The following is a 115,343-nucleotide window of genomic DNA, read 5'->3' on the forward strand; positions in this document are numbered from 1 at the left end:
AACACCGAGTAGGAGAAGAGGCACAAGGGCGCGAATACATCAAAGGGCCGAGGTAGCTCCTCATTATGAGCCCGCATATAAGTACGCAGTCTGACAAAATTAACGAAGGGTATTGTGCAATAGGAGGAGTCCATATAAGGTGCTTTAGTGCCGAATAGAATCAAACATAATCCATGTAAACCTTTTCAAATTTCTTATCTTCAGACGCGCGAAACAAGTTTCACGCCTACGAATGAAAAAATAAGGCGCTAGGTTCTGGGTTCTAGGACGTGATGTAAAATCGCTGGCTTTTAGTCGTTAGAGGTCAGATATTAGATGTCAGTCGATCAGTGGGGGTGATTAGGTCGTGTGCTTTTCTCAGCATTTGAACTGCACATTTTTAGGGTAGGTTGGGTCGAGCGGAGCGATACCCAACATAATCCATGTAAACCTTTTTATTTTAAAAGATAAACCAATCAATCAAACGCGATGTAAAATCGCTGCTACAGACTCGTATCTCGCACCTCGCACCTCGTACCTCGCACCTCGTATCTCGTACCTCGTATCTCGTATCTCGTACCTCGTATCTCGTACCTCGTACCTCGCACCTCGTATCTCGCACCTCGCAACTTTACTCTTTCCCTTTGAAACTCGCTAACTTATGGTTTCCCACTTCACACATTGGTCTTTCAGACATTATCAACCATACTTGAATAATATGATCTGTAAGTATTTAAACTAAGGTGGCTTAATGGGGTTAAAAGCGCTGTTTTTACTTGTTGTTGCTGTATTGAGTAATTCGGCTTTTAGCTGCGATAAAACCCTAAAAGTGGGGATTAGTCAGCAGTGGGCACCTTACGCTTTTAAGCAAAATGGCAAGCTCACCGGCATTGATATTGATGTGGTTAATTTAGTGCTAAAAGAGGCAGGATTTTGCGCTAAATACGTTGTTATGCCTTCATCTAAACGGGGCTTTGCAGAGCTTAAGCACGGTAAAGTTGATTTACTACCCGCGGCAAGCTATAGCACAGAACGTGACTCTTTTAGTTTCTTTTCCAAGCCTTACCGTAATGAAGTGATGCGCTTGTTTTGGTACCCGCATGGCCGGTTAGAATCTCTTGATTTACAAGGGCTGCTCGAACATCAGCAAGTTATTTTAACTAACAGTGGTAGTTACTTTGGCCCTGACTTCACTCATTTGAAAGAAGACGCAAAATATAAAGAACAACTCGTTACTGTGTCATCTTTGCGTCAGCGTCTCGCTATGCTAGTTGCTAGGCGGGTCGATTTTTTTGTTGATGATGAACTAGCTGGTTTATATTTAATTCAAAAAAATAATCAGCAGGGTATCGAGCTGCATCCGTATATTGTCAATAATGACAGCGTTTATTTTATGCTGAGCGAAACAACCCTTTTAGCAGAAGACAGAGCGGCTATTAACTCAGCAATTTTAAACAACCAGCAAGCGATAACGGAGATCATCGCTCGCTATGTTAAGCACTAAACTATCCCAAACACTAAATTATCCTAAACGAGTCACCCGCAGTTTAATCCGTCCCGCATTCGCCCCATAAAAGCGGTTTAGGTCGTTAGCAAAAGGGCAAAACTCGCCTGATTTAGCAATACGAATATCGGCACCTTCAGCAATTTCAAACAAATGATCGTCGTTGTTATCAATAGCGCCAATCAACGCAAACCATTGTGCGTGGGGTAAACGTCTAAACGGTTCAAGCACGGCCATCGGGATTTCTTTCACCCCTAGTTGAATATTGTCTCGGTGCCAGCCCGCAGGGCCGCAACTAATGCCGTCGTCATACCAAGTTTGCTCTGGATAAGGCGTAAATCGGTAAGTACCACCTTGCTCTAACATTAAGCCTGTGTGGTTGTATTTTTCAGCGCCATAAACAAACACATCTTTACTTTCGTCTATGCTCAGCACCGTCATATTTTGTTTATCAAGCGCAATATGCGGGCTTAAACCCTTAAAGCTTAAGCGAGTTTCGTCATTATAAAGTACTTCGTAGTGAAGGCTCTTTAAGGATTCAGGGCGATAGCTAGTTAAACGATTGATACGCTCTGCAACCGTGTAATGAATAGTAGGTGGGTGTTCGCTTTGTTCGTTATCAACCAATACACAGCATTCGCGATCTACCAGTTTAAACAAAGGGTTAAACCAAAAATAGTTTTGCTGATGGCTTAGTGCCAATGGATCTGGTGTAACGGTGACATCATCTTGAGCAATGAGATTACGATGCTCTTCTGGGAGCAAGGTGTTGTAATTGATATCCGCACTGGTAAGTAAGTTTAATGCAACGGTTTGTTCAATCAGCCACTCAATCGCATAGCGCAGGCAAATGTCGGCTAAACCATCACGATAATAGCCACCACCCACATCTGAATGAGCGCCCGCAAACCAGATCTCTTGTACATGCGGTGCACTATTAATAAGTGTGGGTTCAAATGCACGGCGCTTTTCGTCAAGTGCTACGCAATGAAGGGCTGCTTTTATATTGCTCGCTAGTGTGTAGTTTTCAAAAATAACGTGCTCAGCACCGCGGGTTGCTTTTGTTACTTTTGAAAAACCAATAGATGCAACGGTATCAAATACACATAAGTAAACATCATCACTAATAAGTGGCTCTAAACATTTGGCAAAGCGCCTAGCAAGAGCTGCACCTCGGCTAAAACCAGTTAGTAGTATTTTATCACCCACTGTGTAGTAGCTTTTAAAGTCGCTCATAGCACGGTTTAAAATGCTAGCTACATCATCACCTCTTGGTGCAAGGGCTTGATTGAATAAACGTCGAAAGCGGCTACCTTGGGTGCCTATACCCTGATAATAAAAGCTAAGTTGGGTTGGAAATGGTGTTTCGGGTTCGCTATTGAGTGCGCCACCAAAAAGTAAATGAAGTTTAAGAATATTAGAAATACTGGCGTCTTCTTTGAAGTGTGCAGCGCTGAATTGTTCAGCATCACGAGGCTCGCTGCCTGTGCCATCAAAGTTGAAAATCAGCGTTTTAGCGGTCATAGCGTCATTCCTTTAGTGGTTTGTATAAACATACTCCCACTTTATGAAAATTAGAAGACAAATATGCGGCACTTTAATGAAAAATGGGCTTTGATTTTCAAAGCCCATTTATTTGCTCTCAATAAAATTAGCCGACCCTGGCTACGGTATGCTTTTGTAAAATTTCTAACAAAATCTCGTAGTCTTTTTCGATTTCGAGTAGCTTAAGTTGAATATCTTTTAGCGTATTGCCCTTACTTGCGGCCAGCACCTCCAGCTCAGTAAAGTGCTGGTGCAATTTGGCTGCACCAACATCGCCACAGGTCCCTTTTAGGGCATGGCTGGTGGTTGCAATCCCATGGTAATCTTTGTCTTTGATTGCTTGTGTTAGTAGCGCTATTTTTTTATGTGAGCTTTCTAAAAACATCTTACTCACTTTGTTTAATAGCACCTCGTTATTCATCAAACGACCGAGGGCTGCTTCGCGATTCCAATGCTGTTTTTCTTCATCGATTAATTCTTCTTGCAGTATAGCGGGCGACTGATTTACCTCAGGCACAGCAATCGTTTTTGGCGCTGTATGATGTTTAGGGTACGTTGATGCAACCCATTTTGCTGTGGTGGTGATGAGCTTATCGGCACTGATTGGTTTTGTGATGTAATCGCTCATACCTGCATTTAAGCACTTTTTACGCTCACCGAGCATGGCATTGGCTGTCATGGCAATAATAGGAATGTCGCTATGGTACTCTCCACCAGCCCCTTTGCGTATTTGTGCCGCAGCATCATAGCCATTTAGTACAGGCATTTGGCAGTCCATTAACACGCAGTTAAATGGGTCGTCTTCAGGTGCACTGGCCAATATTTCAATGGCTTGCTGACCATTCGACGCCATTTCAAAGCGCAGTGCCAAGCTCATTAATGTGCCTTTGGCAACTGCAGCATTTATATCGTTATCATCAACGATCAGGATTTTTGCTCCAGCAATATCAACATCTATGTGAATTTGCGTATCAGTCTCGCGACGAAGTGGTGTTGTGTCTTGAGCAGGCTGCTCTTTTATGAGTCGTTCATCAGCTAGTTTAAGTAAAAACTCAGAGATAAGCACAGGTTTAGATAAGCGCATAAAGGTGCAGAATTTAGCTTGCGGTGGTGGTTCGGTTGGGTTTATAAGCACCACTAATTTAAAGGGCAGGCTATAGTCATAGGTATTTTCACTAAAGCTATCAAGTTTTGCGAGTAACGGATTGCCAGGCTCTAAAATTAGCGTATCAAAGGGCATGTTATCGCTTACCTCAAAGCTTTCTAGGTCAACATTCGTGAGCTGTCCACCGCAATGAGAGATTAGTTTTGTTAGGCTTCTTTCAAGCTCAGGTTGTTTGACCGACACAGCAAAAACGCTGTCTTTTAAGCGGCTGCTTGGTTGGCGTTCTTCTACATTTTGGCTGTCTAACTGAATGGTAAATGTGAAAGCACTCCCTTTCCCCTCGGTTGATTCAAAGGATATGTGTCCATTGAGTAAACTAGCTAGTTGCTTACATATCGATAAACCAAGCCCTGTGCCCCCATATTGTGCGGCCACACTGTTATCGGCTTGGGTAAAAGCACTAAACAATTTATTTTGATTTTCAGGCGCAATACCAATGCCAGTATCTTGAATTGTGCAGCATAGCTCAACGTTATCATCGCTAAGTCGTTTGCTTGTGGCGGTAAATTTTATAAAGCCTGTTTTAGTAAATTTGATCGCGTTATTTATTAAATTGGTAAGCACTTGTGAGTAGCGATGAGGGTCAGTAACAATCGAGCTGTACTCAACATCGGCAATATCTAAAATAAATTCAAGGTTTTTCTCTTGTGCTTTAACAGCCATGCTGCCACTTAAGCTTTCAAAAAAATTAATAGGGTTAAACGCTTTTTTGTCCAAGTCGAGTTTGCCAGCCTCAATTTTTGATAAATCAAGAATGTCGTTAATAAGCACATTTAAGCTATTAACGCTTACCTCGGTCATTTCTAAATAATGTTGCTGTTGGTTACTTAATGACTCTCGTTTAATTAAATTAAGTGTGCCGATAATGCCGTTTAAGGGAGTACGCATTTCATGGCTGATATTGGATATAAAAGCGCTTTTAACTTGGCTGGCTTTTTCGAGCTGGGCAGTTCTTTGTGCGACTTTAATTTCGAGTTCGTTATTTATTTGCTTAATTTTGTCGCTCGCTTGCTTTTCAACGGTAGTGTCGCGAATGAGGATGGCTGAGCCGTTGTGTTGATGATGTTCATCAAAAATAGCTGAAAAAGCGAGTGCTAAATGAGTTGTTTGTTGATTGGATTGCTGGTAGTCGACTTCAATTTCATGTTGCTTTCGTTGGCTTTTAACCTCGTTACATACCTCTTTAATATTAATATTTGGAAATAGATTCAGTTTGTTTATATCAGCGCCTAGAACTTGTTCCCGTTGAAACCCAAACAGTTCAGTGGCCGCTTTATTCCAACTAGACACAAGACCAATATCACTGACCGCAATAATGGCATCTTTTGAGCCGCTAATAATGGCTGAAGATACTGCTCTTGCCTCGGCAAGCTCACGATTACGCTTTAAATTCCGATGTAAAAATCCAAGCACAAACACTAAAAAAGCAGAAACACCCAGCAAAAAAACATAGGTGCTGATCCTCTGTTCGCGCTCCATCACATTAATTTCAGAGTGAGGAAGCATAATGTGGGCATCTATAAACCCGGTTTCTAAATCCCCAGTAAGAGGTATGCGTTTACTTAACGCTTCGTATTGTTGTTCACCAGCAAAGTTAGAGCTAATGCTGAGTATATTTTCTAGATAGGCGGGTTCAGATTTATACACTGAGTCCCAACGTTTGTTTGGCGCTAAGTCGCGACTAAAGCGTAAGTCTTCATTTGGGTGAACTAAAAAGTAGCCTTCGCTGTCTGTTAGGATCAATGAGTTTGGTGCTTGTACCATCGCATTAAGAGATGCAAATAGGTGAGAGGTGTTAATGTTTGCAATAATCAGCCCATAGCGCTGCATATTTTCATCAAAAATGGGTAAGGCTATTCGCAGCATAGGCTTATATGGATAATCGAGCTTTCCATATTCCCGGTTAAGTGTTATTGCTGATAAATACATATCACCCTGTGGTAATTGCGAACTCTGTTGGTAGTAATCACGGCCACTTTTATCCTGTAACTGATTATCGGATTTTACAACTATGCCACCGGCAGCTCTGTCTACCCTGATAAGTTCTTGTCCTGCTTGTTGTGTACTGATGATACGTAATTGCTCGAATTCAGAATTTGATTGTAAAAATGCAACGAATATCGTTTCTAAACGTTTTTTCCATTGCTCTGAGGTAGTGTTATCAAGAGGGTCGTTACCACCATTTGCTGCAGCTCTGGCAAGTCCTGCTATAGGTGGAGTGGAATATAAAAACTGTAAATCGTTTTTATATTTATTTATTTTTTCATGGACTTGCACATCTACGGTAGCGCTTGATTCTCTCAGTCGTTCAGCAACACTGTTATTAATATTTTTATGAAGTTGTAGTTCGAAAAAGAAGATTGCTGAGCACATAATTGCGGCTATAAAAGCAATCGCTAATGGTATTAAAAAGCGTCCTTCAGATGTTGTCGTTTTTTTCTGGTGTAATACTTCGTAATCCATGGCTCAGCCCTCCATACCGCAAACGTGAGTCGGTAGTAAGGTTTGATTTAGCTTAAAAGCTAAAACTGGGTTCAGCAAGTATGCAAACACAGCGGTTTCTCCCTTGATGCTTGGCTTGATAGAGCGCTTTGTCGGCACTGCGAATTAGTTCGTCAGTGTCGATGGCTTCATGCCCAGAAAATGTTGCGCTACCAATACTAATAGAGAGGACTCCAGAGGTTGCATGTGGGTGTTCAATATTTAGTTCACGAATGTTTGCCAATAGCTTATGGGCAATAAATTGTGCCCCTTGAATATCGGTGTCTGGCAATACACATAAAAATTCTTCACCGCCATAGCGGATAGTGGTATCAGTTGGGCGGTTAACACTTTTTTTGATTTCATCAGCAACGCGTTTTAGGCATTCGTCACCTTGTTGATGGCCAAGAGAGTCGTTGTACTGTTTAAAGTAATCAATATCGAGCATTAATACCGAAAGGGCTTTATCGTTTCTGATGGCTAAACGAATGTTTTGATCAAGGGTGTTTTGTAAAAATCGTCGGTTGTTTAAACCAGTGAGGCTGTCGTGTTCACAAAGGTTTTTGAGCAAATCAGCTTGTTTTTTTAAGGTCAAATGCGCTTTTACGCGATTAAGTAATGTGACGCCATAAACCGGTTTTGATACAAAATCGACGGCGCCTGCTTGCCAGCAGCGATTTTGGTCATCTTGATCCATAATAGCGGTAATAAATATCACCGGAATATCTTTGTATTGGGAGTGTTTTTTTAATTGCTTGCAAACATCTAGGCCGCTCATAGTACCAAGCATCACATCAAGCAATATTAAATCTGGCTTAACGGTTTCGCACAGGTGCAGCACGTTTTCACCGCAATCTGTAGTGTGAGTTTTATAGTAGGGCGAGAGCAAACTTTCTATTACGGTTGTATTAATTGGTTCATCATCAACAATCAAAATAACAGAATTATTAAGCTTTAAATCTGTGCGACTAGCTACCGGTTGCAAACTATTCCCTCCACGCGATAAATAAATCATAGACCGGATTTTGGGATTTTCTACAACTTAAGAATTAAAAAATTATTTTTTATGTTGGCGCGTCTGCTGAGATAGGACTAGAGTTTTTTTAAGTACTATTTACAGAGGCGATGGATATGCTTTTTTCTCATCATGAAAATTCACACAATAAAGTGCTTGTAGTGGATGATGAGCCGACTAGTTTGATGATTATGGCCGAGTCGCTTAGCGACCTTGGTGAGATTGTTTGTTGCGATAATGGCACTCAAGCAATTGAGAAAGCAGTTTTCTTTCAGCCAGATGTGATTTTGCTCGACATTGAAATGCCTGGCATGAATGGCTTTGAGGTGTGTAAAAAACTTAAAAACAACCCTAAAACCGCGCAAAGTCATGTGATTTTCGTTACCTCTCATAATGAGCAAATTTTTGAATATCAAAGTTTTGCAAGTGGCGGAATAGATCTTATTCATAAACCCGTTGATTTGAACATTTGTCGCCTGAGAGTACAAAACCAGTTAAAGCTTAAACACCAAGAGGCGCAAATACTGGCTGCAAAAAATGATATTTCGACACTCGTTGCGCAAGTACCTGTGTATATATCTTACTGGTCAAATACCGAGGAAAACCTCTTTAGTAATGATGAAACCAGCCATTGGTTTTCAAAAAGCAGCGAGCAAATGTTAGGTTGTTTCGCTAAAGATGTATTACCAGATGAATTGTATGAAGCTTTTCATCGCTGCTTAACAAATGGCATAGAGCAAGAAGTTTTAAATATTCAGTTGCCCAGCCCTCGCAATAAGATTGAATATGTTAGAGCGCAAATAAATTTAAGAATAAAAGAGCGAGAAGTTGTAGGTGTTATTCTTACTCTTTCGGATATCACCTCAATTACCCATACAAAAAAACTGCTATCGAATGAGTCTGAACGTTTACGGGTTATGCTTAATTCTATTGGTGATGCCGTAATAGCCACGGACAACAACGCAATTATTAACTTTATGAACCCCATTGCTGAGCGATTAACAGGTTGGCACGTTGAAGAGGCTAAAGGGCGCCATATTGAAGAGGTAATGAAGCTCGTTGATGCAACATCTAACAAAACACTCGTCAATCCTATATCTGTTGCTTTAAAAGAGCAGCGTATAGTTGCTATGGCGTTAAATAGTCAATTAATCGGGCTTGATGGGCGAGTATATAGGGTGGAAGATTCAGCTGCGCCAATACGAGATATTGAAGGTAATATCATTGGCGGTATTATCGTGTTTCATGATGTCAGTGAATCAATCGCGATGGCAGTGAAAATGAGCCATTTAGCAAATCATGATTTACTAACAGACTTGCCTAATCGGGTGTTATTGCATGATAGGGTCACTCATGCCTGTAAAGTTGCTACGAGTATGAAAAAGAAAGTGGCTCTAATGCTGATTGATATCGATCACTTTAAGTACTTAAATGATACCCTAGGTCATCATCAAGGCGATTTAATTATTAAGCATGTGGCTAAGCGCCTTGAGTCTCTCATCGATTTGAATACCACGTTAGCCCGAATTGGCGGTGATGAATTTGTGATTTTATTACCTGACGTGCAGAGTACTTCTGTGGTCGATGCCATTGCCAGCGATATTATTAATACTATGAATGAGCCGTTTCGTATTGATAGCCAAGAGTATATATTATCGGTCAGTGTGGGGGTGAGTGTTAACCCTGCGGACTCTACTCAAGCAGAAGAGATGATGACTCATGCCGATGCAGCCATGTACCGTGCGAAAGAGCAGGGGCGTAACCGTTTTTGCTATTACTCCGATGACTTAGAGTATCAATTTAAGCAGCGTCAAAGCGTTGAAAAGCTCTTAAGACATGCTATTGAGCAAGATAAGATTGAGGTGTTTTATCAGCCGAAACTAGCGCTTTTGACAGAAAAAATTATTGGTGTCGAAGCCTTAGTTCGGCTTCGAGATAACGATAATAAGCTTATTTCACCACTGGATTTTATACCCCTTGCAGAAGAAACAGGTCTTATTCATGCTTTGGGCCAGTCAGTGCTTAAGCAAAGCTGTAAAGCGGCTAAAGAGTGGGCCGATAAAGGGCATAACATAAAGGTTGCCGTGAACATTGCAGCAAAACAATTTACCGATGGTAATTTTTGTAATCTCGTTGCTGATACCATTGAACAAGCGGGGCTTGCCAGCGAACTGTTAGAGCTTGAAGTAACCGAAAGCGCGTTGATGCATGATTTTGAAGAAATAAAAATGATGCTTAATAAGCTCTCTGACTTAGGGTTAGCCATTGCCATTGATGACTTTGGTACGGGCTATTCAAGTTTGTCTTATTTAAAACTCTTTCCCGTGGATGTACTCAAAATAGATCAATCTTTTGTGAGAGATATGCTCACCGATACACAAAGTATGGACATTGTCAGAACCATCACTAGCTTAGCGCATACCTTGAATTTGCAAATTGTGGCTGAAGGTATTGAAGAAAAGCAACACTTAAATAGTTTAATCGATTTAGGCTGCGAGCTTGGGCAAGGGTACTATTTTCATAAGCCCATGCCCAAAGAAGAGTTTGATAAGCTGTTAGGTTAAGCCATGGTGTGGCTGTATAGGATGCCACAGCCGATAAAGATAAGTGCAACACCACCGATTGCTTCGGCCTTTTTGCCAACCCAGCCACTCATTACGTTACCAAGTAGTGCGCCGATGGTAACCATAATTGTGGTTGCTAGGCCTATCATGGCGGCTGCTAAGTAAATGTTCACTTTCATGAAAGCAAGGCTAATACCTACTGTCATGGCATCGATACTAGTGCCAACAGCGGTTAGTAATGTGGCAATGAAAGAGCGTTTGGTATTCGGGGCAAGTTCTTCTTCATCGTCGTCATCTTCTTTACGACTCTCAAGCAACATATGAACACCTAAACCCACTAACAACACAAAGGCAATCCAGTGATCAAAGGCTTCAACGTAATCTGCACCGGCACTGCCAATTAGCCAGCCAACAATCGGTGCGATAGCTTCGATACAGCCAAACAATAAACCAAGCTTGATTGCACTCAGAACACGAGGATTTTTAAGTGTACTGCCTTTGGTGATTGAAGCTGCAAAAGCATCAGTCGACATAGCAAGCGATAAAACGCTTAGAGTAATAATATTCAATTTTTGCGCCCCACAAAAAGTGGGCATTATACGCGGCTGAGCCGTAAACAGGTAGGTTAATTTACGGCTCAAATAGGTAAGGAGCTTAATAAGCGCTGTACTGATAGTTATTCATTACAGTGCCATCTTTGGGTGCAAGTTTTGGCTCAAGTTTAATAAGCTCTTCATAAACATCAGGGACAAAAACTTTTAGACGCTCAGCACGGCGAAAGTGGTTAGGCTCATATTGCTCAACAAGTTTTAATGCGCTTGGCATATAGTCTGCGAGGGTTTGTGTGTTATAGCTTTGCTCCAGTGCTTGGTCGAGAATATCAAGCCCAGGTTTAGAAAAATCATGCGTAACTGCAAGGCTCATTAAAAACTTAACTGCTGCATTTGAATGCATGCTTGCATAAAAATACATATCGTTGTTTTGCATGTCTTTTAATGAAAAATCAAAGCCACTATCGGCTAATGTTTGCCATTGTGCTAATGGTAACTTAGTAAATACAAAAAGATTTTCAGGTGCAGTTGGAGCGACCCTGTTTTGCCAAATAGACGTCAATTGTTGAGCGTTTTCTATTGTTGCTGCAAGCAACATATTTGTCTGGTGGGTACTGAGTTTTGCTGTTTGGGTAATCGTTGCAACAGTACTAAAGTCTTTTTCGACAATTGCTTCTTTAAAGGCTTGATACTGCGTTGAGGTTTGATATTTATACTCATTTGAATGCAAGAATTGCCAATTATGAACTTGTACAGGGTCGATTTCTTGAAGCGTATTGGGAGTTAGTAAGCCTTGTTGCGCTTCGAGCGTTTCTAATTCTTCGAGTGCTTGAGAGCGTGTTTTTATCGCTTCTAGTGAATTGATCCGCTGATCTATCGTTTCACACTCAGGAGTTATTTTTTTGGCTTGCTGTTTTTGTCTCTCATAGGCACTGAGTGCTTTTGATATTGCAGAGTTATCTTTTTCTTTACGTTTAAATGCTTGGTTATTTGGGATTAGCTTTAAATCTTTGAACTGAGAAAAAGCATCATTAGCAACTTGGTCGCCAACAAATAAAAGGCTACTCGGTAAAAATGAAGATTTAAGCATCAGTAGCCTATCGTTCGGTGTGTCGCGCACAAGCTCGCCGTGAGCTCGATAACCTTTATTTTTTAGATAACTTAGTGTTTCTAAGTGTTTGCTCTCTAGTGGCTGTACTTCGCTATTTGAGCTGCCCTTTAGGTTTACAATGGCTATATCCATCGCTGTAAATACATTTGGCTGATTAGTGGGCTCAATACCTCGTTCACTTAACAACTTTAAAATTGGTACGTTAAATTCACTCACAGCCACATCAGCAAGGTTTAAATACAGTTGTTCATCCATAAAGTCATCACTCATTGCTGTAGGCGAGCCGCCTAGCTGTGCTGTTTGAGAGATCAGTGCTGTTAAATAATCATTAGGTAAGTTGCTTTTTAAAGCCACAGCGATATCGTTAACAGTAAACTCTTTGCTGGATATTGCGTTTTCAAACTCAGTCAAACTAAGCGCATGAGCATTAGCAAGAAACAAAATAGATGGTGAAATGAGCCGTGATGGACCGATTTTAAATGGTGTTTTTAAATAGGTATTAAAATCATCGTTGTTATCTAATAGTTTGTACAATGCTGTTTTGTTTACTTGCTCAGGTAATGGAACATTAAACATCATTGAACCTGTATTTTGACTAAGGGGTCCATTAACTGCCGTTAGTTGGTTGATTGTATCAGCATCAAAATAATCAATGACCTCAAGTCCTTGCCAGCTTTTTAGTATGTTAACAGATGAGGCATATTGAAATTGCTGTTCTGCATTCTCTTTGATTGCGTTAATGACTAAGGTATTAAATGAACGGTAAGATATTTTCACAAGCTCTGAATAACTTAAAATATCTTCAAGAGAGTCACCGTCTTTTAATGCTTGTTTAATCGCTGCCTCTATTTGACTGTGATCAGCTGCAGCTTGAGTGGCTTTTAAACTTTGTTGCTTACACTGGTGTTTGGCTAGCTTGAGCTTAGCCAGCTCTGATGCTTTGCTATTTGGCAGGCTTAATGGTTCAAATAAACTCGTAGCGTTATTTTGTTCAGCGACAGTAGCAGAAGATGTCGAGACTTTGTTGCTTATCGCTTCGATGGGAGTGGGTTTATCTAATATCAGGTAAGTCCCACAGGCACAAAGCCCTGCAAAAACGGTTAGTGAAATACCTTTTTTCATATTCAATCCATGGATTTATTTTGCCTGAAGTGTATGGCTTTATATTTTGATGTCAATGACTTGGGGACGAAGTGCACAAATAGCCGACAAACAACTAATTTGCCGGCTTTATGCTGTAGCTTAATGCAGTTTCATTTTTGGCCTAACAACGCGTAGTACTTTTTCGCTGATCCACAGTGCAAAGGTTTTTGCACTGCCATGGATGGCACGTTGATGCATACGATAGAGCGAAATATACATAAATCGCGCTATTTTACCCTCTATAAAAAAGCTATTACTGGTTAGGTTGCCCATTAAACTGCCTACTGTGCTGTAGCGTGACAAGTTAACTAAAGAGCCATGATCACTGTAGGTAAAGGCACTCAGAGGCTGGTTTTTGAGTGTGGCTATTAGGTTTTTTTCAACACATTGCGCCATTTGATGAGCCGATTGCGCTCTGGGTGGCACTTGCGTGCCATCTTCTTGAGTAAATGCACAGCAATCACCAATCACAAAAATATCGTCGTTAACGCTACTTTGCAGATATTGGTTCACCTTAATTTGGTTATTGCGGGTAAGTTCAAAGATACCAATGTCTTTAATGAAATCAGGTGCTTTTACACCCGCAGCCCAAACCATAATATCGGCTTTGATATGTTCATCGTTTTTGGTGATAAAGCTGTTTTCTGTGGCCTCTTTTACCTGCGTGCCTTCGCGCACCGTTACCCCTAATTTAACCAGTTCACGCTTAGCTGAGTTTGCAATACGCTCGGGTAAAGCGGGTAAAATTCGCGGCCCCGCTTCAATTAAATCAATGTGTAAGCGTTTTGCAGTCATTTTATTCAGGCCATACATTTTTAGCATGTCTGACACATGATAAAGCTCTGCCGACAGCTCAACCCCGGTTGCACCACCACCCACTATGGCAATGGTTAAGGAGTGCTGTGGGTCGTCATCTTGATGTAAACGGGTGAAGTTATCGAGTAGGGCATGCTGAAAGCGTTCAGCTTGTTGGTTTGAATCAAGGTAGAAACAATGCTTGTTAACGCCTGGGGTATTAAAGTCGTTACTGACACTGCCTATAGCAAGTACTAGGTAGTCATAACTCACTTGGCGCTCAGGTAAAATACGGTGGCCGAGCTCGTCTTTTAACTCGCTTAAAGTAATGGTTTTGTTGGTTTGATCTAAGTGGCAAAAGCTGCCGAGTTGAAAATTATAATGATGTTTTGCTGCATGAGCTGAGTATACAACGCCGTCTAAATCGGCATCAATCGACCCCGTCGCTACTTCATGAAGTAACGGCTTCCAAATATGGCTGCGGTTTTTATCGATTAAAAGTATCTCTGCTTGGCGTTTTTTCCCGAGTTTGTGTCCTAATTGTGTTGCTAGTTCTAAGCCACCAGCGCCACCACCGATTATCACGATTTTAGGAGGTTGGTTAATCATTACGTTGCCCTCAAAAGTATAATACCTAAACACTCTTGCGAAAAAGCGCTTAGGTATTGTAAGTCCATCCATCAATACCCCATGGCAACGTGCTCATTGTGCGCCTTTTTGATGATTTTGTCAGTACCTGTTAATAACAATATAGTGCGCTTAGTTATATCAATGGCCTTGGGAGATTGAGTTAAACAGGTTAACATGGCTAATTCGCAGTAAGAGACCTATCATTACCTGAAAAGGGAAATGACAGTGAGGGATCAGGATGACTACACCACTACACACTTCGTTGAATCAATACTTTGGCTTTAATGAGTTTCGCCAAGGTCAGCAACAAACCATTGAGCAGTTATTAAATCAGCAATCGTCGTTGGCAATTTTTCCAACTGGCTCGGGTAAATCTTTGTGCTATCAATTAACTGCAATGCACCTACCTAATTTGACCTTAGTAGTTTCGCCATTATTGGCACTGATGAAAGATCAAATCAGCTTTTTAAATAGCAAAGGTATTTACGCGGCAAGCCTTGATTCAAGCCAAACTAGTGAGCAAAGTCATACGGTAATGAGTAATGTGCGAGCAGGAAAGGTGAAAATTTTAATGGTCTCAGTTGAGCGTTTTAAGAATGAGCGCTTTCGTGAATTTATTAAACAAGTGCCTATTTCGATGCTGGTGGTTGATGAAGCGCACTGTATATCTGAATGGGGTCACAACTTTAGGCCTGATTATTTAAAACTGCCGCGCTATCGAGAAGAGCTTAATATTCCACTGGTATTGCTACTTACCGCCACCGCCACTAAAAAAGTGAAGCGTGATATGTGTGAGCGTTTTGCTATTGCCCCAGAATGTGTGGTGCAAACTGGCTTTTACCGAAGCAACCTCGACTTATCAGTGCTCAGTGTTGCAAGCCAAGAAAAACCTCAGCAATTAGCCAGTATTATAGCCAGCCAACAAGGTGCTGGGATTGTTTATGTCACCTTACAACATACCGCTGAGCAAGTAGCAGAAGGCTTGGCAAGAGCGGGCTTTAATGCGGTGGCTTATCATGCAGGCCTTGAGGATGATAAACGCTGGCAAATCCAAGATGATTTTATGGCGGGTAAAATCAATATCGTTGTGGCAACCATTGCTTTTGGAATGGGCGTTGATAAGTCTGATATTCGCTTTGTGATCCACTATGATTTGCCAAAATCGATTGAAAACTATAGCCAAGAGATTGGCCGTGCAGGGCGAGATGGTGCGCCGTCAAACTGTTTTACCCTAGCAAACCTTGATGGCTTAAATACCGTTGAGAACTTCGTTTATGCCGACACTCCCGAGCAAAGTGGGATTGACTATGTCATTAATAACATTCGCAACGAACAAACGAACAACCAGTGGGAAATGCAAGAGTACAGCTTATCGAGCGAAAGTAATATTCGTGCTTTAGCGTTAAAAACCTTACTAGTACAGTTAGAGATGCAAGGGGCTATTACGCCTTTATATGCCTATTACGCCGATTTTAAATATAAGTTTTTAACGGAGCAAAACGAGCTACTTAGCCAGTTTGATGCTGACCGACAAGCGTTTTTACAACAGGTATTCAAACACACTGAGTTTAAGAAAATTTGGGGCACACTTAATTTTGATGCGTTAACCCGTGCCACTCAAGTTGATAGAAAGCGCGTGGTTGCAGCGCTCGATTATTTGGCCGAAAAAGGTCATATTGCCCTTGAAACTAAACGTATTACGCAAGTGTATGAGGTGAATAACTCGGTAATAAGCCACGCAGATTTAGCACTGCAACTTCACCAATACTTTATCGAAAAAGAGCAGGCCGAAATTAAACGTATTGCCACTTTAGTACGCTTTTTTGAGCTAGATAACTGCTTAAGTTATAACTTAGCCCGCTATTTTGATGATCAGAATGCACCCCAGCAATGTGGCCATTGTTCAGTATGTAGGGGCCAGCAGGTAAAACTTAGTTATTCATTAGTGCATCAAATGCCTGAGCAAAATGTGATTGCCAGCAAAATTGCTGAGCTTAAACAGCACTTAGCCGCTAAAGGGATTAGTGATGTGAGCATCGATACACAGTGCCGGTTTTTAGCGGGCATGAGCGTGCCTTTATTTACCCGCAACAAAGTCAGGCAGCTTTCAGGTTTTGGCCTTTGTGAACAGCAGCGCTACAGTGATATTAATGCCTTGCTCCAGCAGTTGTAGCAGGGCTTTAGGTGTACAGTTTTAACACTGAAAAGAGTCAACACTGTACACTTAGCCAATTTGAATACTGGTAGTAGGGTAGGTCAAAGGTTGGCTGTGCTGGCGAGCAAAACAATAAGCAAACGTTAATGGCCCAACCCGACCTATCAACATCAATAGTATGATAATGAGCTGACTAGGCGCACTTAAATCCCCAGTTATACCCCGTGAAAGGCCCACTGTACTCAGTGCCGAAATTGCCTCAAAGGTGATATCAAGTAACGACCCTTGTTCAAGCTTGGTGATGATCATAATGCTGGTAAAAGCGATAAATAAGTACAGTATCATGACGCTTAATGCTTTTATCACTAACTTGTCGCTCAGCTGACGGTTAAACACGGTGACCGTGGTTTGCTGTTTTAAATAGCTGCGCATCGCTAAAATTAGGATCACAAAGGTGCCTAGTTTTATGCCGCTCGCCGTACTGACTGAACCACCGCCAATCACCATCAGCAGCATAGTCAAAAGCGTTGAATCTTGACTCAAACCATCAATCGGTAGGGTATTAAACCCTGCGGTACGAGGTGTCACCGCTTGAAACCAAGCCGTTAATATTTGCTCAGACGTTGATAGCGGCGCTAATGTCGCCGGATTGGCGTGTTCAAAGAAAAAAATCAATATAAATGCGATGCAGTTGAGCACAAAGGTGGCAATCAACACCAAGCGGGTATTGGTTGATAGTAACGACCAGCGCTTTTGTTTGTAGATATCAATCAGTACAGTAAACCCTAAGCCGCCGATGATAAACAAAGCGGTGATTATCACGTTTACGGTTATATCGCCTTTGAATGCCGATAAGCTATCGCCGCTTAACGCAAAGCCCGCATTATTGAACGCCGAAATCGTATAAAACAGACTGTGATAGGCGCTTTTTAGTGCGCCATATTCATCAAACCAACTAATAAAGAGTAAGCAAAATGCCACCGACTCAATCACTAATGAATACACTAAAACATACTTAGCAACCTTGATCACCGAGGTTAAATCGTTAGTGTCGAAAGCGCGACTGGCTAGTAAGCGTTGCTGTAAGCCTAGAGTTTTTCCTAAACTTAATATTGAAATCACCGCCACGGTCATAAAGCCAATACCACCTATTTGAATCAGCAGCATTACTACGCTTTGACCAAATACAGTCAGATCAGTACCAGTGTCGATGACCACCAGCCCTGTTACTGTAACCGCAGAGGTTGCCGTAAATAATGCATCGAGCCAGCTGATCGGTTGGGTGCTTGCCATTGGCAACATGAGTAAGCCCGTGCCGAGCATAATTAACACAATAAAGCCGATAGTGAGCACTAAAGGTGGGTTTACTTTTTGCCGCTTACGACACTTTACACCGCTAAATTGTTTAGGGTAAACATTGGCTTGCCAGTTAATCATAATGCACGAAACCGTTTTGCTAATTTAGTTAAGTAGGTTTTAGAGCCCAGTAACACCAGACTATCTCCGTGGCGCAGTTCGGTGTCGTTAGTCAGCTCTGTATTGAAATAATCATCACGTCGTAGTGTGAGCGGTTTAATATCGCTATTACGCTCTTTGAGTAGCCAGCCAATTTTGCGACCTGAAAGTTGCAGATCAATGCCTAGTTCAACAATAAACGTGGATTGGTTAAGCGGGAAATATTGATTAACCATTGGGTAGTTAAGCGCTTGTGCAACCCTCACGCCCATTTCTTCTTCAGGGTGAATGATGCGGTCAACGCCGAGTTTACTTAGTATCTGATGATGGCTTTTGGTACAGGCTTTTACCCAAATTTGCTTTACGCCTAAGTTTTTTAAATGCAATACACATAAAATACTGGCTTCAATATTCTCGCCAATGGCCACCAATACGGCTTGGCAACTGGGTAAATCGAGCCGTGCTAATTGTGTTTCATCACTGGCATCAACCACCACGGTAAAACTGAGTTGGTCGGCATAGTGATTAACGGTGCTTTCGCTAATATCGGCGGCACACACTGTATGACCTTGTTTTGAAAGTTCTAAACAGGCGGTTACGCCAAAACGTCCTAATCCGATTACTGCAAACTGAGCCATTGTCTTTCTCGCTATTGTGGGTACGCGCTAAATGCTAATAGCAAAAAAACAGAAGTCTTTAGAGAGGTTGAAAGCTTTATAAAGATTTTATGCTGAGATAAAAAAACTTTATAAAAACTTTATAGTGACAAAACTGAAAACCCTTTAATCTAATAGGGACAAACAATAAGTGAAAAGATGATGCAGTCAGTATTCAAAATACAGTATTTAAAAGCCGCATTTTTAAGTGTGTTGATGCCACTTGTGGTGGTGCTCGCGATATTTCCGTTTCGAGAACTGTTTACAACCACCGATATTGTTATGTTACAGCTGCTGTGGGTGACCTGGGTTGCGGTGCGCAGTAATCGTCGTGTTGCTGCGCTTACCACCTTAGTAAGTGTCGCCTGCACGGACTGGTTTTATGTGGTGCCTTACTTTACTTTTCACATCGAAAATATTGAATATGTGGTCACCTTTTTGGTGATGTTGATTGTAGGTTTAGTGATAAGCCACCTAGCTGGGGAGCTCAATACCAAGGTTCGCGATGTGCAAGCCCATGCAAGTAATAGTCGCTTATTGTATGAATTAGCTAAAAAGCTTAATGATCTCGATAGCCTTGAGGAACAAAAGCAGCTGTTTTTAACAACCATGGCCGCACATTTAAAGGTTGCATGTGATTGGCAGTTAACAGCGTCTAAGCAGTTTATTTATTTAAATGAACAACAAGCGGAATTTGGTGGTATTGCGTTTGCCAAAGCGCTCAATGCAGAGCAACAGGCTTTGGCGAATACAGCGTGCTCTTTACTGTATCAGGTTCAAGAAAAAACTTTACTACGCGAGCAATCAGCGGCGATAAAAGTACAGGCGGAGCTAGAGAGGTCAAAAAACACCTTATTGCGCAGTTTATCCCATGACTTACGTACGCCATTAGCGACCATTATGGGCGCATCAAGCATGTTGGCTGATGATGATATTCAACTAAGCAATGAGGTTATCAAAGAGCAAGCTGCTAACATTTATGAGCAAAGTAAAATACTTAACCAGCACTTTGATAAAGTCATGGAGCTCAGTAAAGTGAATAAGTTAGCTGAGAATATTAAATGGCAAAAACTGCCCATTTTGACCTTAATTAGCGAAGCTAAATCACGCCGTCAGCAACAACTACAAAACTTTAAACTGCATATCGAAGCTCAGCAACAAAGCATCTGTTTTGGCGATGAAACCTTACTTGAAATTGCCTTTGCCAATATGCTCGAAAACGCAGCTCGTTACGGAGATGGTTCGGCGAACATGCAATTTATTGAAACACAAGACGAATACCAAATTGTGTTAACTAACCCTTTTGCTAATAAGCACGAGACGAGTCAAGATGAAGGCGTTGGCTTAGGGAGTGTTATTTGCGATGTGGTTGCTAAATGTCATCAGGGGCGCTTTGAATTAACCCTCAATGAGCAGACAAAGCAGGCAACAGCTAAATTAATTTGGAGTAACAGCCGTGTCTAATATTTTGGTTTTAGAGGACTCACCGCCTCTGCAAAGTTTTTTAAAAACACTGCTCAAAGCAAGTAACCATGAAGTCAGTGTGTGCGCGAAAGGGCTTGATGCGTTTGCACTTTTAAGCCAGCAGCAGTTTGATTTAGTGCTGCTTGATTTAGGTTTGCTCGATATGGATGGGCAAGATTGGCTGGTGGAGTTTAGGCAGTGGAGCCTGCTCCCTGTTTTGGTACTTTCTGCACGCGACGGCGAAACAGAAAAAGTTACCGCCCTTGATAACGGCGCTAACGATTATCTGACCAAACCATTCAGCGCAAACGAATTACTAGCACGTATTCGGGTGCTACTGCGTATGCAAACAACACCAAGCCTGACCCTGCAATGTGGCGATATTCACATCGACCCACATAAACATGTGGTGCGTAAAGGTGCTGAAGAAGTCAAACTAACTAAAAAAGAGTACGCTATTTTGCTGTTGTTATTTCAGCAAAAAGACAAGGTATTAACGCATAACGCTATTTTATCTGAGGTGTGGGGAGAGCAGTATATTAATCGCCCTGAATACGTGCGTGTACATATTGGTCAGTTAAGACAAAAGCTTGAGCAAAATGCGGCAAGCCCTAAACATATCTTAACTGAGCCCGCTGTGGGTTATCGATTAGTTGATTAAGCCATCTCTTTCTAGCGCTTTAGGTTGAGTTTGTAACTTACCTTAGGTACTGTTTTAGGAAATAAAATAATAAAGCGGAAGTCTTTTCATTGGCTATGCATCAAAATACCGAGCAGGGCATTAATTCACTGTCGAATACACAGCTTGAAGACGTGATTGCAGAAATCGAGCAGGCCATTGAGTGGCACCAGTCATGGTATAGAAATTTATTAAGGTGCTTAATTGCAGACATACCTGCAGATGAACAAGACTTAGCAGATAATGCTCATAACCTTTGTCGTTTTGGGCAATGGTTTAATAAGCTACCCGAACAGACCATAAGTCTTCACCCTTACTTTTCTGAAATCGCTTGTGCGCATCAAAAGATGCATCAAGGTGCCAAAGTACTGTTATCGTTAAAAGAATCTAAGTCTGTTATTCCGGCTAATTTATTGGACCAGTTTCATGCCGATTTAGATAGCTTGCATGAATTATTTGAAACCCTTATCGATGAATTCTCTGAATTGCTGCACACAAGAGACCCTTTGACTGGGGCATCGAACCGAACAAACTTAGTTGAAAACCTACAAAAAGAGCATGAGCTTTGCAAACGTAAATCGCTGAGCTGCGCACTGATAATGATCGACCTTGATCACTTTAAGCAAGTGAACGATGAGTTTGGCCATGCTGCGGGCGATAAGGTGTTAATCGCACTTGTTAAATGCATTAAATCTCACTTAAGGAAGTACGACCAATTGTATCGCTATGGCGGTGAAGAGTTTTTAGTCTGCTTACCGCAAACAGAGCTAGAAGGTGCCAAATCACTTTCTGAGCGATTAAGAGCAGGCGTTGAAGCTTTAAAAATTGAAATTGGCAAAGGTAAACACATTAATGTTACAGGCTCATTTGGTGTTTCGTTAATAAATGCCGATGACGATATCGAAGCAGCAATCGAAAGGGCCGACCAAGCCATGTATCAAGCTAAAAAGTCAGGCCGCAATCGAGTGTGTGCGGCTTAAATGGTAGCTGCGCTGACTTATTTGATAATATTGGTGAAGTAAAAGTATGGCTGTAGTCCACCTTCAACGCTTTGCGACAAACAAAGGTACAGGAAGTACCTTTGTTTATTGAGTTAACCGTATTTTGCTTCTAGCTCATTGGCTGTGTGATAACTTTCGTGAGTTTTCAGTTGCTCTAAATAACGTTTAATTTCAGGGAAATGTGCTAGCAGGCCTGCCTCATCAGCTTTCTCTACAACAAAAGACATCATAAAATCAGCGCCGGTCAAAGTTTCATCCACTAAGTACTGCTTACCTTTTAATTGCTGATTAACATAACTCAGTATCTTGCCAATTTCATGATCAGCATAATCACCAATAAAGTTGGTTTTACAGCCATCTTTTGTAATAAATAATTTTAATAAAAAAGGGACCATTGCTGAGCTTTCGGCAAAATGAAGCCATTGCTGATAATCAACATAGTTGTCGTTTTGCAGGCTTGGCATAAACTTGCCTTTACCGTACTTACTAATTAAGTAGTCGGTAATTGCGCCAGATTCTGTAATTACTTTACCGTTATCTTCAATAACGGGCGATTTACCCAGCGGATGAATTTGTTTTAGTTCATCAGGTGCTAAGAAGGTTTCTTTATTGCGTTGATAAGCAACAATGTCGTAATCGACACCAAGCTCTTCCAGTAACCAAATAATACGTTTAGAGCGTGATTTATTTAAATGGTGTAATTTAATCATTCGTTATCCTTAAAAATGGCGTAGCCAAGCTGACTACGCCTTGAAATTTAAATTGGCTGCTGAACTTGCACGACAGTTTTACCGAAGTTCTCACCATTTAACATCGCATTAAAGGCGTTCAGCGTATTTTCGAAATTAGCTTCAAGATGCTCTTTATATTTGATTTTTCCTTCGCTTAACCATGTTTGCATGTCTTTTGCGAATTCCTCATAACGATGGGCGTAGTCATCAAAAATAATAAACCCTTGTACTTTAATGCGTTTCTTTAAAATGTGACTCATAAGCATAGATAAGCGATCTGGACCTGGCGGCAGCTCGGTAGCGTTGTACTGTGATACTAAACCACATAACGGAATACGTGCTTTTGTATTCAACAGGGGTAACACAGCATCAAATACATGGCCACCGACATTTTCGTAATAAACATCAATACCATTATTACACGCTGCGCTTAACTGCTCTGCAAAATCATTTTCTTTGTGATCAATACAGGCATCGAAGCCTAGGTTTTCAACGGCATGTTGACATTTTTCTTTACCGCCAGCTACGCCAACGACCTTACAGCCTTTTAATTTAGCTATTTGCCCTACAGTTGCACCGACAGGCCCTGTAGCTGCAGCAACCACGACTGTTTCGCCCGGCTTTGGCTCACCAATATCTAAAAGCCCCATGTAGGCGGTAAAACCAGGCATACCCATAATTCCAAGTGCATACGAAGGATTTTCAGGGTTTTTCCCCAGTTTCATTAAGCCTTCAGTGTCGCTTATTGCGTATTCTTGCCAGCCTGTGTATGCCAACACCCATTCACCTTCTTGGTAGTCAGGGTGGTTTGATTGCTCAACTTGGCATACGGTTGCGCCTACCATCACATCACCAATCTTTACAGGATCAGCGTATGATTCAGCATCACTCATTCGTCCTCGCATGTAGGGATCAAGTGATAGATAAATGGTCCTGAGTAATACCTCGCCATCTTTTGGCGCTGATACTGAGTTAGTTTTTAAAACAACATTTTTATCATTCGCTACGCCTTTTGGACGTGTCTCAAGAATATATTGACGATTTTGAATATCAGACATACTAGGCTCCTTTTGCCAGCAGTAAATTAAGATACGCCTTTAACGTTTTGCGGGCATAACATTAAAAATCAACACTAAAATTGTAATTGCTGAGTAACACGCTCATTATAGGGTTACTCACGGTTTTGCACTGGTTATAGGAACGGTGTATGCTGTTTTTAGGCTGAGTTAATTGAAAAGGATTGATATGAAGCGCATTTTACTATTATGTGCAGCGGTTTTTGCAACCTCTGGTCAAGCCAATACCGATGTACTATCAGTGGATCCGGTCATGCTCTCTGGCAGTGCTTTTTCATTTGAGAATGATGCCAAGCGTTACCCTAAGCAAAGCCAATTTAGCATTGTCCATAGTGTATTAATGAGCAGTGAAAGTGGTCGCCGTTTAGCGGTTGTGACGATTGAAAATAAAGCATCGGGGTCGCGAATTCTTCAGGCTGACCATATTATGGCGCTGTTTGCCGATGGGCGTCGTGTTCATCCTCAGAGCTTTGACGAAGGTATTAAGTTAGATGATGGCGAAAAGCGTTCTTTGACATTATCTTTTGGTGAAAACGAATACCCAATTTTAGCGGTATACACGAGTTTAGATGAGTAAAAGGAAGACCTATGAAACTACTTAAGCCACTGGCAATTACATTACTTTTAAACTCACCGTTAACCTTTGCAGTTGATAGCCAAGACTTTGTTAAAGATAACGTTTTTACGCAAGGCGTTGAAGGGCCAACCATGTATAACGGTGCCTTGTACGCGGTGAACTATGCCCAGCAAGGAACCATTGGCCGCGTTGATAACATGGGCAAAACATCGTTATTTGTAAGGCTACCAAATGACAGCGTTGGTAATGGCTTACAGTTTGACTCACAAGGCAATTTGTTTATTGCTGATTATGTTAACCACAATATTTTAAAAGTACCTGCTGGCAGCAATAAAGCAGAAGTGTTCGCCCATAATAGTAAAATGAATCAACCCAATGACATTGCTATCACCAAAAGCGGGGCGCTGTTTGCAAGTGACCCTAACTGGGCGAACGAAACGGGCCAGCTGTGGCGTATTAATGCAGATGGCAGCACTCATTTACTCGAAAAAAACATGGGTACCACCAATGGGGTAGCGGTTAATCACGACAACACGAAGCTTTATGTGAACGAGAGTGTGCAGCGAGTTGTTTGGCAATATGACTTAGATGAGAACTTAAACATTAGTAACAAAAAAGCTTTGATTAAGTTTGCTGATCATGGCTTAGATGGCATGCGCGTTAATAATCAAGGGCACGTCTTTATTACTCGTTACGGCGAAGGGAAAGTGCTTGAAGTCTCGCCAAACGGCAAACTCTTAAATAGCTATCAATTAAAAGGCCAGCATCCGACGAATTTGGCTTTCAATGAGACGCAAAACAAAGTGTATGTCACCATGCAAAAGCGCGGTGCAATAGAAGTGATTGAGCTTTAGCCTTGTTTTGCTCGTGCAATCGCGGCGGTGATTGCCGCTTTTGCTTGCGGACTATTTTGCCAACAACTTGAATGCAGCATCGTCGCGACTCGCTCAGCAATTGTGTTGGCATCAAACCCGGCTAACTCCTCAAACGATTCAATACCGATTTCTTCAAACCGTTTTATCACCGTTGGCCCAACACCTTTGAGTGCTAAAAGCGCGTTGCGCTCTTGCTCGTTAAATGGCATTTGTTCGTTCCTTGTTCATTGCGTTTATAAAATGATGAGGGTCATCTAGTCCCAGGAAAACAGTGTTGATATCACCCATAGGTTCAATGAGCTTAATTTTAATATTCGGGTAGCCAGAATAGTTGTAACGTTTGATTGAACGAGCGCGTGCAATAAAGTCGGTATTTAAATCAATGGATTTGATATTTTCTAAAGCAATATTGTAAGCAGGATAGAGCCCACAGCGAATAATGAGTTGTGATTTACTAATAGAAACAGGACGCTTTGCAACTGCTCGGTATTCTGCAATGAAGAATAAAAGACTAAATATAGTTAAACCAGTGATTATGTTTGCTGCTGTTGATGACCACACAAAGTGTATGAAGAAGTGCATCATGGGCAGTTCTAATAAGATAATAAAAATAAAGCCAAGTAAGTTAGCTTGTGCGCCGTCTTTATTATGATAACTAAAATGTTGTTCACCAGTGAAATAACTAGGTTTAATGTGTTTAGCGTAAAATAAGAAAGCCCACATCCGTGTTTCGAAACATAAAAAGTTTGCAATAGCACTTTGTTTGAAAAGCTTTTTAATTGGCCTTTCTATAGCTGTGTCTGGGTCGGTCTGCTGGCTTAAAGCGGATTTTATTGCCAGGTACACAGTAATAAGAGCGCTTAGCTCTAAAATTACAATCAAAGCTAAAATCCCGTAACGACCTTGCTCTAAGAAATGCATTAAAAACTTGTTTTGTTCGGGAACAATGTAACTCCCCACTAAAATAGCTAGTGAGCACAACATCAAGGCTTTTAAAGCTGCTTCTTTCTTATTTTTAATTAATATTAAGCAAAGTACAGGTAATACTATCAGTGCATCAAGCAGGTATAACCATTCAAAGTTTGCTTTACCAAAGTCATTTAACGGGTGGCTACCTTGGTAATACATACCCCAAAAAAGACTAATACTAATTAGGAAAATAAATGGGATTTTTGACTTTATTGATTTGAGCATTACATCTTCCTTGCTGCTTTTTGTTGCTCATATCATAACCAACAATCTAAACACTGTCCCTTTTTTATTGTTGATATAATTACAGCCTGTTTAAAATAAAAAAGCGCACCGGGCAGGGTGCGCTTGAGGGGATCAATCCTGTGTAGCTAAAACAGTAGGATTAATTAGAAGCTTGGGGCATATCTCAGTGAAACACCGACTGAGCGGCCAATCACACTATAATCACTCACGGTGTTAAAGTGGTTTGCGCCTACTTCAGGTGTTGGTGGTTCACGGTCTAATAAGTTATCGACACCAAAGTTAACAGCAAGTTCCTCATTAACTTGCCATGCCGCGGCAAAATCTAAGTAATTTTGTGCTGAAATTGTTTCTGAACGGTCAACAGCATACTCTACTTCACCGATTCTGCGCCAGCCAAGTTGGAAGTTCATGTTATCTAACTGCCAATCAATACTAGCGCGGTGTTTGTAATCAGCCTGCAAGATACTCGCAAAGTCGCCCGAGCAGGCGCTGCCGTACGTTCCTTTACAGTCAATTTCAGCCACCGTACTGTTGTTTTGGCGCGTTTGCTTAGTAACAAAGTTACCTTGGTACGAGAATCTAAAACGACCACCCATTTGCTCAGGTGCATCAATCACATAATTTGCTGCAACGTCGATACCTTCTTGCTCAATTGCGGCTAAGTTAAAGTCATTGACGATAGCTGTGCTAATAAAACCAGTGTTTGGATCGCGAAGTACCGCACCACACAATGGGTTGTTTGGATTCGGGTCATCAACATAACAGCTTTGTAGCGCAGCACCTGGCTGAATTTGGCTTACCGCATCTGTTACACGAATACTGTAGTAATCGAGTGATAAATCAAAGCCTTCTAAATAGCCAGGTGTATAAACAATGCCTAATGTATCAGATTCAGCTTGTTCAGGTTTAATATTCGGGTTACCACCGTAGGTGTACTCTGCCGTGCTTGAATCAAACTCGGTGCCAACAGGCGGCGCACCAAACGCAGCACATTGAGTCGCATCACCGGTGCCCAGTAAACATGGATCGCCGTTATAACGCCCTGCTAGTCGTGGTACAAACTGATCGCTGTTTTGGTCAAATAACGATAACGATAGCGCTGTGATTGGGCTGGCAAACTCACCTAAGTTAGGTGCTCTAAACGCCGTTAAGCGGTTGGCGCGAATACGAATGTCGCTGTTTATTGCCCAGTTGATACCAAGTTTGTAAGTGTCTTCTGCTTCGGTATTTGAGTAATCAGAAATACGGTAGGCACCTTCAAAGCTAAGCTCTTCAGCAAAAGGTTTATCAACTAAGATAGGCACTAAAATTTCAGCGTAGAATTCTTCAGAGCTAAAGCTTGCATCCATATCAAATGCGCTGATAGACGCAAAGCTGGTACCGTTTCTAAATGCATCACCTGGGGTTTGTTTACCGGTTTCTTTACGGTATTCATAACCAATTGCAAAATCGATAGCGCCGGCTGGTAATTCAAATAAGAATCCAGAGTCACCTGACAGTGTTGCTGAGATCACACTTTGTGTACGGTCGCGAGTGGTATATAGCAATGGGTCGCTAAAGTCGCTGAAATCATGGTTTGGATCAAAAATATCCACTGAATTTGCAAGGGCAGCAAAGCGACTATTACCGCTGTTATCATTACGGTATGCGTTGTTGTATATGGTGGCTACTTCATCAGTTTTGCCATACTGGCCATATACGTCATAACGTAAGTAGTCAGTTAAATCACCTTTTAAACCCAATTGAAATTGCATTGAATCACGCACCGCTTCGGTGTGTTGCACGGCTAAACCTAGGTTACGTTCAACATTAACAAGGGCATTGCCTTCGCTATCAAACGTGAGTTGGTCGCGTAGTTCATCTGGAATATACGCGTTGTCTTGCGTGAGGGTCACTTGCTCGTTTACAAAAATCGGTGTTTGACCACTGGCACCCGCACCATTTACGGTCACTTTAGAATACATTGCGCGGCCATAGGCAATGGCACTGTCGCTTACATCAACGTCAAATAATAAGCCCGCAGAAAAACGGTCCATCGGTTGAGTTAAATAACGGTCAGCTGTGAAATCAGTTGTTTGACGATCACTTGTTACAGCTCCTGAGTCAGCAATACCAATGCTATTGCCAGATGCAACGTCAGTATAATAACCACCGCTGTTGATCATTGCCGTTGAGTTTTCAAGCGCATAGTCACGCTCGCCGGCTAATAACTCTTTTCGCTCTGTATAACCAATATAGCCTGTTACATGGCCGCGACCATCGGCGATGTCACCGCCAAAAATAGCCTCAAAGTTAAGCTTTTCGTTACCGCCATCGGCACTTTCGTAACTGGTTGAGAACTCAGCGCCAGTAAAATCATCGTCTAAAACAAAGTTTACAACGCCGGCTACGGCATCTGCGCCGTAAACCGCTGCTGCACCACCAGTTAATACATCAACGCGTTTAATTAACCCGGCTGGAATGGTGTTCACGTCAACCGAGTTACGAAAACTAAATGGTACTGCGCGAGTACCGTCAATAAGTACTAATGTACGGTTTTGGCCAAGGCCGCGTAAATCTATGGTTGATGAGCCAAATGAGTCACCGACTGTGGCACCGGTGCTGTTTGCACCCGCCGCAGCTTGTGGCAGTTTTGCTGTAATATCTTCAACGTTCACTGCACGGTCTAGGTGAATTTGTGCTTCATCAACGCTCACCACTGGGCTACTTGAAACCAGCTCGGTACGTTGAATACGTGAACCCGTTACGGTGATCACTTCAGGTTTTTTTACTTCAGTAGTTTCTTCTGCGTGGGCATAACTAATTACTGAACTTACAGCGAGAGCTAAAGGTGATAGCAGCAATAGCGAGCGATGCCCTGTTGATGTATTTGCTTTCATGATGATTCCCTTGCGTTTTATCATTTAAATCAACGCAGGTTGGTGAGTGACCTAGACCATTTAGTTAATTTAATGAGTCATACTTTTTGTTATGATGCTTGTGTGTTCTCCTTTTGGGGAGCTCACCGGTACAGTTTTAAAGCAATTTAAAAGTCTTTGCAATAATTATTCTTTAAATCTATTATTTTAAAATATAAACTATTCCAACTCATCAACCCGCTTATTTACATCTAATAAGCTGATTTTAAGTGATTTATTTATGCATCAACATATTGAAAAACTGTATTTAAGCGCAAAAAAAGAAAGAAAATTAATAATTGGTCTAATGAGTGGTACCTCGTTAGATGGCCTTGATATCGCGCTATGCGAAGTATCAGGGCAGGGCATGAACACTCATGTAGAAGTATTAAAGTTTACGACGGTCGACTACGACGATGATTATAAAACGCGTGTAAAGCGAGTGTTCGCCAAACGCGAATGTGATCTTGAAGAAGTCACTTTACTCAACCCTTGGATTGGCCAATTACATGGTGAAATGGTTGCCAAAACGTTAGCCAGCTGGGGAGTAGCAAAAGAACTTGTTGATGTGATTGCCAGCCACGGACAAACTATTTATCACTGCCCTAAAAACCAACACAAGCGTGCAGAATATGGCAATGCAACACTACAAATTGGTGACAGCGATCATTTAGCGGTGACTGCAGGTATTACGACCATAGCTGATTTTAGACAAAAGCACATTGCTGCGGGTGGCGAAGGCGCACCGCTTGCGGTATATGGTGACTACTTGTATTTCACAAGTACCAGCGAAAACCGTATTTTGCTAAATATGGGCGGTATTGCAAACTTAACCTACTTACCTAAATCTGCAGATGCACGAGCGGTTTTTAGCTCTGATATAGGCCCTGGCAATACCATTATGGATGCCTATGTGCAGCGTTATTTTGCACCACTTCATTATGATAAAGATGCCGCTATTGCAGCAAAAGGCACGGTAAGTGAAGATTTACTCGCAGCGCTGTGTGATGATGCGTTTTTTGCTTTAGGGTTTCCAAAAACAACCGGGCCTGAAGTGTTTAATCTAGAGTATTTATTTGCAGCACAAGCACGCTCGAATACGCAGAGTTTATCGCACTTTGATGTGATGGCAACTTTAGTGCAGTTTTCAGGGGTAATGATTGCTAAAGCAATTAACCAATGCAGCGAAGGCTTGACCGATGTGGCTGTTTACGCCAGTGGTGGTGGAGTTCATAACCCATTATTAATGGACATTATTTTGGCTAATTGCCCAGAACTTTCTGTTATAAAAAACACCGATTCGTTGGGGATAAACCCAGATGCAAAAGAAGCCGTGTTATTTGCAATTTTAGCGAACGAATGTTTGTCGGGCGGGCAACAATGCTTTGGTAATACCGAGCAAGGGATCCCCGATATTACCATGGGTAAAATTAGCTTTGCTGACTAGGCCCTAGAAAAAGGCTAAAAAGCTTGCGCCAATATTACTGATGTAATGGCGTAAGCCATGGTTTTTAGCTTGCTCAGAAGTTAATAGCTCTGGTGATGTGCTCGCTGCAATGCTGACATCAAATTGGGCGCTGTCTTTAAGTGTTGCATGCATGCCGTGTAGCATTAATTGCAATACAAATTCACCACTGTGAGTAACATCCTCTAACGTAAGCATAATAACGTGCTGATCTAGATCGTGTTGCGTTAAAGTATGCGCAGTAAAGTACGCAGACTCACGTGCATCAGGGCGCGTTGCACTGATAGAGATCACATCACCTTCATGGGCATCATCTGGCAGCACACAACAAAATACAACACGCTTTTGCTCATTAGCCGCAAAATGCAATTGTTCATATTCCATAGTATGCGCAAGCGCAGCACATAAAGGGTCTTCACTAGATGGGAGTGCAAACGAAAGTTGCACCAAGGCACTGTCCATTACTTCTTCATTACGTTAGGTGATTAAATTAGCGTCAATTATTGATCAGTTAGATGACAGAATTATGACTATTGTCATATTGCGGATTATTTATTTCAGAAACAGAGAAAAGTTGAATGTTTCATTCGTTTGGTCGGATATTAGTCTCAATATATTTGATAATGAAATTGCGTTTATTAGTCGTTATTGCGAAAAGAGGCTCTTTCAAAAGCATGTAATTATCGACCATTTAGGCTTTATAAGCCTGATAAATCGCTTTCATCAGGCTATAACTCGTGATTAGCAAATATGGTATTCGCCTTGCGGTTTGTTACTAAATATAAAGGCTTGTAACTCAGATTTAAGTACTTCGACGATGTCGTTTGTAAATGGCGTTCTGATTTCACCAGAGTCTAAATACCTAAGTAAATCAGTTTCATGCTTGAGCGCTGACTGAATAGAGTAGTTAATTGGGTAAGTAACTTTAAATTGTTTGCGTGATATCACGTTGTCGTGGTTTTCAATCTCAACATAAAAAGTTAATTGCTCGTCTTCTTCGTAAATGTCGCTACAGGTGCCTTGCTCACGAATACAATCTAAAACAATATTTCTGATGAAAATATCAAATTCGTTCATATTAATCCCTCAATTTTTGCCCATCCATTGGGTACAACTGAAATCTAGCAAAAAATAATTAATCTAGCCAACTCAATTTTGCAGCTTTTGGATTAACTCTTTCTGAATGGGTTGATTTAAAAGCATTAGAGGGACGTAGGAGTTAGTTAATAGTGAATAGTCGTTAGAGGATAGGATGCGCGAAACAAGTTTCACGCCTACGTTGTAGCAGCGGCTTTATGCCGCGTCATTGATAAATATTACGAGAAACGAGAAACGAGAAGCGAGATACGAGAGGCGAGATACGAGAGGCGAGATACGAGAGGCGAGATACGAGAGGCGAGATACGAGAGGCGAGAAGCGAGAAACGAGAGGCGAGAAACGAGAAACGAAATACGAGAAACGAAATACGAGAAACGAAATACGAGATACGAAATACGAGATACGAAATACGAAATACGAGATACGAAATACGAGATACGAAATACGAGATACGAGATACGAGAGGCGAGATAAAACGCGATGTAAAATGGCTGCTACACAATCAGGTCGATTTCCAAATTTAAAAACTGACGGGCTGAAGCCCGACCTACAAGGTCAGGTCGTCATTTATGGCGACTAGGGGTGAGGTAGAAGCGCACCTCGCACCTTTCCCCTAAAAAATAGCTAACTTACTCTCGTAAAAATAAAACCATAAACGCGATGTAAAATGGCTGCTACACAATCAGGTCCATACCAAATATAAAATCTGACGGACTAAAGCCTGACCTACAAGGTCGTCATTTATGGCGACTAGGGGGGAGGTAGACGCGCACCGACCTTCGCATCTCGATCCTCGTAACTTTCCCCTAGTTACTCGCTAACTACTCCTAGAGCCTAGAGCCTAAATCCTAGTGCCTAAATCCTAGAGCCCAAATCCTAGCCCCTAGCCCCTAAAACCTCCCCCCTCACAATCTCTGCGCCTTTACTTAGCGCACTGAGCTTGGCGCTTGCTATGTTGCGAGGGAGGGGAGCCATACCGCAGTTTGTGCATGGGTAAAGCTTGTCGGCATCAACATATTTCAGGGCTTCTCGTAATGTCTGTGCTACCTCATCAGGGGTTTCGATTTCATTGCTCGCTACATCAATGGCACCAACCATCACTTTTTTGCCGCGTATGAGTGCTAATAGCTCAATGGGCACGCGAGAGTTGTGGCACTCAAGTGAAATAATATCGATATTCGACTTTTGAAGTTTCGGGAATACTTCTTCGTATTGACGCCATTCATTGCCCAGTGTTTGTTTCCAATCAGTGTTGGCTTTAATGCCATAGCCGTAGCAAATGTGCACGGCGGTTTCGCACTTTAAGCCTTCGATTGCTCTTTCTAGGCACTTTATGCCCCAGTCATTAACATCATCGAAGAACACATTAAACGCGGGCTCATCAAATTGAATAATATCAACACCCGCAGCTTCGAGCTCTTTCGCTTCTTGATTGAGGATTTTGGCAAATTCCCACGCCAGTTGTTCACGGCTTTGATAGTGGGCGTCATACAAGGTATCGATCATGGTCATTGGCCCTGGCAATGCCCATTTTATAGGTTGCTTGGTCTGCGAACGTAAAAATTTGGCGTCTTCAACAAACACTGGTTTGCTGCGTGATACTGGGCCGATTACACTTGGTACACTGGCTTCGTAGCGATTGCGAATGGTCACTGTTTTACGGTTTTCAAAATCAACGCCATTTAAGTGTTCGATAAAGGTCGTTACAAAGTGTTGGCGAGTTTGCTCGCCGTCGCTCACGATATCAACGCCAGCTTGTTGTTGCTCTTGTAAGGCAACACGTAACGCGTCTTGTTTGCCGTCGATAAGCTCTGCGCCTTGCAATTTCCAAGGCGACCATAAGGTTTCAGGCTCAGCAAGCCAAGCAGGTTTTGGTAAGCTGCCAGCTGTCGATGTTGGTAATAACTTTTTCATTTTTACTCTCTTTAAATCGCGTAGTTAGCAGACCATTTCTCAAGCATTGATTGATAAGGCTTAATAAAGTGCTGCTCTGTAAATTTACCTTGTGCAATCGCAAGTTGGCTGCGCTCTTCACGGTCGTAGACAATCTGCGTGATCGAGTGATCGGCGTTTCTTAAATTTGGTTGATAGCAACTACCCGCCACGGCATTGGCATTATAAATTTCTGGACGATAGATTTTCTGGAATGTTTCCATGGTGCTAATCGTGCTGATCAACTCTAAGTTGGTGTAATCGTTCAGCAGGTCACCAAAGAAATAAAACGCCAGCGGAGCGACTGTGTTTGGTGGCATAAAATAGCGCACCTGCAAGCCCATTTTTTTAAAGTATTGCTCGGTTAATGATGACTCATTTGGTAGGTACTCTGCACCTAAAATTGGGTGTTGGTTTTCTGTACGATGGTACGTTTTGTTATCAGACACGCTTAAACAAATAACCGGTGGTTTTTTAAAGTGCTGTTTGTAAGTCTCTGAGTCAATAAAGTATTTAAAGAGTTTACCGTGTAAGTCACCAAAGTTTTCGGGAATGCTAAATTCGTTTTTCGCTTTGTTATGATCAAGCAGCAGTACGCTAAAATCATAATCGCGCACGTAAGATGAAAAGTTATTACCAACAATACCTTCGATACGTTCATTAGTTTGGTGATCAATGATATTAGTTTTTAGTACTTCAATTGACGGGAATGCCTCTGTGCTTTGTGCAATTTCTAAATCAACAGAGATGATCTCAAGTTCTACAGAGTAGCGGTCACCTTGCGGGTTATCCCAGTTTGCTAGCGCATTAAAGCGGCTATCAATCATTTTTAATGCATTACGCAAATTCTGCTGGCGACTTTCACCGCGAGCTAGGTTTGCAAAGTTTGTGGTAAGTCGTGTGCTATTTGACGGATGATAATTTTCATCGAGGCAAATACTTTTAATTGTAAATCTGAAATCGTTGTTCATGGCAATGTATCCAAAAGTCCTGAGATAAATGATTGCTGCTCACCTTCCTTAAATCGCTAGGTCATTAACCTTAGGTTGCTCTGCAGCGCTAATAAATTTATACGTTCTTACTATCATGAAGAAAAACGTTTTTATTTCAGGTAAAACATGAGGCAGATTCATGAATATTTGCTGTTTTAATAAAACATTTAGTAAGGGATAGTGAAAAAATGCTCTAACGTCACTATGGACGTCTGGATTTCTAAATTGGTTTGTTAGAGTTGCATTAATTTCATATAAAACGTGAGTAATATTCAATACTTAACAGGACTTTTGAGAGCAACCCCGTACTTTATTGTTGTTATACTCGTCTCCCTAAACCAACAACACAGACAAATACAATGAATGAATTAATCGTGCTTATTATTGCTTGCGCCATACTTGGTAGCGGAGTGGGCTTTTTAGCTGGGCTATTAGGAATTGGTGGAGGCCTAGTCATTGTGCCTATTTTAAGCATGATCTTGCTGCATTTTCAGGTGTTACCTGCTGAGCAAGTTGTGCTGGTGGCGATTGCTACATCGCTTGCCTCAATTCTATTTACATCTACGTCATCAGCTATCGCTCACCATAAAAATGGTAATGTGCCTTGGCAATTGGCTCCGTGGGTAATGACTGGGGTTGCACTAGGTGCACTTATCAGTGGTTTTTTGGCTTCGCTATTACCGGCAAATGTGGTGCGAATAGTGTTTGCTGTGAGTGTAGTGCTTATTGCATTAAAAATGATTTTCAGCAGTAAAAACGACAGCCAAACATCACGCTCGCTACCTAATAAAGGCCTTTTGACACTATATACAAGCATCACTGGGGGGCTCTCTGCCATGATAGGCATTGGCGGTGGTGCGGTACTTGTGCCGTTACTGACGTTTTTCTCGGTTGATATGAAAAAAGCTATTGGCTGTGCCTCGGCCTGCGGTATTGTCATTGCGCTATTTGGCTCAGTGGGTTACATCAGTTCGGGCAGTCAGTACCTTACATTAAAAGAGGGCTTTGCCGGTTTTGTTTATTTACCAGCCTTGTTTGGTATTGTTTGTACTTCGTGGTTTACCGCACCATTAGGTGCAAAAGCAACGCATCATTTACCTGTGTCTACCATCAAGAAAGTCTTTGCAGGGCTTTTGGTAATTATGGCTGTGAATATGCTTATAAAGTAGTGTTAACTATTAAATCTACTTTGCGATTTATTTAAAGTTAGCAGTGCTTTTTAAACCAACACTCAAAAAACTCTATAAACGCTTTCACTTGCCGAGGTTGGAATTGCCTGCTTGGATATATCACCTGTAGGCCGACATTTTTTTTATCGCTGTGGCTAAAGCCTCGAACATACTCATCTAGTATCAATATAAGGTCGCCTGTTTTGAGGTCATTTTTGATATCAATGTATGATTTTAAGGCTATGCCATGGCCTTGATTTGCCCAGCGTCTGATCACCTCACCGTCTGAGCATGAAAGGTGGGGAGCGACTTTGATAGACAAGTGCGTGTTATCTATCTCAAAATGCCAGTCATTTAGTGGTTGCCCGAGTCGCTCAAGTACAAGGCAACGATGATTTTTTAAATCTTCGGGATGCCTTGGCAAGCCAAACGATTCTATATAGCTTGGTGAGGCGCATAAAACACGGCGGTTATTACATAGCGGGCGGCTAATTAAGTTACTATCAGGCAAATTGCCGAATCTAAATGCCAGATCAATCCCCTCCTCAACAATATTGGTAACCCCATCTGTCAGTACTAAGTGCGGTTTAACATCTGGGTGGCTATTGATGAATTCTGCTAATGCGGGTGCAACAAACTGGCGACCAAAGTCAGATGTTGCAGAGAGTTTCAGCTGGCCTCTTAGGCTTTGTTGCGACTCTTGAAGTATGTTTTCTGTGTTTTCGACTTCTGCTAATACTCTTAAACAGCCACTATAAAAACGTTCACCTGCATCTGTTAAGGCAATACTGCGCGTATTACGCGTTAACAATCGCGTATCGTAATTTTGCTCAATTTTATTAATTCGTGCTGTCATGCTTGCAGGCGAAAGCCCCAATTTTCTTCCCGCAGCGGCTAAACCTCCCGCTTTTACAACGTGAACAAAAAGTGCCATATCATCAATTTTTGACATTATTCTTCAGTTTTAATGAATACTTATTTAACTCTAAGGCTAATTATCAATTTAGTCAAAATAGTTAAACTCATTTCATCACTTGAAGGAGATAGAAATGCAGCTTAATCATGCTCTGTTATTAGCAACGAATATCCAGCACATGGCTCAGTTTTTAGAGTCGTCGTTAGGCCTTAAAAAGGGGCCAAGGCCAGCATTTGGTTTTGATGGTGTTTGGTTATATGACGACTTGGATACACCATGCATTCATATAGCAGCTAAGTTTGGCATAAATGAATCGCAATCTGATTACTTAACCCAAGCTTCGGTATCAACAGAAGCAGTTGGCTTATCAACGGTTGACCACCTTGCTTTCTTTGCAACTGATTATCAAGAAGTTAAAGCACGGCTAGAAGCAACTTCAATACCATTCGTTGAGCGGGAAGTGCCGGCAGCGAATGAGCATCAAGTGTTTATTCAAGGGCCTGATGGCTTAAAAATAGAAATTTTATTTACACGCAGCGAGCTTATTTAAAAGGTACACACATGAAAAATAGAGTATTTAATACAGACCAAATTGGTCATCATAAAACCGCAAATAAAATAGTGATGGCTCCAATGACCCGTTCACGTACGGCTCAACCAGGCGATATTCCGACAAGTCTAATGGCAGAATATTATGCGCAAAGAGCCAGTGCAGGTTTTATAGTATCAGAGGCGACGCAAATTTCTGCACAAGGAAAGGGCTACTCATTTACCCCCGGGATTTATACTGAAGAGCAAATCAATGGATGGCGCAAAGTAACGCAGGCTGTTCATCAGCAAAATGGACTCATTTTTTCTCAGTTATGGCATGTTGGCAGAATGTCGCATAGTGTCTTTCATCCAGACGGCTTGCCAGTTGCGCCAAGTGCTATTGCTCCAAATGCGCAAGTGTGGGTGGTTGATGAAAATGGCGAAGGCCAAATGCTTGATTGTCCTACACCACGTGAATTATCGACCAATGAAATTAAGGGCATTGTTGAAGACTATAAACAAGCTGCTTTAAATGCGATTGCAGCAGGGTTTGATGGCGTTGAGGTACATGCAGGCAATGGCTATTTAATTGATCAATTTCTAAGGCAAACATCAAACAAACGTACCGATGAATACGGCGGTAATATTGAAAATAGAGCAAAGTTCGCGCTGCAAATCATTACCGCAATTAGCCAAGCTATCGGCCCAGAAAAAACGGCTATTCGATTAGCTCCTTTTATTACACAAAGAGGCATGGATGATCCGCAAGCAATCGATGCCATTTTATATCTAGCTAAAAAGTTTGATGAACTTGGCATTGCTTATGTGCATTTAGCGGAAGCTGATTGGGATGATGCTCCCCTCGTAACAGATGAGTTTAGAGTTAAATTACGTGAAAGCTTTGGTGGCAAAATAGTGGTTGCAGGAAATTACACATTAGCAAAGGCCGATAAACTAATTGGTGAAGGCTTAGTTGACTATGTTGCATTTGGCAGAAAGTTTATTGCAAACCCTGATTTACCTTATCGTTTAGAGCACAATTTACCTTTGAATGAAATATCAGATCCTACTACTTTATTTGGTGGTGATGAGCGAGGTTACACAGACTACCCAGTATATCAGGGAAATAAATGATGAAATTTTTAAAGCCAATTTTAATTGCGTTGGTGTTTGTTCTAAGCTCCTTAGGTGTAGCTCAAGCGAAGGAGGCAACATCTGTATTTTGGCCTGATGATGCTCAACTTGTGATCTCTATTTCGATGCAGTTTGAGGCAACAGCGCAAGACCAATCAGATCCGGGCCCGTTTCCACCGCAAGAGGTTGGGTATCCTGACACTATTTCGCCCTCTTGGTACCAGTACGGCATGAGTGAAGGCATACCTAGGCTGCTAGATTTATGGGATAAGCATCATATTAAAGTAACCTCACACATGGTTGGCCGAGCTGTTGAATTAAACCCTGAGTTAGCAAAAGAGGTCGTGCGGCGCGGGCATGAAGCATCAGGGCACGGACAAACATGGACCCCTCAATACTCTATGAGTGAAGAGCAAGAGCGACAGTCATACATAAAAAGTGCAAATATCATTGAAAAAGTAACAGGGCAGCGACCTATGGGGTTTAATGCTTTTTGGATGAGGCATTCAAAAAATACACTCAAAATCCTTAAAGAATTAGGTTTTATTTATCATATAGACGATTTATCTCGTGATGAGCCATCGCTAACACCTGTTGGAAGTGACGACATTGTTGTTGTTCCATACACTTTTCGAAACAACGATATAGTTCGATACACTGGCAGCACAGCCATGACTGGTAAGGCGTATTTACAAGAGCTTAAAGACGAGTTTGATGTGCTCTACAAGGAAGGCAAACAACGCAGAAGAATGATGTCTATCAGTGCTCACGATAGATTAGCGGGCACTCCCGCTAGAGTGAAAGCGTTGGATGACTTTATAACCTATGCAAAGCAGCATAAGGGGGTTAAGTTTATGCGTAAAGATGACATAGCAAAATGGATTTTACGCCAAGACAATGTGCCAAAAAACTCACCCCGAACTTTTGAAGAGGATTTGTTATGAAATACACACTAACCTTTATTGCATTACTTTTATCTGGCTGTGCCTCACAGCAGCAAATGGGTGAGTTTGAGGATGTAGTAATCGCAGATCATCACTGCCCAGGGGAAATAGATCGAAGTTATAACACCACGATTTATAGCTCAGACGAACCTGAAAAAATTGGCAAAACTGAAGTCACTACACATTGCACTCCAGTTAAAACAGAAACTGAATTTGAAAGAGACTTAAGGGAGCATCAGTAACTTCTTAAAACGCCTCAAAATATGTTTGCTAAGGCTGCAATTATGCTTACTAAATAGCATTAACATATTAATTCGACAACACGAAAGCTGTTTGTTAATGTCAGTTAAGCAGTATTTAGGCTGCTTAACTGCCTTTTTTCGAAAGCTGTAGGCGCTAATTAAGGACTATTTTTTAAGGAAAATGTTATGGAACGCTGGTGCTTTCAAGCGAGTAAAAAAACACTAAGCTCTTTATTTGTTGCTCTATCGCTAATGGCTTTGCCAGTGACTGCTGAGCCTACAAAGCCACTCGAAACTCACCATGCTTTAATGAGCCAAGTTCTCAATGCAAACCAACAAGCTCCCCTTACAGGTTTTGCACTTCATGTGATTGTTGATGATGGACATGCTTTTTCAACGGCAAAGCAAAGTAAAGAAAATGCGCCGCAAGTTATTAACCCAAATAGTTTATTTAGAATTGCCAGTGTGACCAAAACTTTCACTGCGGCAACGGTGCTACGTTTGCACGAGGAAGGAAAATTAAACCTTGATACAACGCTTGATAAGTTAATTTCTGACGACTTTTTTGCGCTTCTTGAAAGCGATGGCTATGCCCTTGATAAAATGACGCTTAAGCAAGTGCTGAGTCATACGGCAGGGTTATATGATCATGCCCAAAGCGACCAGTACTTAGCTGGCATAATGGCAAATCCGCAGCAAGATATTATGATGCGCGAGCAAATTAAAGGGTGTGTAGAGTGGGGCGACCCAGTTGGTAAACCTGGTGAGCGTTTTTCATATTCAGATACCGGGTATGTGTTACTCGGCCATATTATTGAAAGAGTGACAGATTTACCGCTACCTAAAGCGGTTCGCCAATACTTAAGTTTCGATAAAAATCATATCGAAAATGTGATCTGGGAACGGGGTGATTCGTTTGCTGTGGATGAGTCTCGACGCGTACATCAATACTTGCATGGCACCGATACTTTTAATTGGAGCCCAACAGTTGATTTGTATGGTGGTGGTGGGCTTGTTGCCAGCCCAATCGGTATGGCTAAATTTTATCATGCTTTATTTTCAGGTAAGGTCTTCAAACATCCAGAAACGCTCAAACTCATGCTCTCGGATAAAGGCTTACCAGCAGATAGCCCTTACCGTTTAGGTGTATTTGCAAAAGAATATAACGGCACCTTGGTTTATCAACATGGTGGCTTTTGGGGCACTTTGGTGATGTATGAGCCAACAACGCAGGTGGTGGTCGCAGGGGCTGTTACTCAGCAAAAAGATTACGATCATCTTGAAAAAGTCATGAGTGACTATTTAACCTTACAAGCAAAATAACCCTCTAAAAACGGCAAGATCTAAGCTGGCGCGAAGATGCGCCAGATTCTTTCTTTAGTTCAATTTAAACTAAGTCATCAAGAAAAATAACTTGCGCACTTTATATAACAAAAATATTATATAACCAAGTTGTTATGGAGTGAGTCGTGAAAGTTCTCTTTTTATGTACAGAAAATTCAGCCCGATCAATTATGGCTGAAGCGTTGCTTAAACATCATGGTAAAGGTGAGTTTGAGGTGTTTAGTGCGGGTACTGAACCTTATGCGGTAGACCCTCGTACGCTTGCGGCGATTGAGCATTTTGGTCTAAAAACTGATGACTTACACTCAAAGCACTTAAACGATGTAACTAACCTACATTTTGATTACGTCATTACCTTATGTGATGACGCTGCAAAAGAATGCGCTAATCGCGTTGATGGTACACATTGTTTAGGCTGGGACTTTATTGATCCAAAAACGCGTCCTGAACCTCACGCCTTTGAAAAAACCTTGCAAGAGCTCAATGAGCGAATTAAACAGTTTGTGCAATCCCATAACAAAGAAAAACCAGCATCGATTTCGCCAACCACATTTTATAAAGCCCTTGCAGATGATATTCGTTTAAAAAGCTTACTGCTTATCGCCGTTGAGCAAGAGGTTTGCGTATGCGAATTAATGACGGCACTTAACGAGCAAAGCCAACCAAAGGTTTCAAGGCATTTAGCGCAACTTAAAAAACAGGGCATTTTGTCGGATAGAAAACACCAGCAGTGGGTGTTTTACTCTTTAAACCCGACCTTACCAATGTGGATGAAACAAACAATTACCTCGACCGTGGTAAACGAACCGAATTTCATAGAAAACGAGTTAGCAAGGCTAAATGCGATGGGGGATGATCGCCCAACCCGTGTTGCTCGTTGCTGCAATTAAGGACTGAAAATGGGTGTTTTTGAACGATATTTATCTGTATGGGTTGCTGCTGCTATTGCCATCGGTGTGACGCTTGGGGTGATGTTTCCGCCTTTATTTGAGCTAATAGCGAAAGCCGAAGTGGCCCATGTAAACATTGTTGTTGCACTGTTTATTTGGGTAATGATCTACCCGATGATGGTGCAAGTTGATTTTTCAACAATCAAAGAAGTCGGTAAAAACCCTAAAGGGATGATGCTCACTTTAATCATTAACTGGCTTATCAAACCGTTTTCAATGGCCGCATTAGGTTGGCTATTTTTTGAAGGGTTATTTGCAGATTTCGTTAGCCCTGAAACTGCGCAAGAATATATTGCAGGCATGATTTTGCTTGGTGTTGCACCTTGTACGGCAATGGTGTTTGTGTGGTCACAACTGACCAAAGGCGATGCAAATTACACCTTAGTGCAAGTGTCTGTGAACGACATCATTATGATTTTTGCCTTTGCACCTATTGCGGGGTTGTTGCTGGGTGTATCTGATATTCATGTACCTTGGCTTACATTGATGATTTCGGTTGTGTTGTATGTATTGCTGCCACTTATCGCTGGGGTATTAACACGAAAAGCTCTTAATAATTCAGCACAAAATGAAGCTGCAGTGCAGTCATTTTTAGAGAAAATTAAACCGTATTCAGTTGTTGGCTTATTAGCCACTGTGGTCTTACTGTTTGGGTTTCAGGCCAACACGATTTTAGCCCAACCGCTTAACATTGTACTGATTGCCATTCCTCTTGTTTTGCAAACCTACGGTATTTTTGCAATCACCTATTTCATTGCGTTAAAACTTAAGCTTAAGCACAACATTGCCGGGCCAGCATGTTTAATTGGTACCTCTAACTTTTTTGAGTTAGCGGTCGCAGTGGCTATTTCATTATTTGGTTTGCACTCGGGTGCAGCATTAGCAACCGTTGTTGGGGTGTTGGTCGAAGTACCTGTAATGCTGTCGTTGGTTGCAATCGTCAATAAAACAACACATTGGTTTAAAGAATAATTGGGGAATCATAATGCAATCACATCCATTTGATATTTTACAGCTAGAAACAGGGGCATTTATTTTTACCCCTTGCCCTGGCACAAAAAGCGTTGGCTTATCACAGTCTGTAGCAGATTTAAAAGCGGCAGGTGCAAAAGCAATTATTACTCTAATGTACGATGAAGAGCTTGTTAAAAATGGCGCGCAGCAGCTTGCAATCGAATGTGAGCAAGCAGATCTCAGCTGGTTTCAATTACCTATTGTTGATGATGACGCGCCAAGCGAAGCGTTTAGTTTAGCTTTCAACAAACACCTTAACGAGATTCTTGCCATCATAAAAAGCGGTGGTAGCGTGGCTGTGCATTGTAAAGGCGGTTCAGGCCGCACAGGGTTAGTTATTGGTTTATTAATGCATGAGCTTGGCTATGCTAAAAATGACATAGTTAATCAAGTGCAGGCTATTCGCCCTAAATCGTTGCATAACCCAGTACAACGTTCATTTTTCGACAATTTTCAAAAAGTAGGAGCTTAACAATGGCAATTAAAGTAGGCATTAATGGTTTTGGCCGTATGGGTCGTTTATCACTAAGAGCAGCGTTTGCATGGGACGACGTTGAGTTTGTGCAAATTAATGATCCTGCGGGTGATGCAGCTACATTGGCTCACTTACTAAAGTATGATTCGGTGCACGGTATTTGGCCTCATGAGGTTGAAAGTAACGACAATGCTGTGATCATCGATGGCCACGAAATTAACGTTACGCAAAATAAAACGATTGCAGACACTGATTGGTCTGGTTGCGATATCGTTATTGAAGCCTCTGGTGTGATGAAAAAAACCGAGTTACTGCAAGCCTATCTTGATCAAGGTGTGAAGAAAGTTGTTGTCACTGCCCCTGTAAAAGAAGACGGTGTGCTGAATATTGTAATGGGTGTAAACGATGATTTATACGATGTAAATCAGCATGATATTGTTACAGCAGCATCGTGCACTACCAACTGTTTAGCGCCTGTGGTTAAAGTATTGCAAGAAAAAATTGGTATCAAACATGGTTCAATGACCACTATTCACGATATCACTAACACGCAAACTATCTTAGATGCGCCCCATAAAGACTTACGACGTGCTCGCGCATGTGGCATGAGCTTAATTCCAACTACAACCGGCTCTGCAACAGCGATTACACATATTTTCCCTGAACTTAAAGGTAAATTAAATGGCCACGCGGTTCGTGTGCCGTTAGCCAATGCATCAATCACAGACTGTGTGTTTGAAGTTGAAAAGCCTACTACCGCTGAGCAAATTAACCAGTGGATGCAAGAAGCCGCAGAGGGCGAGCTAAAAGGCATTTTGGGCTATGAAGAAAAGCCACTTGTTTCTATCGATTACAAAACTGATCCACGCTCAAGCATTGTTGATGCGTTATCAACCATGGTTGTCAACGAGACTCAAGTTAAGCTGTATGTTTGGTACGATAACGAATGGGGTTATGCAAACCGTACCGCCGAACTTGCCCGAAAAGTTGCGCGATCACTTCAAGGTTAAAAGCAATGACGCGTTTGGCTAATCTTCCCGCTGATATAAAGCAGTACTTAATTGTCACTGGGAATTACTGGGCATTTACGCTAACAGATGGCGCATTGAGAATGTTGGTGGTACTGCATTTTCATGCGCTTGGCTACTCGCCTTTGAGTATTGCCATGCTGTTTTTGTTTTATGAGATTTTTGGTGTTGTCACTAACTTAGTGGGCGGCTATTTAGGCGCAAGGCTTGGTTTAAATAAAACTATGAACATTGGCCTTGCTATACAGGTTGTAGCCTTGTTCATGTTGGCAGTCCCTCCTGAATGGCTGAGTGTAGCCTATGTGATGTTGGCGCAGGCTCTGTCTGGGATTGCCAAAGATCTCAATAAAATGAGCGCTAAAAGCTCAATCAAAATGCTGGTTGCCAGTGGCCAAGAAGGCACCTTGTTTAAATGGGTAGCGATACTAACAGGCTCTAAAAACGCCTTAAAAGGTGTGGGCTTCTTTTTAGGTGGTTTACTTCTCACATTAATGTCGTTTAAAGGCGCAATGCTTGCCATGGCTGCTACTTTGCTGGTGGTGTGGTGTTTTAGTATTTATGCACTTAAAAATGATTTAGGCAAAGCCAAAAACAAACCTAAGTTTAACGAGATATTTTCAAAAAGCAGTTCAATCAATATCTTGTCAGCCGCGAGGTTGTTTTTGTTTGGTGCGCGTGATGTTTGGTTTGTAGTTGCACTACCGGTGTTTTTATCACAAGCCTTTGGTTGGGATCATTGGACCGTGGGCGCTTTTATAGCTGCGTGGATCATTGGTTATGGGATAGTGCAATCTTTTGCACCTAAAATCATTAAACTCAATAAGCAAACGTCACCAAGTGCAGAAACAGTTAAGTGGGCATCACTGCTTGCTTTAGTCACCTTAGCCATTGCCCTTGCTATTGGTTTTGACTGGGCAGTAAAACCAATGCTGATAGGCGGACTGATGTTATTTGGTGTGCTATTCGCGATTAACTCATCTTTGCACAGCTACTTAATTGTTAGCATGGCTGATGCCGATGGCGTATCACTTGATGTCGGGTTTTACTATATGGCCAATGCCATGGGACGCTTAATTGGTACTGTGTTGTCTGGCTTAGTTTTTCAGGTGTATGGCTTAGCAGCCTGTTTAGCTATCTCACTGTTATTTATTGTTATTACCGCCGTTATTTCGACTAAATTACCAAAACAAATTTAGTTAAATCTAAACACGCCCTATAAAGGTAAGCATGCTTTATTGCTTACCTTTGTTCATGCATAGCATCAGAAATAATATAATTAGTGATCTTCTGACTTGAAAAGCTCTTCAAGCATTGGCTGTGGGTTGTTTAAAAACGCCTTTGTAATTTGGTAATGCTCAGTATCCTCATAATTTATTTGTTCAATACCTTGTGCTCCCACTTGGTAGATCCTCGCACCCGGGTATGCCATTAAAATCGGTGAGTGTGTGGCAATAATGAACTGAGAGTTCTGTTCAATTAGTTGAAACATGCGACTTAAAACAGCCAACTGCCTAGCAGGAGAAAGTGCGGCCTCAGGCTCATCTAAAATATAAAGCCCATTGCCGATGAAGCGGTTTACCATAAGCGCTAAAAACGATTCGCCATGTGATTGGTGATGAAGGGATGTACCACCATAGGCATCTATCAGCTTAGCTCCTCCAGAAAATCCCGAATCCAAGTCATCAATATTTGATGCAACGTTATAGAAGCTTTCAGCTCGCAAGAAAAAACCATCTTTGTATCTCTTAAACGATTTTGAGAGTAGCAAGTACTTATGAAGCTCTGAATGCGATTGCTGAGTTTGAAAGTTAAAGTTTTTAGAACCACCTTCGGCGTTAAAACCTAAGGCGATAGCAATTGCTTCTAAAAGAGTCGATTTCCCAGAACCATTTTCACCTACAAATATTGTGACATGTTTCGAAAAGTCTATTTCAAAGAGCTGATTAACCGCAGGAATAGAGAATGGATATGTATCAAAAGAGAAAACGTGCTCTCGTTTGAGTGTCACCTTTTGTAGATACGGTAATGCGTCCATACACAATATTCCTAATAAAGACGAACTAGACCCCTTAATAGGCTCTGGTAACTTTCTAACTTTAAGTTTTTCACCTGTTCAAAGCAAGCGAAGCGAAACCGCAGTTAAGCAGTGAAAATGGCTGTAATGAGCCTAAAGTTCATAATTCAGGCTCAAGATAGTAATTTAAATTTCTGTGACTTCAGGTAGCTTATATGTTCTGTCTAAAATACTTTCGCCAGGCCTGTAAACTCGCATGAGAAAGTTCCAGCCTTGAGTAATATCAGCTCTATTAGCTTGATCGCCACAAGCTTGTTCTGAGCCGAAAAATGCGGTGAATGTTCCATTTTCGTTTAGGGTAACATTACGATCATTAATTATGTTGTTCGTTGATTTCATGAAGCCATCATCACCATAAACAGTAATAGACCAAAACGCATCATTATCAGGTACTTCGTATGTTGCAGAATAGCACTTACTTGGATCGGCAGGGCCTGTATAGTTTATATAAACAGCGTCTTTTTCAGGAAATAGACCCCAAGCACCAGCCACTGCTAAGTGGCGGCTTTGTTCGTTAACTTCTCCTTTTTTGCCCATCCAATCAGCTTCGTATTGTGCGAATTTTTGAAACTCTTTTTCATAATCGGCGCGAAGTTTAAGCATTGATAGCTTATCCCAGTCAGGCTTTGGAAAAGTGTCATTACTATTTGTAGAAATGATAATTTTCTTTTGTAATTCATTTACAAGAGCAACATCAGCAGAGTCATCTGGAGCAAGAAGCTGGATCCTTTGAATAACTGCCTGATACTTTGTTGTGTTAGGTAAAGCATGAGTTCCTGATTCATAAAATACCGCTGTTGCGTAGTGATCATTATCAACAACATAGACCGAGAAATATCGATCATCAGGAAACTCAGGAATTGTTACAGTAGCACCTCCTTCAGTATCTACTACAGCGCCTGCATACAGAGTATCTTTATTCATTCTCACTACACTTTGCTGATCCAGTGGCGTTGGTTCAGTGATGTAAAAGAACTCATTGATTTTACCGCCTGCTCTTAGTTGAAAGTCGAAAAATGAAAAGTCATCTTCAGCTCTTATGTAGTTTTCTGGAGTGACTAATTTTTGCGTGCTTTTAATAGTAGAACTCGCAGTTTTTATATCTTCAGAATTTGTTGTTTCTGTTTTATTATCGCCACAGCCAGCAAGGGTAAGACCGGCAATTATAAAAATCGATGTATTGAGCATGAGGCGCATTCGATGATCTCCATATTTTGCATAAACTTAAGTAAAGGGATTATTTTTCGAACAAAAAATAATCTAGCAAGTTAATAACTTTAACTCAATGTTTGGGTACAAAGTTGTTAGTTTGTTTGATCGCCATCATGATTTTAGGCTGTCATATTTAGAAGTTTAGCTTCGCTTTTATTATTGTTTTCTTGTAACTTACTTAGCAACAAGAGTGATAAGTAGGTTGTTATGTCTGGGTATGCTTTTATTAAACAACGGAAAAAGCCACTTTTAACTGTGGCTATGGTATTAGTATGCGTAATATTTATTAACAGTTACGTCTCTCAAAAAACTGCTCCATTAGCTACCAGTTCAGAACTATCGAATAATAAAAGAGCTACGCAGCAAGTTGACGCACAAGTGAGCATGCCCGCTACCAAGCTTGAAACGAGTTTGTTAGCAGATAAATTAGTTGAGCAAGGGAATGAGGTAAATAATAGTCGCGAGCTTATTATCAAAAACCCACCAAACTGGCGTTTTGATGGCGTGTTTCTAGACCATTTTACAGAGCTAAAGCAACGTGCTCAGCAAGGTGATGTGGAGGCTAACTACCTCATCGCGCAAAACCTTAAGTATTGTTTTAATGCGCCTTTAGATGAACAGGTCCTGGAAGTAAAGTTGGCTGAAATCTATGAGTTTAGTGATGCTGGCGAGATACAAAGCCGTGTTTTAGATAAATATGAGTATTGCCAAGGATTAGATTTAGCAACGCGGCGTTCTTTTTACAGTTATTTGGCAGAGGCTGCAGAAAATGGCTCCGCTTATGCGCAGCAAACGTTTGCTGGGCTAACGCCCGAATTTTACATGAAGTCGCAATTTCCTGAGAAGTTGTCACGTGCAGAGTTCATCAAAAATCGTGATAGTTTTAAAGAGCGTAAAACCGTATTTTTAGAGCAAGCAGCGAAGCAGGGTAGTGAACAAGCGCTGATGAGTTTAGCGAGCATGTATTACAGCGAACAAGTTGGTGAGCATAGTGCAGCAAAAGCCTACGCTATAAATCTACTCATTATGGAAATCACGCAAAATAACGATGTGTATAATCGTTATGCGTGGTTTGAGCAAAGACAATACCCGACACTTACAGATGAAGAGCTGAGTATCGCGAACAATTTATTTGAGCAATGGCTGTTGCAAATAAAGCAAAATGGAACATTGTATTCAAAAAACTGAATACCCAAAGAATTAATAACCCAAAGCAAGGATGACAATTATGATTGAACCAAACTATGCAAGTTACACTCTTGATGAGCTGCTAGATTGCAAAGCGAATATAGACGCACAAGCATGGCCCGAACGCCTAAAAAACATTGAAAACGCTTTGAGTGTTTATGCCAGTCAATCTGCTGAGCACGAAAAACAGTACAAACAAGCGGTGTTTGATGCTTATTGCGAGACGTTACGCCACGATCTAACCATCAGTATCGACGATAATATTATTTGGTTTTTAAGACCGTTTTCTAAGCAAGCTAAAGATATTACTCCCAGTACCTTTGCTGGCGAAGTTTGCCCGCTTTGCAAAGCAAAGCTTAGCGCAACCACATGGGCTGCTGGCTGGCAGTTGAGCTGCGAACATTGTGAAGTAACAGGGATTGTTGTTGAAAAGTTTGGCTATTAAAAAAGTTAGCTTATTGAAATTGCTGCGTAATTATTCACAGCAATATATAACAATTTCATAATGTTATCAGGCTTTTTTAACAAACTTAGCGGTTACCATCATTTCACCAACGCCATCAACTTTACAGTCTAATTCGTGGTCTTTTTTGTCTAACACGCGGCGGATCACGGCTTTGGTGCCTATTTTAATCACTTGTGAGCTGCCTTTAATTTTTAAATCTTTCGCAACAGTCACTTTATCGCCATCGACCAATAAGGTGCCGTTAGCATCTTTCACATTGATCACATCATCGGTATCAACCGCATTAGGATCCCACTCATGAGCGCATTCTGGGCATACTAAATTGTTTTGATCTTCATACACGTATTCAGAGTTACATTGTGGGCAAGGAGGAAAAGACATAAATGGCACCATGGTTGATTTTAAAAGGGTATTTTAATGGCTAAGGAGCAAACTATGCGAGTACAAGGCTTTTATTTTATGGCTCAGGCGTTTCGAGCGTTTTGGTAATAGAGAATATTCCTCTTAGATCACCAAGCCGATAGCCTGTGGCTAAATCATTTGGGTAATGTTCGTTGAGTGCTTGTTTTACTTCTGGCGCAATTGTTTGGCCATGACAATTGAGGCAAACTGGCGCGACTTTTATCGCTTTAGCAAAGCGAAATTGACCATCTTTATTGGTTGAAAAAGTCACATTGTCGATGCTCTCAGTGTTTCTGATCATATCGAGCAGCTGGGCGATTTTTTCAGCTTCCCATTCATCGGGTTGATTATTTGGATTACGGTTTTTAGTGCTTTTACGCGCTACCGTCCAACCATCAGTTGATAAGCTATCGCTAATGGCCGGGGCTTGCATTTTGCACACGTTAATTCCTTCGACTAAACCACCTTGCTTGATTGCGGCTCCTAATGCTGATTTAAGCGTCGTGGCAAATTCAGTTGCTCGCTGCGCTGCTTGAGTTTCTAGAGTCGCTGATTTTGTTTCGGCATAAAGACTAGGTGAAAGTAACACAGTACAAATCACAATTGTTCTGAAGGAAAACATAGTAAACCTTATATTAGATATATCTAATATAGTAGTTTGTTTTTACTTTACATGCCAATTTAACCTGCAAAAAATAACGATTCTTTGCACAAAGCCTGCTGGAGTGTTGTTGCTAAATTGGTTAAGGTGAAGAAAATATCTTGAGAACAAAAAAAATGAAAAAACTAATTTATATCGCCGCTTTGTTATTCTCTGCCCTGACATTTGCAGGTACCGCTCCATACAGTGGAGAGATAAGTCGTGATGACTTACTTAAAGACTACTCTTCGTTTAGTGAAGAGTACGATGAATACACACCGAGTGAAGAAGAGTTAACCACGATAAAAGCACTGCAAGGTAAGCAGGTTTTGGTGTTCTTGGGCACTTGGTGTCATGACTCAAAACGTGAAGTGCCTCGATTTTTAAAACTTCTCGATACTGCAAAGGTGCAGTTAGGCTCACTTAAACTAGTGGCCGTTGGCTACGACAAGCTAGACCCTGCAGGGTTAGCAAAACAGCACGACTTAATGTATACGCCAACCATTATTGTCAGCGATGGCGAAAAAGAGCTTTCCCGTATGATCGAAAAACCAAAACAAAGCTTGGCTGTGGATCTTACGCAACCGGGTCAAACGCTATAAAATCATCAATAGATAAGGGCATTGATATTAAGTAACCTTGAATATAATCAATGCCTTTATCACTCACCAACTGCCATTGCTCTGAGCTTTCGACCCCTTCTGCAGTAATCGTTAAGTCTAGTTGATGGGCTAAATCACTCATCGTTTGTAAAAATAAACCATCTCGTGGGTTATCAACGCAGTTACAAATAAAGGCACGGTCAATCTTAACGTTATCTAACGGAAACTGCTGAATCGACGACAGTGATGAATAACCCGTTCCAAAGTCATCAAGTGATAAATTAAAACCTGCTAATTTAAGTTCATGCATTAGGTTTATGGCGTACTGGGTATTTTGAAATAGGGCGGATTCGGTGATCTCAAGATTAATTTTTTGATTAGCCGGAAATAGCTTAGCTTTTTCTTTGCTTAATCGTTTAACTAAATGCACATCAGAGAACTGTTTACGTGAGAGATTGATCGACACTTTAATACGAATGTTATTTTCAACCATGCGGTGGCAATCTTCAGCAACCTTAGCAACAATCCAACGAGATAATAAATTAATGAGCTCTGATTGCTCAGCGATGGCAATAAACTCCACTGGTGACACAAAGCCTCGAACAGGGTGCTGCCAACGTACAAGCGCTTCACAGCCAATCAGTGTGCCATCTATAGTGTTTACAATTGGCTGATACACCATACTTAGCTGTTCGTTGGCCGCAAGCGCATGACGTAGATCACTTTCGAGGTTACTTTGTGCAATAAGCTTATCTTTCAGAGATTGGCTATAAACAGTAAATGGTTTTTGTGTACGGGGGCATTCATTCATCGCAATGAGAGCTGTATTGATTTGCTCAGCCGCATCGATGTTTTGTAAGTGCGGATAACCCACGCCAATGTATAAGTGGTAAAAATGAGCGCTACCAGCGGTTTCAATAATACCGCCGACCTGATGCTGTAATTTATCTAATAGGGCGGCGAGTTTTTCATCAAAAATGGCTTCTTTTAGTAATATTAAAAAACAGCCAGGTTTTATATGAGCGCAAAACGCTTGATGTAAGTCAGAAAATTCAATTAGCCGGTTAGCTATCGTTGTCTGTAGTTCATTTAAGTAATCTTGACCATAAATATCTTCTAATTGACGATAGCCTTTGATCTCGGCACACAATAAAGTAAGGCCGCTACTGTATTGGTCTTCAGGGCATAAACTAGCGATATATTTTTCGCTGTAATGGCGATTGGCAAGGCCGGTGACCGAGTCAAAATGTGCTTGCTGGTAAAGCTCATGTTGGCGTTGTTTTTCAGCACTTATGTCTTTAATCGTACCAACCAAGGTGTTGGTTTTAGGGTTCCATTCAGCGTGCTCATGAAACCAGCGTTTTTCTCCGTTGAGTTTAATCGTGTACTCAATTTCAGTTGGGCTACTAGGCTTAGTATGAATAAAATTTAAAAACGAATTTTTATAAAAGCTATCGATTTTTTTACAGACATCAGTAATTGATTGCGCTTTGCTTTGTTCTTTGAATAGCGATTTAGCTTGTGATGATAATTGCCTAATGCTTTTATCAGGCGACAAATGCCAACTGCCTACGCCACTGAGTGACTGAGCTTGTTTTAATTCAAGTGCCTGTTCAGACAGCTCTAAGGTTTGCTTTTGCACAAGTTTTTCGAGGTTTTGCTCATGCTCACGTAACCGACAAGTAATCGTAATCAAATAGCAGCTAACCGATGAAAGTAACAGAGCTATGAGTAGTAATACTAAAAATTCAACATGCGCTCGATAAGCAAACTCGTCTTTAATACCCACAACCCAATGTTGATTTTCAACATCGAGGCTGTAAGTTGACCAGTGGCTTTGCTCAAAACTGTGGTTATTTAAAAGCGGCGCGTAGCTATTTGCTGTTTTTTGCCAGACCTCATAGAGGTGAGGGTGTGAAGTAGTCTCAGGGCTCAAATTTGCTATAAATTCTGGAAAACGCAGCACCGCGATTGCAAACCCCCAAAACTCATTTTGATCAAAAATTGGTAATCGAGCGACTAAGCCTTGACCACCTTGAGCCAACTCTTTAGGTCCATCGATTTGCATTTTTTGAGTATCAATGGCTGTTTGTAATGACTTTTCAATACTTTGCATCTTGAATAAGTCGACACCAATCACACTCTCGTGACTGGTTAGCGGGTAGCTGTATTGAATAACCCCTTTTGGTGCAAGTTGAATAGTTTGGCTACCATCACTATGAGTTAATATCTCAGTGGCAAGGGTTTCGAATTCAGTTTGTGTGTATGTAAAGTCACGCATCGCGGCGCGAACAAGGTAAGGACCAAGGAGTGCGCTATCAAGTGCTTTTTCAAGGTTACTGCTGTAACTGTTAAGTGCTGCATTTTGCTCAATTTCATGCATTTCTTGTCTATCGTAAAACACTTTTAGTGCGATCGCCGAAAATAAACAGAAACTGAGAAAAAAAGAAGTAAATAACAACGAAAAATATGTAATATTACGCAATGGCGTCTCTGAATTAAGTAGGTATTTAAGTGCTAATCTTGCTTTTAAAAATACTAGTTTAGGGTTAGCTGGTTGTCTAGCGAAGATCTAGAATTTTAGTTGAATTTTTAGCAAGTTAAAAAAATAATTGTACCTAAATACAATGAATTGCAAGCACAAGTAAGATTAAACACTATGTACCAAGCCGTTATAAAAGCGATAGATGCAGCGAATGCTGTCGACCCAAATCGTGTAAAACAAGATGATCAAGAGCTAGCAAAAGAGTCTTTATATGCAATGCGTATGACCGATATGCTAAACCGCTTTAATCCACAAGCCGATGAGTTGATGCATATTGCTGCGCGAGGCCAACATATTGAGCGTTGGCGCTCTCCTCGCAGTGATTTTCCTATGGGTAAGCAAGGTTATTATCAATGGCGTACGGCTTTATATGACTTTCATGCCGAGCGTGTAACAGCCCTTATGAAAACGGCGGGTTACGCGCCGGAAGAATGTGAGCGCGTATACGCAGCCGTTGCAAAAAAGAACATAAAACGAAACCCTGATAGCCAATTGATTGAAGACATTGCAAGCCTTGTGTTTATTGAGCATTACATGCTTGATTTTGCAAGTAGTAAGCCTGATTACGATGAACAAAAATGGCTGGGTATTATTCGTAAAACATGGCAAAAAATGTCAAATGAAGCACATGACTTTGTATTAGCTGGTAACATCAGCTTACCTGAGCCGCTTAAACCGTTAATTACAAAAGCGCTAAATTAATTATAAAACAAGGATGGTCTATGTTTTGCCCGCGTACTAAAACAGCCCTTGAAGCAGTGAGCATTGGTGACGTTAATGTGTATTTATCAAAAAGCGGTGGGGTATTTTTTGATAACCGACAAATATTTCACTTTAGCGATCCGAATTTAAAACCCGCGCAAGTGCTGGTGGCTCATTTACAAACCCTGCCAACAGAATGTGTTGATTTAGCAAAGCGAATTAATTGCCCGAATTGCCCTGATGTAGTGATGATGCGACGCTTTTTCACCCCACTAAAAGTGGTTGAAATAGACGAATGTCCAAATTGTGCTGCTATTTGGCTTGATCATGGTGAGCTTGAAAAGATCCATGAAAATCATTTAACGCCAAAAGAACGTGAAATGCTGCGTATTGATATGGCCAATAATCATGGTTTTATTCAAGTTAAGATCCCGAAAAGGCGCTACTCAGTTCATGCTGAAAAGCCTGAGTCTAATGCAACGTCATCATTAGAAAAACTAGCAGAACTTGCGTATTTATCGATTTTGAATGACTGAAAATAAGAAGCCTGTACCAACTAAGATACAGGCTTTATTTGCATGCTAAGCGTTAAAGCTTAACTAGCATTTTTCCTTTATTTTTACCTTCGAACAGGCCAAGAAATGCATCAACGGCATTTTCGATGCCATGGTATACCGTTTCTTCAGATTTAATTTTACCTTCGCTGATCCACGCGCCCATTTGTTCAATAAACTCAGGGAACTGATCAAAGTAATCAATCACGATAAAGCCTTGCATGGTGAGCTTTTTCGAGTTGATATAAAACAGGTTGTTTGGCCCAGGCTGTGCAGTGTCGTTATTGTAACCTGAGATCATGCCACATACAGGAATACGGCCGTAATCGTTCATTACATTGAGTGCTGCTTCAAGGTGATCGCCACCTACGTTTTCAAAGTACACATCAATGCCTTGTGGTGCTGCTTGTTCAAGGGCTTCTGTTAGGTTTGCTACCGTTTTGTAATTAATTACTGCATCAACACCCAACGCTTTAACCATTTGTGCTTTTTCGTCAGAGCCAACCGAAGCAATCACTTTACAGCCTTTTAGCTTAGCAATTTGGCAAACAACGCTACCTACAGCGCCTGATGCAGCTGAAACAAACACGGTATCGGTTTCTTTTAGGCTAATTACCTTTGTTAAACCTGCCCATGCAGTTAACCCAGTCATGCCCATAGTACTTAAAAATAGTTGGTCTGGTAAAGGTACGTTTGGCAGTAACGTTAAGTCGCTGCCATCGCTAATGTGCATGGTACGCCAGCCGCTAATATGACTTACTTTGCTCCCAACAGGAAAGTCATCATTGCGTGATTCAATTACTTCGCCGATAGCACCGGCTTCCATCACTTCGTTTAAGTTAAATGGCGCGATATATGATTTACGATCAATCATGCGCGGGCGCATATAAGGGTCAACTGACATCCAGGTATTTTTAATTAACACTTCGCCGTCGTTCAAATCAGGAAGTGTTACGTCTACCTGCGCAAAATTAGCCTGTGTTGGTACACCCGTTGGGCGTGAAACTAAATGAATTTGTTGACTTGTCGCCATATAAACCTCGAATCTGCTGTATTAGAATCAATTAATGAGTTGCACAAAACATTTGCGCGCAAACTATTTGCGATCAATTTAATGATCTTTACTATAAAAGGCAATAGATCGTCGGAAAATAATTTGCGCGCAAACTAAATTAAGGCAATAATACGGCTGTATTTCAGTTTAGGGTAGCAGCATGAGCAACAACTTATCAGACAATGTATGTTTCACTTTATACAGTGCAACAAATGCGTTGATCAGAGCGTTTCGACCAATCCTCGAAGCTTATGACTTAACCTATCCGCAATATATTGTGATGCACTCACTTTGGTATAATAACCAAGTGAGCTTAAAAGCACTTTCTCATGACACGCACCTCGATTCTGGCACCTTAACACCAATAGTTAAGCGCCTAGAAAGCAAAGGTTTATTGACTCGTCAGGTATCAAGTGAAGATGAGCGTAAAAAAGTAATTTCGTTAACAGAGCAGGGCATGCAACTTAAAGTTGATGCTGAAGAATTAACGGCTAAGTTAATGGCACGCTCAAATATGAGTTTGGAGCGAATCGAGTTATTACGCGAGTTAACCCTTGAGCTGCATACTGACCTAACAAAAACGGACCTTACAAAAAGCTAATCTTCTACTAAACACACTAAAGTGCCTTCAATAGCGCGAACATACGCATAATGCTGGGCGTCTTTTTTAGTTGGCGGGCACAATGGCTCAGCACCAGCAAGCACAGCTTTATCGTAACTTTCGACTAAATTATGGCAGCTGAATCTTAGCTCAAAACCAAGAGCTGGTTGCTTAGGATGGGCGCGAATATAGCCTTGCTTGAAGTATGATTGCGCATGCGGGTGGGTCGCAAAAGCAAGTTTTACAGATCCTGTCATAAGTTCACCGTATTCGGCATCGTCACTGATATGGTTGGTATTTAAACCAAATGCTTGATAGTAAAAGTCGAGTACTTCTTCTACGTTATCGACGTAAATAACCTGACTTAAAAAGTCCATTTATGCTGCTCTATTTATTGTTCGTTTATTAAATAAAGCATAGTTTTAGTAATAAAAAAACCTTGTAAGTCATACTCACAAGGTTTTTTTAATACTTAAAGCTTAGCTGTAGAAATTACGACTTGTTGCGGTTTTCTTTCGCAAATGCACGAATTTTACGTTTTTGCGATAAAGTCACTTTATTAGTGCGACCCGCGTATGGATTATCGCCTTCTCTAAATTCAATTTTAATCGGCGTACCCATAATACCTAATGCTTTACGGTAGTAGTTCATTAAGTAGCGTTTGTAGCTATCAGGTAAGTCATGAACTTGGTTACCGTGGATCACGATACGTGGTGGGTTATAGCCACCTGCGTGAGCATATTTAAGTTTTACACGACGACCGCGAACAAGTGGCGGTTGGTGATCAGCTTGAGCCATATCCATGATACGACGCAGCATCGCTGTGCTGATACGCTTAGTTGCTGACTCGTATGCTTCGTCTACCGATTCAAATAAGTGACCTACACCTGTGCCATGTAAAGCAGAGATAAAGTGTAAACGTGCGAAATCGATGAAACCTAAACGACGGTCAAGCTCTGACTTAATACGTTCTTTAACGTAATCATCAAGGCCGTCCCATTTGTTAACAGCAACAACCAATGAACGACCTGCGTTTAAGGCAAAACCAAGTAAGCTTAAATCTTGATCAGAAATACCTTCGCGCGCATCAACCACAAGCAATACCACGTTCGCGTCTTCAATCGCTTTAAGGGTTTTGATCACAGAGAATTTTTCTACAACATCGCTTACTTTCTTACGCTTACGAACACCCGCAGTATCAATAAGAATGTACTCTTTGTCGTTACGAGTCATCGGAATATAGATAGAGTCACGGGTTGTACCCGGCATATCGTAAACGATTACACGTTCTTCACCTAAGATACGGTTTGTAAGTGTTGACTTACCAACGTTAGGGCGACCGATAATAGCAAGCTTTACTGGCTTGTCAGCAAAGGCTTGCTGGTTGTCTTCGCCTTCTTCATCTTCGCTGTAAAGATCAACCAATTCGTCATCACTTTCTTCAAGCTCTTCAGCTTCGCCTGCAAGTTCTGCAATAACGGGCTGTAAAGTTGTTTCAAGCAGCTGCGTGATACCACGGCCGTGAGCCGCTGCAATGTGATGTACGTCGCCTAAGCTTAACTGATAGAACTCAGCACAGTACGAGTCTGCATCAATACCATCAACTTTGTTTGCCACAACAAAACATTTCTTTTGTTGTTTACGAAGGTGGTTAGCAATCGCTTGGTCAGCGGCGGTCATACCTGCGCGGGCATCAACTAAAAATAGCACGATATCGGCTTCTTCAATCGCTAGTAGCGATTGCTCAGCCATTTCAGTTTCGATACCTTGCTCAGAACCGTCAATACCCCCCGTGTCTACCACGATAAATTCATAGCCATCGTAATCAGCTTGGCCATATTTTCTATCTCGTGTTAAGCCTGGAAAGTCGGCTACGAGGGCGTCACGAGTACGTGTTAAACGGTTAAATAATGTGGATTTGCCCACATTGGGTCGCCCAACAAGAGCGATCACGGGAAGCATAAACTACCTCTTAAAAAAACAACAAAAGGCTTCGCCAAGCGAAGCCTTAGAAAAATAACGTTTACTATTAGTAAGTTAGTTTGGAATTTTAACCGCGCTAACTTCACCATCTCGGGTGTATAAAATTAACTTGTCACCGGCAACAACTGGCTCAATAAAGAAACCTGAGCTGTCAAAGTCTTCGCGCGATACAAGCTCGCCCGTTTCTTTGTCTAACCAGTGTAGGTTACCTTCTTGGTCACCTAGTGCTAAATACTTACCAGCCACGGTAGGGCCTGTTAAGTACCAGCCGCGCAGTGCCGGTTGGCTCCAGCGCTCAATACCTGATGTTTTATCTAGACCGTAAACAACACCATCGCTATCAACAACATAGATAGACTGGCTATCCATCGATAAATCACGATAGCTGCTGTACTCACGTTTCCAAACAACATTACCAGAACGAATATCAACGGCAGCTAAGTTACCATTATAGGCGATTGCATACGCATATGGACCACTAATTAATGCTTGTGTATCTACATCAACCAAACGTTCAAACTCAGACGCACCTTTTGGAGAAGCAATTTCAGCACTCCACGCAGAGTAACCATTTTCAGAAATTAATACGCTTAATTTACCTGTTTCAAGGCCTAGCAATACACCACCGTTTGCTACAGTTGGTGAACTTTGACCTCGTAATGTAAGTGGTGGCACTTCTTGTTCAAAGCTCCAACGCTCTTCACCTGTATCTGGGTGTACAGCTAATAATTTACCTGAGCCTAGGTTTACAAAAATTAGGCCGTCGCCTGCAGCTGGTTTAGCAAGTACTTCGCCTGGCATAGTTTTGCGCCAAACAATTTCACCTGTTTCACGGTCAAGAGCAGTTAAGTAACCATGCTCAGAACCAACGAAGATTTTGCCGTAAGCTTGTAAAATACCGCCCGATAACTTGGCACTTTCTGTGGTTTCCCAAGGCCAGAAAGCTGGGTTTTCACGCACATCTGTTTGCCATAGCGTATCGCCATTTTCAAGCGATAGGGCTTCAACTTCACCTTCGCGGTTTGCTACATACACAACATCGTTATGAATAGCCGGTGTTAAGCGCGAGAAATAGTGCTGAACACCATCACCGATTGATTCTTGCCAAACTACTTCTGTCTCAAATTGATTAACAATTTCAGGCAGTACTAGTTCTTCTTCGTCATCACTTGACGAACACCCAGTCAGGGTTGCGATACACAGAGCAAGTGTTGCCGCTGTTAACTTCTTCATCTTAACCCCTTACGCCGCTGGGCTAGTTTGTGCTAAGTCATCAAGTTTAATTTGTAATAACGGATTGTTTTCAAGGCCGCCATTATCAGCAGCAGCTTGGTATTGGCTGCGAGCTTGATCTTTGTCGCCTTGTGCAGCATAAACATCGCCTTTTAATTCAGCGACTGCAGCAGCAAATGATGCTGGAAGCTGGGCGTTTAGCGTTGTTAGCGCTTGCTCATATTGCTTTTGTGCAAGGTGAACACGAGCAAGGCGCGTTGTTGCCGTTGCTTTAAGCTCAGGGTTTTGCTCGTTGGTGATGATCCAGTTAAGCTTTTCGCTTGCTGCATCAAGGTCATTCTTTTCAACGGCTTCTTTCGCTGCTACAAATGCTGTTAGCGTGCTGTAGCTTGACTCGCCATTGTCTTTAATAAACGCATCCGCTTTTTCTAGCACGGCACCGCTTTCAACAAGTTGTGTGAAAGAGTCAGATGCTTTCTCAGCTGTGGTGATTTGGTTTTGGTTATAAGCTTTCCAACCATATAAACCACCTAAACCTGCAACAATACCAATTGCAAGTGCTAAACCATTTTCACGGAAAAAGCGTTTGATCGCTTCTTCTTGTTGTTCTTCTGTTGAATAAATTTCCATGCTTACCTCTGTTGCTAGCTGGGCTTAAATAAGCTCAGCTAGTAGCGTTTTCGCTTCTTCTAGTTTTAAGGTGACTTGTTCTTTACGCTCACGTAAATACTTAATAGTCACAACGCCTTGTTCTAATTCATCTTCGCCGATAATAACCGCGACAAGAGCATCGCTTTTATCTGCGCGTTTTAATTGCTTTTTAAAGTTGCCACCGCCTGCGTGCACCATAACACGTAGACCTGCAACATCTTTACGTAATTGAGCGGCAATGATAGGCGCTTGAATGCTGGCTTTATCGCCCATGGCTGCCAAATATACATCAGCACTACGGCGGATGTCACCTACACTTTCTAGCGCTTGAAGTAATAACACTAAACGCTCAAGACCCATTGCAAAACCTACCGCTGGTGTTGCTTTACCGCCTAGTTGTTCAACTAGACCATCGTAACGACCACCGGCACAAACGGTTCCTTGTGCGCCTAGGCTATCGGTTACCCACTCAAAAACAGTGCGGTTATAATAGTCAAGTCCACGTACAAGCTTTTCATTTACCGTGTATTCGACGCCTGCAGCGTCTAAACGTTCACATAAATTTTCAAAATGTTCTTTTGATTCAGCGTCTAAGTGCTCAGATAGTTTAGGCGCATCAGTTAAAATGGCTTGTACATCAGGGTTTTTGCTATCTAACACACGTAAAGGATTAGTGTGCATACGACGCTTAGAGTCTTCATCAAGTACATCGACGTGTTGCTCTAAGTAAGCAACAAGTGCATCACGGTAGTCTGCACGCGCTTCATTTGAACCCAGTGAGTTAAGCTCAAGACGAACGTGTTCACTGATACCAAACTCTTTCCATAATTGGGCTGTCAGCAAAATAACTTCTGCATCAATATCAGCAGTGGCAATGCCGAATGTTTCTAAACCAAATTGGTGGAATTGACGGTAGCGGCCTTTTTGTGGGCGCTCGTGACGGAACATAGGGCCCATGTACCATAAACGTTGTTCTTGGTTATACAGTAAACCGTTCTGATTACCTGCACGCACACACACTGCAGTACCTTCAGGGCGAAGAGTTAAGTTATCGCCATTACGGTCAGCAAAGGTGTACATTTCTTTTTCTACGATATCGGTTACTTCACCGATAGAGCGCTTGAATAGGTCGGTTGATTCAACAATTGGAAAACGAATTTCTTGATAACCAAACGATGAAACTGTTTCACGTAAAATGTCTTCTACTTTCTGCCAAATTTGCGTATCGCCTGGCAGACAATCGTTCATACCACGAACTGCCTGAATTTGTTTTGCCACTGATAAATCCTAAATACTGTACTTGCGCTGAAAAAATCGCGCCTCAAGAAAAACTAAAAAATTGACCCGTCATTATACCGTCTAAGCGGTAAAGGTAAACGGCAAACCCAAGGGTTTGCCGAGTATATGCGAATTATTCAACGATTTTGATGTCGATTGGCGTTTCTTTCTCTTTCTTAGCGATAAAGTCACGCACATAGCCTTCAAGTTGGTCGACAATATTATCGTTATCGATACGCGCTTTTTGGCGCTCACCATTGATGTATAAGCCAGAGCGACGGTTGGCACCAGCAAGGCCGATATCACTAACCAGCGCTTCGCCAGGACCATTAACTACACAACCAATCACCGACACTGACATAGGCTCAACCACGTCTTCTAATCGCTCTTCAAGCTGGTTCATGGTGCTTACCACATCAAACTCTTGGCGTGAGCAGCTCGGGCAAGCAATAAAGTTAATGCCGCGTGAGCGAATGCGTAATGATTTTAAAATATCAAAACCCACTTTGATCTCTTGTACCGGATCGGCAGCAAGTGATACGCGTAATGTGTCACCAATGCCTTCGGCAAGTAGCATACCTAAACCAACAGCCGATTTAACAGAACCTGAGCGCATGCCACCTGCTTCGGTAATACCTAAATGCAGTGGCTGGTCAATTTCTTTGGCAAGTAAACGATACGCACCAACCGCTAAAAATACATCTGACGCTTTAACGGATACTTTGAATTGGTCAAAGTCTAAACGCTGCAAGATCTCAACATGGCGCATAGCTGATTCAAGAAGTGCTTCTGGTGTTGGTTCACCGTATTTTTCTTGTAAGTCGCGCTCTAATGAACCGCCATTAACACCAATACGAATCGGAATGTTATGCTCACGTGCAGAGTCTACAACGGCACGAATACGCTCTTCGCTACCGATGTTACCAGGGTTAATACGCAAACAATCCGCACCATATTGAGCCACTTTTAACGCAATACGGTAATCAAAGTGAATATCTGTTACTAGTGGAATTGTGACTTGTTCTTTAATGCTCTTAAATGCTTCAGCTGCTTCCATGGTTGGTACAGACACACGCACAATGTCGGCGCCGGCATCTTGAATAGCTTGAATTTGTGCAACCGTTGCATCGATATCTAGGGTGTTGGTGTTAGTCATCGACTGAACAGCAATTGGTGCACCATCACCAATTGGCACATTACCAACGTTAATACGGGTCGATTTTCTGCGTTTAATAGGAGATTCTGAAAACATTGCGGTTACTCTGATAACGGTAAAGTAAATTTAGCTAAGCGATTTTTGGCAAAATGTGAGGTATCGACAGCTTGACCTTGGAAAGTAATATCGACTACTTGGTGTTTGCCGAGTACCACACTAAACGGCTGTGGGCCGGTTACTGTCATAATGTAACCTGCTTTTTTAACACCAAAAGCGATGCGATCGCCGTTGCCATCGTGAATTTCTACCCAGCTATCTTCATTGAAGTGCATCACCACTTCGCTGTGCTCAGGATCTGCCTTTTCAGTTTGTGGCTGAGCAGCAGATTGGTTTTGTGATGCAGCTTGATTTTGTGCTTCGTTGCTGGTCGTTGGCGCATCAGCTTCAGGCTGAGCGATTTCTTGCTCGCCTTCAGCGAGTGATTGAATGGTTTCTTCAGCTGGTGCTTCTACAGCTAAGTCAGGTGAAATATCACTGCTTTCAAGTTGATTTGGCATCGCAGTCGTGACCGGCTCTTCGATATTCTGGTTGCTATTTTGCCACCACCAAAACACAGACGAGCCAATGATCACCGCTAAGATAAAGTAGCTAAACAGCATTAAACGGCTGTCATGTGCTTCTTTTTCTGTGCGGCGAGAAAAGCTCTGCATTTTTGACTTTTTCTCAGGCTCAACGTGCTCAGGCAGTAATTCAAGCATGGCTTGGCTATCGATTTTAAGCTCACGGCAATAGCTTCTGATATAACCTTTTACGAAGGTCGCAGGGCCTAGTAGTTCGTGCTCGTCGTTTTCTAGTCGTTGTAACTGTAAAACTGATAACTTTAATGCACCAGCAAGTTGCTCAAGGCTCATTCCTGCGTCTTCGCGGCGCTTTTTTAGCGCTTGGCCGAGCGTTTCTTGTGGTTGTTCTAAATTGTTTTCTTCATTCATAATGCGTATGAGTCTGGATCTACCAATAAGAGTCTATGCCCAGGTTCTAGGGCGACATCTGGGCTCAATTTGTTCCAGCGCATTAACTGATCGATCAATACGCTATGCTGTGTGGCTATGCTAAAGAGTGTGTCGCCATCATTGATGTCGTGATAAATGTTCGGATCGTTCAAATAAATGCGAGTACCGTTTTGTACACGATCCGATTCTTTTAAGCCATTCCACAGCAAAATCTTCTGTAGTTTAACATTGTATCGCACCGAAATGCTAAAGAGGTTTTCACCATTTTCAATAATATGATACGGGATATTCAGCGCAGGTACATTTGCGTTCAGCATGGGTAAGTTAAGCGGCTCGTTTGTCACGCTAAAGTCAGTGCTATTTGCGGTTGACGCCGTTGTTTGACTGCCACTAAATACGTTTTCGTCTTTTTCTGCTTCGTAAAAGACCACAGTGCTGGCATCATTATTGGTATTTTGCGAGTTTGCTGGCGTTTGTTGTTGAACGCTTGGCGTTTGCGGTGCACCAAATGACACTATGGTCACTTCATCATTACTTTGCGCTGGTGTTTGCGCGTCTGTTTGCTGCTTTGCAATAACTGGAGTTTGTTTAACTTTACGAGAGGAAACTGTTTGGAAACCTTCGTCAGTTTGCTTTGTGAGCGTCTCTGGCGTTGTATCGCTCGTTTGTGAAGAGGCGAGTGTCTCTGTTACGGGCTTTTCTTCGCTGTCTGAATTTACCTCAGTAGGCACCTGTTTATTACTTTGCGCTACAGTTTGTGGCTCGGGTTGAGTTTTGTTTACAGTTGGCTGCTCAACTGGAGAAGCTTGTTCATTAGTTGTTGGAACATTTGTGGTCTTTACAAGGCTTTGCCCAGTAGCAGCCACTGACGCCTGTGCAACAACAGCTTGTTTAGCAGGCGCTTTTCTTTTCACGATGCGAATTTTTGGCTGATCTTTGCTAACTGAGCTGTTATCACTTGATACTTTCAGCTCTTCAAGCTGCGCTTGACGGTATTTTTCACGCAGAACTTCAAATTCTGAGCGTTTAGTTTGCCCAGATGAAATGGTTTTCGCTTCTACTGAACCTGGATAGGTTTGTAGAATAATACCTGCCGTTGTTTCAGCTTTTTCAATATGGCCCATGCGTTGCTGAATTAAGTAGCTGAGCATGAGTGCTCGAGGTGTTACTCGGCCTAAAGATTCGTATTTTTCAATGATATCTTCAGCTTTATGAAGATCGCTTTTTGCGTAATACAAACCAGCAAGGCTTATCATTGAAGAAGGACGCTGTGAGCTGTGATTTAGTGCTGACTTAAGGTATTTTTCTGCGTTTTCAAAATCATCAAATTCAATCGCGCACAAGGCTAAGTTTTCGTAACTTTCAGCTACACGGATATAGCTAGGAATTGAAATCGCCTTAAGAAGCTCTTCTGCTGCGCGGTCGTATTCGCCAATGCCACACAAAAATACACCGTAGTTATTTAAGGTGTTCGGATCATTAGGGGCGATTTTTAGTGCGCGTTGATAGGCTTTATCTGCTAGCTCAGGTTCATCAACCTGTTGATAGTAATAAGCTAAAGAGTAGTGAACTTCGGGAAGGTCAGGGGCAAAATCTGCGGCACGTTCTAGGTTATATTTTGCTTGCGAGTTGTTGCCTGTTTTTAAGTACTGTAACGCAAGGGCGATACGAGTACGGGCAGCACCGGTATTGTTAACCTGTTTTTCAACAACGGGTCTGTCGCTACCTTCGTAGCTGTTTTCTGTAACACACCCTGTTAATGCGAATGCACCAACAGTAATGGCAAGTATAGAACGCATTACCTAATCTCTTCTTTGATTCCGTATGCCTATCTTACCGAAAAGCCTTTGTGTTGCATCTATTATTTTAAAAATAACGAGTTTGTCACAAAGGCTTATCTTTAAAAGTTACGCTTATGCTTGGTGAACATTTACCGCAATTGCGTTATCTTCGCGCATTTTCTTTTTCGCTAAACGTTTAGTACGGTCAACGACATCACCTACTAATTGACCACAAGCTGCATCAATATCATCACCGCGGGTACGGCGAACAATACAAGTAATCCCCGCAGCTTGTAATACTTTAGAGAAGCGGTCAATTCGGCTGTTGCTCGAACGGCCATATTCGTTGCCCGGGAATGGGTTAAACGGAATTAGGTTCACTTTAGAAGGTGTTCCTTTAAGTGTTTTAACCAATTCGTGCGCTTGATCTGTGCTGTCGTTTACACCTTGTAGCATAACGTATTCGATAGTCACATCTTTGTTTGCTTTAGAGCCATCAATATAACGACGACATGCCGCTAGAAACTCTTCAATAGGGTACTTTTTATTAATTGGTACCAGTACATCACGCAGTTCATTGTTTGGCGCGTGCAGTGAAATAGCCAGTGCTACGTCGATTTTTTCTTTTAATAAATCAAGAGCAGGCACTACCCCTGAGGTACTTAATGTAACGCGACGTTTTGATAAACCAAAACCCCAATCGTCCATCATAAGTTCCATTGCGGGTACGACATTTTTAAGGTTGAGTAATGGCTCACCCATACCCATCATTACCACGTTAGTAACTGGGCGTTTAGTGCTGTCGCCGTTTAAACCTATATCTTTTGCAACACGCCATACCTGACCGATGATTTCAGATACTGATAAGTTACGGTTAAAACCTTGTTGTGCCGTAGAGCAGAAAGTACATTCAAGGGCACAACCAACTTGTGATGAAACACATAATGTTGCACGGTCTTTTTCTGGGATCCAAACAGCTTCTACTTCTTGGCCACCTTGTAGCATTAGGGCGTATTTGATGGTGCCATCACTTGCCTGTTGTCTAACTGAGATTTCAGGAGCAACAATTTCACATTCAGCTTTTAGTTTTTCTTTTAGCTTTTTGTTGACGTTTGTCATGTCGTCAAAATTGTCTACGCCAAAATGATAAATCCATTTCATCACCTGATCGCCACGGAATGGCTTTTCACCGAATGATACAAAAAGCTCACGCATTGCATCTCGGTTTAAATCTAATAAGTTAATCTTTTTTTCAGTGGTCATGAAACAACCTCAATCAGTGACGGTGGTAAGTAGTTTGGGTGCGCGATTGTACATTATTTAATCGACTTAGTCATTAGCTAAACATATTTACAATAAGCTTAGCTAATGACTAAAAAAGGGCCCGAAAGCCCTTTTTCTTCTGCATCACAGACTTAGCTGTGAACTCGAAATTAACGAGTACGTGGGCAGATTTCTTCGTCAGCGAAGAAGTATGCGATTTCACGTGCAGCTGATTCAACAGCGTCAGAACCGTGAACAGCATTTTCGTCGATGCTGTCTGCGTAGTCAGCACGTAAAGTACCAGCTAGTGCTTCAGCAGGGTTAGTAGCACCCATGATTTCACGGTTTTTAAGAACTGCGTTCTCACCTTCAAGAACAGTAACCATTACTGGGCCAGATGTCATGAACTCAACTAAAGCACCGAAGAAAGGACGCTCGCTGTGCTCAGCGTAGAAACCTTCAGCTTTTTCTTTTGAAAGGTGAACCATTTTAGCTGCAACGATTTTAAGACCCGCAGTTTCGAAACGGTTGTAGATAGCACCGATGTGGTTTTTAGCAACTGCATCAGGTTTTACGATTGAAAAAGTACGCTCTAAAGCCATCTTTATGCTCCAATAATTTTAAATTTAAAAGGTTAAATATTAACGGGCGCGAATTATACGCGCTTTACGTGAAAATTCCTAATTTAATTAAATAGTCATTTGATGGCATTTTCATGAACCTTAACCATGTATAGCAACATGGGTATAAAGTATGAGCGAATTTTAGCAGTTAAGTACTTGTTGTGGGCTATTTTATAGGCGATTATTAACTCAGGAAATGATAAAACTAATAAGGACAATAATGAAAAATCTTTTACTGGTCACTCTACTTGCAAGCTGTTTAGCGGGCTGTAATTCAGACTCAAACGATGAGCTTGAGTGCTCTCCTTACCCCATTGCAATCGATATTAATAATTATGTTGTCACCCCAGAGCAAAATGAGGCTAACACAGCACTCGCTTATGATGCCTATACCATTAAATTAGGTGGTATTGGTGAAGGTGTTTATAGTGAAGGAAATGAGCCCGACCCTAATAAAGAGTACGCAGAGTGTGCTATCCCTGCTGTGGTACTAGGGAGCGCGAATACCATTAAAGCTATTAATATTTACTCAAGTGCTGATTACAACAGTGAATTCACCGCGGGTACGAGTTTAAATAGCGTGTTTGATATCACAGAGATGTTTGTTAATGATTTTGATTATTACAGTGATGGCAACTATGCCAGTGTAGAAGATTTGAGCGCTGTATTACCAACCACTGCACCTATATTTATTGAACTAAAGCCTAACCAAGCACCTGAAGTTGAAAGTAGCCATATTTTTTATATCGATATTAGTTTTGCAAACGGCAAAACCTTTGCGCTTGAAACTGAAGAAGTGCAGCTGTTTTAAATTGCTATTAATCAGCTATTGTCAGCGGGGCTTCTCTGCTGACATGCCCAATCTCTACTCGCTTAGAGCGTGCTCACTTAGCTAAGCTAATTGCTATTAATTTACCATTCCCATAATGCGTCTAAAAAGTGTAAAAACACCAATTGTTATTGTTAACCTTTTGTTCACTTTTGCGCAGGTAAGCTAATTGTTAATGATAAAGTGGGGTTTCTTTAAGTGGTTGAAAATAAATAGTATGTTATTTTTGTTCGGCTCTTTAACCTATCTTTTCAGAGAAAAATAGCAATAATAAAATTGTAATCGAAATGTTAAATTTAAGTGTACAAAACGCTACATGGTTTTTCGTGAATTCCTGAACTTATTCAATCATAAAATATTAGTGAATTGATTTTTTATAAACCAAAAATCTTACTTTCATTTTTATTTTGAATAATCAAAGGAGAGAACAATGAAACTACGCAGTGCACTTTCTAAGTTGTCATGCGCGTCAGCTTTTGCACTTGGCACCATGCTGACTTTGAGCCCCGCAGCCAATGCAATGAAACTAAAACAACAAAACTTAAAAGAGATGGCTGTTGAGTCACAGAGCATTATTGCTGGCCAGGTGGTAAGCGTAACAGATGGTTTTGATAACAATCGTCCCTATACCGAAGTGACTATTCAGGTTTCGTCAGATGCAAAAGGCAAATTAAAAGAGGATTCAAATTACACTTTTCGTCAGTTTGGCTTGATCAAGCCCCGCTCTATGGGCAATGGCAAAGTGTATTTAGGTGCAACGCCTGAAGGTTTTTCTAAATGGCAAGAAGGCGAACAAGTGATTGCCTTTATGTATAAGCCAGCATCAATCACAGGGTTTCAAACGACCGTAGGCCTTGCTCAAGGTAAATTTGTAGTGCGCAATGGCAAAGTAGAAAACATTTTTGCTAACAAAGGTGTTTTTGAAGGGTTAGATACCAGCAGCTTATCAGCAGAGCAACAAAATCTTTTAACCACACCAGGTGCAGTCGATGTGGGAGTTTTTATGGATTTAGTAGGTAAACTGTCTGGAGTACAACAATAATGAAATTTTCTAAAATCGCAGCAGCATTAACCTTTGCAACTATTTCGACAGGTGCGTTAGCCGGTGGCCCACTCTATATTCATGAACCGACAATGCAGCCATATAAATGGGACACCTCAAAAGGCAGTATTCCAGTGTGGACAGATGGCGGCCAACTTATCAAAGATAAAGACGGTAACGATGTCGAAACCTTCACTGTACTTGAAAAAGGCACTGTATTTAACGTTGATGTTACCTTACCTGATGGCACAGTGATCCCTGCATACACTGAACTTGACCGAGATTATACGTTTTTAACGATTGAGCAAGCCAACAAAGTAACTGCGAATGCTGTGAAAGAGTGGTCTGATGTAGAAACGTCGACTTTGGAGATGTCAGTACAGGGCACGATTTTTGAGAAAACAGGCATTGCGGATGTGACTGCAGAAAATGTTGATCAAATTTATGGTGTTGAAAACGGTTATGGCTTTTGGGTCAATTACGACACTGATGGTGGCATTTTAGAAAACTATTTTGGTGTGCCAAGAAGCGCTGTTTTAGGTATTGCATTCCCTGAATGGGCCGACGAAGAAACTGGCGAAATTATCGAAGCGACAGCTTTAATGAATGGCTGGTTTGTTGATATCAGTGATACCGATGGCACGCAAGTTGGTGGAGTATTCACCCATGAATTTGGCCATGCGATCAATATGTCTCACTCGCAAGCAAATGGCCATTTAGTGTATATGTCGGCAAGCTATAGCCCGCAATACGACGGTGTACCAGGTTGTGAGGGTGTCACTAAATTTACCAGCTCTAGTATGTTGGATTATTCTGCCATTGAGACCATGTTTCCGTTTATTAATGTGCGCGGCAGTGCTGGTGCAAATCAACACACCATTAATGTGAAAGATGACATCGTTAATATTTCAGATCTCTATCCTACCAGTGAGTACAAATCACAGTTTGGCTCTATTCAAGGTAAGCTTTTAACAAAAGAGGGAGTAGAGTACTCAGGGGTGAATTTAATAGCGCGTAACCTTGATAACCCTTACGAAGATGTGATCAGCCAACAGTCAGGTAATATGACACAAGGCCGTATCGGCCCAGATGGCTCATTTACCATTAATGGCTTAACGCCTGGGGCACGTTATGCTCTTTATACTCAAGAGATCAATGCAGGTGGCTACCCAACTCAGCAAACGAATATTCTTTCTGAAGCTGAATATTGGAATGACAACGAAAGTGCAAACCCGGGAATAGATAATGCCTGTGCGATGACAGAGATAGTTGTTTCAGCGGGTGAAACTAAACAAGTTGAGATGTTCTTCAACGGTTATCAAGATGGTATTCAATATACGCCACTGATTTCAGCGTTTGTAATGGATCACGCTAAAAACGGTAAAAAAGCACTTGGAACAACCTCTTCGGGTATTCCTTTCTTATACGACAGTGCGACTAATTCGTTTGATACTTTAGTAAGCCCTGATGGCTACGCTTTATTAAGCTCTACAAGCACAGCAATGAACAAAACAGCCACTAAAGCTGCTATTACCGCACACTTTAATGATAATGGAGTGATGCAAGGCGGCGTCTGGGATATAAACTCTGGCAAAGTATCAATGCTTGAAGATTTAACGGGGAATAGTTGCTCGCTTTCAAGTCAGCAGGGGCAAAGCTCACATAGCATCTGGGATATGGATGATGATGGTAAGTTGATTGTTGGTACAACACGCTTCCCATACGATGGTTCAAATCGCTGTGCTGAAGGCGAAGCTGCGCGTTCAGTTGGTATGCCTACTGTTTGGGATGCAAACACGGGTAAAGCAAGCGTTTTACCTGGCACCCAAATGGTTGACCGTTCTTATGGTAGCGGTAAAGAAATCGCTATTATGAATGGCGATGAGCAAATTCGTCGTACGGCATGGGCGCGAGCAGATCGTATCTCTGGTAATGGCGAAACCATTACAGGTTCAACGAATGGCTTTACGCAAATTGCCTGGGTGAATGGCGAGCTTGTTGATACCTACACGGAGTTTGGTGCAATCGACAATTCAGTTATTTCTGAAAATGGTCGTTATGTCGCCTTTGGCGCCATCGAAAACCGTCGTCCTGCTGGCGTTAAAGTATGGGATACAGTAACCAATACAACTCAAAAAATTGGTAGCTTACGTTGGTGTGACAACATTCCTGCGATAAGTTTCTGGACCAACTATTGCGACCTAGGCTACAGCCATGAAGAATTAGTTGAACTAGGATTTGGCTTACCTTCAGTGATGGTTCTTGATGCAAATGAGGACTTATCGATGATCACCGGACGTGCTGGTAGCCCTCTATCAGGCGGTTTTGTTGGCGCTATTTATTTAAAAGGTATTGGCTGGATGTCATCAGAAGAGTTCTTTGCTAAGCAAGGTGTTACTGAAGCAAAAGGCTTGCTTACTGATAACATGTTTGGTCTAAGTGCTGATGGTTCTGAAATCATGGCTGGCATTGCTGGCGCAGTTTTATCAATAGAAATTGACGCGAATAAGGCATTTGTATGTGATAACGGCCGCGACCGTGAACTTAGCTTCCCTAAGCAAGTGGTTGATGTGGTGTCGGCAGGTGCTGAATTTGGCCGCTGCGCACATATTAATGACTAATACCATTTTGTGTTAAGCGCTTAAAGGTCCGGCTAGGTGGCTGGGCCTTTATTTCAATATCTTTGTAACAAAGGCCTGCTAATGTATAAAAGTTCATTAATAACAATAATATGGTTATGTATTCTAAGCTTTATTCCTGATCAAGCTAGTGCGCAAACCCATCAAGCTGCAAGCTCAACCAACAAAGGGTTTAATGTTCCTGAAGAGCTATTGACCACATGGGAGCTAGATGAAGCGGCTTCAATGGAATACGCAAAAAAGTCTGCGCACTGGAATGAACATATCGCTAATTTGATGCCGAAACTAATCGCAACAAATAAACAAATTAAGTACCGCTTTAATCAGGATGAAATGGTCACCATTCAGGCTGCAAAAGAGCACGAGCTTGCCATTAGTTTGATTAAGCAAACACTGACGTCATATAAATTCAAATTTGAATTCGACGATAAGCCAAAGCAATTGCAAGTGATAAAAGCCGCAGGTGGGCGCATCAATATTCAGGCCGATGGCCTACTTGGTTATCAGTTCTTATTGTGGAAAAAACGCCGAGAACGCTTAACTGGCGTATAAAAATATCAATGTTAAGGGCTTTGCTGTTAACATTAGCAAATCCAAACCAATTACCCTGGATAGTTAATTGAGTTTGATCTAAAAAGGTGGCCATAGGATTGGTCACCTTTTTTCTTTTCTGTATAAGTCCTTGCTTAGTTTAATTTATGTAGTTCTAAAGCGCTAGTTTGCATCTGTTTTTATAATATTTAAGTGCTTGGTTACATTTTGGTACAGATTGATACACTCTTATATTGTGTGAATGTGCCTTTAACAGTTTGTTAATAAAGGTGTTTTTTTACAGTCAAATTAATTGTTTTTCTTGCCATAATTTTTACCCTTTTTAGTGTGTTGAATTCTCATTTCACTTCCTCTATTACTTGTTTTGTCACTCATAACTAATTGTATAAATTAAATATATTTTATTATTGAGTGGTTTTAGCTGTTTTTAATAAAAACAAACAACAAGGAATTAATATGAAAAAAGCGCAGTTAGGTTTGTTAATCACATCATTCGCTATTATGGGTGGATGTGCAAAGTTAGACGCTCAAGTTAACGCTGGCGGCACTCTTAATTCAAAGGGTGGGGCTGGAAAAGCTGTGTTTACAGCACATGCAGCTCGTTGTGATGGAGAAGTAAGCGGAAAAGTAAATTACAAAGATGTAACTGCATTAGATTGGCAACAATCTGGAGGAGTATCATTTAACGCACAGGTTTATGGTGCAGGCTTATGTAGTGAAGATCCAGTGTCGCCTGATGGGGCAGATTCTGGTGATGAGCGATTATTCTGCAAACAAGATATTTGCACTGAGGGGATGTATCAAGTTGAGTTTAATTATAACTCAACCAATCCTAGCCTGCCTGGAGAGGGGGTTGGCTTTGCATGCATGATGGATATTTCTGAAGGTATTAAATCTGGATTTGGTGCAAATGGGTTATTGAATGTGATGTTACTCGAGTCTGGTCCATACCAAGGCTATAACAATGCCGGAACAATAAGTGGCAATGTACAAGTGAAAGATTGCCCAAGTAGCAAAAATGACGACAACGCAGAGTAGAGAAGGAGTTTAATGATGATAAATAAAAAAACAGTTTTAGCGGCAAGCATTGCTCTTGCTTATAGTTTTCCTTCTTTAGCTGATCAATCAATGCGAATTGTTCTAGAAGCAAATAGTAATAAAGCCTCAGCGCTTAAATCTGAGTTGTTATCAAATAATATTAAAATAGAAAAAGAGCTTAGTTCACTAGAAAGTTTTGCAATTTCGATTGATAAAACTCAGTTAGCCAATGTTACAGGGCTTACAAACGTAAAGACTTTTTACCCTGACGTACCAAGAAAGTTAATGTCTGAAGGCGCTTCGCAATATATTCCGTATGGTTTATCGATGGTTCAAGCTGATCAAGTTCAATATCAAGGCGGACAAAAAGTGTGTGTAATTGATAGCGGTTATGCCTTAGAGCACCCAGATTTGCCGAGTGCTGGTGTTACAGGCTCAGACGATGGTGGTGCTGGTGTGTGGTATCAAGATCCATTTGGTCATGGCACTCATGTTGCTGGCACGATTGCCGCAATCGACAATGAATTTGGTACGACAGGGATTGTCGATAATCATTCCCTTGATATGCACATTGTGCGTGTTTTTGCAGGTAATGGTAGCTGGGCTTACGCTTCGGATTTAGCAGGTGCGATTGATGAGTGCCAGCAAGCCGGTTCAACGGTTATTTCAATGAGCCTTGGTGGAAAATACTCAAGCCCGATTGAAGAAAAAGCGTTAGATAAAGTTGCTCGTGCAAATATATTAATGGTTGCGGCAGCAGGAAATGCTGGTGAAGCTTCACATAGCTATCCTGCCTCTTATGACAGTGTGATTTCAGTCGCAGCGGTTGATAGCACTAAAAATCATGCAAGCTTTTCTCAGCGAAGCAGTCAAATTGAACTAGCAGCGCCAGGCGTTAATATTTTCTCAACTGTGCCTGTTGACCGCGCGCGCTTTTCAAAATTTAATGTCACGCAAGATACTATTAATTTCCAATATTATGGTATGGATGGCTCGCGTTTTGGTACTGTGACAGGGGAGCTCGTTGATTGTGGTTTAGGTACTCAGAGCTGTGGAGATGTAACAGGAAAAATCTGTCTAATCGAACGAGGGGAAATTCCGTTTTATAAAAAAGTAGAGCAGTGTGAAGCGGATGGCGGTGTGGGAGTTATTATTCGTAATAATAACCAAAGCCAGCTAATCGGCACTATTAACCCTACTTCTATGATTGCTGGCTCTGTGACAAGAAATGAGGGTCTTAATTTAATGGACAACCTCGGTAAGAAAACCACAATAACAGTCGCTGAGTTTTCAGATCATGACTTTAAATCAGGTACTTCGATGGCAACTCCCCATGTTTCCGGCGTAGCTGCATTGGTATGGAGTAATTATCCTGAGTGTTCTGCGAATGGTATTCGTTTAGCACTGAGGGCATCTGCCGATGATCAGGGGGATATGGGTTATGATCATGCTTACGGCTGGGGCATAGTGCAAGCCAAAGCAGCTGTTGATTATATCGCTGAAAATGGGTGTAAAGCATCTAGTAACGTATTACGTGGCGGAGATGGCTCAGCCCATTAACTATTCCTCTATATTGTTGTTATGACCAAAGCGCTTATGGCGCTTTTTTCGTTTGTCACCTACTCAACAATAAGCTCTATGAATCAATCATGATCTAGATCAATAAAATTACTGGACAGGTTATTATACTGCCGCGCTTCATTCTTGTATTAATTCATGCAACCGACTTGTACTCGGTTCGATGTGTGGAGCTTTCATGTCGTCACCTATTTTGACCCCTCGTCCTTTTACGCCTGAGTTGTTATCACCTGCGGGTAGTTTAAAGAATATGCGTTATGCCTTTGCCTATGGTGCAGATGCCGTTTACGCAGGCCAACCTCGTTATAGCCTTCGTGTTCGTAACAATGAGTTTGACCTAGATAATCTGCAAGTTGGTATCAACGAAGCCCATGCGCAAAATAAAAAGTTGTATGTGGTGTCGAACATTGCTCCTCATAATGCCAAGGTAAAATCGTATTTACGCGATATTGAGCCAGTCATTGAGATGCAGCCAGATGCGCTGATCATGTCAGATCCTGGGCTTATTATGTTAGTGCGTGAAAAATGGCCAGATATGCCAATTCACTTATCTGTGCAGGCCAATGCGGTGAACTATGCCACAGTGAACTTTTGGGCTCAGCAGGGTATTGAACGAGTCATTTTATCGCGCGAATTATCGCTTGAAGAAATTGCTGAAATTCGTGAACTATGCCCTAATACAGAACTTGAAGTGTTTGTTCACGGTGCACTTTGCATGGCGTATTCTGGCCGTTGTTTGCTATCGGGTTACATTAATAAACGCGATCCAAATCAAGGAACGTGCACTAATGCATGTCGCTGGAACTACGATGTGAAACCAGGCACCGAAAATGAAACCGGCGAAATGGTGCATAAAATCGACCCTAAAGCGGTGATCCCAACCCTAGGTGATGGTGCCCCAAGTAATGAAGTATTTATGCTTGAAGAGCAAGGGCGTCCTGGTGAGTACATGCCTGCTTTTGAAGACGAGCATGGTACTTACATTATGAACTCAAAAGACTTACGTGCAGTTCAATATGTTGATCAACTGACGAAAATGGGCGTACATAGTTTAAAAATTGAAGGCCGTACTAAGTCTTTCTACTATGTTGCTCGTACTGCGCAAGTATATCGTAAAGCCATAGATGATGCGGTTGCTGGTCGCCCATTTGATGCAAACTTATTTAAAACTCTCGAAAACTTAGCGCACCGGGGCTACACCGAAGGGTTCTTAAAACGCCATGCACATCAAGACTATCAAAACTATGAGTACGGTCATTCGGTATCAGATAAACAGCAGTTTGTGGGTGAAGTATTAGGCCGCAACGATAATGGCTTAGTTGAAATTGATGTGAAAAATAAGTTCTGTACTGGTCATTCACTTGAGCTTATGACACCAAAAGGCAACATTAACTTTAAGTTGGATTTTATGGAAAACAAAAAAGGCGAAGCCATTAGCGATGCAAAAGGTTCAGGCCATATTGTTAAAATTCCTCTGCCAGAAGACATCGATTTAGATCACGCAATTTTGATGCGCAATCTTGATGCTAACCAAGATACTCGTAATCCATTCAATAAAGCCTAATAGAAGATGCGCTAAGTCATACTTAGCGCATTGCTCTCATCTTTTTTTGGTATTTCACTGTCGTTACTAGTTATTTTTACTATCCTTTTTTCTAAGGGTGTTAATTAAACATAGTCAAAAATTATAGTGAAATACGTTGTTCATCCATCACATCAAAAAGAGCTTTTACACACAGTACCTTATGTTGCGGTAGGGGTATTGCTGCTGGCTGTTGTCTTACTACTTGAGCGATTAGGGCTTATTGCTGCTATTCCTTTTTATGTAGCAATGCATACGAGCGTCGAATTATTCTCAGTTGTGATCTCGTTTTTAATTTTTGCAATTGGTTGGAATACTTGGCATTTCACCAATAACTACAAACTGTTACTGCTCTCTTGTGCCATGTTGTGCGTTGCTATTTTTGATTCATTGCATTTCTTGGCTTTTGACAGCATGCATGAAGGCAATGCAGACATGAACTTGGTATTAAGTTTTTGGCTCATTGCTCGGTTATTTAATGGAGCTGCTTTTTTAATTATTGCAGCAGGGATTTGGGTTAAATATAAACCGTTAAATGCGCGCGCTTTACTTACCTCTTTGTTGCTTGGTAGTTTGTTCATCGCAAGCACATTCTTTTACTTTCCTGATTTACTGCCAGAAATACACATCGAAGGAGTAGGCGGTAGCCATATTAAGTTTCTAATTGAGCTACTTGTTTTGGCGCTATACGGTGCCGCTGTTTTGATGTTTTCGACACAACTTCGTAAGCCCAGAACAAATTTAAATATTGCCGGTAAAACATTAGTTTGCCTATTAGCTATTTTAAGTGAGGCCTGTTTTGTGGTGTCTAATGATGTCTCACACACCACCAACACCTTTAATTTTTTTGGGCATGTGTATAAAGGGCTCACCTACTTTTTACTGTATAAAATCCTCTTTGTTGAAACCGTCACTAAACCTTATGCAGCACTCGATAACTCCTCTAATCAGTTAAAAGCAACACTTACCGCACTGCCAGACTCGGTTTTTGAGCTTGAAAAAGACGGTACTTTTCGCGAAGTCTTCAGTGATAACTCCGATAGCCATGTGTTTACTAAAGAGATGGTTGGGCAAAATATTAGCTGTATGTTTGAAAAATCTGATGCGCAAGACTTTATGCGCACGCTAATGGAGGCAAAAAAATCAGCTGTGTGTTTGGTCAATACCTTACCCATTAGCGTAAATGGTTGGGTTATTCATTTTGAATTTTCGATTACCTTGTTTGAGCACGATAATGATGGCCCAACGTATTTAGTGAACGCCCGCGATGTGTCAGAAAAAGTTGGGCGTATGGCGGCACTTGCTCAGCAAAGTAAATTTAATCGGGGTTTATTACAGCTAACCGAAATTTCGTTTCAAGACGATCAAGATGTGTTGTTGAATTATGCTGTTAATCAAGCCCTCGACATTACCAATTGCGATGGCGCAGCCTTGTTTATTTGTAACGAACAAAAGCAACATGATTATCGAGCCGAGAAAGGTAATGTTTTTGATGTGTGCACTGAAAAGTTACAAGGCAAGATAGCGGCTGGGCAAGCTGTCATTGTTAACCGAAAACATGCGAAAGAATACGGGTTACCTGGCGACTCTAACTCATTGTTAGTGGTGCCCGTGATACGCCATAGTCAGTGCCATATGGCTATTATTTTACAGCATCAAACTAAGGTGTTTAGTGTGCAAGATAAAAACATGCTAACGGTTTGGGCTGAGTCAGTGTGGCAATGGTTTCATAAAATTACTCTAAACAAACGCATGCACATACTGTCTCAAGCGGTTGAGCAAAATCCACACCCCATTATGTTTACCAATACAGATGCAAAAATTGAGTATATGAATCGCGCTTACCTCGATATGTGCCAGTACGAGTATGACGAACTAATAGGTCAAAGCCCACATAAAATCAGTGCCGGACAAACTGAACCGGCTGTTTACCAAGCAATGTGGGAGCACTTAAAAAATCGAAAAGCCTGGGTGGGTGCTTTGGTTAACATGACTAAGCACGGTAAAGTGATTGTTGAGCAAACTACCATTTACCCATTAAAGGATCAGCAAGGGAAGGTGAGTAACTACATTTCGTTTCAGCATGATGTAACTAAAGAAGTCGAAAGTGAAACCCTTATACATCAACTTTCTTATTTTGATCAGCTAACGGGGCTTGCAAACCAAGACAAGTTGCAGATGGAATTTGAACAAACTATTAAGCTTCAAGCAGATACTAAAGCAGCCTTTATTTTAATTGGTTTAGACAACTTTAAGATTCTCAATAAAGCATTGGGGATGGCAAGTTGCAACCTAGTGTTACAAAGCTTGAGTGCGCGAATTTGTAACTTTATGGGTGAGGATATTATGGTTGCACGGCTGCAAGGCGACCGCTTTGCATTTATTACGCCTTATACCTCCACCGGCGCTATAAATAAGAGCAGCCACGATTTATTAAAAGTGATCAGTGAGCCACTGACGATTAATGATGAACTCATTGTTGTTACAGCATCGGTCGGGGTTTCCCTGTTTCCGATGGATGGCAAAGAATTTGAGCCGCTATTGCAGATGGCCGAGTCAGCGATGTTTGAGGTTAAAAGGCAGGGTAGAAACAATGCGTTATTCTACGCCGAAGAAATGAATAAATCTGGGCTTAGGCAATTACAAATCATCAATGCCCTTAATTATGCCCTTGAAAATAATGAGCTTTATTTAGTTTTTCAACCACAAATAGATATTGCATCAGGCGCTGTGGTGGCTGTTGAAGTATTAATACGCTGGCACAGCGAAACATTAGGCAATGTATCACCTGCTGAGTTTATACCTATTGCTGAAAGCAGTGGCCGCATTAGTGAAATTGATGACTGGGTATTCGAAAATACCGTTAAAACAATTCGCCAGTGGCAAGACGACAACATGCCACCAATTACCTTTGCAATAAATCTATCGGCAACGAAGTTTGTCAAAAAACAGCTACTTGGCGATTTAATCTCTGTATTACAAACTTACTCTATAGAGCCTGAGTGTATTGAACTTGAATTAACGGAAACCATTGCCATTGGTAACCCTCAGTTTGCTTTAAGTACGATTACAAAACTGCGTGAAGCAGGGTTTAAAATGTCGATTGATGACTTTGGCACAGGCTATTCGTCAATGAATTATTTAAAAGATTTTGCTCTCGATAAGCTCAAAATCGACAAATCATTTATTGATGATTTAGAAAACCCCAGCGACGCTGACAAAGCAATTGTTAAAGCTATGATTGATTTAGCCAGCGCGTTAAATATGGAATCAATTGCTGAAGGCGTTGAAAGCGAGCAGCAACTGAACATACTTAAAGAGCTTGAGTGTTCTCAAGTACAAGGCTATTACTTCAGTAAACCCCTGCCAATTAGAGTGTTATATGAGTTTGTGAAGTCACCAAGTTTTTCAAGGTAAGCCTACTTTTTAAATTGACTGGCAAGCTCTGCAAGCGACACTTCAGCAAAACGTTTTAATAACAGTGCTTCTGCATCATCCATCGCATTTTGCAGGGCGCTGTTCACTGCATGCTCGATAGGGCAGTTGCTGTGCTCATCGGTTAGACCAATTACAAACAGGTTCTTTTCGCCAAGCGCTTGGTGAATATCAAATAAAGTGATGTCAGTTAAGGGAGTGGCCAGTAGCCAGCCGCCATTGTGACCTTTGATTGCCGATACATAACCTGCTTGGCGCAGTAACGCCATAGTACGGCGCACAACCACAGGGTTGGTCAATAACATGTTTGCTAATGTCTCTGATGTAACAGGGTGGCTGTAACTGTTTAAATGGATCAGCACATGTAAAACCCGTGATAGTCGGCTGTCTTTTCTCATCTCAAATCGTCAATATGCGTTTTTTGCAGTGTATCACGAACTGCTTAATATTGACCGTTTGAATTACCAAACTAACGCTCACTAAACCAATTCCCAGCCAGCCAATTTGCTGAAATTGCTCATTTAAAATCACAATAGCCAGTACGGTGGCGATAATAGGCTCAAGTAAAGTAATGAGCACGGCTTGGCTAGCCGCTATGGTTCTTAAGCCAATACTAAATAGCCAATAACCGAAAAACATCGGTACTATGGCCATGTAAAGCGCCACGTTGGTATTGGTAGCTGTGGCAAAAAGCGCATCTCCAGTAATTAATAACGAAGGCAATAGCACACATGCAGCGCCGCCAAATAGGCTTGCCATGGTCGCTCTTGAATGAATGCCGTAGCTAATTAAGCGTTTGGCAACCCATGAATAACCCGCATAGGTAAGTCCTGCAATTAAGCCAAGTAAAATGCCGATGTTTTGGCTAAACAGCCCCTTAGCAGCAAGGTTATGCTCTTTACCTAATGCGATTAAGCCAATGCCAATAGCACCAAAGCAAAAGCTGACTAGCCAGCGATTTGCAATGGGCTTTTTCTCAATTAAGTATTCTAATAAGACGGTAAATAAAGGCGCGCTGGCAATCGAAACAACAGTGCCAATTGCCACACCTGCGCTATTCATAGAGGTATAAAATGCCAGCGGATAAATAGCAACACAAGCTGAACCTAGTAGGGTTAGGGGGTAGTGCTTTCGCAGTGTACTAGCATTGTTTATTAGCTGTTTTATTGAGGTTAGGCAAAGTAATACGCCGCCAAATCCCATCGCAAACGCACCTATCGCAAAAGGGCTAATGTCTGGTGCAAAGCTTGCGGCTGTGCCTGTTGTGCCCCAAAAAACACTGGCAACTAAAACGGCAATGGTCGCGATGGTATGGTTCATTGATGATTCGCTTTAAATTTAAGATATCAAAAGCATAATCAAAATTGATGTGCAGTTTTTGACAAAAAGGACGGTTTTGTTGGCGTTTAAAACTAAAGTTACTTTTTGAATTTACTCGGTGATAAGCCAAAGTACTTTGAAAAACTGCGGCTAAAAGATGAAAGCTCATTGTAACCAACTAACTCACTAATACGTTGTAACGGATAGTCGGTATGACTGAGTAAGGCTTGGGCTTTTTCCATTCGCTGTTTGGTTACATAGTTCATGACAGTCAATCCGGTTTGTTGCTTAAACAGCAGCTTAAATTGCGTTGGGCTTAAACAGGCAATGCTGGCAAGGTGTTTGATTTGAAGAGGAGTACCTAAGTGACTGTCAATATAAAGCAGGGCCTCGCTAATACGGCTGTCGACCTTAGGCTGCATAATTTGCTCAGCTAACAGCAAATTGAAGGTGTTAAACATGGCAAGTTCTAATTCACGATTAACCGCTTGCTCAAGTTGCTTTGCCACAAACTGCAAAAATGCCCAAAGTGATTGATTAATTGCAAACACGCAGCGCTCAGCAGTGGCTAGGTTACCTGGTAGCTTTGGCATATCGGCCACCACAAATCGCGCCTCTGGCATTGCGGTAAACAGGTGTGTTTGCGAGGCTTTGACAACCACGCATTCACCGGGGGCGACTTTACCTTGAAAATCACCGACACTAATAGCAATCACACCTTTTAAGGGCAGTACAAGTTGATGATAGTCATGGCTATGACTAACAGGCTTAGTACTGTAAGAGCGGATAGATAGATTGCCTTGCATCATTTTGTGATAACCGTTTGCTGAATAACGCTATTATGCCTGTTTGCGAGGGATGATCAATTTTAGGCCATTAACGGGGTTAGCACATGCTCGTAGGCAATCATTAGTGCGACATAAACCAACAAAATAGCCATCAGCTTATTAAACATGTTAAAAACACCCGGCCGTGATACTTGCTTGCCAAGCATTAAGCCCGCTAACGAGTAACTTGTAGGCGCACCAAAGGCAAGAATGGCTAAAATAAGAGACCAAAATACGATTGCAGCGCCGGTAATATCTGCGCTTGGGAACTGAATCGTAGCAATTGGCAAAGTGGCCACCAAGGCTTTTGGATTTAATAGCTGCATAAACAGGCCATCGAAAAAGCTAAGTGAGGCATCCGCTGAGGTATCACTCACCTGTACTTTTGCTTTTGCGACCTTCCAAGCAATATACAAAATATAGCCGCAACCAATTAAGCTCACATAAGGCAAAAACTGCGGGTTGATAACTTGTAAGCCAAGGTAGCCAAGTAGCACAAATAAGATAAACATCGCGCTACCCACGCCAATAAAAAATCCAAGGTGTGAACGAGTTTGTTTATTTAAGCCACTACTTAAGCCGAGCAAATTGATTGGCCCAGGGGTGTACATAATGCCAATAGCATATGCAAAAATATCTGCCATAACAGCTCCAAATCAGTAATTTAGCTCTATCTATGAGCCCATTGCAGTTGAAATTGTTTTGGTGTCATACCGAATACTCGTTTGAAGTTACGATTGAGGTGGCTGGCATCTGCAAAGCCAGATTCAACCGCTACGCTGGTGGCATCGCGGCCAACTTGTAACGCTCTACGGGCATAATTAATACGACAGTTCAAAACATATTGATGTGGAGTAATACCGAAGTGCTCGCGAAAGCGGCGGATAAAATGATACTTCGACATAGTGGCAGCATGGGCAATGTCATCAATAGCAATGTCATTGTCGATATTTGCCAAAATGTAGTCTTTTGCGCGCAGAAGTAAGCTATCAACTCGGGTGCTTAAAGCCGGTAAATCAAGGCTACCGTTTAGTCTTACTAAAGATTGCGCCATTTGCAATACTGCAGCTTCTCGCTCTATTTTGCTGGTGCTATTGGTTTGTAAAAGCCTTGATAAGTGAATCACTTGATTACGCAGTAATGGATCAGCATACAAGGTGTTTGCCATACGTAATGTACAATCTTGCTGATATCCTAGCGCTTTGAACAAAGGCTGAAATTCATCGGGATGAATATACAGCATTAGATACTCTAGGTTTTGCTCAGTGCCAGAGTGACCATCGTGAATATCTTCAGGGTTAAACAAAATAACATTGCCAGGTACGCTTTTATAAAACGCATTACGACAAAAGAAATCTTGCCGCCCCTGTAGAGTAATGCCAATTGAATACTCTTCGTGAGCATGCTTTGCATAGGTAAAATCACTCATAGTCGCAGTCAACATCGAGATGCTCTGATGCTGTTCGTTGTTGATGTACTTAAAGTGATTGTCTTTGCTCACAGATGCTCCTGAAGGTTGTGCGCTTCGTTATTATTCCTACGCCAATATAGCGAAGCAGGCAACCTAAAAACTTGAACAAAATTGCTGATATTGAAAAAAAGAGGTTTATTTTTTGCCTAAATAAAATCAAGCAGTGTCGATTCTTTTCATAATTTTTCAATGGTTTATAAAAAATGACTATCAGAATTTTCTTATATTTTAATTCAGTGTGAATGTTTTTATCCCTAACTGAGGTCTTTTAAACAAGCAGTAGAGAGGGGTTTAAATGAATTTACGTACATCAAATAATTTAGTGGTTGCAATTATCACCATCAGTTTTTCGTTATTGGGCTTGTCTTTTATCTTGGGAGCAAACCCCAATGCCATTGGCAGTATCTTTTCATTTTATAAATTAGACGCTCAGGTGCCAGCTCATATCATGAGTATGCTCGCAGGCTTTGCATTTTGCTTTGTTGGCATTACCAGCCTTCATTCACATTTAGGGTTTCTTAATAGAGCGCTTCCGAGCATCACTGCATTTGCTATATCACTGCTCTGTTTGATTACGCTGTTTGGCGCTAATCGTTGGCTTGCAAGTGAAGGAGGCTTTCCTGTAATTGGGTCGGGGCAGGGGATCATTAAGTACTTTGCTGTTATTCCTCTGTTTTTATTTGTGTTTTATAAAGATGCTTTGAGTGATAAAGCGCATATTGCTTTAAATTATGCATCGGTGGCATTAGTGCTGGTTTGGATTGGCGCCATGAAGTTTTTTGCTTTTGAAGCGAAGGGGATTGTAACACTTGTCGAAACATCGCCGTTTATGTCGTGGTTATATCAGGTTTTTAGTGTGCAGGGTGCATCGAATGTAATTGGTGTATTTGACATTGTCAGTGTGCTGTTGCTTTGTGTTGGCTTGTTGATTAAAAACAATAAGTTAATAGTATTGGCAGGGCTTGCCTGTTGCGCTGTTTTTATCATGACACAAACATTTTTAATTACCGCACCGAATGCGCTTAGCAGTTCGACGGTTTTAGCAGGACTTGGTCAATTTGTGATTAAAGATCTGTGGTTTATTGCAAACTTAGTGATTATTTATCACCTAGCTGTAATCAATAATACAGCCAACGAAACAGTCGCATAAAATAAAAAAGGCCTCAGAAGAGGCCTTTTAAATGATCACTAAACAACTACAACGGCTTTTTGCTTTTGAACTTTAGAAAACTCAAGCGCATCGTTGAGATTGTTAAATTCAAAGTCTGTAGGTTCTTCAACATTTAAAGTACCCGACGCAATGTCATTAAGGAGCTTTTCGCCATCACTTACAAGACGTTGCCATTGCTGTGTATCACCATAATCGTGTAATGCGCCAAGGGCAATTTCATGATAAGAAATAGTGCGTGTGAATGGCTCATCGACTGGGGTTTCAATACGCCCTAAAATACTGATCACATGACCATTTGCTTGTAGGAGTGGCACTAACTTTTTAGTTTCTTCAGGGCCATTAGCATCAAAGAGTGCAAAGTAGCCACCTTCAGATGGTGCGTCGCGTAATACTAACTTAACGCCAAGCTTTTCTGCTTGCTCTGCCGTTAAGCTTTTTGATAATGCATGAACTTCAAAGCCACTGTGGTTTAGCATTTGCGACAGTAGTTTATTAACTGCTCCCATGCCGGTAACTAATACTTTTTCGTCTTTGCGTAATGGTATTTTGCTAAAGGCTTGCCAGGCAGTAAGCAGTGGGCAAGGCAATGCAGCAGCAACATTAGCAGCTAACTCTTTTGATAACTGCATAACACGTTCAGCATAAAGAACTGAGTGCTTAGCAAAGCTGCCGTTTTCACTTAAGCTATGATGATAAGCGACTGTTTTACCAATTAGTTTGGTATCGACGCCATCGCCTACCTGCTCAACAACCCCAGCACCGTCTACGCCAGGTGTGTGTGTATCTGGCCAATTAATAGGATCAGCTTGAATAAACTTCCAATCAACTGGATTGATACCAATCGCAAGGTTACGAACTAAAATTTGCCCTGCTTTAAGTGCTGGTACAGCTTTTAATCCCAAAGTGAGCGCTTTATCAGCCCCTTGAAATTGCCAAGCATGAGTTGTTTTTACTTCATCATGATCCCAGTCAGGAGCAAAATCCGGGTTTGCTTGCCTGTCGCCGCAGCTAAGGGCATCAATTTGATTAATCTCGTCTTGGCTTAAGCTAAGCGAAAGGGCTTTTAAGTTGGTAGCCATATTTTCGCGTTTGGTCGATGACGGTATTGTCACCATGTCATGCGCTAATTCCCAAGCAATGACCACTTCAGCAGTGCTTACTTTGTGTTTGTTTGCAATCGCTTTAATGGTTGGATCTTTAAGTACTTTACCTACCGCAAATGGCATATAGCCGGTAACGAGAATGTCGTTTTGCGTACAAAAATCACGTACCTTTTGGTTGGTTAGGTAGGGGTGTACTTCTACTTGATTGGTAAATAACGCGCCTTTTGGCAAAATACTTAAGGCTTCTTCCATTTGTGCAATGGTAAAGTTTGAAACACCAATTTTTTTCGTTAAACCAAGCTCTTTTGCTGATTGTAACTCGGTTAAATACTCATCCATGCTTTCGCCATTGGCAGGGCTTGGCCAATGAATAAGCAGTAAATCGACGTAATCTAGTTGTAGTTTAGTCAGGCTTTCTTTTACGCTGTTAATAAAGTCCGTTTTATTTAACTTATCATTCCATACTTTGGTGGTAATAAATAACTCACCACGTGCAACACCACTGTCTTTAATCGCTCGGCCAACAGCTTCTTCGTTACCGTAAATTTGCGCGGTGTCGATGTGTCTAAAGCCCTCTTCAATAGCTGTTAGCACACTTTGATATGCAACTTCTTCTTGTAATCTAAATGTACCAAAACCCAGTTTTGGTATAATTGATTGTGACATCATAACTCCTTAATTATGGAACTTGGGCAAAACATGTTCGCCGATGTGCTTTAATGCCCATTCGATGGGTAATTCGTTACGTCTAAAGTGCAGGCCAATGTGATTCACACCGGCATTTTTCATTGCCTTTAGTTATGACATGAGTCCGTTAATGCTTGTTTCAACCCCTAAAGAGGGGGCGATTGAATAGCGATATTATTGCTAGGAAAGTCTTTGCGAAAAACAGCAGGGATAACAAAACACCTTTGTCGTTTTTGCAAAGGTGTTTTAATCGTTATGAATTAGCTTCTTCTTTTGAAAGGGTAAAGTATGCGCGAGTGACAGGGTAGGCAATTTGTGAAATCAGTGCTGTGCCCCAAAGTAAGTTGCCAATGATCGAAGGCACATGGGGTAAAATGGGAATGGTAACTAAAGCGAGTATAACGCCAAACATTCTTACTTTAGCTGTTGCAAAACGATGGGCTACACGGTGTTCGATCATTAACTGGATCCACAATAAACTCAATAAGTAGCCTGCTAACCCTACACAGCCAATGACACCATATTTAAGTGGGTAAGGTTGCCAAAACCCAGCTTTCACTTCGCCGGCGAGCGCAACGCCGACCATAACTGCACATAACATTAAAAATAGGTGTGCTAACCACCAACTTACGAGTGTCCATTTATGCTGATTCTTAGGTTTACCATTGCCAACAAAGTCAAAGTAAATCCAGCATTGCACAAATACTGCAATACCGCCAAACATAAAGTTAGCCAGTACAGAGGGGTCGACTTTATAAATTCCTTTTTCTGATAAAGTAATCACCAATTTAAAGAAACCTTCGCCTACGACAATGAGCAGTAAAAGGGCAAAGCGCTCAGACATATGCCCAAGGCGTGGTAAAAAACGTTTATTTTCAAGTACACCAATTTTTGGAGCAATATATAAAACTTGGATAGCGGCAATCGCAGTGCCAAATACCCAATAACGATAGGGAGCAGGCATAAAAGCTGTGGTCGCAAAGATAATGGCAAGAGCAAAGTAGTTACGGCTCACAGTGCGTGCTAATTTTGTTGATTCGATCCCCAATTGATTGGTGCGATGAAATAAATACGCTGTAATAAGTCGGTTTGCGGCATAGGCCAATGCAAAATATGTCCAGCCTTTGTCAAGTACATGGGGAATAGAGGCTGCCATAACCATGGCGGTGACAATTTGGCAGGCCATGATCAGCCGATGTTTTACATCGGTACTGACATAGAGTGAGTTAAAAACGCTGGAGTCAGCCCACGCGAACCATACGGTGATGAATAAACCTGCAAAAGTAAGAAAACCACTAAAATGTAAGTGGTCGCTTAAAAAATTACCTAGCAGAAAAATGATTACCACATGGATAAGGTCATAAAATAATTCAACCCAATGAACATGGTCATGTGAACTTTTTAAATCTAGGTGATGCTTAGGTAAGCGCCACATTGGGTGGTTTTCTAATGCCATAATTGATCCTACCTATTTCCTTTCGACAATAATTGCAGTGATGGTGGTTTCACCCTCATTTTTGACTTGATGAGTCCATGCGTCATGCCACATCACATAGCCATTGGGGATCTCGAGTGTTGTTTGTGACTCTTTAGTACTGATGGTCGCCTTACCACCTGTCTCAAAGTAGACAGTTTCAGCATTATGCTTATGCCAATTATCTTGCTCACCTGGTGCTAAAGTCATACGCAAAACAAGTACTTCACTGTTATCTAGCAATACTTCATAGTGATTAGGTGAAGCAATATGTGCATGGGGAAGCTGTGCTGAAAAAGCATGTGGTGAGCACATCATTATGCTCACCAAGCCAATCAGCAAAGTTGTAAATTTGCTCATGGCTACTCTCTATTTATGCATACCGCGAATTGGGTAGTTATTTTTTGGATCGCGTATCCAGTTAAGTCCACTTACCAAGGTTGCTAAATCAGGTCTTACAAATGGGTTATTAGAATAATCAACCACATGTACATTACCTTGCTCGTTAACCACAAACAGTGCAGGCTCTGCGAAAGGGTGATCTGTTTCTTGCGGTGAACGGGGATCAGATATGTAAGTACCTAATGCTTGCATTTGCTCTGAAGTCAAACCGTAAGCAAGTGGAAATGACACAGATAACTGCTCTAAATGCGCTTCTAACTGCTCTTTGCTATCGCCTGAAACAGCAATTACATCAACACCCGTTTCTAATAGCGCAGCTTTGTACTGCTCGAGGCTATTTAAATAGCGAGTACATAAAGGGCAATGCTTACCACGATAAACAACCACAAGCTGCCAGCTTGCACCGTGTTGAGGTTGACCAAGAACAGCCTCTTCACCATTCAAAAGTGCAGCACTAATACTAGGAAATGCACTGCCCGGATGGAGTTTATTGCTATAAACAGATTCGTTACTCATGAGTGTTCCTTAAAAATTTTCGTTTAAGTGTTTTTCAAAGCGCGCAAAGTCGCTCTCGATGTCTGCATTTTTCATCACGTCATAACAGGCGAAAGTAGGTAACCCTTGCATACCGAAAAACTTAAAGTTCATATGCATTGGGAAAACAAGGTCATCAACACTTTTACCTTCAAAAAAGTCAGTGGCATCTGCAAATGATTCTGCAGGTGCATTTAAAGTCAGCGACATCATGTATTGAGTGTTATTTAAGGTGCCGCCTTTACCGTAATTGGCTTTTGGATTGTCTTGATGGCGACCATCACCATGGCAAAGCGCTCCACCCATGCCCGCGGTGTACACTTCATCCATGTATTTTTTGAATGACCAAGTCATGCCCATCCAATTAATAGGTGATTGCAAAAAGACGATATCTGCCCATTGATGGTTCTCAAGTTCAGTTTCTACATCAAATTCGTCTTGTGTATTAACCACACGAGTTTGATAGCCTTTTGCTTTAAAAAAAGCGTCGGCTTTTTCGATTAAAGCAGCATTTAACTTACCTTCAGAAAAAGGGTAATAGTGATGTGCGTTAAGAATTAATACGTTTTTCATAGTTGAGTATCCGTTTGCTAATTACTTTATCGTGTTCAAAATGTATTCTGTGGTGTATAATAGTAACCTAGATTATTTAATCAACCAGTCACCTTTTTGTAACTAGTCTGAAAAATGCGAGGATGTTTTGGAAAGTTCAGTAGAAACAGATAGTAAGGGTAGAAAAAAAGTTTTAAATGCTTGCATGGAGCCGTGTGCAATTGAAAAAGGCATGCGTTTGATTGGCGGTAAATGGACGGGATCTATTATCTATCATTTAAAAGATGGCCCTGTGCGTTTTAATGATTTAACGCGTATGCTGGGTGGTGCAAGCAAAAAGATGATAGACCAACGTCTAAAAGAGCTTGAAAGTAGAGCGATGATCACCCGTCATGTTATTAGCACCCGCCCGATAGCGGTGACCTATGAGCTTACTGACTTTGGCCGCTCAGCACTGCATATTCTCGATGAGTTACGGGTTTGGTCTGAATCAAATGAGATTTAACGCCAGTACTTTGCACTGGCGTTCATTATTTACGGAAAAGAGTAGCGTACAATTCGTTTTACGACAGAAAAGTACTGGCGAAAGAAGCCGCCGGTATTGTAGTGAACACCGTGCTCTTTAAAGATAGCTTGCACCTTAGGGGCAATTTCGCGGTAGCGTTTTGCAGGTAAATCTGGGAATAAGTGATGCTCTATTTGATAGCTCAAGTGCCCAGTCATTACATGAAACAGGTTACCCCCTTTGATATTTGATGACCCCAACGCTTGGCGATAATACCATTGGCCTTGCGATTCATTTTCGCAGTCTTGCTGGTTAAATGTTTCAACTTCGCCGGTAAAGTGCCCGCAAAAGATAATGGTTGAGGTCCATAGGTTACGTAATAAATTAGCCGCTAGGTTACCTGTGAAAACCCACAAAAATAAAGGCCCAGCAAGCAATGGAAAGAGCAGGTAGTCTTTCACTAGCTGGCGTGCACCTTTACTAAAAAAGCGCTTTTTTAGTTCGCTGTGCGGTACTTTGTAATCGCGGTCATCTTTTTTCTTGCCAAAAAACACCCGCTCGGCTGCCATTTCATGGTACGACACTCCCCATTGGAACAGCACACTGAGTAATAGGTAAGTAACAAATTGCCACAGGTTTTTTACCCGCCAACGAAAGTCATTCGATAAGCGCAGTAATCCATAGCCGAAGTCGCGATCTTTACCAATAATATTGGTATAGGTGTGGTGCTCGTAGTTGTGAACGCGGTTCCAACTAGCCCCATCGCACGCTATATCCCACTCGTAAGACTTTGAATTTATGTATTTATCATTCATCCAGTCGTATTGGCCATGCATCACATTGTGGCCAATTTCCATGTTATCGAGGATTTTTGCTGTGGCTAAACTAAGCACACCCACGAGCCATAAAACAGGCTGAATAAAGCCTAGCATTAATAAAATTCGGCCACTCCATTCAAACACTCGCTGGCAAACAATAACGCGGCGAATGTATTTCGCGTCTTGCTCACCGAGCCTTGATTTTACATCTGCTTTAACACTATCGAGTTGAGCTGCTAATTTTTCAAAATTGACTGTTTTTGTTGTCTTCATGCTGATAACTCCACGTCACTGACTGGTTGCGATATACAAAGTTGAATTAACTGCTCTGAGCTATCAGAGAGCTCACCGGTGCGAATATCACGTACGATGCCTTGCTTTTTAACGCATTGGCATTGATGGCAAATTCCCATACCACAGCCAACTGTTACAGGTTGCTTATTCGCTTGTAAGTGGGACAGTAAGGTTTGTTGGTTATCAATAGTGAATGTTTTGCCCTGATGAGTGAGTGTTAATTCGTGCTTATCAGAGGTTGCTAAAACAGCAGGGACTGCACTGAAATGCTCACTGTCGATAGGCGTATCTAATTGCTTAGCTAAAGCGGCTGCTTGCTTATACAAAGCAGCTGGGCCGCACACTAACCAGTGTTTATGCGCATTTGTTGTCAGCCATGTCGTCGCATCGCCATCTTTGTTGCGCTCAAGTAAGTGATAATCAAAATTGCTCAGTGATTGCTTTAGTTGCTCAAGCTCATCTTTAAGCCAGTGGCTGTTCGGCTTTGCATAGTAAAGCAGGGTTATAGTTTGTTTACTATCAGCAGGTATTGATTTAAGCATGGCTATAAATGGCGTAATGCCTGAGCCTCCGGCAAGCATGATTAAAGAGCGCGCGGTATTTGGCATAACAAACTGGCCTTTAGGCTCAGAAATATTAAGCCATTGCCCTGCTCTCAAGTTTGTTAGCTTTGACGTAAATGCGCCGAACTCTTGGCTGCGGATCAATAAACGAATTTGTCGCTGCTGCCTTGCCAATTGTGGTTCGCTTGCGATGGTAAACACACGCGTAAGCAATCGTCCATCAGTTTGGATTGTTAACGCAATGTGCTGGCCTGCTTGATGAACTGGCCATGTTTTTTCTGGCTCAATAATCAACTCAACGCTTTGTTCAGCAAACACCTGCACATGTTTTACTTGTGCACGAAAGTAGCCTTCGCGCCAACCGGGTTTAAAGCACTGAACCACCGGCTCCCAGTATCCTGACCATGACTGATGGTGCAATAAATGTTTTGATAATGAATTTAATAACGCTCTCATTTTTCGCCTTTAGCTTACAAGTGTACGCTCACCTGGCGCACAAGTGTAAGCTGAAAAGCGATAATTGCAAGTCTAATTTGAGTATTAGCTCTAATGAAAGGTGGCCATCATCTAGTGTTTGACTAACTAAACTTAGCCTAGACAGAACTCAGTATAGATAAGTCTATGAGTGTTTTTATTGGGAATATGGATATGCTCGCTTTTTACATACTGCTTGGTTACATTTGTAGTAACCAAGAAATAAATGCGTGTTTTTCTAATGAGTTTTTGAAATTAACGCGTTTTAGGTTGCTTCTATCTCTAAATACTACACAGAGTTTGTTTGTTGAAATTGATTGAATAGGGGGGGATGGCTTCAATAACAGAGCCATATTTTTTTGATGCATTAATGAACTTTATGAATATTTTAAATTTTTGTTGATTTAATAGGGTTTTAATTTTGGTAGGAGGTTGTACTAACTATAGTGATTAACTTTGTTTATTAATAAATCTCTCTGCTTTTGTGTATAGGGAGTCGCACTTTATCTTTTGCAGATTAAACTCAATGCTGCCTTCTACTAAATTATCTAAATACTCTTTTTCTTTTCGATATTCGTTGACAAGTTGTTCTAGTTTTTCTTCGAAATTACTTTTTTTATTCTTTTTGTACTTTTCTGTGGTTTTCTTGATTTTTTCATTTTTATAATTCCAGTAATTTTAAACGTTCACGTTCAATTAGGATGTCTTCAATTTTTCGCCTAACAGAGTGAATGTCTTTATACTTAATGCCATCATGGTTGATAATGTCACCAACGCGTTTGGATTTTTTGATTTTCTTTTTCATCATAATCCCGGTACTCTTCGTGTTTTTTCTATCTTAAGTAACTATTGATTTAAAATAGAGATTTTGGATTTTGTAAATTAAGAAAAGAAACTAAATGAATAGTCGTGATAAAAAGAGGTACATTTTAGTTATACCTCTTTTGTTGCTGCTTAGCCTAGTGTGACGTTGTTTGCTTGTGGACCTTTAGTCCCTTTCTCTATATTGAAAGCTACTTTTTGGCCTTCGCGCAAAGTTTTGAACCCATCAACTTCAATTGACTTGAAATGAACAAAGACATCTTGACTGCCATTGTCTGGAGAGATAAAGCCAAAGCCTTTAGTTTCGTTAAAGAACTTTACTGAACCAGTTGTCTTGTTAGACATATATACCTCGATATATTTATAAATTTTAATTTCTAGCTACTAAATCGGAAATGAAGGAAAAAGAGTCGCAGGGCATATATGACGAATAGATTCGAAAAGAAACTGAGATGAACTTGTACTAAATATTTTCATTAATAGCTCGCTATTTGAGCTGCAGAAACTATACACTATATTTTAATAATAGATATGAATATATTTTATTTCTTATTTTTTTAATGAAAACAGTGAATAAGGTTTTTTTACAACCATAGCTATGAATTCCAATGAATAAGTACGTAATTCGTTGAATGCTAGGTTTATCTTTTGTTAGTCGTTAGGCAAACATTATTCCATCTGGGTTTTGTTTTAATATATCCTTACCCTCTAGATTACGCCATACTTTTTCGTGGAAGTAAAACGCAACAGTGTTCACAGCTGGCTCAACAATAGCAACCAAGCCACCAATTAAAAAACTACCTGTTAAAAAGTAGGTTACTGTAAAAGCGATTGCGAAGTGCATCATTGCAAAAGTAACTGTCTTAATCATTTTGAATACCCTAACTCTCATAATTTGATGCATTTAGTATTGCTCATTATTTTTAATCTTTAAAATGGAATAAAAGGATTGTTGTAATCGAAAAACCGGATTGTAATTTTCACTGTAATGTTCAGAAAGTTTTATTTCAAAGTCTACGAACTCAAATAGAAGTAGATGGTGAGAGTTGTTCGTAAATATGCATTTCAGTTGGGGCAATAAACTGGGTATTGCTTGCGATAATGTAAGGTGGATCTTGAGGGCTATAAAGAGTAGTAAGCTTATATAATTAAATTACTTAAGTTTATTTTAAGTTTAAATTAATACAGTAACCTCCATGAACAAGTAATTCATCCTTTATAGATACCTGTTCTTTGTCTTAGATCATTACAACAAGATAACTACCTGTTATCCATAAATTTAGCAGTTATCTGAACGAGTTTTACGAAAGGGGCATTATGAAGATTAAAAATACAACGACTCATTACAGTTCGTTCTCGATTGTATTGCACTGGCTTATGTTTATTCTAATCGTCACTGTTTTTGGCAGTATTGAATTGCGAGAGTTATTTGATAAAGGCACTGAAACACGCGATGCTTTTAAAATGTGGCATTTTATGTTGGGTTTATCTGTTTTAGCTCTAGTAGTTGTAAGGTTAGTGGTGCGTGTGCTGGCAGGCTCAACTCCTGCAATAAAACCTGAGCCTGCAAAGTGGCAAAATACATTAGCCAAACTTGTGCACCTAGCGCTCTATGTCTTCATGATTTCAATGCCAATAGCAGGTTGGCTGATATTGAGTATGGCTGGTAAACCCGTGCCATTTTTTGGCTTAGAGCTACCTCCATTAGCAAGTGAAAATAAAGATCTTGCTAAAACTATCAAAGAAATACACGAGACTGTGGGTGAAGTAGGTTATTACTTAATAGGCTTGCACGCCGCAGCTGCATTATTCCATCATTACATTTTGGCTGATAATACCTTAAAACGTATGTTGCCTTTAAAAAAGTAAAGTTTAGTTAGGTCACCATAGATAAGCCTTGAAATCCCATACTAGGATTTATCAGGGCTTGCTCATGACGCAACGAGGTTACTCATTTTTTTCTCGATTTTCACTTTAAGTATTTCGTAACACAGCAATGAAACTTATCTGGGTTACTTACCATTCGTTACCATCACGCAAGCCAAGTTAGTGTTGGGTCAAACACTAACTTGGAAACGCATGAGTACATCAAAACCTCAATTCATCAGAGATTATCAACGCGCGAGTAAATCACCCTAGGTCAATAAGGTACGGAACTATACTTGTGTGAAAGTGTTGTTTAAAACAAAGTTTGGAGCTTAGAGTTAACTTACATGGTTTCTAACTTCTCTTTGTACCCATTCATCTTAAATGTACTATTAATAAGCAATTATATTTGTATTATGATAAAAATTACTCAAATCTTGAGTTCATAATCCAAAGGAACATACCTAATGTGGTTTACTAATCGCAAACTGTTATCCGAAAATATTTATTTAAAAGAGCAGGCTGCTGAATACGAAAATATAAAGCATGAGCTCAAAGAAGAGATGTTGTATTTTCTGCTGAACAAAAATAGCACCATCATTGAAGTAAATGAGCGATTTGCAGCAGCGCTAGACCTTCAAGCGAATGATCTAGTTGGTAAAAACTTAAATGATTTGCTCCTAAAAAAATCAATTAATAAACCCCACACACAAAAATTACTCTCGGCAATAAATAAGTTAAACCATTGGCACGGCGCCTTACAATTACAAACTAATACAGGTCGTGAACTGTGGCTCAGGAGCATTTTACAACCAATAAATGGCGAACTTGCCGTGTATTCAGCTGAACTGACAAGAACTATATCTCAATCAAGAGAGAAAGAAGATATGCTTACTGCTCTCAGTCGCTCTTCTGCTGTGATTGAATTTAGCCTGGATGGCATAATACTCAATGCTAACGATAACTTTTTGAAAGCCATGGGGTACTCTCAAAATCAAATATTAGGAAAGCACCATAGTATGTTTTGTGATCCACATGAAGTTGAATCGAGTGCTTATAAACAGTTTTGGTCTGAGCTGAAGCAAGGGCGCTTTATTTCAGATCGTTTTAAAAGGATTGATAGCCACGGTAATGAGGTATGGCTTGAAGCCTCATATAATCCAATTCATGACGACAATGGTGATTTATATAAAGTTGCTAAGTTCGCGACTGTCATTACAGAACAAATGAAAAGAGAGCAAGCAATCTCACAGACTGCAGAGATTGCTTACGATATTTCAAAGCAAACAGACGCAGATGCAGAAAACGGTTTAGAAGTTGTTAAGCAAACAATATCAACGATGAAAGCCCTCTCTAAGAAACTCGAAACAGCCAGTGAAGGTATCAATAAATTAGATGTACAGTCAGCTAAAGTAGCTGACTTGGTCGATAGTATTAAAGGTATTGCAGACCAAACTAATCTTCTTGCTCTCAATGCTGCAATAGAAGCTGCAAGAGCTGGAGAGCAAGGACGCGGTTTTTCTGTTGTGGCTGATGAAGTGAGGCAGCTTGCTTCAAGAACGAGTGCCGCTACTGAGCAGATAATAGGTGTCGTGACTGAAAATAAAGTACTAACACAAGATGCGGTAACTCAAATTGAATCTAGTCTAGTAGAAGCAAAAGATGCATTAGAGTTATCTAATAGCGCAGGAAGTGTAATCGATGATATTCAAAAAGGTGCTAAAGAAGTGGTTGAGGCCGTCAGTCAATTTAAAACGAATCTTTAGTAAAGGGTTATCGAATAAAGGAGTAGTTGTTCAGGGGAAGATCACTATAAAATTATATTCACATGAAGGTTTAGGGTGTCTAATCAATGTATAAAAGGATTTTGAAAGGACTCTTGTTTGGCATATTAGGCTACACAAGTACTATGTTTGGAATGTCGTATAGAAGTAGTGAGCAGTTCATTTTAGCTCAAAAACGCTGCTTAAATGGCATCTTAGAGTCTTGTTTATCAGATAGTGATAAAGCCACACTACTTGCTAGTTGGTCACCTTATAATTTGTACTATTTAATTGTTTTAATCATTAGCTTTGCAATACTAATATTGCTAGATGACATAATGAAATTTGTGTCACTTGCATATAGCAAGGCAAATTAAAAGCGCTGACAAAACCAGTTGCTTTGCTCTTGCCTGACAAACCGCATGTCACAAAGACTTGAATATCACGTAACTTAAGGAATCTGAACATGGATGACCCTATTGAGAACTTAGATAAAATCGATATCGTTGGAGAAAGAAAAGATGGTGGTGTCGATTTGGTTATTGTATTGTCAAGTGCACTAAGGGATTGTGAGTATCACGAACAACTTCTGAAAACTAAGATTCAAAGTTATACGGATACCATCTTCTCCGATGAGTGGATATCCAAGTATGGTCAGGGTAATAGCGATATTTATATCAAAGCCCAAGTAATGCCTGAACAAGAAATTATTAATCTAATTGGTGCAATTAAAAAACACCTAAAGGAATTCAATATTGATTTGTGGTTGGAAGTTGCATAACAAATTAAAGCTGCGTATTGCTGTAGCCTTTTCGCATTCCGAATAAGCAGAAAAATATGTAACTCGCACTATCAAATTCTTATGCATCTAGGGACAGACCAAATGGGCGCAGACATTGAACTAAATATCAGCTTCAGATTCTTGGCTCTTTCAGAAGAGTTAGTAAGCGAAGCTAAATTAAGCCTTAAAGTCTCTTCAGTGCTGATATAACAATTAAAGAGTATAAACGTAGTTGCTTTAAATCACCATTTGGGTAAAAGTAGCCCTAACAATCTAATAAACAAGGACAAAAAACAGTTTGCTGTTTTGGCTCCTCAACATTTAGCAAACAATTTTTAGCCCCTTATCGAAGCCTTGATACTTATGGAAGATTTCTGCACTTGTCTCGAAAATTAAAGTTTGTAACTGCAATATCACAGATGACTGAAAATGGTGCCTCCATTAATGGTGGTTTTAATCATTTCAGAGGTGAGGCTATATTCACGTCCACTTTGAATACGTGTTATTTCGAAGACAAAACTCTCGTTAAGATCAAAGGCGGAGGTTTAAATGGTAGCAACTATAAATGCTCTAATTCTGGTGAGTTTTAAAGAGTAATGAAATTTGATAGGTTGTAATAAACTCGTATATAAAAAATTATGTCGCCCGCAAGCTGATTAGGACACAAGGAAAGTATGAAGATTGTTTTTAAATTTATTGGATTGATTTGGACTATTTCTTTTCTTTCGTTTTTTGTTCTATTCATCTACGTGGGAATTGGAGGTGAAATATCTCCTTTAGTTCAAGAGTATGTGATCTACTCTCAGACAGTTTTATCGTCTTTTTTCACTTCAAACTGGTTTTATGTTGTTTTTGTAGTTGGTTGGTTTGGAGTTTGTTATGGACTAGGAAAAGAAAGTGGCTGGCAAAACTTAGCTAAAAGATACAGAAAAAATAATGACTGGAGTTTAGAAGAAAGCTTCCGAATTGGAAGTGGGTATATTGGTAAAATACGACATAACGGAATCTTAAAGGTTGCAGCAAATAACAGGGGGCTTTATTTAAGAGTGCTTTTTCCCTTTAAGTTTGGTCATAAAAACCTGTTTATTCCCTGGCAAGAAATCTCGGCTGTTACATTAGAAAGTGGTTTGTTTTCAGAAAGTACTCCGGGCTTTCTGAAGCGTATGGCTAAACCAGTTTCAAAAACTGAGTACTTAAATATTCAACTACATGAGTTCCCAAAGCAGCGTTTAACTATTCAAAGTTATGAACAATTAATTCGCTATATTCCAAAAACCTTGAGAGGTAGTGCAGAGCAAGTGGTTTAAAAGCAACCTCTTTAGTCGCTCATTAGTGCTCGTTGGGAAACAAACACGCAGGCTCCCTATAGCCTGCGTATTTGTGTGGACTTCCCAGAGATTACCCTACGCTCTGTAAGTGAAATAGAAGAGTATTCTTTTAAAGAAAATACATAACAAGCCGCTAAATACTTATTTTCACTACCTGGCTAAAATTTATAAATTTTAGCCACTTCGCGCCTACAACAGGCTTGCGGAGCGTTACGATTAAATCCTCTATCGCACTTTTGTCCATAAACGAGCTATGCCCTTAAGACTCTGCCCATACCGAAAACTCATCTAGTCACCATAAAACCCCTCACTTATTTCATCACATAGCTTGGTTCGATAGATAATCCCAGTGCATTAGTTCTGTAATATCGCTCTTGGAGAATCTTAACTACTTTTAAACTTGATCTAGATCAAAGAAACTTCATTCGCAGCAATCTATATTACGCGGCTGCAATTTTCGCTGCTTTTTGAAATCTAGATTAGCTTTTAAAGGCAATACTCCATCATCGTGCTTAAAGGTGTGTCATGGCATTACTCATCAATAACAAATGTATTAACTGTGATATGTAATTCATCTACCCAATTAGCATATAAAAATCATTGGCTTAAATTCTTTGTGTTTTTTCTGTGTTTTCCATCTTCGTGTATTTGCCCTAATTAATTTTAAAGCAGTAACCAAAATTAATGTTTATATGGATAGAAATCAACCTGTTTTAGGTGGCAATCATTGAAGTAAAAAGCCAGCAGGGCTGGCTTTAGGTTATAACGAGTCAAAAAACGCGTTAACTGATTTATCAAACAAGTGATAAAAATATAAAAATTGTCCAGTGTTTTGAATATGCGATTGCACATCTTGCTTGAACTGCTTCAGTAAGTAGAAATTACAACTAAAAAACACGTTCGTAGCAGGGCGCATCTCTTCAGGTAACGCCTGCATAAAAGAATCGCTAACGACTATAAACTCCTGCTGGGCTACATAGTTTCTTACGTAATATATGTAGCCATCATTTTGTTCATATAAAGCAATATATTCTTCATCATTAGCAACTGCAGGTCGCTTCTGAAATAGTTCCACAACGTTTGAGTCAGTCATATTCATCTCCAAAAAGTTTGTCTTCGAAAATAAATACGAGCTACTTATGCAAAATTTGCATTGTCTGCCGCTTCTTATTTTTGATTTTAATAACAGGAGTAAATGAAATGGATAATGACAAATTTAATGCTGCTGTAGCGGCCGATTTTTTAGAGAAAGTTAGTCAGTGCCTTTATCAAGAGTATGACGCTATTTATGACTTAAACTTTACGGAAGATAATTTTGATATAGAGAAGCTGTTATTTCACTGCTTTTCGAGTAGCTACAAAATTAGTTTTAGCTATGAACAGTTATCTCTTCTAAGGTCACTATTATTACTACTTTGCAGCAACACTAACTTATTAATGAGTGATGAGGCTGGTGATAGTGAAGGCTTTGTTGATGAGTGTCAGTTGGAATTTGACTTCGATAACTCGTATTAATTCGCTTGCAGTGAACATGTTTATCTTTAAGTACATACAGGAGATAAATATGAGCCAAACAAAACTTCAAATTGTCAGAAAGTACACAAGAGAGTCTAAATCACCTTTTCAAGACGCATCGACGAGCCTATGGCTTGCAAATGTCACTAACGAAGACAGGCTTGAGTTAGACTTTTCACAATACATATATGTCCATCGTGATGATGTTGGAAAAGTCGTCGGGGTCAGTGTTAGTAAATCAATTGCTCGAGAGAGCAGTCTTGAAAGTCAGTATCTTGAAGGGAGCGGTATGTATCGCATACTTATCTTGTACATTGACCAAATCAAAGATTTCTGCGAGCTCTGGGCTGATGAATTTGAACAGTTCTTTCTACTGCCGCCTGATTTGTTTTTCGAATTAGCGCAGTGGCATTGGAGCACAATCATTGAAAATGATGGTTAATTGAAGCGACTCGAAAGAGTCGCTTTTTCTTGAACATATTACTACCAGATAGCGTCATGCCCTTACTTGCAATGACACTATTCGTTGGCACTCGCTTTTTTATTATCTAGATATACCCAAATAGCGCCGCCAATCATCATTGATAGGGGGACCAGAAAAGTTAAGTATTCAATCTGAAAATTCATAGTACTTCTCCAATTCAAAGTGAGCAAAAATATGGTTCGCGGCTTTCACTAATAGTTAACTATAACATATCGTAACTTTAGCATGATTTCACTATATGGCCTTAGAGCGATAGCAATGTCATTTCTACTATCCATCACATGCTAGCTCAACTAAAATAGTGGCGCTAATAAGAAAAACAAAAATTCACTTCACTAAACTGGTAATGGATAAACTTATTTTGCTTGTTTATTTCTTACTTAATAGTGCGAGACAGACTGAAATAAGCAGGACGCTCAATCATCACTTAGCAAATGTCGTTACCACCGCACCCTGGCGGAGGACCTAGATTTGGCTTCTTTAGGAAGTCAGCTCGCATATATAAGCGGTTTGCGATAAGAGTTAACTGTAGGGAGAGTTAGCTGTGTGAGTTGCACGAATGCGTTGCAGCAAACTCAGATGAATGACAGAGCAATAAAATAGAGAAGCAGGCACTATGTGTCTGCTTTTCTCTTTAGATTTCTCATCGACCAAACTAATGTATTTGCAATGTCTTTACAGTTGTAAAGTATAGGTATACTTGCGTACATCGTCAGTCTACCTTCCTCTTTGTGTAAAATTCCCTCAGTTAGGACCAAATTTGCTTAAACACTATTTACATATATACAACAAGGAATATAGAATACAAATGATAACTAATATCATTAATTTTAAGTGGAGTATTTATGAGATTTATTAGTTCGCTGCTGTTATTAAGTTCAACTCTAATAGCTTGTTCGTCTGTTTCAGAGGCTAAGACATATAATGGAGCGGAGTGTTATCAGTGCACTAGCTTAGAGAGGCAATCTAAAGCAAATTCATGGGCTATGAACAACATTAGCAAATCAAACCTTGGCTCAAGCAATTCTAAAACGGTTCATGTTGTAGATTTATATAACAAAGAAATTTCTACATACAAAGTTTGGTTGGAGTCAACGCCACTTCCACCACCAAGACCACCAGAGGTTGCCCCTAGGTCATCTTTAACAGCAACTTCTAGCACAGTGCAGAGATACATAGAAGATGTTAAGAGTTCAATTCAAAGTCTACATGCAAGCGCCCAAAATATAGAGATACAAACTGGTGGAAGCACTGGTATTGAAAATGCGTGGTCATTTGTAAATTGTGCATTTTGCAAATCTGAAATTAACTCTCAGCTAAATGACAGTATTTATTCTTCAATGAGAACAGCTGAAGCAAGTTTGATCTCAATTGGTAAAGCTTTTGGTTTGATTAAAACTGATATTCCAGATCAGTTTATTATACCGCTGTCATCAGGAGGGCATATCAAAGTGTCTCTTAAATTACTTTCGCAGCCAATTAAAATTGAAGCAACAATAAATGAAGTTGTAGATGAGAATGGAAATATAATTCCTAAAAATGCAAAGGAGCTAGCTGATTTGAGAATTAGAGTAGGTACTATTTCTCAAGCAAATAGTATTAATATTACCATAAAAAATTTCAACTATTTTATCCCTATCAGAACAGGAACGGTTACAATCAAAGATTGCTCAGGTATTAATGCGCCTGCCTGTGGTGGTTAAATTTAAGTTAAAATAAATGATTGAGGGTTGCTAAACCCTCAATCATTAAAGTTTGTTCATTATCTAATCGGGTTTTACTTTATTATCCTTTGATTGCAGATGTAGCGTAAATGATTTTCGCGGTTAAATATAAGCGTGAAGCTTCTGCATTTTTCTAACTCAAGCCTATGAGTTCTATTAGTAGAAAAGTGACTAAAACTACTATTAACAGAATCAATATAATTCACCTTTTTAAGTTTAGTTATAGGTATGTTGAGTCATGGGCTTTACTACCCATATGCGGCTAACCCTTTTTCTTTTTAAGAACTTGTTTCAGTCTAAAAATCAATGTAATGAAGTAGGTGGTCTTAGTCACTTTCATTAAGTATAAATTTCCTCATAGCAAACTTATGTATTTGCACAGTACATAAAACAGGAGAAACTGTGTGAAGACATTACGCTTAAAGTTCGTTCTAGATTTAGTTCGAGTTATTGTGAATGTAATTTATATATCTGTAGTTATTGCGGTTGGATTTTGGGTCGTGGACTATTTTTCCATCTACAAAGCTGCATCAAGTTACTTATTCTCGGGTATCGATGGATATGCACGACTTATAATCGCATTCATATTTGCAGAAGTTTTAGGCTATGTAGAATCGAGCTTAAGAGAGAAGTACTTGTAATACTCAGCGCCCAATGGGCGCTTTTTTTAATGAAGTTTTTGGTCGAGTTATTGACGATATGGTCGACTTTTTAGGACAAAAGCGCTTTAGAGTATTCATTCGGTAACGCCCAACTAAACAGCGTGACTGTATACCGAGTCTGCATTTAGTTGCTTGTTATGTCTACTTTTTATCCGTAATAGCTTCTATGCCTTTAATTACAAATTGCTTAGAATATAAAGGAGACTTAAACCGAACTTTAGTTACTTTAACCGCTGAAGAAATTAAAGCATTTATAGCATCAGCTAAGCCTTCTTCTTTATACGCTGTTGAAGGCTCACCACTATTACTAAATCCCATATCTGGATTTCGAGTAATACATTCAACTTTAGGATGGTTTATTTCTTTTAAATATGCAAAAAAAGCATCTTTAGATATTGCTAAACCAAACTCGCGCCAAGCATATTTTTTACCCCAATAATAGCCATCCTTAGCTGTGTGACTAACACGATCATCATTTTTACCTTTATTTACTTCATGCTTCCCTTCAGATAATTTCGTTGCATATAAGTAGCTAAGTCTGGGGTTGACTTCAGTATTTTTTGATAAACATGATGTTTCAATTATTTTGTTACCATGTTCATCATCATAATAGCCAATATTATATCGTTCTCCCTCTTCAACCTCTGGCGTCCCATTTGCTTCAAATTGGTAAACAGTATTTGTTGTTGCAGGCTTAAAAGAGTGAATAAACTTGCCATTTCCTATTGGTTCAATTTTGTAATCACTGACAATTAAGTCATGAATAGTTTTTAAATCTCTAGACTTCATTACATCTCCATATGAACGAGTAAACATAATTATTTTAATAGTGAGAAATCGCGCAGATTTCTAGCAAACAACAGCTCACTTTTCTGATTACTAAGTTTTATCAAATTAGCTAACCTTTTACTAGTTAACAAAAATATTTTTATATTTGGCACAGTGATCTGGCGGTAAATATCAGAAAACTGCTCATTTTCCTGAATATAGAGGAAAGTCGTAAATTCTGTATATAAAAACCCTATCAGAAGAAAATTTTCAATGTCCGCTGTTCGTTCGAAGAAGACCTTTTGAGCAATTAGGCTAATTTTTTTTGGACAAAGGCGAGTTATATTTATAACTCGTCAATGGACAGAAACGTTTTTGGTTGTTGGCTGTAATTAGGCTACTTTCGCATTAAATTCTCTAATGGGAGAAAACGCACTGTTAAGTAGTGAGGCATAGTCTACAAACACCTCTGCACTACTACGTAAACACAAAACCATTGCAAACCCAAAATTCCACATGTGCCAAATCAGCTTGTTAGTTGCTCGGGTTAACCCTCGATTTTCTTAAGCTTGCGTTGTGATAATAACCGCCACCATACGACCTCCCTAAGAATACAAACAGACCACACGCGATGATACTAAAACCAACAATTACAACATAAAACCAGTCAATTTGCTTAGAGAAAGAAAATTCGGGCAGTGAATATACTAACAATGAACACCATAAAACTGTCACATACAAGCTAATTAATTGATTTATTTTTGAGACTGACAGTGGAGAAGGTCCGGTTAATAAATCCCGAGCCTTATCAGCTTTAGTACCATCGGGGTTCCTTGATAATACCACCTTATATAGCGGACCTGTGACTTCATCTTCTAATAAATCAACATGCTTTTCCCAGTTCTCCTGCCAATATTTACTTCCTCGATTTACACAAAACCATGCAAACGAAAAAACAACTCCAAGACAACTCAAAATGACTGACATATCAGTTTTATTTGCCGAAGTGGATGATTGAATCGCTATAAAGCCTGCAAATGTCGCAGCAATAAAAGCCCAAAAATAAGTTGCCCTCTTCCAATAAAGATCAATTTCAAATTTTCGTATATCTAAAGCTTGAGCTAATGCCTTTTTTTCTTTCCCTTTAAACAATTGTTTGCGTTTATCAGAACTTAAAGTTTTTGTAGTACTGTTATTAGACAAGATTCACCTTCAAAATTAGAGCGACTAATGCTTTGCAAAGCGGTAATAATATAGCTGGCTAAAATCAGCGAGGAGAGAGCAAAAGCCAGCTGTTTGTCCGTTTAAGCAATTTGTTGTAACTACTGAGGCAGAGCTTTTGATTCTAAAGAAGGAGGTAAAACAGCTTCTAATAAAAGAGATATTTTACTCTTATCTTTGATTTTGCCTTTTACATAGTTAGGGTATTTTTGGGGTAAATAAGTGTCTTGAAACCATGTTCTAAAAGTAGATAAAGCTTCATTCGGGTATGCGTTTATTTCTGGATCTAACTGTCGGTATGACTCTGGAAACTTGTGATGTATTTTAATCCTAGCTCCAAATCTATGTTCTAACCCTTGTGCTTTCCAATATTTAGCCCAGTGAATGCCCAAGCTGCCATCAGGCATAATTGAATCATCTACGGCAATATTATTTCTGATAAGTGAAGCGATAATAGTTGTAGCTTCATCAAACATTGTGAAATACCCTTTAGGGCTTTCATTATTTAATATTCTTTCTTGGAGTAGCTTCCAACTTTCATTAATTAAATCTTCTTCATTATAATCTAAACGATCATAAATATACTTTCTTAGCCCTAACTTAGCCGCTTTACGATAGTTTGTAATCGCTTCTTGTTTAGTTGTTTGAGCGTAGTGGGCATAATAGTCAGTAATTGCCATTACTATCGATTCAGGAACTGCGTGGGTTACACTAGATATAGCATAACTATTTTCAATTTCTACATATAAACTTACAGGTATTTCATCTGAATCAGTCCACTCGGATATTAGTTGTGCAAGTTGTTTTCCACGACTTTTTGTTTGAGCTTCACCTTTTTGCCAATCTTGCGACAATTGGATAATCGCACTTGGTGCAACCCCACAAAATCTAGCTAAACCCTGTAAAGATAAAAAAGTTTCACCATTTGGTAAAACACCCATACTTATATTATCAACTTCCTGCATTTTTACAGGAACCAATTCCAGTTTACTCTGTTCCATATGAATCCTTTTAGAGTTAGAGATTAGCAATGTACGATTTTTTGTTCTAACGGGGTATTACCAAGAATTTCCGTTAACAATCAATATGTCAATTTTCGAAATTATCAAAGTACGGTTATTAATAATTTAATTATTGATAACTTACACATAGCCAAAAGAAATTACAATTATTTAGGCTACCCAATAACTGAGAATTTAATTACATGAAAATAGATAGAATTACATTACGAGAATAAGTATAAAAAAGCAATGAAATTAGTGACTTAAATTTTTATGAAAGTTTCAACAAGAAGCCCATTTTATTCATAAGCAGAATTGATTATTTATGTATTAATACTTTGAATGCCTACTTCGCACAAAGCTGTAATTAGATGATTTACTCCAACTTATTTTGGGCTAAATGTGCAAGCCCAGATCCGACTAACTCGAAGCAGGACATAATGAGTTAGAGGCGAAGGACGGCTCTGTATAAAAGAAAGACATTGGTAACACCCAGCGCGGAATCTTTTTTGTGTTAGTGTTTGAGCGTCAGCAAGTAACACAAAAAGAGCGTAGCGTTGTCTGTCGCTGCTTGTTATGTGACTGATGCACCTACCGCTTCCAGTTTTTTCCGAATGGAGTCGATTAACTAGTCATACTCCCAGAACATCATACGGCCATGCAACCCAGTAACTAAAAGATATTGCCACTAACAGACCGCAGCTTCTCTACTGCAACCAACTTTGCTACGTATTGCTCTTCATTCACCGCTTTTGCAATTTCATTATTATTTTCATCGTATCCATGAACGATTATCGCTGTCTTAACATTTACATCTAAGTACTGCATCTATGTAATTTCCTTCTTCTTGTTGCATAACGCTTCAAGCTCCGCTGGCGTCCTTCTGGCTTGACTTGTTATATTTTTTTATCACGTAGGACTTAGCAATATCTCGTATGAAAACATTTGAATCATCTAAATTCATTACAGGTGTCTTATTCTCTTTTACTATTTGCTTAAACCCATGCCTTGAATCAAAGCCAGAAATAGAGAAATTGTTTGCAACATTAGTAAATGACTTTCGTGTTGATTTACATACATCTAAATCAATTTCTTCTCTCTTCGCTAAAGACTCAACTGTTTCCAAAATTTTATAATTATTAATCCAGCTTGGCTCCAGATCAAATAACTTCAACAATAGATAGATGTCTTCATTCTCCGTGGCAAGCTTTAAAAAAGCCAACCTGTCATCACCCTTTGTGCGGTTCATTTCCTCTTCGATTCTATGGAGTGGCAAGCTAGGCTTCCCAAGCATACCAATAAGTTTCTTATTCGCCCTATATTCAGCGTCTTGTTCTTTATGCCAAAGCCTTTCAATTTCCATCTTTCTGAAATTAACATCTAAGAACCTAGCTGCACCATTGAAAAGTGAGATCAACTCATATCCGATCTGCCACACTACTTCCAAATCTGTTTCGTTATTACAGTAAATGGTTTTCATGCGGTAATCATTCACTTCGCAATCTAATAAATGATCTGGCACATCGTAAATATGAAAATAGTGACTACTTTGAGATTTTGATAAGGACCATAGATCATTAGGATTACCCCTGAGTAGAAATTCCCAATCATTATTTCTATATGCCACGGAGTCTCCTTAAAATATAAAGCTTTGCTCACCGGAAAATTGGGAGCGTAGCGAGTAATTTTTCCGAGTGCAGCAACTTGTTAGCACTAAAAAAATTCAATAATTTGAATAGCGCCAGCATCCAAGTCTTCGGTTACATTTAATGGAATGCATCCTTTTGACTTTATTTGACTAATAACATTTAAAGATGGGTGGCCGTAGGTGTTTGTTTTTCCGTAAGATATTGGGCAAAATAATCTAGGCTTAGTCATGAACGTAGAATCAAAATCTTTTACGGAACCATGATGTGGTATCTGTACTGTGCCAACATATTTCCAATATTTTTTAAAAACTAACTCTAAGTTCACGACGTTTAAATCGACGTCTCCTGTATAGATACAGGAAATGGTTCCTTCATCTTCAAACCTATAGTATGGATAACAATATCCGTTAATATCTTTATGAGACCAATGAGTGATAGCGTCAATCGATTCATGACAACCTGAGTAAACTATCATTGAGTTTTGGTTTATTTTTCCTCTAATTGAATTGTATATTTTCTTTATCTTATTTTTTTCAGTTGTTGTTTTTATTTTATTTATTGTATAGCTTGGATCATTCCTTAATTTATCCAAATCAAAACCTGCGGAAACTATGCCTTTTTCAAACAATCGTGATCTACTGAGGTTTTCTATGTTAAAAGGAATGAATATCCAGCTATAATCACTATGTCCAAGTGAAATCTGGGTACCACTTTTTATACTTGACGAACTAATATTGTCAATTTCTCGAATATCGTCGTTCAACGTCTCTTGTTTTTCAGAAGACTCAACATAAACAATCCTCACATCTTCACCGAAAAACTTATGGGGCTTGTTGACTAGCGTGCTCGATGAAAACCCTAGAACACGATGAATATTAGTAATGAATATTTTTTCATCATCATGCAGAAGTGGCATAATCACACATTTGATCTGTTTTACTGTATCCCGGAGTGTATCTATTCGAGATATATGGTCCCAGTCAAAATGTGAAATAAATAAAATATCTATTACATCATCAGCTGTAAAACTCTGACCAACGACATGTCCTGATAAGGTTGTTTTTTTCCAGTTACCGCAATCATAAACAATATTAAAGCCACTGTGTAGCTCAGCGTAAAAAGCTCCCTGTCCAATAGGGTGAAATATTCTACTAATCACATAACTCTCCACAGAGTGCTAACAATTTTATAGTGTGCCCGTCGCGCATATTTCTGACGATGTTACGCGCATCTATTAATAAATCTATTTTTAACAAATAACGTAATGCATTGCCAACTATAATATTTTTATTGTCACTAAACATACACAGAAAAAAGAAAATGCGCTCGTTGCTCATTTTCTTGAATATATGCGCATACTAAAGGGCATGGAAATAAATTAAATCTTATTTAAAGCCATTCTCAATGTTTAGCTATTTCTGAAAAATAGATCTTTAGATTATTTGCGTTAACTCATTTTCGGGGCAGAAACGAATTTGCTAAAATAGCATTAGTAGTGCTTCATTAAGGTAATTTTTCTAAAGCGGAATGTTCTGTATATCGCCAAGTAACAGTTTCAATAAAACTTATCATTAATCAAGTTAATAAACTTGGTTCTAATAATTATTTGTTCTTTCAGTATCTCCGCTTCACTTTCTGTAAGAAGTGGCTGTTTTGACTTTTTGTCATACCGTGTTGGCATTTCACTGAGTAGCTGCTTGTAGAAGCGTTGGGTGTCTTGCTGAATTTTTGCTGATGCTACTATGAGAAAGACTTTGTCATATAATATCTGCTCACCAAATAGTGCAGTTTTAAATTTTAGAATGCTTTGTTCATGCTGTTGTTTTCGTTTGAATGAGTGCTCTATTTCAATTGCAGCGACCTCGCTATTGTTTAGTAATACTAGCGCATCAATGTTTTTTACATCATTTGATGGAAAAAGGCGTTTAAACTCTAATTCAGTCAAATAGGCTTTCCAGAGCGGGTTGGGTGTACCGTCTGTATTACTATTCTGAATACCAAGCACAAGAACTAAGCTTAAAATGCTGTCATGCATAATAGAATTTTGATTCACTTGGTGTATTGGCTCTGATGTTGAGCGAAAAGGGAAGTCTATTTGTGTTAACTCTCGCGCGTATTGTGCGCCTACGTATGATAATACATAGACGCGACCATCTGCCGCACGAATTGTTTTAGCTGCTTGAAGTAACCCCATATCGACGAGCTTGTTTAAAAACTCTAAGGTTTTTGCTCTACTTGTTTGCCATACTTCTGCACATACAATCGCTGATACAAATCCAAACCGCATTGCATGTTTTATTGTCCACTCTAGTTTTACCTGGCCTTGTTGTCGTCGGTTTTTATATTTTTTGTAATGCATATCGATGTCAAAGTAGGGCAGATATACATTACTGTTGGTAATACCTGAAGTATCTTTATCTATCGTCATTTTTATCTCCATCGTGATTTGTTTACTTGGAGATATGAAGGTTTGAGTGATACGAATTTTGCAAACATAGCAATGAATTATCGGTTTTTCATTAGGAGAAGCATTCGCTTCCGTGCACCTAATGAAAATACTTATAGATAAACTAAATATGAAGTTTCACTTCATTAATCGCAAAGGTTTCACTTTGCGATTAAACGCTTACAACCCACGCCAGCTCTCATGTTGACATTCGTCAACGAGCTAGCTCCACGAAGCGTTCGCTTCTAGGGTTGACGCTTAGCGCATGTCCGGCTTGCGCCGCACTAACCCCCCTTTTGCCATGCCAGTCTGCGCATTGATAAATCATGTTGCTTGTAAAGCAGGCAGTCGTTCGTGTCCTCACTTTTAGGTTTACTGTTTCATTGCTTCGCTATTTCACAGTAAATTTTTGCTCCACAAAAACAAAAGCGGGGTTAGTCCGCCACAGTCGGACATGCGCTGCTGCGCTCGAAAATTGGCTTCGCAATTATTCTTACTACGCGATTTATTGAGTTGTTTCACAACTGCTTTTATTGCAGTCAAAGCGGTTGCTTTGATGCGAGATGACGCTTCGCTTTGTAATTAACACCATAACACTTTCTGCATAATCTACTTTTATTAATCTTTGATAATGCGTGTACGATTATCTCGTTGACAATAAACAGATACACAATCTCGAATTGTAGCGGGGTGAGTATCTTTGCTTTTATTAATGAACAAGCTCTACAAAGAGCCAAGGAGAACGAATTATGAGATAGATAAGATGGTTTGCCTGCACAGCATTAGCTGTGATTAAACCGTAAAAAGGCTGGTGTTTAGCGCTGCACGAGAAGCAAAGCCATAGATAAAAGCAGTCAACACTTTTTATCTTTGAAAACTTTTTAGTCGATAAAAGTTTTTATAAAAATATGTTTGCAAATGAGTTTTAAATTCTTAAAGTCAAATAGCGCCAAAACGAAAATTAAGGTGCAATTATGACAGACTTACTAAGTTTAAAACTATTCGGCCATTGTTCTGTAGAGCCATTTATTGAAGAAGATATAGACACAGAAATAACCCCAATTGATGTATGTGATGACATACTGACCAACCCTTTGAACCTCTCAGCGCAGATAGATATGACTGCAGCAACTGCTTGCGTGCTTTTAGATGAAAGTGATATTTCAGAGCCCCTCATAGAGCCTGTATCGCTAATAGATATTAATGACAACTTAGCTTTGTCAGATTCAATATCAAGTACCGATGAATGTCATGTAAACCACACAGACCATAGCTTCATGTTATCGGATGAAGGCGGGATCATAACGTTTGATGACGACCATGGTGCGACGGACTGGGGATTTGATGATGCAGGTATCAGTGATAATACAGACTTTTAGGTTAGTGAAGGAAGAGATGTGGTGGATACCATTTTGGGCAGGTGTAACAACAATCATCTTATTCGCTGCTATTTATTATCTGATCAAAGAAATTTTGAAAAGAAAATACACATCAAATAAGAAATAGTTTGCACTAGATCTGACCGTTACCCGTTTTTAATCGGTGACTGTCAATTTAGATTTGAGCAAAACTTTCTCAGCTAATACAAAAAGTTGGTAATCAAATTCTCGTTAGTTTTAGTTAATGTCCTTACCAAAGCCCACATCAGTGGGCTTTTTTGTGTTCAAATTCCAATAAGGCCTGTTTTATATGTATTTAAGACTTCGCCCAGATTTAACTGTAAATTCTTGCTAGTTTATTCCTCAAAACGAATATAACTAAAGGTGACTCGAAGATACCTAAAGCAAACCAAAGCAAACTGGTGGGATTGACTCTATTCTATAAAGTTGACTTTTTGCTAATAAATCTCTGACTCAAAAGGAGTTAACCTAATATTGTAAAGCTCTGTTTTGAGCGAAGACTTTGTGAAATCTGCTTCTTTCTTTAATTTCTTTAGCTCTAAGTTAGAAACTGTTGAAGGTGATTGCGACTTTAATATTTTCTTATGCTCTGAATATGCTGTTTTCTGGCAAAGTAAATCAACCTCAAAAACTACTAAAAAAAACTAAAAGTAATATTTTAAGACTAATAAAAAAGTGTGTCGCAAATTTACTGTTTTAGCGTTATTGTTAGTAGGTACAAAGTATTGAGGGGAACCCTAAATGGACAATTGCAGTGTTCTAATCATTGATGATGAAGAAATTAATACCTTACAGCTGGAGCATGCTTTAGAAGGAATTGGAGATATTTCAACTTCTAACAACAGCTCTGAAGCAATACTGCTGATTGAAAAAATTAGACCAGACATTTTGATTCTTGATTTAGAAATGCCTAAAGTCAGCGGTTTTGACATTTTAGAAGTGATACAGCAAAAGCCTATTTTGGCACATATTAGAACTGTTGTTATTACGTCTCACAGCGATCCTGCGATTGAAGAAAAAGCCTTATCTTTAGGCGCGATAGACTTTATTTCTAAACCGCTAAACCTCAGACTTTGTCGAATTCGTATTGAAAATCATATAAAAATAAGAACGCAAGAAAAGGTATTACAGCTAACACAAGAAGAACTATTTGCTGAAAAAGAGCAGTTAAGAATTACGATAGATTCGATTGCGGATGCAGTTATTTCTACTGATAAAAACGCAAATATTGTATACATGAACCCTGTAGCACAAAGACTAACAGGATGGTCACAAACTGCAGCAAAAGGTCGCCATATTGAAGAAGTCATGAAGTTATGCGACGCGACAACTAAAATACCGTCCATTAACCCTTTATCTGTTGCTTTAAAAGAAAATAGACCTGTCGCCATGGCTTTAAATACGCAATTGATTAGTAAGCAAGGAATTGAACATCGAGTTGAAGACAGCGCAGCTCCAATTCTTGATAAAAACCATAATCAATGCGGCGCTGTTATGGTATTTCAAGATGTGAGCGAAGCCTTAGCTATGTCGATGCAGATGACATATCTATCTCATCATGACCAGTTAACATCATTACCAAATCGAGTGTTACTTCACGATAGACTTACGCAGGGTATTGCTAGGGCTGCTTTTAATGACACTAAGTTAAGCTTAATGTTACTTGATCTAGATAAGTTTAAGTTTATTAATGATGCCTTAGGGCACCATATCGGTGATGAGATAATTGCACATATTGGTCACAGCTTGGATCGATTCGCATGTAACGATATTACAGTCGCACGTGTTGGGGGAGATGAATTTGCACTCGTTGTTCCTCACTCGGCTAATTCTTTAAGTTTAGAGCCACTGGTTAATCAGGTTCTTAATGTTATTGGTAAGCCTTTCAGGTCAGGTGGTGAGCAGCATGTTCTTTCAGCAAGTTTAGGCATAAGTGTGTACCCTGATGATGCATCAAGTGTAGAAGAAATGCTTCGCCATGCAGACTCCGCAATGTACAAAGCAAAAAACGAATCTGCTAATAGTTACTTCTATTTTAGTGATGATTTACAGGTTGAAATGAATAGGCGTCTTGAGGTTGGAAATAAACTAAGAAAGGCATTAGATGAAGATGATCTCGACGTTCATTATCAACCTAAATATGATTTAAACACTGACACACTGATTGGTGTAGAAAGCTTAGTTCGTTTAAAAGATGGGCAAGGTGGCTTTATTTCTCCTGTTCACTTTATTGAATATGCAGAAGAAACGGGGCTTATTTTTCGCTTAGGAGAACAAGTTCTTGAAAAGAGCTGTATTGCAGCGAAAACTTGGCTTGATAAAGGTCTGCCTATTAAAGTAGCAGTAAATATATCTGCTAAACAATTCACAGATACTAAACTTGTAGATACTGTTGCCGAAATTCTTGAAAGAACCCAATTACCAAGTCGTTATTTAGAGTTAGAAGTGACAGAGTCGGCCTTAATTGAAAACTTTGATTATACTGTAAGTCAATTAAAACTTATCTCTGGTATGGGTGTCAGTATTGCTCTTGACGACTTTGGAACTGGGTATTCCAGTCTTTCATACTTAAGGTTGTTCCCGCTAAATGTGCTAAAAATAGATCAGTCTTTTGTGCGCGATATGCTTAACGATGAGCAAGCGCTCAATATTGTAACGACTATAATTGAACTAGCTCACTCTTTAAAACTCCAAATTGTGGCTGAAGGGATTGAAACTTTAGAGCAAAAAGATCGACTGCAAGAGCTTGGCTGTCAAATAGGCCAAGGTTATTTACTTAGTAAACCATTGAGATTCGACAACGCTGATAAACTAATTCAAACCAGTAAAGCTGAAGGAATATTATGCCCTTAAGTTTAAAACCATTATCACAATGTAAAGTATTCATTGTTGATGATGATGAGATGGTCAGGTTAAGTCTAGGTGTTATTTTAGAGGATCATTTTTCCGTGGATGCATACTCTTCTGGTCAGGCTGTTTTAGAAGCCTGTGAGGATTTACTTCCAGATTTGATTTTACTAGATATTAATTTACCGGATATAAGTGGTCTGGATATTTGTAGGCGACTTAAGGCTAAAGCTACATTCGAAAATATCCCAATAATTTTCATCACTTCGACTTACGATACAGAGTGTCAAAATGCATGCTGGGAAGCCGGAGCTACCGATTTTATTGGTAAACCCATCACAGCATCCACGTTGATACATCGTACAAAAAATCACTTAGAGAATAAGCTTCGATTAGAAAAACTAATAGAGCTTACCTATAAAGATCCATTGACAGGCTTATTTAATCGGCACTATTTAGACCTTGAAGTTGCTAATGTTTTTAAACAAACTTCAAGAGAGAAGAAATCGTTCAGTTTGCTAATGCTTGATCTAGATTTCTTTAAGTTATACAACGATCAATACGGGCACCCTCAAGGAGATGCTTGCCTGAAACTAATTGCTGATGTTATTGAGCGTTCTATTCAACGACCTCAAGATATAGCAATACGATATGGTGGCG

102 protein-coding genes and 1 pseudogene (1 of these 103 running past the window's edge) are annotated in these 115,343 nt (G+C 40.4%); 46 read left to right on the forward strand and 57 right to left on the reverse strand.

What is annotated here, in order from left to right; translation table 11 throughout:
* The first annotated feature begins 730 nt into the window (after positions 1-730).
* The gene (locus tag WA256_RS13200; protein ID WP_335992123.1) at positions 731-1,483 is read left to right on the forward strand and encodes a substrate-binding periplasmic protein; all 753 of its coding nucleotides are present in this window, start codon (positions 731-733) and stop codon (positions 1,481-1,483) included.
* An 18-nt stretch (positions 1,484-1,501) separates the two neighbouring features.
* On the opposite strand, the gene WA256_RS13205 is transcribed toward WA256_RS13200, so the two are convergent.
* The 3 genes from WA256_RS13205 to WA256_RS13215 form a co-directional block, all read right to left on the reverse strand.
* Positions 1,502-3,007 carry a DUF2235 domain-containing protein gene (locus WA256_RS13205; RefSeq protein ID WP_335992125.1) on the reverse strand — a complete coding sequence of 502 codons (1,506 nt, stop codon included), beginning with the start codon at positions 3,005-3,007 and terminating at the stop codon, positions 1,502-1,504.
* A gap of 127 nt (positions 3,008-3,134) precedes the next feature.
* Complete coding sequence (locus tag WA256_RS13210; RefSeq protein WP_335992128.1) at positions 3,135-6,656, reverse strand: ATP-binding protein; 3,522 nt, start codon at positions 6,654-6,656, stop codon at positions 3,135-3,137.
* Between the two features lie 52 nt (positions 6,657-6,708).
* Positions 6,709-7,659 (reverse strand): GGDEF domain-containing response regulator, encoded by a 951-nt coding sequence (locus tag WA256_RS13215; RefSeq protein ID WP_240701548.1) that lies wholly within the window; start codon positions 7,657-7,659, stop codon positions 6,709-6,711.
* Between the two features lie 146 nt (positions 7,660-7,805).
* On the opposite strand from WA256_RS13215, the gene WA256_RS13220 reads away from it, so the two are divergent.
* A complete protein-coding gene (locus WA256_RS13220) occupies positions 7,806-10,253 on the forward strand; it encodes an EAL domain-containing protein (protein ID WP_335992131.1) in 2,448 nt (815 codons plus the stop codon).
* On the opposite strand, the gene WA256_RS13225 is transcribed toward WA256_RS13220, so the two are convergent.
* The 3 genes from WA256_RS13225 to WA256_RS13235 form a co-directional block, all read right to left on the reverse strand.
* A complete protein-coding gene (locus WA256_RS13225; RefSeq protein WP_062564755.1) occupies positions 10,250-10,822 on the reverse strand; it encodes a manganese efflux pump MntP in 573 nt (190 codons plus the stop codon). The genes WA256_RS13220 and WA256_RS13225 overlap by 4 nt on opposite strands.
* Before the next feature lie 85 nt (positions 10,823-10,907).
* Positions 10,908-13,037 carry a hypothetical protein gene (locus WA256_RS13230; RefSeq protein ID WP_250660771.1) on the reverse strand — a complete coding sequence of 710 codons (2,130 nt, stop codon included), beginning with the start codon at positions 13,035-13,037 and terminating at the stop codon, positions 10,908-10,910.
* Between the two features lie 120 nt (positions 13,038-13,157).
* Entirely contained in the window at positions 13,158-14,462 is a 1,305-nt protein-coding gene (locus WA256_RS13235; RefSeq protein WP_130167761.1) for an NAD(P)/FAD-dependent oxidoreductase, read from the reverse strand.
* Positions 14,463-14,721: 259 nt separating this feature from the next.
* On the opposite strand from WA256_RS13235, the gene WA256_RS13240 reads away from it, so the two are divergent.
* Complete coding sequence (locus WA256_RS13240; RefSeq protein ID WP_335992138.1) at positions 14,722-16,656, forward strand: RecQ family ATP-dependent DNA helicase; 1,935 nt, start codon at positions 14,722-14,724, stop codon at positions 16,654-16,656.
* A gap of 51 nt (positions 16,657-16,707) precedes the next feature.
* Here WA256_RS13240 and WA256_RS13245 read toward each other — a convergent pair whose 3' ends face one another.
* Positions 16,708-18,075, reverse strand: a complete 1,368-nt coding sequence (locus tag WA256_RS13245; protein WP_062564729.1) for a TrkH family potassium uptake protein — start codon at positions 18,073-18,075, stop codon at positions 16,708-16,710.
* On the reverse strand, positions 18,072-18,731 hold the full coding sequence (locus tag WA256_RS13250) for a potassium channel family protein (RefSeq protein ID WP_054553462.1): 660 nt from the start codon (positions 18,729-18,731) through the stop codon (positions 18,072-18,074). The genes WA256_RS13245 and WA256_RS13250 overlap by 4 nt, the downstream gene beginning before the upstream one ends.
* A gap of 177 nt (positions 18,732-18,908) precedes the next feature.
* Between WA256_RS13250 and WA256_RS13255 the strand changes: the two genes are divergently transcribed.
* From WA256_RS13255 to WA256_RS13265, 3 genes are all read left to right on the forward strand, one after another.
* Positions 18,909-20,213, forward strand: coding sequence for a DUF4118 domain-containing protein (locus WA256_RS13255; protein WP_335992143.1), 1,305 nt, complete (start codon positions 18,909-18,911; stop codon positions 20,211-20,213).
* A complete protein-coding gene (locus tag WA256_RS13260; RefSeq protein WP_335992145.1) occupies positions 20,206-20,874 on the forward strand; it encodes a response regulator transcription factor in 669 nt (222 codons plus the stop codon). The genes WA256_RS13255 and WA256_RS13260 overlap by 8 nt, the downstream gene beginning before the upstream one ends.
* A gap of 95 nt (positions 20,875-20,969) precedes the next feature.
* Positions 20,970-21,872: a diguanylate cyclase gene (locus WA256_RS13265; protein WP_335992428.1), complete on the forward strand. Its 903-nt coding sequence runs from the start codon at positions 20,970-20,972 to the stop codon at positions 21,870-21,872.
* Positions 21,873-21,985: 113 nt separating this feature from the next.
* On the opposite strand, the gene WA256_RS13270 is transcribed toward WA256_RS13265, so the two are convergent.
* Both WA256_RS13270 and WA256_RS13275 read right to left on the reverse strand, forming a co-directional pair.
* On the reverse strand, positions 21,986-22,603 hold the full coding sequence (locus WA256_RS13270; protein ID WP_062564725.1) for a glutathione S-transferase family protein: 618 nt from the start codon (positions 22,601-22,603) through the stop codon (positions 21,986-21,988).
* A gap of 47 nt (positions 22,604-22,650) precedes the next feature.
* Positions 22,651-23,682 (reverse strand): NADP-dependent oxidoreductase, encoded by a 1,032-nt coding sequence (locus WA256_RS13275; protein ID WP_062564724.1) that lies wholly within the window; start codon positions 23,680-23,682, stop codon positions 22,651-22,653.
* Positions 23,683-23,869: 187 nt separating this feature from the next.
* Here WA256_RS13275 and WA256_RS13280 point away from each other — a divergent pair, with 187 nt between their 5' ends.
* Together WA256_RS13280 and WA256_RS13285 are read left to right on the forward strand one after the other, a co-directional pair.
* Positions 23,870-24,277, forward strand: a complete 408-nt coding sequence (locus WA256_RS13280) for a hypothetical protein (RefSeq protein WP_062564723.1) — start codon at positions 23,870-23,872, stop codon at positions 24,275-24,277.
* 11 nt (positions 24,278-24,288) lie between these two features.
* Complete coding sequence (locus WA256_RS13285; protein WP_130167757.1) at positions 24,289-25,131, forward strand: SMP-30/gluconolactonase/LRE family protein; 843 nt, start codon at positions 24,289-24,291, stop codon at positions 25,129-25,131.
* Here the strand turns inward: WA256_RS13285 and WA256_RS13290 are convergent.
* The 3 genes from WA256_RS13290 to WA256_RS13300 all read right to left on the reverse strand — a co-directional run bounded on the left by WA256_RS13290 (position 25,128) and on the right by WA256_RS13300 (position 29,246).
* Complete coding sequence (locus WA256_RS13290) at positions 25,128-25,361, reverse strand: helix-hairpin-helix domain-containing protein (protein ID WP_063527592.1); 234 nt, start codon at positions 25,359-25,361, stop codon at positions 25,128-25,130. The genes WA256_RS13285 and WA256_RS13290 overlap by 4 nt on opposite strands.
* Positions 25,351-26,346: a hypothetical protein gene (locus WA256_RS13295; RefSeq protein WP_332393588.1), complete on the reverse strand. Its 996-nt coding sequence runs from the start codon at positions 26,344-26,346 to the stop codon at positions 25,351-25,353. Before WA256_RS13295 ends, WA256_RS13290 begins: the two co-directional genes overlap by 11 nt.
* Positions 26,347-26,510: 164 nt before the next feature.
* Positions 26,511-29,246 (reverse strand): TonB-dependent receptor domain-containing protein, encoded by a 2,736-nt coding sequence (locus WA256_RS13300; protein WP_130167756.1) that lies wholly within the window; start codon positions 29,244-29,246, stop codon positions 26,511-26,513.
* Positions 29,247-29,505: 259 nt separating this feature from the next.
* Here WA256_RS13300 and WA256_RS13305 point away from each other — a divergent pair, with 259 nt between their 5' ends.
* A complete protein-coding gene (locus tag WA256_RS13305) occupies positions 29,506-30,711 on the forward strand; it encodes an anhydro-N-acetylmuramic acid kinase (RefSeq protein WP_130167755.1) in 1,206 nt (401 codons plus the stop codon).
* A 3-nt stretch (positions 30,712-30,714) separates the two neighbouring features.
* Here WA256_RS13305 and WA256_RS13310 read toward each other — a convergent pair whose 3' ends face one another.
* The 4 genes from WA256_RS13310 to WA256_RS13325 all read right to left on the reverse strand — a co-directional run bounded on the left by WA256_RS13310 (position 30,715) and on the right by WA256_RS13325 (position 34,730).
* A complete protein-coding gene (locus tag WA256_RS13310; protein ID WP_063704069.1) occupies positions 30,715-31,191 on the reverse strand; it encodes a hypothetical protein in 477 nt (158 codons plus the stop codon).
* A 279-nt stretch (positions 31,192-31,470) separates the two neighbouring features.
* On the reverse strand, positions 31,471-31,806 hold the full coding sequence (locus WA256_RS13315; RefSeq protein WP_335992156.1) for a hypothetical protein: 336 nt from the start codon (positions 31,804-31,806) through the stop codon (positions 31,471-31,473).
* 897 nt (positions 31,807-32,703) lie between these two features.
* Positions 32,704-33,741, reverse strand: coding sequence for a methionine synthase (locus tag WA256_RS13320; RefSeq protein ID WP_335992157.1), 1,038 nt, complete (start codon positions 33,739-33,741; stop codon positions 32,704-32,706).
* Between the two features lie 11 nt (positions 33,742-33,752).
* Positions 33,753-34,730 carry a DUF1852 domain-containing protein gene (locus tag WA256_RS13325; RefSeq protein WP_335992159.1) on the reverse strand — a complete coding sequence of 326 codons (978 nt, stop codon included), beginning with the start codon at positions 34,728-34,730 and terminating at the stop codon, positions 33,753-33,755.
* Positions 34,731-35,110: 380 nt separating this feature from the next.
* On the opposite strand from WA256_RS13325, the gene WA256_RS13330 reads away from it, so the two are divergent.
* Complete coding sequence (locus WA256_RS13330) at positions 35,111-35,920, forward strand: sulfite exporter TauE/SafE family protein (protein WP_335992161.1); 810 nt, start codon at positions 35,111-35,113, stop codon at positions 35,918-35,920.
* 37 nt (positions 35,921-35,957) lie between these two features.
* On the opposite strand, the gene WA256_RS13335 is transcribed toward WA256_RS13330, so the two are convergent.
* Positions 35,958-36,872: a LysR family transcriptional regulator gene (locus WA256_RS13335; protein ID WP_335992162.1), complete on the reverse strand. Its 915-nt coding sequence runs from the start codon at positions 36,870-36,872 to the stop codon at positions 35,958-35,960.
* Between the two features lie 97 nt (positions 36,873-36,969).
* Between WA256_RS13335 and WA256_RS13340 the strand changes: the two genes are divergently transcribed.
* The 10 genes from WA256_RS13340 (at position 36,970) to arsJ (ending at position 45,694) form a co-directional block, all read left to right on the forward strand.
* A complete protein-coding gene (locus tag WA256_RS13340; RefSeq protein WP_063528711.1) occupies positions 36,970-37,386 on the forward strand; it encodes a hypothetical protein in 417 nt (138 codons plus the stop codon).
* A gap of 11 nt (positions 37,387-37,397) precedes the next feature.
* Entirely contained in the window at positions 37,398-38,501 is a 1,104-nt protein-coding gene (locus WA256_RS13345) for an alkene reductase (RefSeq protein WP_335992164.1), read from the forward strand.
* Positions 38,498-39,445: a polysaccharide deacetylase family protein gene (locus WA256_RS13350; protein WP_442961438.1), complete on the forward strand. Its 948-nt coding sequence runs from the start codon at positions 38,498-38,500 to the stop codon at positions 39,443-39,445. Before WA256_RS13345 ends, WA256_RS13350 begins: the two co-directional genes overlap by 4 nt.
* Positions 39,442-39,687, forward strand: a complete 246-nt coding sequence (locus WA256_RS13355) for a hypothetical protein (RefSeq protein ID WP_058584498.1) — start codon at positions 39,442-39,444, stop codon at positions 39,685-39,687. Before WA256_RS13350 ends, WA256_RS13355 begins: the two co-directional genes overlap by 4 nt.
* 186 nt (positions 39,688-39,873) lie before the next feature.
* Positions 39,874-41,010, forward strand: a complete 1,137-nt coding sequence (locus tag WA256_RS13360) for a serine hydrolase domain-containing protein (protein WP_335992167.1) — start codon at positions 39,874-39,876, stop codon at positions 41,008-41,010.
* Positions 41,011-41,156: 146 nt separating this feature from the next.
* Entirely contained in the window at positions 41,157-41,921 is a 765-nt protein-coding gene (locus WA256_RS13365; protein WP_062565883.1) for a metalloregulator ArsR/SmtB family transcription factor, read from the forward strand.
* Positions 41,922-41,930: 9 nt separating this feature from the next.
* Entirely contained in the window at positions 41,931-42,953 is a 1,023-nt protein-coding gene (arsB, locus tag WA256_RS13370; protein ID WP_335992168.1) for an ACR3 family arsenite efflux transporter, read from the forward strand.
* Positions 42,954-42,966: 13 nt separating this feature from the next.
* Positions 42,967-43,467, forward strand: coding sequence for a phosphatase domain-containing putative toxin (locus WA256_RS13375; RefSeq protein ID WP_335992170.1), 501 nt, complete (start codon positions 42,967-42,969; stop codon positions 43,465-43,467).
* A gap of 2 nt (positions 43,468-43,469) precedes the next feature.
* Positions 43,470-44,480, forward strand: a complete 1,011-nt coding sequence (locus WA256_RS13380) for an ArsJ-associated glyceraldehyde-3-phosphate dehydrogenase (protein ID WP_250660789.1) — start codon at positions 43,470-43,472, stop codon at positions 44,478-44,480.
* Between the two features lie 5 nt (positions 44,481-44,485).
* Positions 44,486-45,694, forward strand: a complete 1,209-nt coding sequence (gene arsJ, locus WA256_RS13385) for an organoarsenical effux MFS transporter ArsJ (RefSeq protein WP_335992173.1) — start codon at positions 44,486-44,488, stop codon at positions 45,692-45,694.
* A gap of 80 nt (positions 45,695-45,774) precedes the next feature.
* Here the strand turns inward: arsJ and WA256_RS13390 are convergent, their stop codons facing one another.
* Together WA256_RS13390 and WA256_RS13395 are read right to left on the reverse strand one after the other, a co-directional pair.
* Positions 45,775-46,533: an AAA family ATPase gene (locus WA256_RS13390; protein ID WP_335992176.1), complete on the reverse strand. Its 759-nt coding sequence runs from the start codon at positions 46,531-46,533 to the stop codon at positions 45,775-45,777.
* Between the two features lie 165 nt (positions 46,534-46,698).
* Positions 46,699-47,769 (reverse strand): DUF1214 domain-containing protein, encoded by a 1,071-nt coding sequence (locus tag WA256_RS13395; protein ID WP_335992178.1) that lies wholly within the window; start codon positions 47,767-47,769, stop codon positions 46,699-46,701.
* 393 nt (positions 47,770-48,162) lie between these two features.
* Here WA256_RS13395 and WA256_RS13400 point away from each other — a divergent pair, with 393 nt between their 5' ends.
* Both WA256_RS13400 and WA256_RS13405 read left to right on the forward strand, forming a co-directional pair.
* Entirely contained in the window at positions 48,163-48,972 is an 810-nt protein-coding gene (locus WA256_RS13400) for a hypothetical protein (protein ID WP_335992179.1), read from the forward strand.
* Positions 48,973-49,012: 40 nt separating this feature from the next.
* Positions 49,013-49,417 carry a hypothetical protein gene (locus WA256_RS13405; RefSeq protein WP_335992180.1) on the forward strand — a complete coding sequence of 135 codons (405 nt, stop codon included), beginning with the start codon at positions 49,013-49,015 and terminating at the stop codon, positions 49,415-49,417.
* Positions 49,418-49,483: 66 nt separating this feature from the next.
* Here WA256_RS13405 and WA256_RS13410 read toward each other — a convergent pair whose 3' ends face one another.
* Both WA256_RS13410 and WA256_RS13415 read right to left on the reverse strand, forming a co-directional pair.
* Positions 49,484-49,819, reverse strand: a complete 336-nt coding sequence (locus WA256_RS13410; RefSeq protein ID WP_055199035.1) for a zinc ribbon domain-containing protein YjdM — start codon at positions 49,817-49,819, stop codon at positions 49,484-49,486.
* A gap of 76 nt (positions 49,820-49,895) precedes the next feature.
* Entirely contained in the window at positions 49,896-50,462 is a 567-nt protein-coding gene (locus WA256_RS13415; protein WP_062565872.1) for a Tll0287-like domain-containing protein, read from the reverse strand.
* Positions 50,463-50,617: 155 nt separating this feature from the next.
* Between WA256_RS13415 and WA256_RS13420 the strand changes: the two genes are divergently transcribed.
* Positions 50,618-51,082, forward strand: a complete 465-nt coding sequence (locus tag WA256_RS13420; RefSeq protein WP_335992185.1) for a TlpA family protein disulfide reductase — start codon at positions 50,618-50,620, stop codon at positions 51,080-51,082.
* Here the strand turns inward: WA256_RS13420 and WA256_RS13425 are convergent.
* Positions 51,057-53,465 carry a putative bifunctional diguanylate cyclase/phosphodiesterase gene (locus tag WA256_RS13425; RefSeq protein ID WP_335992187.1) on the reverse strand — a complete coding sequence of 803 codons (2,409 nt, stop codon included), beginning with the start codon at positions 53,463-53,465 and terminating at the stop codon, positions 51,057-51,059. The genes WA256_RS13420 and WA256_RS13425 overlap by 26 nt on opposite strands.
* A gap of 276 nt (positions 53,466-53,741) precedes the next feature.
* Here WA256_RS13425 and WA256_RS13430 point away from each other — a divergent pair, with 276 nt between their 5' ends.
* Both WA256_RS13430 and WA256_RS13435 read left to right on the forward strand, forming a co-directional pair.
* A complete protein-coding gene (locus WA256_RS13430; protein ID WP_055021842.1) occupies positions 53,742-54,329 on the forward strand; it encodes a DUF4202 domain-containing protein in 588 nt (195 codons plus the stop codon).
* A 20-nt stretch (positions 54,330-54,349) separates the two neighbouring features.
* Entirely contained in the window at positions 54,350-54,865 is a 516-nt protein-coding gene (locus WA256_RS13435) for a TFIIB-type zinc ribbon-containing protein (protein ID WP_062565869.1), read from the forward strand.
* Between the two features lie 52 nt (positions 54,866-54,917).
* On the opposite strand, the gene WA256_RS13440 is transcribed toward WA256_RS13435, so the two are convergent.
* Positions 54,918-55,916, reverse strand: coding sequence for an NADP-dependent oxidoreductase (locus WA256_RS13440; RefSeq protein ID WP_335992192.1), 999 nt, complete (start codon positions 55,914-55,916; stop codon positions 54,918-54,920).
* Between the two features lie 181 nt (positions 55,917-56,097).
* Here WA256_RS13440 and WA256_RS13445 point away from each other — a divergent pair, with 181 nt between their 5' ends.
* Positions 56,098-56,538 (forward strand): MarR family winged helix-turn-helix transcriptional regulator, encoded by a 441-nt coding sequence (locus WA256_RS13445; protein ID WP_062565867.1) that lies wholly within the window; start codon positions 56,098-56,100, stop codon positions 56,536-56,538.
* Here the strand turns inward: WA256_RS13445 and WA256_RS13450 are convergent.
* From WA256_RS13450 to ndk, 10 genes are all read right to left on the reverse strand, one after another.
* Positions 56,535-56,915: a VOC family protein gene (locus tag WA256_RS13450; protein ID WP_335992196.1), complete on the reverse strand. Its 381-nt coding sequence runs from the start codon at positions 56,913-56,915 to the stop codon at positions 56,535-56,537. The two genes, WA256_RS13445 and WA256_RS13450, sit on opposite strands and share 4 nt — an antisense overlap.
* A 115-nt stretch (positions 56,916-57,030) precedes the next feature.
* A complete protein-coding gene (gene der / locus WA256_RS13455) occupies positions 57,031-58,500 on the reverse strand; it encodes a ribosome biogenesis GTPase Der (RefSeq protein WP_054553521.1) in 1,470 nt (489 codons plus the stop codon).
* 75 nt (positions 58,501-58,575) lie between these two features.
* Entirely contained in the window at positions 58,576-59,754 is a 1,179-nt protein-coding gene (gene bamB / locus WA256_RS13460; RefSeq protein ID WP_062565865.1) for an outer membrane protein assembly factor BamB, read from the reverse strand.
* A 9-nt stretch (positions 59,755-59,763) separates the two neighbouring features.
* Positions 59,764-60,384, reverse strand: coding sequence for a YfgM family protein (locus WA256_RS13465; RefSeq protein WP_250660802.1), 621 nt, complete (start codon positions 60,382-60,384; stop codon positions 59,764-59,766).
* Between the two features lie 24 nt (positions 60,385-60,408).
* Positions 60,409-61,683 carry a histidine--tRNA ligase gene (gene hisS, locus WA256_RS13470; RefSeq protein WP_058584526.1) on the reverse strand — a complete coding sequence of 425 codons (1,275 nt, stop codon included), beginning with the start codon at positions 61,681-61,683 and terminating at the stop codon, positions 60,409-60,411.
* A 133-nt stretch (positions 61,684-61,816) separates the two neighbouring features.
* Positions 61,817-62,935 carry a flavodoxin-dependent (E)-4-hydroxy-3-methylbut-2-enyl-diphosphate synthase gene (gene ispG, locus WA256_RS13475; protein WP_054553525.1) on the reverse strand — a complete coding sequence of 373 codons (1,119 nt, stop codon included), beginning with the start codon at positions 62,933-62,935 and terminating at the stop codon, positions 61,817-61,819.
* Positions 62,936-62,940: 5 nt separating this feature from the next.
* Entirely contained in the window at positions 62,941-63,828 is an 888-nt protein-coding gene (locus WA256_RS13480) for a RodZ domain-containing protein (protein WP_335992204.1), read from the reverse strand.
* Positions 63,825-65,648: a type IV pilus biogenesis/stability protein PilW gene (gene pilW, locus WA256_RS13485; RefSeq protein WP_335992207.1), complete on the reverse strand. Its 1,824-nt coding sequence runs from the start codon at positions 65,646-65,648 to the stop codon at positions 63,825-63,827. The genes WA256_RS13480 and pilW overlap by 4 nt, the downstream gene beginning before the upstream one ends.
* A 114-nt stretch (positions 65,649-65,762) precedes the next feature.
* Positions 65,763-66,893, reverse strand: coding sequence for a bifunctional tRNA (adenosine(37)-C2)-methyltransferase TrmG/ribosomal RNA large subunit methyltransferase RlmN (locus WA256_RS13490; protein ID WP_239964020.1), 1,131 nt, complete (start codon positions 66,891-66,893; stop codon positions 65,763-65,765).
* 170 nt (positions 66,894-67,063) lie between these two features.
* A complete protein-coding gene (gene ndk, locus WA256_RS13495; protein ID WP_036972405.1) occupies positions 67,064-67,495 on the reverse strand; it encodes a nucleoside-diphosphate kinase in 432 nt (143 codons plus the stop codon).
* Positions 67,496-67,736: 241 nt separating this feature from the next.
* On the opposite strand from ndk, the gene WA256_RS13500 reads away from it, so the two are divergent.
* The 8 genes from WA256_RS13500 to WA256_RS13535 all read left to right on the forward strand — a co-directional run bounded on the left by WA256_RS13500 (position 67,737) and on the right by WA256_RS13535 (position 80,193).
* A complete protein-coding gene (locus tag WA256_RS13500; protein WP_335992215.1) occupies positions 67,737-68,327 on the forward strand; it encodes a hypothetical protein in 591 nt (196 codons plus the stop codon).
* A gap of 448 nt (positions 68,328-68,775) precedes the next feature.
* Positions 68,776-69,387, forward strand: a complete 612-nt coding sequence (locus tag WA256_RS13505) for a hypothetical protein (protein ID WP_335992217.1) — start codon at positions 68,776-68,778, stop codon at positions 69,385-69,387.
* Positions 69,387-72,008 (forward strand): hypothetical protein, encoded by a 2,622-nt coding sequence (locus WA256_RS13510; RefSeq protein ID WP_335992221.1) that lies wholly within the window; start codon positions 69,387-69,389, stop codon positions 72,006-72,008. The genes WA256_RS13505 and WA256_RS13510 overlap by 1 nt, the downstream gene beginning before the upstream one ends.
* A gap of 81 nt (positions 72,009-72,089) precedes the next feature.
* Positions 72,090-72,578, forward strand: a complete 489-nt coding sequence (locus tag WA256_RS13515) for a hypothetical protein (protein ID WP_335992225.1) — start codon at positions 72,090-72,092, stop codon at positions 72,576-72,578.
* A gap of 456 nt (positions 72,579-73,034) precedes the next feature.
* Positions 73,035-73,616, forward strand: a complete 582-nt coding sequence (locus tag WA256_RS13520; protein ID WP_335992229.1) for a hypothetical protein — start codon at positions 73,035-73,037, stop codon at positions 73,614-73,616.
* A gap of 12 nt (positions 73,617-73,628) precedes the next feature.
* Positions 73,629-75,176: a S8 family serine peptidase gene (locus WA256_RS13525; RefSeq protein ID WP_335992232.1), complete on the forward strand. Its 1,548-nt coding sequence runs from the start codon at positions 73,629-73,631 to the stop codon at positions 75,174-75,176.
* Between the two features lie 196 nt (positions 75,177-75,372).
* Entirely contained in the window at positions 75,373-76,758 is a 1,386-nt protein-coding gene (trhP, locus tag WA256_RS13530) for a prephenate-dependent tRNA uridine(34) hydroxylase TrhP (protein WP_335992235.1), read from the forward strand.
* 126 nt (positions 76,759-76,884) lie between these two features.
* A complete protein-coding gene (locus tag WA256_RS13535; protein ID WP_269407301.1) occupies positions 76,885-80,193 on the forward strand; it encodes an EAL domain-containing protein in 3,309 nt (1,102 codons plus the stop codon).
* Positions 80,194-80,195: 2 nt separating this feature from the next.
* On the opposite strand, the gene WA256_RS13540 is transcribed toward WA256_RS13535, so the two are convergent.
* From WA256_RS13540 to WA256_RS13560, 5 genes are all read right to left on the reverse strand, one after another.
* Positions 80,196-80,609: an Rrf2 family transcriptional regulator gene (locus WA256_RS13540; RefSeq protein ID WP_269407300.1), complete on the reverse strand. Its 414-nt coding sequence runs from the start codon at positions 80,607-80,609 to the stop codon at positions 80,196-80,198.
* Between the two features lies 1 nt (position 80,610).
* Positions 80,611-81,531, reverse strand: coding sequence for a DMT family transporter (locus WA256_RS13545; protein WP_335992241.1), 921 nt, complete (start codon positions 81,529-81,531; stop codon positions 80,611-80,613).
* 98 nt (positions 81,532-81,629) lie between these two features.
* Positions 81,630-82,340, reverse strand: coding sequence for a helix-turn-helix domain-containing protein (locus WA256_RS13550; protein ID WP_250660818.1), 711 nt, complete (start codon positions 82,338-82,340; stop codon positions 81,630-81,632).
* 59 nt (positions 82,341-82,399) lie between these two features.
* Positions 82,400-83,002, reverse strand: a complete 603-nt coding sequence (locus WA256_RS13555; RefSeq protein WP_250660819.1) for a LysE family translocator — start codon at positions 83,000-83,002, stop codon at positions 82,400-82,402.
* Positions 83,003-83,028: 26 nt separating this feature from the next.
* Positions 83,029-83,859, reverse strand: a complete 831-nt coding sequence (locus tag WA256_RS13560; RefSeq protein WP_250660820.1) for an AraC family transcriptional regulator — start codon at positions 83,857-83,859, stop codon at positions 83,029-83,031.
* Positions 83,860-84,124: 265 nt separating this feature from the next.
* Here WA256_RS13560 and WA256_RS13565 point away from each other — a divergent pair, with 265 nt between their 5' ends.
* A complete protein-coding gene (locus WA256_RS13565; protein ID WP_335992249.1) occupies positions 84,125-84,979 on the forward strand; it encodes a DUF417 family protein in 855 nt (284 codons plus the stop codon).
* 38 nt (positions 84,980-85,017) lie between these two features.
* On the opposite strand, the gene WA256_RS13570 is transcribed toward WA256_RS13565, so the two are convergent.
* The 6 genes and pseudogenes from WA256_RS13570 to WA256_RS13595 form a co-directional block, all read right to left on the reverse strand.
* Positions 85,018-85,902 (reverse strand): alcohol dehydrogenase catalytic domain-containing protein, encoded by an 885-nt coding sequence (locus WA256_RS13570; protein ID WP_335992430.1) that lies wholly within the window; start codon positions 85,900-85,902, stop codon positions 85,018-85,020.
* 60 nt (positions 85,903-85,962) lie between these two features.
* A pseudogene (gene dkgB, locus WA256_RS13575) lies at positions 85,963-86,769 on the reverse strand (2,5-didehydrogluconate reductase DkgB); the annotation flags it as partial.
* A 274-nt stretch (positions 86,770-87,043) separates the two neighbouring features.
* Positions 87,044-88,246, reverse strand: a complete 1,203-nt coding sequence (locus WA256_RS13580) for a low temperature requirement protein A (RefSeq protein WP_335992252.1) — start codon at positions 88,244-88,246, stop codon at positions 87,044-87,046.
* Positions 88,247-88,258: 12 nt separating this feature from the next.
* On the reverse strand, positions 88,259-88,624 hold the full coding sequence (locus WA256_RS13585) for a hypothetical protein (protein WP_240704567.1): 366 nt from the start codon (positions 88,622-88,624) through the stop codon (positions 88,259-88,261).
* Positions 88,625-88,633: 9 nt separating this feature from the next.
* Complete coding sequence (locus WA256_RS13590) at positions 88,634-89,182, reverse strand: redoxin domain-containing protein (RefSeq protein WP_130167739.1); 549 nt, start codon at positions 89,180-89,182, stop codon at positions 88,634-88,636.
* A 9-nt stretch (positions 89,183-89,191) separates the two neighbouring features.
* The gene (locus WA256_RS13595) at positions 89,192-89,773 is read right to left on the reverse strand and encodes an NAD(P)H-dependent oxidoreductase (protein ID WP_130167738.1); all 582 of its coding nucleotides are present in this window, start codon (positions 89,771-89,773) and stop codon (positions 89,192-89,194) included.
* 127 nt (positions 89,774-89,900) lie between these two features.
* On the opposite strand from WA256_RS13595, the gene WA256_RS13600 reads away from it, so the two are divergent.
* The gene (locus WA256_RS13600; protein WP_054553546.1) at positions 89,901-90,257 is read left to right on the forward strand and encodes a winged helix-turn-helix transcriptional regulator; all 357 of its coding nucleotides are present in this window, start codon (positions 89,901-89,903) and stop codon (positions 90,255-90,257) included.
* A 29-nt stretch (positions 90,258-90,286) separates the two neighbouring features.
* Here WA256_RS13600 and WA256_RS13605 read toward each other — a convergent pair whose 3' ends face one another.
* The 4 genes from WA256_RS13605 to WA256_RS13620 form a co-directional block, all read right to left on the reverse strand.
* Positions 90,287-91,348 (reverse strand): fatty acid desaturase family protein, encoded by a 1,062-nt coding sequence (locus WA256_RS13605; RefSeq protein ID WP_335992265.1) that lies wholly within the window; start codon positions 91,346-91,348, stop codon positions 90,287-90,289.
* The gene (locus WA256_RS13610) at positions 91,345-92,388 is read right to left on the reverse strand and encodes a flavin reductase family protein (RefSeq protein ID WP_335992267.1); all 1,044 of its coding nucleotides are present in this window, start codon (positions 92,386-92,388) and stop codon (positions 91,345-91,347) included. Before WA256_RS13610 ends, WA256_RS13605 begins: the two co-directional genes overlap by 4 nt.
* Before the next feature lie 972 nt (positions 92,389-93,360).
* Entirely contained in the window at positions 93,361-93,573 is a 213-nt protein-coding gene (locus tag WA256_RS13615; RefSeq protein WP_063704258.1) for a cold-shock protein, read from the reverse strand.
* A 313-nt stretch (positions 93,574-93,886) separates the two neighbouring features.
* Complete coding sequence (locus WA256_RS13620) at positions 93,887-94,099, reverse strand: DUF2061 domain-containing protein (protein WP_335992273.1); 213 nt, start codon at positions 94,097-94,099, stop codon at positions 93,887-93,889.
* A 446-nt stretch (positions 94,100-94,545) separates the two neighbouring features.
* Here WA256_RS13620 and WA256_RS13625 point away from each other — a divergent pair, with 446 nt between their 5' ends.
* From WA256_RS13625 to WA256_RS13640, 4 genes are all read left to right on the forward strand, one after another.
* Positions 94,546-95,097, forward strand: a complete 552-nt coding sequence (locus WA256_RS13625; RefSeq protein WP_335992275.1) for a cytochrome b — start codon at positions 94,546-94,548, stop codon at positions 95,095-95,097.
* Positions 95,098-95,561: 464 nt separating this feature from the next.
* Positions 95,562-96,860: a PAS domain-containing methyl-accepting chemotaxis protein gene (locus tag WA256_RS13630; protein WP_062565836.1), complete on the forward strand. Its 1,299-nt coding sequence runs from the start codon at positions 95,562-95,564 to the stop codon at positions 96,858-96,860.
* Positions 96,861-97,323: 463 nt separating this feature from the next.
* Positions 97,324-97,638: a DUF6572 domain-containing protein gene (locus WA256_RS13635; protein ID WP_054562606.1), complete on the forward strand. Its 315-nt coding sequence runs from the start codon at positions 97,324-97,326 to the stop codon at positions 97,636-97,638.
* A gap of 674 nt (positions 97,639-98,312) precedes the next feature.
* Entirely contained in the window at positions 98,313-98,945 is a 633-nt protein-coding gene (locus WA256_RS13640) for a hypothetical protein (protein ID WP_335992281.1), read from the forward strand.
* Positions 98,946-99,726: 781 nt separating this feature from the next.
* Here the strand turns inward: WA256_RS13640 and WA256_RS13645 are convergent.
* Positions 99,727-100,059 (reverse strand): hypothetical protein, encoded by a 333-nt coding sequence (locus tag WA256_RS13645; RefSeq protein WP_335992284.1) that lies wholly within the window; start codon positions 100,057-100,059, stop codon positions 99,727-99,729.
* A 107-nt stretch (positions 100,060-100,166) separates the two neighbouring features.
* On the opposite strand from WA256_RS13645, the gene WA256_RS13650 reads away from it, so the two are divergent.
* From WA256_RS13650 to WA256_RS13660, 3 genes are all read left to right on the forward strand, one after another.
* Entirely contained in the window at positions 100,167-100,481 is a 315-nt protein-coding gene (locus WA256_RS13650) for a hypothetical protein (RefSeq protein WP_335992287.1), read from the forward strand.
* A gap of 49 nt (positions 100,482-100,530) precedes the next feature.
* Positions 100,531-100,923 carry a hypothetical protein gene (locus WA256_RS13655; RefSeq protein ID WP_335992289.1) on the forward strand — a complete coding sequence of 131 codons (393 nt, stop codon included), beginning with the start codon at positions 100,531-100,533 and terminating at the stop codon, positions 100,921-100,923.
* Positions 100,924-101,810: 887 nt separating this feature from the next.
* Positions 101,811-102,668 carry a hypothetical protein gene (locus tag WA256_RS13660; RefSeq protein ID WP_335992292.1) on the forward strand — a complete coding sequence of 286 codons (858 nt, stop codon included), beginning with the start codon at positions 101,811-101,813 and terminating at the stop codon, positions 102,666-102,668.
* Positions 102,669-103,492: 824 nt separating this feature from the next.
* Here the strand turns inward: WA256_RS13660 and WA256_RS13665 are convergent.
* The 7 genes from WA256_RS13665 to WA256_RS13695 all read right to left on the reverse strand — a co-directional run bounded on the left by WA256_RS13665 (position 103,493) and on the right by WA256_RS13695 (position 110,418).
* Positions 103,493-104,140 (reverse strand): hypothetical protein, encoded by a 648-nt coding sequence (locus WA256_RS13665; RefSeq protein WP_335992294.1) that lies wholly within the window; start codon positions 104,138-104,140, stop codon positions 103,493-103,495.
* A gap of 513 nt (positions 104,141-104,653) precedes the next feature.
* Positions 104,654-105,322, reverse strand: a complete 669-nt coding sequence (locus WA256_RS13670; protein WP_335992296.1) for a RipA family octameric membrane protein — start codon at positions 105,320-105,322, stop codon at positions 104,654-104,656.
* Between the two features lie 119 nt (positions 105,323-105,441).
* A complete protein-coding gene (locus WA256_RS13675) occupies positions 105,442-106,341 on the reverse strand; it encodes a hypothetical protein (RefSeq protein WP_335992298.1) in 900 nt (299 codons plus the stop codon).
* 672 nt (positions 106,342-107,013) lie between these two features.
* Positions 107,014-107,169, reverse strand: coding sequence for a hypothetical protein (locus tag WA256_RS13680; RefSeq protein ID WP_335992301.1), 156 nt, complete (start codon positions 107,167-107,169; stop codon positions 107,014-107,016).
* A gap of 34 nt (positions 107,170-107,203) precedes the next feature.
* Positions 107,204-107,968 carry a hypothetical protein gene (locus tag WA256_RS13685; RefSeq protein WP_335992303.1) on the reverse strand — a complete coding sequence of 255 codons (765 nt, stop codon included), beginning with the start codon at positions 107,966-107,968 and terminating at the stop codon, positions 107,204-107,206.
* Positions 107,969-108,054: 86 nt separating this feature from the next.
* Complete coding sequence (locus WA256_RS13690; RefSeq protein WP_335992305.1) at positions 108,055-109,149, reverse strand: hypothetical protein; 1,095 nt, start codon at positions 109,147-109,149, stop codon at positions 108,055-108,057.
* Between the two features lie 396 nt (positions 109,150-109,545).
* Positions 109,546-110,418, reverse strand: a complete 873-nt coding sequence (locus tag WA256_RS13695; RefSeq protein WP_335992308.1) for a hypothetical protein — start codon at positions 110,416-110,418, stop codon at positions 109,546-109,548.
* Positions 110,419-111,410: 992 nt separating this feature from the next.
* Between WA256_RS13695 and WA256_RS13700 the strand changes: the two genes are divergently transcribed.
* The 3 genes from WA256_RS13700 to WA256_RS13710 all read left to right on the forward strand — a co-directional run.
* Positions 111,411-111,815, forward strand: coding sequence for a hypothetical protein (locus WA256_RS13700; RefSeq protein ID WP_335992311.1), 405 nt, complete (start codon positions 111,411-111,413; stop codon positions 111,813-111,815).
* 762 nt (positions 111,816-112,577) lie between these two features.
* Positions 112,578-114,689, forward strand: coding sequence for a two-component system response regulator (locus tag WA256_RS13705; RefSeq protein ID WP_335992316.1), 2,112 nt, complete (start codon positions 112,578-112,580; stop codon positions 114,687-114,689).
* A protein-coding gene (locus WA256_RS13710; RefSeq protein ID WP_335992319.1) for a GGDEF domain-containing response regulator crosses the window boundary here: on the forward strand, positions 114,680-115,343 show its 5' portion. 260 nt of this gene lie beyond the right edge of the window; only the first 664 of its 924 coding nucleotides appear in the window; its start codon is at positions 114,680-114,682; its stop codon lies off the right edge, out of view. Before WA256_RS13705 ends, WA256_RS13710 begins: the two co-directional genes overlap by 10 nt.

It is taken from the genome of Pseudoalteromonas sp. CH_XMU1449-3 (assembly GCF_037027245.1).
GTDB lineage: Bacteria > Pseudomonadota > Gammaproteobacteria > Enterobacterales > Alteromonadaceae > Pseudoalteromonas > Pseudoalteromonas shioyasakiensis.

Excerpts from the sequence above, each read along its gene's own strand:
- WA256_RS13675 (WP_335992298.1), bottom strand. The coding sequence starts at position 106,341 with ATGGAACAGAGTAAACTGGAATTGGTTCCTGTAAAAATGCAGGAAGTT.
- WA256_RS13265 (WP_335992428.1), top strand. The coding sequence starts at position 20,970 with ATGCATCAAAATACCGAGCAGGGCATTAATTCACTGTCGAATACACAG.
- WA256_RS13700 (WP_335992311.1), top strand. The coding sequence starts at position 111,411 with ATGACAGACTTACTAAGTTTAAAACTATTCGGCCATTGTTCTGTAGAG.
- WA256_RS13450 (WP_335992196.1), bottom strand. The coding sequence starts at position 56,915 with ATGGACTTTTTAAGTCAGGTTATTTACGTCGATAACGTAGAAGAAGTA.
- WA256_RS13540 (WP_269407300.1), bottom strand. The coding sequence starts at position 80,609 with ATGAGAAAAGACAGCCGACTATCACGGGTTTTACATGTGCTGATCCAT.
- WA256_RS13610 (WP_335992267.1), bottom strand. The coding sequence starts at position 92,388 with ATGAGAGCGTTATTAAATTCATTATCAAAACATTTATTGCACCATCAG.
- WA256_RS13355 (WP_058584498.1), top strand. The coding sequence starts at position 39,442 with ATGAAATACACACTAACCTTTATTGCATTACTTTTATCTGGCTGTGCC.
- WA256_RS13360 (WP_335992167.1), top strand. The coding sequence starts at position 39,874 with ATGGAACGCTGGTGCTTTCAAGCGAGTAAAAAAACACTAAGCTCTTTA.
- WA256_RS13490 (WP_239964020.1), bottom strand. The coding sequence starts at position 66,893 with ATGACCACTGAAAAAAAGATTAACTTATTAGATTTAAACCGAGATGCA.
- WA256_RS13210 (WP_335992128.1), bottom strand. The coding sequence starts at position 6,656 with ATGGATTACGAAGTATTACACCAGAAAAAAACGACAACATCTGAAGGA.
- WA256_RS13605 (WP_335992265.1), bottom strand. The coding sequence starts at position 91,348 with ATGAAGACAACAAAAACAGTCAATTTTGAAAAATTAGCAGCTCAACTC.
- WA256_RS13200 (WP_335992123.1), top strand. The coding sequence starts at position 731 with ATGGGGTTAAAAGCGCTGTTTTTACTTGTTGTTGCTGTATTGAGTAAT.
- arsB (WP_335992168.1), top strand. The coding sequence starts at position 41,931 with ATGGGTGTTTTTGAACGATATTTATCTGTATGGGTTGCTGCTGCTATT.
- WA256_RS13205 (WP_335992125.1), bottom strand. The coding sequence starts at position 3,007 with ATGACCGCTAAAACGCTGATTTTCAACTTTGATGGCACAGGCAGCGAG.
- WA256_RS13235 (WP_130167761.1), bottom strand. The coding sequence starts at position 14,462 with ATGATTAACCAACCTCCTAAAATCGTGATAATCGGTGGTGGCGCTGGT.
- WA256_RS13430 (WP_055021842.1), top strand. The coding sequence starts at position 53,742 with ATGTACCAAGCCGTTATAAAAGCGATAGATGCAGCGAATGCTGTCGAC.
- WA256_RS13290 (WP_063527592.1), bottom strand. The coding sequence starts at position 25,361 with ATGCCATTTAACGAGCAAGAGCGCAACGCGCTTTTAGCACTCAAAGGT.
- WA256_RS13520 (WP_335992229.1), top strand. The coding sequence starts at position 73,035 with ATGAAAAAAGCGCAGTTAGGTTTGTTAATCACATCATTCGCTATTATG.
- WA256_RS13255 (WP_335992143.1), top strand. The coding sequence starts at position 18,909 with ATGATGCAGTCAGTATTCAAAATACAGTATTTAAAAGCCGCATTTTTA.
- WA256_RS13240 (WP_335992138.1), top strand. The coding sequence starts at position 14,722 with ATGACTACACCACTACACACTTCGTTGAATCAATACTTTGGCTTTAAT.
- bamB (WP_062565865.1), bottom strand. The coding sequence starts at position 59,754 with ATGAAGAAGTTAACAGCGGCAACACTTGCTCTGTGTATCGCAACCCTG.
- WA256_RS13615 (WP_063704258.1), bottom strand. The coding sequence starts at position 93,573 with ATGTCTAACAAGACAACTGGTTCAGTAAAGTTCTTTAACGAAACTAAA.
- WA256_RS13680 (WP_335992301.1), bottom strand. The coding sequence starts at position 107,169 with ATGCAGTACTTAGATGTAAATGTTAAGACAGCGATAATCGTTCATGGA.
- WA256_RS13310 (WP_063704069.1), bottom strand. The coding sequence starts at position 31,191 with ATGGACAGTGCCTTGGTGCAACTTTCGTTTGCACTCCCATCTAGTGAA.
- arsJ (WP_335992173.1), top strand. The coding sequence starts at position 44,486 with ATGACGCGTTTGGCTAATCTTCCCGCTGATATAAAGCAGTACTTAATT.
- WA256_RS13325 (WP_335992159.1), bottom strand. The coding sequence starts at position 34,730 with ATGAACAACGATTTCAGATTTACAATTAAAAGTATTTGCCTCGATGAA.
- WA256_RS13280 (WP_062564723.1), top strand. The coding sequence starts at position 23,870 with ATGAAGCGCATTTTACTATTATGTGCAGCGGTTTTTGCAACCTCTGGT.
- WA256_RS13650 (WP_335992287.1), top strand. The coding sequence starts at position 100,167 with ATGGATAATGACAAATTTAATGCTGCTGTAGCGGCCGATTTTTTAGAG.
- WA256_RS13585 (WP_240704567.1), bottom strand. The coding sequence starts at position 88,624 with ATGAGCAAATTTACAACTTTGCTGATTGGCTTGGTGAGCATAATGATG.
- WA256_RS13465 (WP_250660802.1), bottom strand. The coding sequence starts at position 60,384 with ATGGAAATTTATTCAACAGAAGAACAACAAGAAGAAGCGATCAAACGC.
- WA256_RS13315 (WP_335992156.1), bottom strand. The coding sequence starts at position 31,806 with ATGAACGAATTTGATATTTTCATCAGAAATATTGTTTTAGATTGTATT.
- WA256_RS13580 (WP_335992252.1), bottom strand. The coding sequence starts at position 88,246 with ATGGCATTAGAAAACCACCCAATGTGGCGCTTACCTAAGCATCACCTA.
- WA256_RS13330 (WP_335992161.1), top strand. The coding sequence starts at position 35,111 with ATGAATGAATTAATCGTGCTTATTATTGCTTGCGCCATACTTGGTAGC.
- der (WP_054553521.1), bottom strand. The coding sequence starts at position 58,500 with ATGCTTCCCGTGATCGCTCTTGTTGGGCGACCCAATGTGGGCAAATCC.
- WA256_RS13525 (WP_335992232.1), top strand. The coding sequence starts at position 73,629 with ATGATGATAAATAAAAAAACAGTTTTAGCGGCAAGCATTGCTCTTGCT.
- WA256_RS13285 (WP_130167757.1), top strand. The coding sequence starts at position 24,289 with ATGAAACTACTTAAGCCACTGGCAATTACATTACTTTTAAACTCACCG.
- WA256_RS13445 (WP_062565867.1), top strand. The coding sequence starts at position 56,098 with ATGAGCAACAACTTATCAGACAATGTATGTTTCACTTTATACAGTGCA.
- WA256_RS13550 (WP_250660818.1), bottom strand. The coding sequence starts at position 82,340 with ATGATGCAAGGCAATCTATCTATCCGCTCTTACAGTACTAAGCCTGTT.
- WA256_RS13425 (WP_335992187.1), bottom strand. The coding sequence starts at position 53,465 with ATGCATGAAATTGAGCAAAATGCAGCACTTAACAGTTACAGCAGTAAC.
- WA256_RS13410 (WP_055199035.1), bottom strand. The coding sequence starts at position 49,819 with ATGTCTTTTCCTCCTTGCCCACAATGTAACTCTGAATACGTGTATGAA.
- WA256_RS13230 (WP_250660771.1), bottom strand. The coding sequence starts at position 13,037 with ATGAAAAAAGGTATTTCACTAACCGTTTTTGCAGGGCTTTGTGCCTGT.
- WA256_RS13380 (WP_250660789.1), top strand. The coding sequence starts at position 43,470 with ATGGCAATTAAAGTAGGCATTAATGGTTTTGGCCGTATGGGTCGTTTA.
- WA256_RS13350 (WP_442961438.1), top strand. The coding sequence starts at position 38,498 with ATGATGAAATTTTTAAAGCCAATTTTAATTGCGTTGGTGTTTGTTCTA.
- WA256_RS13270 (WP_062564725.1), bottom strand. The coding sequence starts at position 22,603 with ATGATTAAATTACACCATTTAAATAAATCACGCTCTAAACGTATTATT.
- WA256_RS13500 (WP_335992215.1), top strand. The coding sequence starts at position 67,737 with ATGAAAAATCTTTTACTGGTCACTCTACTTGCAAGCTGTTTAGCGGGC.
- WA256_RS13340 (WP_063528711.1), top strand. The coding sequence starts at position 36,970 with ATGCAGCTTAATCATGCTCTGTTATTAGCAACGAATATCCAGCACATG.
- WA256_RS13420 (WP_335992185.1), top strand. The coding sequence starts at position 50,618 with ATGAAAAAACTAATTTATATCGCCGCTTTGTTATTCTCTGCCCTGACA.
- WA256_RS13245 (WP_062564729.1), bottom strand. The coding sequence starts at position 18,075 with ATGATTAACTGGCAAGCCAATGTTTACCCTAAACAATTTAGCGGTGTA.
- WA256_RS13300 (WP_130167756.1), bottom strand. The coding sequence starts at position 29,246 with ATGAAAGCAAATACATCAACAGGGCATCGCTCGCTATTGCTGCTATCA.
- WA256_RS13620 (WP_335992273.1), bottom strand. The coding sequence starts at position 94,099 with ATGATTAAGACAGTTACTTTTGCAATGATGCACTTCGCAATCGCTTTT.
- WA256_RS13480 (WP_335992204.1), bottom strand. The coding sequence starts at position 63,828 with ATGAATGAAGAAAACAATTTAGAACAACCACAAGAAACGCTCGGCCAA.
- WA256_RS13640 (WP_335992281.1), top strand. The coding sequence starts at position 98,313 with ATGAAGATTGTTTTTAAATTTATTGGATTGATTTGGACTATTTCTTTT.
- WA256_RS13555 (WP_250660819.1), bottom strand. The coding sequence starts at position 83,002 with ATGGCAGATATTTTTGCATATGCTATTGGCATTATGTACACCCCTGGG.
- WA256_RS13250 (WP_054553462.1), bottom strand. The coding sequence starts at position 18,731 with ATGGCTCAGTTTGCAGTAATCGGATTAGGACGTTTTGGCGTAACCGCC.
- WA256_RS13275 (WP_062564724.1), bottom strand. The coding sequence starts at position 23,682 with ATGTCTGATATTCAAAATCGTCAATATATTCTTGAGACACGTCCAAAA.
- WA256_RS13665 (WP_335992294.1), bottom strand. The coding sequence starts at position 104,140 with ATGAAGTCTAGAGATTTAAAAACTATTCATGACTTAATTGTCAGTGAT.
- WA256_RS13305 (WP_130167755.1), top strand. The coding sequence starts at position 29,506 with ATGCATCAACATATTGAAAAACTGTATTTAAGCGCAAAAAAAGAAAGA.
- WA256_RS13595 (WP_130167738.1), bottom strand. The coding sequence starts at position 89,773 with ATGAAAAACGTATTAATTCTTAACGCACATCACTATTACCCTTTTTCT.
- WA256_RS13565 (WP_335992249.1), top strand. The coding sequence starts at position 84,125 with ATGAATTTACGTACATCAAATAATTTAGTGGTTGCAATTATCACCATC.
- WA256_RS13505 (WP_335992217.1), top strand. The coding sequence starts at position 68,776 with ATGAAACTACGCAGTGCACTTTCTAAGTTGTCATGCGCGTCAGCTTTT.
- WA256_RS13440 (WP_335992192.1), bottom strand. The coding sequence starts at position 55,916 with ATGGCGACAAGTCAACAAATTCATTTAGTTTCACGCCCAACGGGTGTA.
- WA256_RS13295 (WP_332393588.1), bottom strand. The coding sequence starts at position 26,346 with ATGCTCAAATCAATAAAGTCAAAAATCCCATTTATTTTCCTAATTAGT.
- WA256_RS13660 (WP_335992292.1), top strand. The coding sequence starts at position 101,811 with ATGAGATTTATTAGTTCGCTGCTGTTATTAAGTTCAACTCTAATAGCT.
- WA256_RS13635 (WP_054562606.1), top strand. The coding sequence starts at position 97,324 with ATGGATGACCCTATTGAGAACTTAGATAAAATCGATATCGTTGGAGAA.
- WA256_RS13375 (WP_335992170.1), top strand. The coding sequence starts at position 42,967 with ATGCAATCACATCCATTTGATATTTTACAGCTAGAAACAGGGGCATTT.
- WA256_RS13220 (WP_335992131.1), top strand. The coding sequence starts at position 7,806 with ATGCTTTTTTCTCATCATGAAAATTCACACAATAAAGTGCTTGTAGTG.
- WA256_RS13590 (WP_130167739.1), bottom strand. The coding sequence starts at position 89,182 with ATGAGTAACGAATCTGTTTATAGCAATAAACTCCATCCGGGCAGTGCA.
- WA256_RS13545 (WP_335992241.1), bottom strand. The coding sequence starts at position 81,531 with ATGAACCATACCATCGCGACCATTGCCGTTTTAGTTGCCAGTGTTTTT.
- WA256_RS13390 (WP_335992176.1), bottom strand. The coding sequence starts at position 46,533 with ATGGACGCATTACCGTATCTACAAAAGGTGACACTCAAACGAGAGCAC.
- WA256_RS13510 (WP_335992221.1), top strand. The coding sequence starts at position 69,387 with ATGAAATTTTCTAAAATCGCAGCAGCATTAACCTTTGCAACTATTTCG.
- WA256_RS13625 (WP_335992275.1), top strand. The coding sequence starts at position 94,546 with ATGAAGATTAAAAATACAACGACTCATTACAGTTCGTTCTCGATTGTA.
- pilW (WP_335992207.1), bottom strand. The coding sequence starts at position 65,648 with ATGCGTTCTATACTTGCCATTACTGTTGGTGCATTCGCATTAACAGGG.
- WA256_RS13415 (WP_062565872.1), bottom strand. The coding sequence starts at position 50,462 with ATGTTTTCCTTCAGAACAATTGTGATTTGTACTGTGTTACTTTCACCT.
- WA256_RS13695 (WP_335992308.1), bottom strand. The coding sequence starts at position 110,418 with ATGACGATAGATAAAGATACTTCAGGTATTACCAACAGTAATGTATAT.
- ndk (WP_036972405.1), bottom strand. The coding sequence starts at position 67,495 with ATGGCTTTAGAGCGTACTTTTTCAATCGTAAAACCTGATGCAGTTGCT.
- WA256_RS13405 (WP_335992180.1), top strand. The coding sequence starts at position 49,013 with ATGATTGAACCAAACTATGCAAGTTACACTCTTGATGAGCTGCTAGAT.
- WA256_RS13630 (WP_062565836.1), top strand. The coding sequence starts at position 95,562 with ATGTGGTTTACTAATCGCAAACTGTTATCCGAAAATATTTATTTAAAA.
- WA256_RS13515 (WP_335992225.1), top strand. The coding sequence starts at position 72,090 with ATGTATAAAAGTTCATTAATAACAATAATATGGTTATGTATTCTAAGC.
- ispG (WP_054553525.1), bottom strand. The coding sequence starts at position 62,935 with ATGTTTTCAGAATCTCCTATTAAACGCAGAAAATCGACCCGTATTAAC.
- WA256_RS13435 (WP_062565869.1), top strand. The coding sequence starts at position 54,350 with ATGTTTTGCCCGCGTACTAAAACAGCCCTTGAAGCAGTGAGCATTGGT.
- WA256_RS13645 (WP_335992284.1), bottom strand. The coding sequence starts at position 100,059 with ATGACTGACTCAAACGTTGTGGAACTATTTCAGAAGCGACCTGCAGTT.
- trhP (WP_335992235.1), top strand. The coding sequence starts at position 75,373 with ATGTCGTCACCTATTTTGACCCCTCGTCCTTTTACGCCTGAGTTGTTA.
- WA256_RS13655 (WP_335992289.1), top strand. The coding sequence starts at position 100,531 with ATGAGCCAAACAAAACTTCAAATTGTCAGAAAGTACACAAGAGAGTCT.
- WA256_RS13345 (WP_335992164.1), top strand. The coding sequence starts at position 37,398 with ATGAAAAATAGAGTATTTAATACAGACCAAATTGGTCATCATAAAACC.
- WA256_RS13335 (WP_335992162.1), bottom strand. The coding sequence starts at position 36,872 with ATGTCAAAAATTGATGATATGGCACTTTTTGTTCACGTTGTAAAAGCG.
- WA256_RS13395 (WP_335992178.1), bottom strand. The coding sequence starts at position 47,769 with ATGCGCCTCATGCTCAATACATCGATTTTTATAATTGCCGGTCTTACC.
- WA256_RS13705 (WP_335992316.1), top strand. The coding sequence starts at position 112,578 with ATGGACAATTGCAGTGTTCTAATCATTGATGATGAAGAAATTAATACC.
- WA256_RS13320 (WP_335992157.1), bottom strand. The coding sequence starts at position 33,741 with ATGAAAAAGTTATTACCAACATCGACAGCTGGCAGCTTACCAAAACCT.